The 115,343-nt window shown below is 67.2% G+C and carries 94 protein-coding genes and 1 tRNA gene (1 of these 95 cut by a window edge); 59 read left to right on the plus strand and 36 right to left on the minus strand.

Going from position 1 to position 115,343, the window contains the following annotated elements; all coding sequences use genetic code 11:
- Nucleotides 1-45: 45 nt before the first annotated feature.
- Complete coding sequence (locus FAZ79_RS02020) at nt 46-3,174, plus strand: efflux RND transporter permease subunit (RefSeq protein ID WP_136866252.1); 3,129 nt, start codon at nt 46-48, stop codon at nt 3,172-3,174.
- On the opposite strand, the gene FAZ79_RS02025 is transcribed toward FAZ79_RS02020, so the two are convergent.
- A complete protein-coding gene (locus tag FAZ79_RS02025; protein ID WP_136866253.1) occupies nt 3,175-4,455 on the minus strand; it encodes a DUF4010 domain-containing protein in 1,281 nt (426 codons plus the stop codon). It abuts the gene before it with no gap.
- Between the two features lie 54 nt (nt 4,456-4,509).
- The gene (locus FAZ79_RS02030) at nt 4,510-5,685 is read right to left on the minus strand and encodes an NAD(P)/FAD-dependent oxidoreductase (protein WP_211238774.1); all 1,176 of its coding nucleotides are present in this window, start codon (nt 5,683-5,685) and stop codon (nt 4,510-4,512) included.
- A gap of 133 nt (nt 5,686-5,818) precedes the next feature.
- Here FAZ79_RS02030 and FAZ79_RS02035 point away from each other — a divergent pair, with 133 nt between their 5' ends.
- The 16 genes from FAZ79_RS02035 (at nt 5,819) to thrC (ending at nt 23,656) form a co-directional block, all read left to right on the plus strand.
- Entirely contained in the window at nt 5,819-6,964 is a 1,146-nt protein-coding gene (locus FAZ79_RS02035) for an efflux RND transporter periplasmic adaptor subunit (RefSeq protein ID WP_136866255.1), read from the plus strand.
- The gene (locus FAZ79_RS02040) at nt 6,961-10,071 is read left to right on the plus strand and encodes an efflux RND transporter permease subunit (RefSeq protein ID WP_136866256.1); all 3,111 of its coding nucleotides are present in this window, start codon (nt 6,961-6,963) and stop codon (nt 10,069-10,071) included. Before FAZ79_RS02035 ends, FAZ79_RS02040 begins: the two co-directional genes overlap by 4 nt.
- A gap of 762 nt (nt 10,072-10,833) precedes the next feature.
- The gene (locus FAZ79_RS02045) at nt 10,834-11,304 is read left to right on the plus strand and encodes a YaiI/YqxD family protein (RefSeq protein WP_136866257.1); all 471 of its coding nucleotides are present in this window, start codon (nt 10,834-10,836) and stop codon (nt 11,302-11,304) included.
- 2 nt (nt 11,305-11,306) lie between these two features.
- Nucleotides 11,307-12,014 (plus strand): DNA polymerase III subunit epsilon, encoded by a 708-nt coding sequence (dnaQ, locus tag FAZ79_RS02050; protein ID WP_197039295.1) that lies wholly within the window; start codon nt 11,307-11,309, stop codon nt 12,012-12,014.
- Nucleotides 12,015-12,208: 194 nt separating this feature from the next.
- The gene (gene rsxA, locus FAZ79_RS02055; protein WP_136866259.1) at nt 12,209-12,790 is read left to right on the plus strand and encodes an electron transport complex subunit RsxA; all 582 of its coding nucleotides are present in this window, start codon (nt 12,209-12,211) and stop codon (nt 12,788-12,790) included.
- Entirely contained in the window at nt 12,790-13,380 is a 591-nt protein-coding gene (gene rsxB, locus FAZ79_RS02060; protein WP_136866260.1) for an electron transport complex subunit RsxB, read from the plus strand. The genes rsxA and rsxB overlap by 1 nt, the downstream gene beginning before the upstream one ends.
- Nucleotides 13,373-15,133: an electron transport complex subunit RsxC gene (gene rsxC, locus FAZ79_RS02065; RefSeq protein ID WP_136866261.1), complete on the plus strand. Its 1,761-nt coding sequence runs from the start codon at nt 13,373-13,375 to the stop codon at nt 15,131-15,133. Before rsxB ends, rsxC begins: the two co-directional genes overlap by 8 nt.
- Nucleotides 15,130-16,173, plus strand: a complete 1,044-nt coding sequence (locus tag FAZ79_RS02070) for an RnfABCDGE type electron transport complex subunit D (protein ID WP_136866262.1) — start codon at nt 15,130-15,132, stop codon at nt 16,171-16,173. The genes rsxC and FAZ79_RS02070 overlap by 4 nt, the downstream gene beginning before the upstream one ends.
- Nucleotides 16,174-16,177: 4 nt before the next feature.
- The gene (locus FAZ79_RS02075) at nt 16,178-16,903 is read left to right on the plus strand and encodes an RnfABCDGE type electron transport complex subunit G (protein WP_136866263.1); all 726 of its coding nucleotides are present in this window, start codon (nt 16,178-16,180) and stop codon (nt 16,901-16,903) included.
- Entirely contained in the window at nt 16,896-17,597 is a 702-nt protein-coding gene (locus FAZ79_RS02080) for an electron transport complex subunit E (RefSeq protein ID WP_136866264.1), read from the plus strand. The genes FAZ79_RS02075 and FAZ79_RS02080 overlap by 8 nt, the downstream gene beginning before the upstream one ends.
- Before the next feature lie 125 nt (nt 17,598-17,722).
- Nucleotides 17,723-18,457: a dienelactone hydrolase family protein gene (locus tag FAZ79_RS02085; protein WP_136866265.1), complete on the plus strand. Its 735-nt coding sequence runs from the start codon at nt 17,723-17,725 to the stop codon at nt 18,455-18,457.
- Nucleotides 18,458-18,846: 389 nt separating this feature from the next.
- The gene (locus tag FAZ79_RS02090) at nt 18,847-19,836 is read left to right on the plus strand and encodes a PDC sensor domain-containing protein (protein ID WP_136866266.1); all 990 of its coding nucleotides are present in this window, start codon (nt 18,847-18,849) and stop codon (nt 19,834-19,836) included.
- Between the two features lie 22 nt (nt 19,837-19,858).
- Nucleotides 19,859-20,920 carry a beta-N-acetylhexosaminidase gene (gene nagZ, locus FAZ79_RS02095; protein WP_136866267.1) on the plus strand — a complete coding sequence of 354 codons (1,062 nt, stop codon included), beginning with the start codon at nt 19,859-19,861 and terminating at the stop codon, nt 20,918-20,920.
- A 22-nt stretch (nt 20,921-20,942) separates the two neighbouring features.
- Nucleotides 20,943-21,518 carry a hypoxanthine-guanine phosphoribosyltransferase gene (locus FAZ79_RS02100; protein ID WP_136866268.1) on the plus strand — a complete coding sequence of 192 codons (576 nt, stop codon included), beginning with the start codon at nt 20,943-20,945 and terminating at the stop codon, nt 21,516-21,518.
- A 35-nt stretch (nt 21,519-21,553) separates the two neighbouring features.
- Nucleotides 21,554-22,324 (plus strand): S-methyl-5'-thioinosine phosphorylase, encoded by a 771-nt coding sequence (locus tag FAZ79_RS02105; protein WP_136866269.1) that lies wholly within the window; start codon nt 21,554-21,556, stop codon nt 22,322-22,324.
- A 165-nt stretch (nt 22,325-22,489) separates the two neighbouring features.
- Nucleotides 22,490-23,656 carry a threonine synthase gene (gene thrC / locus FAZ79_RS02110; protein WP_136866270.1) on the plus strand — a complete coding sequence of 389 codons (1,167 nt, stop codon included), beginning with the start codon at nt 22,490-22,492 and terminating at the stop codon, nt 23,654-23,656.
- Nucleotides 23,657-24,006: 350 nt separating this feature from the next.
- Here the strand turns inward: thrC and cadR are convergent, their stop codons facing one another.
- Nucleotides 24,007-24,414 (minus strand): Cd(II)/Pb(II)-responsive transcriptional regulator, encoded by a 408-nt coding sequence (gene cadR, locus FAZ79_RS02115; RefSeq protein WP_004364961.1) that lies wholly within the window; start codon nt 24,412-24,414, stop codon nt 24,007-24,009.
- Nucleotides 24,415-24,509: 95 nt separating this feature from the next.
- Between cadR and FAZ79_RS02120 the strand changes: the two genes are divergently transcribed.
- From FAZ79_RS02120 to FAZ79_RS02130, 3 genes are read left to right on the plus strand one after another with little or no spacing between them, the layout of a single operon-like run.
- Entirely contained in the window at nt 24,510-25,406 is an 897-nt protein-coding gene (locus FAZ79_RS02120) for a cation transporter (RefSeq protein ID WP_136866271.1), read from the plus strand.
- A gap of 3 nt (nt 25,407-25,409) precedes the next feature.
- A complete protein-coding gene (gene lspA, locus FAZ79_RS02125) occupies nt 25,410-25,922 on the plus strand; it encodes a signal peptidase II (RefSeq protein ID WP_004863699.1) in 513 nt (170 codons plus the stop codon).
- A gap of 21 nt (nt 25,923-25,943) precedes the next feature.
- Complete coding sequence (locus FAZ79_RS02130; protein WP_004574636.1) at nt 25,944-27,233, plus strand: ISL3-like element ISPpu12 family transposase; 1,290 nt, start codon at nt 25,944-25,946, stop codon at nt 27,231-27,233.
- Between the two features lie 110 nt (nt 27,234-27,343).
- Here the strand turns inward: FAZ79_RS02130 and FAZ79_RS02140 are convergent, their stop codons facing one another.
- Both FAZ79_RS02140 and soxC read right to left on the minus strand, forming a co-directional pair.
- Nucleotides 27,344-28,009: a cytochrome c gene (locus tag FAZ79_RS02140; protein ID WP_136866272.1), complete on the minus strand. Its 666-nt coding sequence runs from the start codon at nt 28,007-28,009 to the stop codon at nt 27,344-27,346.
- Nucleotides 27,987-29,357: a sulfite dehydrogenase gene (gene soxC / locus FAZ79_RS02145; RefSeq protein WP_136866273.1), complete on the minus strand. Its 1,371-nt coding sequence runs from the start codon at nt 29,355-29,357 to the stop codon at nt 27,987-27,989. The genes FAZ79_RS02140 and soxC overlap by 23 nt, the downstream gene beginning before the upstream one ends.
- A gap of 406 nt (nt 29,358-29,763) precedes the next feature.
- On the opposite strand from soxC, the gene FAZ79_RS02150 reads away from it, so the two are divergent.
- From FAZ79_RS02150 to FAZ79_RS02175, 6 genes are all read left to right on the plus strand, one after another.
- Nucleotides 29,764-30,234 carry a molybdenum cofactor biosynthesis protein MoaE gene (locus FAZ79_RS02150; RefSeq protein WP_282097222.1) on the plus strand — a complete coding sequence of 157 codons (471 nt, stop codon included), beginning with the start codon at nt 29,764-29,766 and terminating at the stop codon, nt 30,232-30,234.
- 16 nt (nt 30,235-30,250) lie between these two features.
- Complete coding sequence (gene glp / locus FAZ79_RS02155) at nt 30,251-31,444, plus strand: gephyrin-like molybdotransferase Glp (RefSeq protein WP_169303529.1); 1,194 nt, start codon at nt 30,251-30,253, stop codon at nt 31,442-31,444.
- Complete coding sequence (gene moaC, locus FAZ79_RS02160; RefSeq protein ID WP_136866275.1) at nt 31,441-31,929, plus strand: cyclic pyranopterin monophosphate synthase MoaC; 489 nt, start codon at nt 31,441-31,443, stop codon at nt 31,927-31,929. Before glp ends, moaC begins: the two co-directional genes overlap by 4 nt.
- A gap of 271 nt (nt 31,930-32,200) precedes the next feature.
- On the plus strand, nt 32,201-33,187 hold the full coding sequence (gene moaA / locus FAZ79_RS02165) for a GTP 3',8-cyclase MoaA (protein WP_136866276.1): 987 nt from the start codon (nt 32,201-32,203) through the stop codon (nt 33,185-33,187).
- Between the two features lie 171 nt (nt 33,188-33,358).
- On the plus strand, nt 33,359-34,774 hold the full coding sequence (locus tag FAZ79_RS02170; protein ID WP_136866277.1) for a nodulation protein NfeD: 1,416 nt from the start codon (nt 33,359-33,361) through the stop codon (nt 34,772-34,774).
- A 47-nt stretch (nt 34,775-34,821) separates the two neighbouring features.
- Nucleotides 34,822-35,604 carry a slipin family protein gene (locus FAZ79_RS02175; RefSeq protein WP_136866346.1) on the plus strand — a complete coding sequence of 261 codons (783 nt, stop codon included), beginning with the start codon at nt 34,822-34,824 and terminating at the stop codon, nt 35,602-35,604.
- 103 nt (nt 35,605-35,707) lie between these two features.
- Here the strand turns inward: FAZ79_RS02175 and FAZ79_RS02180 are convergent, their stop codons facing one another.
- Entirely contained in the window at nt 35,708-37,024 is a 1,317-nt protein-coding gene (locus FAZ79_RS02180; RefSeq protein ID WP_136866278.1) for an Npt1/Npt2 family nucleotide transporter, read from the minus strand.
- Nucleotides 37,025-37,130: 106 nt separating this feature from the next.
- Between FAZ79_RS02180 and FAZ79_RS02185 the strand changes: the two genes are divergently transcribed.
- Nucleotides 37,131-38,054 (plus strand): serine hydrolase, encoded by a 924-nt coding sequence (locus FAZ79_RS02185; protein WP_136866279.1) that lies wholly within the window; start codon nt 37,131-37,133, stop codon nt 38,052-38,054.
- A 1-nt stretch (nt 38,055) separates the two neighbouring features.
- Here the strand turns inward: FAZ79_RS02185 and FAZ79_RS02190 are convergent, their stop codons facing one another.
- Both FAZ79_RS02190 and FAZ79_RS02195 read right to left on the minus strand, forming a co-directional pair.
- Complete coding sequence (locus FAZ79_RS02190) at nt 38,056-39,336, minus strand: serine hydrolase (RefSeq protein WP_247709467.1); 1,281 nt, start codon at nt 39,334-39,336, stop codon at nt 38,056-38,058.
- 45 nt (nt 39,337-39,381) lie between these two features.
- Nucleotides 39,382-42,387: a PEP/pyruvate-binding domain-containing protein gene (locus FAZ79_RS02195; RefSeq protein ID WP_136866280.1), complete on the minus strand. Its 3,006-nt coding sequence runs from the start codon at nt 42,385-42,387 to the stop codon at nt 39,382-39,384.
- Between the two features lie 257 nt (nt 42,388-42,644).
- Here FAZ79_RS02195 and FAZ79_RS02200 point away from each other — a divergent pair, with 257 nt between their 5' ends.
- Nucleotides 42,645-42,887 carry a hypothetical protein gene (locus tag FAZ79_RS02200; protein WP_136866281.1) on the plus strand — a complete coding sequence of 81 codons (243 nt, stop codon included), beginning with the start codon at nt 42,645-42,647 and terminating at the stop codon, nt 42,885-42,887.
- A 78-nt stretch (nt 42,888-42,965) separates the two neighbouring features.
- Here FAZ79_RS02200 and FAZ79_RS02205 read toward each other — a convergent pair whose 3' ends face one another.
- The 3 genes from FAZ79_RS02205 to FAZ79_RS02215 form a co-directional block, all read right to left on the minus strand.
- Complete coding sequence (locus FAZ79_RS02205) at nt 42,966-43,769, minus strand: dienelactone hydrolase family protein (protein WP_197039105.1); 804 nt, start codon at nt 43,767-43,769, stop codon at nt 42,966-42,968.
- 68 nt (nt 43,770-43,837) lie between these two features.
- Nucleotides 43,838-45,415 (minus strand): BCCT family transporter, encoded by a 1,578-nt coding sequence (locus FAZ79_RS02210; protein WP_136866282.1) that lies wholly within the window; start codon nt 45,413-45,415, stop codon nt 43,838-43,840.
- Between the two features lie 133 nt (nt 45,416-45,548).
- Nucleotides 45,549-47,507: a methyl-accepting chemotaxis protein gene (locus FAZ79_RS02215; RefSeq protein ID WP_136866283.1), complete on the minus strand. Its 1,959-nt coding sequence runs from the start codon at nt 47,505-47,507 to the stop codon at nt 45,549-45,551.
- A gap of 390 nt (nt 47,508-47,897) precedes the next feature.
- On the opposite strand from FAZ79_RS02215, the gene alaC reads away from it, so the two are divergent.
- Genes alaC through FAZ79_RS02230 form a run of 3 tightly spaced genes read left to right on the plus strand, consistent with a single transcriptional unit; the run spans nt 47,898 to nt 51,890 of the window.
- Entirely contained in the window at nt 47,898-49,106 is a 1,209-nt protein-coding gene (gene alaC, locus FAZ79_RS02220) for an alanine transaminase (protein WP_136866284.1), read from the plus strand.
- Nucleotides 49,107-49,135: 29 nt separating this feature from the next.
- Nucleotides 49,136-50,449 carry a homoserine dehydrogenase gene (locus tag FAZ79_RS02225; RefSeq protein WP_136866349.1) on the plus strand — a complete coding sequence of 438 codons (1,314 nt, stop codon included), beginning with the start codon at nt 49,136-49,138 and terminating at the stop codon, nt 50,447-50,449.
- A gap of 4 nt (nt 50,450-50,453) precedes the next feature.
- Nucleotides 50,454-51,890 carry an exonuclease domain-containing protein gene (locus tag FAZ79_RS02230; protein WP_169303530.1) on the plus strand — a complete coding sequence of 479 codons (1,437 nt, stop codon included), beginning with the start codon at nt 50,454-50,456 and terminating at the stop codon, nt 51,888-51,890.
- Between the two features lie 172 nt (nt 51,891-52,062).
- Here FAZ79_RS02230 and FAZ79_RS02235 read toward each other — a convergent pair whose 3' ends face one another.
- A complete protein-coding gene (locus FAZ79_RS02235) occupies nt 52,063-53,577 on the minus strand; it encodes a bifunctional aminoglycoside phosphotransferase/ATP-binding protein (RefSeq protein ID WP_169303531.1) in 1,515 nt (504 codons plus the stop codon).
- A gap of 402 nt (nt 53,578-53,979) precedes the next feature.
- Here FAZ79_RS02235 and mrcB point away from each other — a divergent pair, with 402 nt between their 5' ends.
- From mrcB to rnt, 6 genes are all read left to right on the plus strand, one after another.
- Entirely contained in the window at nt 53,980-56,439 is a 2,460-nt protein-coding gene (gene mrcB / locus FAZ79_RS02240; protein WP_169303532.1) for a penicillin-binding protein 1B, read from the plus strand.
- A gap of 107 nt (nt 56,440-56,546) precedes the next feature.
- On the plus strand, nt 56,547-57,149 hold the full coding sequence (locus FAZ79_RS02245; protein ID WP_136866288.1) for a tetratricopeptide repeat protein: 603 nt from the start codon (nt 56,547-56,549) through the stop codon (nt 57,147-57,149).
- Nucleotides 57,146-59,143, plus strand: a complete 1,998-nt coding sequence (locus FAZ79_RS02250; RefSeq protein ID WP_136866289.1) for an ATP-dependent DNA helicase — start codon at nt 57,146-57,148, stop codon at nt 59,141-59,143. The genes FAZ79_RS02245 and FAZ79_RS02250 overlap by 4 nt, the downstream gene beginning before the upstream one ends.
- 163 nt (nt 59,144-59,306) lie before the next feature.
- Complete coding sequence (locus FAZ79_RS02255; RefSeq protein WP_136866290.1) at nt 59,307-61,868, plus strand: bifunctional diguanylate cyclase/phosphodiesterase; 2,562 nt, start codon at nt 59,307-59,309, stop codon at nt 61,866-61,868.
- A gap of 84 nt (nt 61,869-61,952) precedes the next feature.
- On the plus strand, nt 61,953-62,813 hold the full coding sequence (gene folD, locus FAZ79_RS02260; protein WP_136866291.1) for a bifunctional methylenetetrahydrofolate dehydrogenase/methenyltetrahydrofolate cyclohydrolase FolD: 861 nt from the start codon (nt 61,953-61,955) through the stop codon (nt 62,811-62,813).
- Between the two features lie 7 nt (nt 62,814-62,820).
- Complete coding sequence (gene rnt, locus FAZ79_RS02265; protein WP_136866292.1) at nt 62,821-63,483, plus strand: ribonuclease T; 663 nt, start codon at nt 62,821-62,823, stop codon at nt 63,481-63,483.
- A 16-nt stretch (nt 63,484-63,499) separates the two neighbouring features.
- Here rnt and FAZ79_RS02270 read toward each other — a convergent pair whose 3' ends face one another.
- Nucleotides 63,500-64,375: an HPP family protein gene (locus FAZ79_RS02270; protein ID WP_169303533.1), complete on the minus strand. Its 876-nt coding sequence runs from the start codon at nt 64,373-64,375 to the stop codon at nt 63,500-63,502.
- A 197-nt stretch (nt 64,376-64,572) separates the two neighbouring features.
- Between FAZ79_RS02270 and FAZ79_RS02275 the strand changes: the two genes are divergently transcribed.
- The 7 genes from FAZ79_RS02275 to FAZ79_RS02305 all read left to right on the plus strand — a co-directional run bounded on the left by FAZ79_RS02275 (nt 64,573) and on the right by FAZ79_RS02305 (nt 70,364).
- Nucleotides 64,573-65,601: a zinc ABC transporter substrate-binding protein gene (locus tag FAZ79_RS02275; RefSeq protein ID WP_136866294.1), complete on the plus strand. Its 1,029-nt coding sequence runs from the start codon at nt 64,573-64,575 to the stop codon at nt 65,599-65,601.
- Nucleotides 65,598-66,413: a metal ABC transporter ATP-binding protein gene (locus FAZ79_RS02280; protein ID WP_282097223.1), complete on the plus strand. Its 816-nt coding sequence runs from the start codon at nt 65,598-65,600 to the stop codon at nt 66,411-66,413. Before FAZ79_RS02275 ends, FAZ79_RS02280 begins: the two co-directional genes overlap by 4 nt.
- Complete coding sequence (locus FAZ79_RS02285) at nt 66,413-67,630, plus strand: metal ABC transporter permease (protein ID WP_211238775.1); 1,218 nt, start codon at nt 66,413-66,415, stop codon at nt 67,628-67,630. The genes FAZ79_RS02280 and FAZ79_RS02285 overlap by 1 nt, the downstream gene beginning before the upstream one ends.
- Nucleotides 67,630-68,556 carry a metal ABC transporter permease gene (locus FAZ79_RS02290; protein WP_211238776.1) on the plus strand — a complete coding sequence of 309 codons (927 nt, stop codon included), beginning with the start codon at nt 67,630-67,632 and terminating at the stop codon, nt 68,554-68,556. The genes FAZ79_RS02285 and FAZ79_RS02290 overlap by 1 nt, the downstream gene beginning before the upstream one ends.
- Nucleotides 68,557-68,695: 139 nt before the next feature.
- Nucleotides 68,696-69,010, plus strand: coding sequence for a hypothetical protein (locus tag FAZ79_RS02295; RefSeq protein WP_247709468.1), 315 nt, complete (start codon nt 68,696-68,698; stop codon nt 69,008-69,010).
- On the plus strand, nt 68,992-69,603 hold the full coding sequence (locus FAZ79_RS02300; RefSeq protein ID WP_136866295.1) for a YiiX/YebB-like N1pC/P60 family cysteine hydrolase: 612 nt from the start codon (nt 68,992-68,994) through the stop codon (nt 69,601-69,603). The genes FAZ79_RS02295 and FAZ79_RS02300 overlap by 19 nt, the downstream gene beginning before the upstream one ends.
- Before the next feature lie 107 nt (nt 69,604-69,710).
- On the plus strand, nt 69,711-70,364 hold the full coding sequence (locus FAZ79_RS02305; protein ID WP_136866296.1) for a DUF1614 domain-containing protein: 654 nt from the start codon (nt 69,711-69,713) through the stop codon (nt 70,362-70,364).
- Nucleotides 70,365-70,554: 190 nt separating this feature from the next.
- On the opposite strand, the gene FAZ79_RS02310 is transcribed toward FAZ79_RS02305, so the two are convergent.
- The 6 genes from FAZ79_RS02310 to FAZ79_RS02335 all read right to left on the minus strand — a co-directional run bounded on the left by FAZ79_RS02310 (nt 70,555) and on the right by FAZ79_RS02335 (nt 77,547).
- The gene (locus FAZ79_RS02310) at nt 70,555-71,826 is read right to left on the minus strand and encodes an O-acetylhomoserine aminocarboxypropyltransferase/cysteine synthase family protein (RefSeq protein ID WP_136866297.1); all 1,272 of its coding nucleotides are present in this window, start codon (nt 71,824-71,826) and stop codon (nt 70,555-70,557) included.
- A gap of 91 nt (nt 71,827-71,917) precedes the next feature.
- Nucleotides 71,918-72,550 (minus strand): YrbL family protein, encoded by a 633-nt coding sequence (locus tag FAZ79_RS02315; protein WP_136866298.1) that lies wholly within the window; start codon nt 72,548-72,550, stop codon nt 71,918-71,920.
- Between the two features lie 48 nt (nt 72,551-72,598).
- Nucleotides 72,599-73,606 carry a 2-hydroxyacid dehydrogenase gene (locus tag FAZ79_RS02320; RefSeq protein WP_136866299.1) on the minus strand — a complete coding sequence of 336 codons (1,008 nt, stop codon included), beginning with the start codon at nt 73,604-73,606 and terminating at the stop codon, nt 72,599-72,601.
- A gap of 94 nt (nt 73,607-73,700) precedes the next feature.
- Nucleotides 73,701-75,677: a GNAT family N-acetyltransferase gene (locus tag FAZ79_RS02325; protein ID WP_136866300.1), complete on the minus strand. Its 1,977-nt coding sequence runs from the start codon at nt 75,675-75,677 to the stop codon at nt 73,701-73,703.
- Nucleotides 75,674-75,916: a hypothetical protein gene (locus FAZ79_RS02330; RefSeq protein WP_136866301.1), complete on the minus strand. Its 243-nt coding sequence runs from the start codon at nt 75,914-75,916 to the stop codon at nt 75,674-75,676. The genes FAZ79_RS02325 and FAZ79_RS02330 overlap by 4 nt, the downstream gene beginning before the upstream one ends.
- 53 nt (nt 75,917-75,969) lie before the next feature.
- Nucleotides 75,970-77,547 carry an inorganic phosphate transporter gene (locus FAZ79_RS02335; RefSeq protein WP_136866302.1) on the minus strand — a complete coding sequence of 526 codons (1,578 nt, stop codon included), beginning with the start codon at nt 77,545-77,547 and terminating at the stop codon, nt 75,970-75,972.
- A gap of 152 nt (nt 77,548-77,699) precedes the next feature.
- Between FAZ79_RS02335 and recQ the strand changes: the two genes are divergently transcribed.
- The 4 genes from recQ to FAZ79_RS02355 all read left to right on the plus strand — a co-directional run bounded on the left by recQ (nt 77,700) and on the right by FAZ79_RS02355 (nt 85,064).
- On the plus strand, nt 77,700-79,508 hold the full coding sequence (recQ, locus tag FAZ79_RS02340) for a DNA helicase RecQ (protein WP_136866303.1): 1,809 nt from the start codon (nt 77,700-77,702) through the stop codon (nt 79,506-79,508).
- An 82-nt stretch (nt 79,509-79,590) separates the two neighbouring features.
- Entirely contained in the window at nt 79,591-80,364 is a 774-nt protein-coding gene (locus tag FAZ79_RS02345) for a hypothetical protein (RefSeq protein ID WP_136866304.1), read from the plus strand.
- A gap of 92 nt (nt 80,365-80,456) precedes the next feature.
- Nucleotides 80,457-83,612 (plus strand): error-prone DNA polymerase, encoded by a 3,156-nt coding sequence (locus tag FAZ79_RS02350; RefSeq protein WP_136866305.1) that lies wholly within the window; start codon nt 80,457-80,459, stop codon nt 83,610-83,612.
- Between the two features lie 552 nt (nt 83,613-84,164).
- A complete protein-coding gene (locus FAZ79_RS02355) occupies nt 84,165-85,064 on the plus strand; it encodes an alpha/beta fold hydrolase (RefSeq protein WP_169303534.1) in 900 nt (299 codons plus the stop codon).
- 89 nt (nt 85,065-85,153) lie between these two features.
- On the opposite strand, the gene FAZ79_RS02360 is transcribed toward FAZ79_RS02355, so the two are convergent.
- Genes FAZ79_RS02360 through FAZ79_RS02370 form a run of 3 tightly spaced genes read right to left on the minus strand, consistent with a single transcriptional unit; the run spans nt 85,154 to nt 87,431 of the window.
- Nucleotides 85,154-85,564 (minus strand): CBS domain-containing protein, encoded by a 411-nt coding sequence (locus FAZ79_RS02360; RefSeq protein WP_136866307.1) that lies wholly within the window; start codon nt 85,562-85,564, stop codon nt 85,154-85,156.
- Nucleotides 85,554-85,901 (minus strand): transcriptional regulator, encoded by a 348-nt coding sequence (locus FAZ79_RS02365; RefSeq protein WP_136866308.1) that lies wholly within the window; start codon nt 85,899-85,901, stop codon nt 85,554-85,556. Before FAZ79_RS02365 ends, FAZ79_RS02360 begins: the two co-directional genes overlap by 11 nt.
- Before the next feature lie 15 nt (nt 85,902-85,916).
- Nucleotides 85,917-87,431, minus strand: a complete 1,515-nt coding sequence (locus FAZ79_RS02370) for a DUF1538 domain-containing protein (protein WP_136866354.1) — start codon at nt 87,429-87,431, stop codon at nt 85,917-85,919.
- A gap of 137 nt (nt 87,432-87,568) precedes the next feature.
- Here FAZ79_RS02370 and FAZ79_RS02375 point away from each other — a divergent pair, with 137 nt between their 5' ends.
- From FAZ79_RS02375 to FAZ79_RS02385, 3 genes are all read left to right on the plus strand, one after another.
- Nucleotides 87,569-88,468, plus strand: coding sequence for a universal stress protein (locus FAZ79_RS02375; RefSeq protein ID WP_169303535.1), 900 nt, complete (start codon nt 87,569-87,571; stop codon nt 88,466-88,468).
- Nucleotides 88,469-88,605: 137 nt separating this feature from the next.
- A complete protein-coding gene (locus tag FAZ79_RS02380; RefSeq protein ID WP_136866310.1) occupies nt 88,606-89,547 on the plus strand; it encodes a histone deacetylase family protein in 942 nt (313 codons plus the stop codon).
- Nucleotides 89,537-90,136 carry a uracil-DNA glycosylase family protein gene (locus FAZ79_RS02385; protein WP_136866311.1) on the plus strand — a complete coding sequence of 200 codons (600 nt, stop codon included), beginning with the start codon at nt 89,537-89,539 and terminating at the stop codon, nt 90,134-90,136. The genes FAZ79_RS02380 and FAZ79_RS02385 overlap by 11 nt, the downstream gene beginning before the upstream one ends.
- Nucleotides 90,137-90,176: 40 nt before the next feature.
- Here the strand turns inward: FAZ79_RS02385 and FAZ79_RS02390 are convergent, their stop codons facing one another.
- On the minus strand, nt 90,177-91,904 hold the full coding sequence (locus FAZ79_RS02390) for a potassium/proton antiporter (protein ID WP_136866312.1): 1,728 nt from the start codon (nt 91,902-91,904) through the stop codon (nt 90,177-90,179).
- 121 nt (nt 91,905-92,025) lie between these two features.
- The gene (locus FAZ79_RS02395; RefSeq protein ID WP_136866313.1) at nt 92,026-92,331 is read right to left on the minus strand and encodes a hypothetical protein; all 306 of its coding nucleotides are present in this window, start codon (nt 92,329-92,331) and stop codon (nt 92,026-92,028) included.
- Nucleotides 92,332-92,459: 128 nt separating this feature from the next.
- On the opposite strand from FAZ79_RS02395, the gene FAZ79_RS02400 reads away from it, so the two are divergent.
- Nucleotides 92,460-93,347, plus strand: a complete 888-nt coding sequence (locus tag FAZ79_RS02400) for a WYL domain-containing protein (protein ID WP_169303536.1) — start codon at nt 92,460-92,462, stop codon at nt 93,345-93,347.
- A gap of 15 nt (nt 93,348-93,362) precedes the next feature.
- On the opposite strand, the gene FAZ79_RS02405 is transcribed toward FAZ79_RS02400, so the two are convergent.
- Nucleotides 93,363-94,751 carry a GGDEF domain-containing protein gene (locus FAZ79_RS02405; protein ID WP_136866315.1) on the minus strand — a complete coding sequence of 463 codons (1,389 nt, stop codon included), beginning with the start codon at nt 94,749-94,751 and terminating at the stop codon, nt 93,363-93,365.
- Nucleotides 94,752-94,973: 222 nt separating this feature from the next.
- Here FAZ79_RS02405 and FAZ79_RS02410 point away from each other — a divergent pair, with 222 nt between their 5' ends.
- From FAZ79_RS02410 to FAZ79_RS02420, 3 genes are read left to right on the plus strand one after another with little or no spacing between them, the layout of a single operon-like run.
- Nucleotides 94,974-96,050: an HlyD family efflux transporter periplasmic adaptor subunit gene (locus FAZ79_RS02410; protein WP_136866316.1), complete on the plus strand. Its 1,077-nt coding sequence runs from the start codon at nt 94,974-94,976 to the stop codon at nt 96,048-96,050.
- Entirely contained in the window at nt 96,050-98,809 is a 2,760-nt protein-coding gene (gene rbbA / locus FAZ79_RS02415; protein ID WP_136866317.1) for a ribosome-associated ATPase/putative transporter RbbA, read from the plus strand. The genes FAZ79_RS02410 and rbbA overlap by 1 nt, the downstream gene beginning before the upstream one ends.
- A gap of 1 nt (nt 98,810) precedes the next feature.
- Nucleotides 98,811-99,932 (plus strand): ABC transporter permease, encoded by a 1,122-nt coding sequence (locus tag FAZ79_RS02420; RefSeq protein ID WP_136866318.1) that lies wholly within the window; start codon nt 98,811-98,813, stop codon nt 99,930-99,932.
- Nucleotides 99,933-99,936: 4 nt separating this feature from the next.
- On the opposite strand, the gene FAZ79_RS02425 is transcribed toward FAZ79_RS02420, so the two are convergent.
- Nucleotides 99,937-100,491 (minus strand): HD domain-containing protein, encoded by a 555-nt coding sequence (locus tag FAZ79_RS02425; RefSeq protein ID WP_136866319.1) that lies wholly within the window; start codon nt 100,489-100,491, stop codon nt 99,937-99,939.
- A 202-nt stretch (nt 100,492-100,693) separates the two neighbouring features.
- Between FAZ79_RS02425 and FAZ79_RS02430 the strand changes: the two genes are divergently transcribed.
- Nucleotides 100,694-101,290, plus strand: coding sequence for a thioredoxin family protein (locus FAZ79_RS02430; RefSeq protein WP_136866320.1), 597 nt, complete (start codon nt 100,694-100,696; stop codon nt 101,288-101,290).
- Nucleotides 101,291-101,395: 105 nt separating this feature from the next.
- Here FAZ79_RS02430 and FAZ79_RS02435 read toward each other — a convergent pair whose 3' ends face one another.
- The 7 genes from FAZ79_RS02435 to FAZ79_RS02465 all read right to left on the minus strand — a co-directional run bounded on the left by FAZ79_RS02435 (nt 101,396) and on the right by FAZ79_RS02465 (nt 108,540).
- Nucleotides 101,396-101,632, minus strand: coding sequence for a GDCCVxC domain-containing (seleno)protein (locus tag FAZ79_RS02435; protein ID WP_136866321.1), 237 nt, complete (start codon nt 101,630-101,632; stop codon nt 101,396-101,398).
- Nucleotides 101,633-101,715: 83 nt separating this feature from the next.
- Nucleotides 101,716-103,074 (minus strand): APC family permease, encoded by a 1,359-nt coding sequence (locus FAZ79_RS02440; RefSeq protein WP_136866322.1) that lies wholly within the window; start codon nt 103,072-103,074, stop codon nt 101,716-101,718.
- Between the two features lie 196 nt (nt 103,075-103,270).
- Complete coding sequence (locus FAZ79_RS02445; RefSeq protein ID WP_211238777.1) at nt 103,271-104,056, minus strand: copper resistance protein B; 786 nt, start codon at nt 104,054-104,056, stop codon at nt 103,271-103,273.
- A 20-nt stretch (nt 104,057-104,076) separates the two neighbouring features.
- Nucleotides 104,077-105,981: a copper resistance system multicopper oxidase gene (locus FAZ79_RS02450; protein WP_136866323.1), complete on the minus strand. Its 1,905-nt coding sequence runs from the start codon at nt 105,979-105,981 to the stop codon at nt 104,077-104,079.
- 51 nt (nt 105,982-106,032) lie between these two features.
- Entirely contained in the window at nt 106,033-106,506 is a 474-nt protein-coding gene (locus FAZ79_RS02455) for a cupredoxin family protein (RefSeq protein WP_136866324.1), read from the minus strand.
- Nucleotides 106,507-106,770: 264 nt separating this feature from the next.
- A complete protein-coding gene (locus tag FAZ79_RS02460; protein ID WP_136866325.1) occupies nt 106,771-106,983 on the minus strand; it encodes an SHOCT domain-containing protein in 213 nt (70 codons plus the stop codon).
- A 54-nt stretch (nt 106,984-107,037) separates the two neighbouring features.
- On the minus strand, nt 107,038-108,540 hold the full coding sequence (locus FAZ79_RS02465) for a multicopper oxidase domain-containing protein (protein ID WP_136866326.1): 1,503 nt from the start codon (nt 108,538-108,540) through the stop codon (nt 107,038-107,040).
- Between the two features lie 169 nt (nt 108,541-108,709).
- Here FAZ79_RS02465 and FAZ79_RS02470 point away from each other — a divergent pair, with 169 nt between their 5' ends.
- Both FAZ79_RS02470 and FAZ79_RS02475 read left to right on the plus strand, forming a co-directional pair.
- Nucleotides 108,710-109,393, plus strand: a complete 684-nt coding sequence (locus tag FAZ79_RS02470; protein ID WP_136866327.1) for a heavy metal response regulator transcription factor — start codon at nt 108,710-108,712, stop codon at nt 109,391-109,393.
- Nucleotides 109,390-110,802, plus strand: a complete 1,413-nt coding sequence (locus FAZ79_RS02475; protein ID WP_136866328.1) for a heavy metal sensor histidine kinase — start codon at nt 109,390-109,392, stop codon at nt 110,800-110,802. The genes FAZ79_RS02470 and FAZ79_RS02475 overlap by 4 nt, the downstream gene beginning before the upstream one ends.
- 89 nt (nt 110,803-110,891) lie before the next feature.
- Here the strand turns inward: FAZ79_RS02475 and FAZ79_RS02480 are convergent.
- From FAZ79_RS02480 to FAZ79_RS02490, 3 genes are all read right to left on the minus strand, one after another.
- Nucleotides 110,892-110,968, minus strand: a tRNA-Pro gene (locus tag FAZ79_RS02480).
- A 62-nt stretch (nt 110,969-111,030) separates the two neighbouring features.
- Entirely contained in the window at nt 111,031-112,659 is a 1,629-nt protein-coding gene (locus FAZ79_RS02485) for a bifunctional diguanylate cyclase/phosphodiesterase (protein WP_169303537.1), read from the minus strand.
- Nucleotides 112,660-112,781: 122 nt separating this feature from the next.
- Nucleotides 112,782-115,064 (minus strand): response regulator, encoded by a 2,283-nt coding sequence (locus FAZ79_RS02490; protein ID WP_169303538.1) that lies wholly within the window; start codon nt 115,062-115,064, stop codon nt 112,782-112,784.
- Nucleotides 115,065-115,161: 97 nt separating this feature from the next.
- On the opposite strand from FAZ79_RS02490, the gene cysM reads away from it, so the two are divergent.
- Nucleotides 115,162-115,343, plus strand: partial view of a cysteine synthase CysM gene (cysM, locus tag FAZ79_RS02495; RefSeq protein ID WP_136866331.1) — the start only. The gene runs 721 nt beyond the window's last position; 182 of the gene's 903 nt are visible here — the first part of the coding sequence; its start codon is at nt 115,162-115,164; its stop codon lies off the right edge, out of view.

Raw genomic sequence — 115,343 nt, forward strand, 5'->3', positions numbered from 1 at the left:
TGACGGCGATGTCATCGAGGTGGTGCCCACGGCGGAGGGTGAGCGGTGAACGGATTGCTTGCCGCGTTGTTCTCCCGCTCGCGCAGCGTACTGCTGGTCCTGCTGGCGCTGTTGGCCGCCGGCGGGACGGCCTACGTCCAGATCGCCAAGGAGGCCGCGCCCGACGTCGACGTACCGATCTTCTTCGTCACGGTCGCCTACCCGGGTATCTCGCCCGAGGACAGCGAGCGGTTGCTGGTCCGGCCGCTGGAACGCGAGCTGGCGGGGCTGGAGGGACTCGACGAGATGCAGGCCAGTGCCGGGGAGGGCTTTGCCCTGGTCCGGCTCGATTTCGATCCCGGCTACGACAACCGTCGCGCGCTGGCCGACGTGCGCGAGGAGGTGGACCTGGTGCGGCCCGAGCTCCCCCCGGGCGTCGAGGAGCCGGTGGTCACCGAGGTCGACCTGTCGATGTTCCCGGTGCTGATCGCCACCTTGTCCGGCTCGGCACCCGAGCGCACCCTGGTGCAGCGCGCCCGCGAGTTGCGCGACCGGATCGAGGCGCTGCCCGGCGTGCTCGAGGTCGAGATCGGCGGCGATCGCGAGGACCTGCTCGAGGTGCTGGTCGACCCGCGCACGCTGGAGACCTATCGCCTGCCGTTCAACGACCTGGTCACCGCGATCGAGCGCAACAACCAGCTGGTGGCGGCGGGGGCGCTCGATTCCGGGGCCGGGCGGCTGAACATCAAGGTGCCCGGGGTGATCGAATCGGTCAGCGACGTGCTCGAGCTGCCGGTGATCTCGCACGAGGGCACCGTGGTGACCTTCGACGAGGTCGCCGAGGCGCGGCGCACCTTCAAGGACCCGGAGGGATTTGCCCGGATCGACGGTGAGCCGGCCGTGTCGCTGGAGATACGCAAGCGGGCCGGGGCGAACATCCTCGAGACCGTCGCCGCGGCCCGCGAGGTGATCGAGGCCGAGCAGGCCGACTGGCCGGGCGGCATCCAGGTGCGCTACCTGCAGGACAGCGCCGAGGAGATCGACGACCTGCTCGGCGATCTGGAGAACAACGTCCTCACCGCCATCCTGCTGGTGATGCTCACCATCGTCTTTGCGCTGGGCGGGCGTTCGTCCTGGCTGGTGGGGCTGGCCATTCCCGGTGCCTTCCTCGGTGGGGTGCTGGTCCTGTACCTGATGGGCTTCACCCTCAATATCGTGGTGCTGTTCGCCCTGATCCTGGTGGTGGGCATGCTGGTCGACGGGGCGATCGTGGTGATCGAGCAGGCCGACCGGTACCTGGCCGAAGATCGCGGCAAGGGCGCCTACCTGGCGGCAGCGCAGCGCATGGCCTGGCCGATCATCGCCTCGGTGGCCACCACGCTGGCGGTGTTCTTCCCCATGCTCTTCTGGCCGGGGATGGTGGGCGAGTTCATGTTCTACCTGCCGGCCACCGTGATCGTCACCCTGCTGATGTCGCTGGCCATGGCGCTGGTATTCATCCCGGTCCTCGCGGCGATCCTCTCGCGCGGGCAGGGGGCCAGTCGCCCCGAACAAGTGCGCCACATCCAGGCGGCCGAGGCGGGCCGATTCGAGGAACTCGATGGCGGCACGGCCTGGTACGTCCGCCTGCTGCGCTGGGCCGTGGCCTACCCGGGCCAGACATTGGCCGCGGTAGCGCTGTTCACCGCCGCCCTCTACGTCGCCTACGGCGAACTGGGGCGCGGGGTGGATTTCTTCCCGGACGTCGAACCGAGCTTCGCCCAGGTCCAGATCCAGGCGCGCGGTGACCTGTCGGTCTGGGAGGTCGACGAGATGGTCCGTCGGGTCGAGGCACGCCTGTACGATCACCCGGCCTTCGAGAGCGTCTATGCCCGCAGCATTGCCTCGCCGCAGACACGCCTCACCCAGGACTATGCCGAGGACGTGATCGGAGTGATCCAGTTGGACCTTGTCGATTGGCAACGCCGCGGGCCGGCCGACGAGATCCTCGCCGACTTGCGCCAGGCACTGGACGATCTGCCCGGGGTGAAGCTGCAGTTCCTGACCGAGTCCGGTGGCCCTAGTGCCGGCAAGCCGGTGGTGCTCGAGGCATCCGCCACGGACGGCGGCAACGGCGTCGAGCCGCTGGTGGAGGCGATCGAGCATCTGCGTCTTGGCATGGCCGCGGTGGGCGGGTTCGTCGACGTCGAGGACAACCGCCCGTTGCCGGGCATCGAGATGCGTATCGAGGTGGATCATCGCGAGGCGGCCCGTTTCGGCGCCGACGTCAACCTGCTCGGTCGGGCCGTACAGATGCTCACCCGAGGTCTGGCGCTGGGTGGCTATCGCCCCGAGGATGCCGACGAGGAGGTCGACATCCGGGTGCGCTTTCCCTTCGACGAGCGCAACCTCGCCCAGCTGGTGAACCTGCGGGTGCCTACCCAGGCCGGCCTGGTGCCGGTGCGCAATTTCGTCGAGTTCGTGCCCGCCCCGAAGACCGGGGTGATCCACCGCGTCGACGGGCGTCGCACGCTGACACTCGAGGCCGACGTGGCTGCCGGGCAACTGGTCGACGAGCGCATGCGGGCGCTGCAGGACTGGTTGGCCGCCCACCCGATGCCCGAGAACGTCGAGCTCTCGGTGCGGGGTCAGCAGGAGGACCAGGCCGAGGCGGGGCGGTTTCTGTCCCTGGCGTTCCTGACGGCGATCGTGCTGATGGTCCTGATCCTGGTGACCCAGTTCAACAGCGTCTACCAGGCCCTGCTGGTGCTTACCGCGATCGTGTTCTCCACCAGCGGCGTGCTGCTGGGGCTGTTGCTGCGCGCCGAGCCGTTCTCCGTGGTGATGAGCGGCATCGGCGTGATCGCGCTGGCCGGGGTGGTGGTCAACAACAACATCGTGTTGATCGATACCTACAACCAGCTGCGCCGTGACGGGATCGAGCCGGTGGATGCCGCGTTGCGTACCGGTGCCCAGCGACTGCGTCCGGTGTTGCTGACGACCATCACCACGGTACTGGGGCTGATGCCGATGATCTTCGGCCTGACCATCGACGTCTTCGGGCGCGAGTTCTCCATCGGCGCGCCCTCGACCCAGTACTGGGTGCAACTGTCCACGGCAATCGCCGGTGGCCTGCTGGTGGCCACCCCGCTCACCCTGCTGTTCACGCCGGCAATGCTGGCCTGGTGGGATCGAAGGCGGTTCGGGGCGGGTTGATCAGATCAGCCAGGCGGTCACGAGTCCGGCGGCCACGGAGAGGATCATGGGCCCGGCGACGTGCAGGCCGAGCTGGCGGGTGCCGATCGCCCCGGCGATGCCCGTCTTGACCAGGTTGTTGACCGCCGAGGCGATGATGATGCCCATCACGGCGGTCTCGAGCGTGATCGATTCGCGGGCCATGCGGGTCAGGGAGAGGTTGATCGCGTCGACATCGGCCACGCCCGACGAGGCGGCCAGCAGGAAGATGCCGGCGCTGCCCAGCCACTCGCGCAGCCATTCGCCGGCGAGCATGATCGCCGTGAGCAGGGCGCCGAACAGCAGCGCCGAGGTCAGGTCGAGGGGGTTCTGCGTCAGCTCCGGCTGCTTGATCGCATCGATGTTGCGTGCGCGGCGCCACATCCAGATCGCCGGTACGACGATCAGCACGGTCATTACCAGCAGCGGCCAGAGTAGCGCCGAGAAGATCGGGGGATGGACCGCGGTGGCGACCAGCAGCACCCGCGGGAACATGGTGCCGCAGGCGATCAGGATGCCCACGGCCAGCATCGGTCCCAGCCCCGGCGTCTGCTGCGATTGCCGGGCGAACTGCAGGGTCAGGGCGGTCGAGGAACTCAGACCGGCGAACAGGCTGGTGAACAGGATGCCCTTCTCGGCGCCGCCGACGCGGATGGCGAAGTAGCCGACGAACGAGATCGAGGCTATCAGCACCACCATCCACCAGATCTGGTAGGGATTGAGGGCACCACCCGGGCCCAGCGGCTCGTTGGGCAGCAGCGGCAGCATCACCACGCTGATCAGCAGGAGCTTCAGGGCGGCGTCCAGTTCGCGCGCCTCGAGCTTGTGCAGCAGGCCGTGGATCTCGTCCTTGTTGTCGAGGATCATCGCCGTGACCACCGCCGCGGCGGTGGCGATCACCACGTCGACGCCCACGGCGATCGCCCCGAGGCAGAAGGTGATCAGCAGGCCGATGCTGCCCGTGATGCTGAAGTTGCGCACGCTCTGCGCGCGGGTGCGCCAGGCAACCAGCGCAATGGCGGCAACGGCGATCAGCAGGGTGGGGAAGGCCCAGCCGGTCAGCGTCTCGGAAAGCAGGGCGGCCAGCCCGCCCAACAGCCCCACCAGGCTGTGGGTGCGGATGCCGGCGATGCGTTCGCCCGGTTCCTGCTGGCGGGTCGACCAGCCGCGCTCCAGGCCGATCAGCGCGCCGAGCAGCAGGGCGACGGCCAGCAGTGCCAGCGTCTGGTTGTCCTGCAGGAACTGTGAGGTCAGACTGTCCATGTCGGCTCCGGATCGGGGTGGGGCGGGTCAGACCACCGAATCAGGCTGCCCGGTTCAGACAGCCTGGCCGGCGGCGACGCCCGAGGCCCAGGCCCATTGGAAATTGTGCCCGCCGAGGTGGCCGGTCACGTCGACCACCTCGCCGATGAAGAATAGACCCGGTTGCCCCTGGGCTTCCATGGTCTGCGAGGACAATGCCCGGGTATCGACCCCGCCCAGGGTGACCTCGGCCGTCCGGTAGCCCTCGGTGCCGGCGGGGTGCACGGTCCAGCGATGCAAGCGCTCGGCGACTGCCGCGAGATCCTCGCGGGAATACTCCTGCAGCGGGCGCGACCAGCCGTGCCAGTCGCACAGCACCCGACTCAGGCGTCGCGGCAGGTGTTCGTCGAGGTACTGCAACACCGTGCCCTGCGGTCGATGCGCGCGCCGCTCGGCGAGATCCGCGGCCGTGTCCCGCCCGGGCAGCAGGTCGATCACCAGCGGCTCGCCGGGTTGCCAGAAGCTCGAGATCTGCAGCATGGCCGGACCGGACAGGCCGCGGTGGGTGAACAGCATCGGCTCCTCGAAACGCATCCCGTTGGCCGTGGCCGCAACGGGAACGCTGATCCCGGCCAGCGGGGCGAGGCGTTCCTTGAGATCGGGGTGCAGGGTGAAGGGCACCAGCCCGGCGCGGGTGGGCAGGATCGTCAGGCCGAACTGCCGGGCGACCTCGTAGCCGAACGGGGTCGCGCCCATGGTCGGGATCGAGAGTCCGCCGGTCGCGATCACCAGCGATTCGCTCGTGATCGTGTCGCCATCGATAGCCACGTGGTAACCGTCGTCGCTGGCCTCGATCGCCTCGACCGGCGTTTTCATTCGCACCTCCACGCCGGCCCACTCGCATTCGGTGAGCAGCATGTCGACGATTTCCTTCGCCTTGCCGGCACAGAACAGCTGGCCGGCGGCCTTTTCCACATGCTCGATGCCGTGGCGTTCGACCAGCTCGAGGAAGGCCTGCGGCGGGTAGCGCTTGAGCGCGGAAATGCAGAAGCGCGGGTTGGCGGAGAGGAACTGGTTCGGGGTGCTGTTGAGGTTGGTGAAGTTGCAGCGCCCGCCACCGGACATCAGGATCTTCTGCCCCGCCTTGCGGGCGTGGTCGAGCACCAGCACCCGGCGGCCGCGGTAGCCCGCCGTCGCCGCGCACATCAGTCCGGCCGCGCCGGCGCCAACAATCACCACGTCCACCTGCATGGGGCCTCGGTTCGCTCGTTTGCTCGAATGGGACCGCATCATAGCAATGCCGTCGCGAACGCCGCGCCTCGGGGCGGCATGCGTACTATGCTGAACGCTGCATTCGGCCACCTACATGTCCCGTGGAAATCCCATGTCACTGTTTCGTCCGATTGGTTGGCTCGGTCCAGCCGCCAGCCCGACTCGCCCACTCCTGCCGCTGCTCTCCATGCTGTTGGTGGTCCTGGCACCGCCGTCTCTCCACGCCCAGGCCGACCGCCCGGCCACCGCCGTGATCGCCTCGGATGCCGAGCGCCAGACCTGGTCGGACCCGCTCGAGGCGCTGGGCACGGTGCGCGCCGACGAGTCGGTGACCCTGTCGGCGACGGTCACCGAGATCATCGGCGCGGTGCACTTCGATGATGGCCAGCGCGTGGAGCAGGGCGACCTGCTGGTGCACCTCGAGGATCTCGAGGAGCAGGCCGAGCTGGCGGCGGCCCAGGCCCGACTGGTCGAACAGCGGAACGTGCTGGCGCGCGCCCGGGATCTCGCCGAGCGCAACCTCGGTGCCCGTGCGGAGCTCGAGGACGCCCGTGCCCGGGTCCAGCAGGCCCAGGCGGAGATCGAGGCGGCCCAGGCCCGGCTCGCCGCCCATCGTATTCATGCCCCGTTCGACGGCGTGGTGGGGCTGCGCGAGATCAGCCCCGGCATGCTGGTTTCTCCGGGCACGGCGCTGGTGCGGCTCGACAAGCTCGACGTGGTCGACGTGGATTTCACGGTGCCGTCGCGCCACCTCGGCGCCATCTCGCGTGGCCAGACCATCACGGCAAGCACCGATGCCTACCCCGATCGGCGTTTTTCCGGTCGGGTGACGGGCATCGACAACCGCATCGACCCGGCCACGCGCAGCATCACCCTGCGCGCGCGCATCGACAACGACGACGGCGCGCTGCGCCCCGGCCAACTGATGCAGACCATCCTCGAGCGCGACCGCCGTGAGGTGGTGGCCGTGCCCGAATCGGTGCTGCTGCCACAGGGCGAGCACCAGTACCTGTTCGTGATCGACCGGGACGCCATGACCGTCGAGCGCCGCGAAGTCGAGATCGGCGAGCGCCGCGAGGGCTGGGTCGAGGTGACCGGCGGGCTCGAGCCGGGCGAGCGGCTGGTGCGTCACGGCATCCAGAAGGTGCGTGATGGCGATGCCGTGCGCGTGCTGGCCGTGGCCGACGAGGACAACCCGATCCGCGAGATCCTGCGTCGTCATCGCGACACGCTCGAAAGCCCGCGGGGCGAGCCGTGATCCTCTCCGACGTATCCGTTCGCCGGCCGGTGTTGGCCGGGGTGCTGGCCGCGCTGCTGGTCGCCTTCGGCCTGATCGCGCTCGAGCGCCTGCCCCTGCAGGAATACCCGCATATCGACCCGCCCGTGGTCAGCGTCGACACCCGCTATCCCGGTGCCTCGGCCTCCGTGGTCGAGACCCGCATCACCCAGGTGCTCGAGGACCGCATTGCCGGGGTCGAGGGCATCGAGATGATCACCTCCTCGAGCGAGGACGGGCGTTCGTCGATCACCGTGGAATTCGCCCTGTCGCGCGATCTGGACGCCGCGGCCAACGACATGCGCGATCGCATCAACGGTGCGCTCGACAACCTGCCCGAGGAAGCCGACCCACCGGAGGTCGAGAAGGCGGACTCCTCCAGCGAGGTGGTGCTCTGGTTGGGCCTGTCCGGCGAGGAGTATTCCATCGCCGAGCTGACCGACTACGCCGAGCGCTACCTGGTCGATCGCTTCTCCGTGCTGCCCGGGGTGGCGCGGGTGCGGGTCTCGGGCAGCCAGACCTACTCGATGCGGGTCTGGCTGGACCGGCAGGCGCTGGCCGCTCACGGGCTCGCGGTCGGCGACATCGAATCGGCGTTGCGGGCCGAGAACGTGGAATTGCCGGCCGGGTCGATCGAGTCGCGCGAACGCCAGTTCATCGTGCGCCTGCCGCGCAATTTCGAGACGGCGGGCGACTTTCGCGACCTGGTGATCAAGCGCGGCGAGGGCGGCCACCTGGTGCGGCTCGACGACGTCGCCCGCGTGGAGGTGGGCGCGGTCGAGACCCGCAGCATCTTCCGCGAGAACGGCGTGCCGCGTGTCGGCCTCGGCATGATCAAGCAGTCGACGGCCAACGTGCTGGAGATCGCCCGCGGCGCCAAGGCCGAGCGCGAGCGCCTGCTCGACACGCTGCCCGAGGGGATGACGCTCAATCTCAGCTACGACACCTCGGTGTTCGTCGACAGCGCCGTGCGCCAGGTGGTCTCGACCCTGTTCATCGCCATCGGGCTGGTGGTGCTGACCATCTTCCTGTTCCTGGGCAACCTGCGTAGCACCCTGATCCCGGCGATCACCGTGCCCATCGCCCTGATCGGCACCTTCGCCGCGCTCTATCTGTTCGGGTTCACCATCAACCTGCTCACGTTGCTGGCCCTGGTGCTGGCGATCGGGCTGATCGTCGATGACGCGATCATCGTGCTGGAGAACGTCAATCGCCGCATCCAGGAATACGGGGAAACCCCGCTGGTCGCCGCCTTCCGCGGCACTCGCCAGATCGGGTTTGCCGTGGTGGCCACCACCCTGGTGCTGATCGCGGTGTTTGTGCCGCTGACCTTCATCCAGGGCGACATCGGGCGGCTGTTCTCGGAGTTCGCCCTGACCCTCGCGGCGGCCGTGGTGATCTCGAGCTTTCTCGCCCTGACGCTCACCCCGATGATGGCCTCAAAGATCCTCGGCAAGCGCGAGCAGTCCGGACGTCTGGCCGCCCTGGTCCAGACGCTGCTCGATGCCAGTCGGCGCGGCTACCGTGTGCTGCTGCGCGCCGCACTGCGCCTGCGCTGGCTGGTGGTGATCCTGTTTCTCGGCGCGGTCGCCGGGACCGTCTGGCTGGCCGACCAGTTGCCACGCGAATACACGCCGTCAGAGGATCGCGGGGCGTTCTTCATCGTGGTCAACGGGCCCGAGGGGGCGAGTTTCGACTTCATGCTCGACTACATGGACGAGATCGAGGCCCGGCTCGGGCCGCTGATCGAGTCGGGCGAGGTCGAGCGCGCCCTGATCCGCGCGCCGCGTGGCTGGGGCAATATCGAGAACTTCAACACCGGCTTCGGCATCGTGATCCTGGACGACTGGGCCAATCGTCGTTCCGGTTGGGCGATCATGGACGAGGTGCGCACCCTGGTCGCCGACCTGCCCGGGGTGCGCGCCTTCCCGGTGATGCGCCAGGGCTTCGGTCAGCAGGTGCAGAAACCCGTGCAGTTCGTCCTTGGTGGCGGCGAGTACGAGGAACTGGCCGAGTGGCGCGACACGCTGTTTGCCCATATCCGCGACGACAATCCGCGCCTGACCGGACTGGACTCCGACTACAAGGAAACCCAGCCGCAGCTCAAGATCGAGATCGACTACGACCGGGCCGCCGACCTGGGCGTGACGATCACCGAGATCGGCCGCACGCTGGAAACCCTGCTGGGCGGGCGCACGGTGACGCGCTACGTCGATGACGGCGAGGAGTACGACGTCATCCTCGAGGGCGAACGCGAGAACCAGCGCAGCCCGCGGGCGATCGACAACATCTACGTGCGCTCGGCGAGCAGCGGCGAGCTGATTCCCCTGGGCAGCCTGGTGACCCTGACGGACTTCGCCGGTCCGGCGACCCTCAACCGCTTCAACCGGGTGCGCTCGATCACGATCGAGGCCGACCTGGCCGATGGCTACCCGCTGGGCGAGGCGTTGACCTACCTCGAGGACACGGTCGACGAGATCCTGCCGCCCGAGGCCCAGACCGACGTCAAGGGCCAGTCACGCGACTACCGCGAGGCGGGCGGGGCGACCGTGTTCATGCTGGTACTCGGTGCCCTGGTGGTGTTCCTGGTGCTCGCCGCACAGTTCGAGAGCCTGGTCCATCCGTTCGTGATCATGCTGACCGTGCCGCTGGCGATCCTCGGCGCGCTGCTGGGGCTGCATCTGACCGGTCTGTCGCTGAATATCTACAGCCAGGTCGGGCTGGTGATGCTGGTGGGGCTGGCGGCGAAGAACGGCATCCTGATCGTCGAGTTCGCCAACCAGCTGCGCGACGGCGGCCGCGCCTTCGCCGAGGCGCTCGAAGAGGCTGCGGTCACGCGCTTGCGCCCGATCCTGATGACGGCGGTGACCACCATGGCCGGTGCCATCCCGCTGATCGTCTCGTCGGGTGCCGGGGCGGAGACGCGGTTGGTGATCGGGACGGTGATATTCGCCGGGGTGGCGCTGGCGACCGTGCTGACGCTGTTCGTCGTGCCGGTGGCCTACGATCTCTTGGCGCGGCGGACGGGGTCGCCGGGGGATGTGGGGCGGCGACTCGAGCGCGAGATGTCGGAGGATTCGGTGGTCTGAGTATTGTGATTGGGATGGGGTTTCGCACGCCAAGTGTGCGGAGTGGCACGGACTGATCGCCGTGCGCGGCGTGCGAGTCGATTTTCTTGCTTGTCCAAGAAAACCGACGAAAAGAAGACACCCCGATGCCTTGGCCCTCCGGGCCTGATCGCCGCGGATTGCATCCGCGACGATCAGCCTCGCGAACGAGGGATTGCGGACGGGTCGGTTCGACGCGACGTCCTGTCGCGGCGAACCTCGGGCTCGCGTCCATGCGAGCCCGACCCTGCAACCCCTCGCTCGCGAGGCAAGGCACAAGGGGATTTGAACCTTCGATCGCACTTTAAGCACCAGATCCTGGCGTTTGGGTTGCCTTGAGAAGTTGAATCACGCCGCCGGATGGTCGGGAACGACGTCCCCCTTGTGTCCTGCCTCACGGCTGGTGGGTGGCTCGGGGGCGGAGCGACAGGGACGTCGCTCCGAGGCTCGCCGTGACAGGAGGTCACGTCGAGCCGGCCCCGAAGCCGGCCGCCAGTCGTGAGGCTTCGAGTCCGGACACCGTCCGGGCTCGAAGGCCCGCAGGGCCAGGACGCCGGGGTGCCCTTCTTTTCGCCCCTTTTCTTGGGCAAGCAAGAAAAGGGGTTCGCGCGCCGGGCACGGCGGCCAATTCAAGCTGCTGAGCGTAAACGGCGTGCGAAACACACCCCACCGGTCGCTTACCGGTTCGGTGCCACGCACCCGGCATGCGAAACTCCTCACCTCGTCACATCACGGAAACTGCGCATGACCATCTGGGTCGACGCCGACGCCTGCCCCGTCCCCATCAAGCAGATGCTCTTCCGCGCCGCCGATCGCGTCGGCGTGGACGTGGTGCTGGTGGCCAATCACCCCATCGCCGTGCCGCGCTCGAGGCGCGTGCGCTTCATGCAGGTGGCACCGGGCTTCGATGTCGCGGACAATGCCATCGTCGAGGCAGCCTCGCCCGGCGATCTGGTGATCTCGGCGGACATCGAGCTGGCCGCCGACGCGCTGGCCAAGGGCGTGGCGGTGATCGGCCCGCGCGGCGAGGCGTTTTCCGCCGAGTCGATCCGCGGCCGGCAGGTCCAGCGCGAGTTCATGCAGACCCTGCGCGAGAGCGGGGTGGCCACCGGCGGGCCGCCGCCGCTGGGGCCCAAGGACAAGCAGGCCTTCGCCGGCGCGCTCGAGCGCTGGCTGAACCAGTACCAACGAGCACAAGGCGAGAACAAGGCATGACCCTGCGACAGATCGTTCTGGATACCGAGACCACCGGCATGCCGGTCGAGGAGGGCCACCGGCTGATCGAGATCGGCGCGGTCGAGCTGGTCGAGCGCCGTCTGACGCACCGCAACTACCACCAGTACCTCAACCCGGAGCGGGCGGTGGACGCGGGGGCGTTCGCGGTCCACGGCCTGTCGAACGACTTCCTGGAAAACAAACCGCGTTTCCATGAGATCGTCGACGAATTCCTCGACTACGTCCGCGGCGCGGAGCTGATCATTCACAACGCGGCGTTCGACGTCGGCTTTCTCGATGCCGAGCTCAAGCGCGCCGGCTACCCGCCATTGTCCGAGCACGTCGACCTGGTCACGGACTCCCTGGCGATCGCCCGCGACAAGCACCCCGGTCAGCGCAACAGCCTCGATGCCCTGTGCCGTCGTTACCAGATCGACAACTCCGAGCGCACGCTGCACGGCGCGCTCCTGGACTCGGAGATCCTTGCCGACGTGTACCTCGCGCTGACCGGCGGGCAATGGGATCTCTCCTTCGACAACCCCGCCGAGACGGCAACGGGGGCGCAGGCCGCCCTCGGCACCATCCGCGCCGACCGGCCGCGCCTGCGCGTGATCGAGCCCGAGGCGGAGGCCGCCGCGGCCCATGCCGAGTGGGTCGAACGATTGCAGCAGACCGACGAGGGGTTCGCCTGGCCGCGCCTTTCCTCCTGACGACCCCCGACGCGGCCGCGTCGCGTGTCACCGTTCGACTTGAATCAGGCGAATGGTATGCGTGAACATATCGGTTCGTCGGGACGGGTACTTCCTTGCTACCATTCGCGCGCAGCGCGGTATCCGATTTCGTGCAGAGTTTCCCTAGTGCCGGCCCCCGCCGGCGCGGTTTCGCATCATTCCGGTAGGTGGCCTTGACGGAATACATCCTCATCCTGATCAGCACCATTCTGGTCAACAACTTCGTGCTGGTGAAGTTCCTCGGCCTGTGCCCGTTTCTCGGGGTATCGAACAAGGTCGAGACCGCCATCGGCATGTCGTTGGCGACCACCTTCGTGCTGACGCTCTCGGCGATCGCGAGCTACGTCACGCATTCGTGGCTGCTCGAGCCGCTGGGTCTGGGCTACCTGCGCACGATCATGTTCATCGTGGTGATCGCGGTGGTGGTCAATTTCACCGAGATGATGGTGCGAAAGACCAGCCCGCTGCTGCACAACGTGTTGGGCATCTACCTGCCGCTGATCACCACCAACTGCGCCGTGCTGGGCGTGGCGTTGCTCAACGTCCAGCAGGCCAACAGCTTCATCGAGTCGGCCCTGTACGGCTTTGGTGCCTCCGTGGGCTTCTCGATGGTGCTGATCCTGTTCTCCGCCCTGCGTGAACGCCTGGCGGCCGCCGACGTGCCGGCGGCCTTCGAGGGCGTGCCGATCGCCCTGGTCACGGCCGGGCTGATGGCGCTGGGCTTCATGGGTTTTGCCGGCATGGTGAGCGTCTGATGTGGATCGCAATCCTGGTGGCGGTCGGTGTCGCGATCCTGTTCGGGATCCTGCTGGGGCTGGCCGCGCAATTCTTCCGCGTCGAGGGCAACCCGCTCGCCGATCGCATCGACGAGCTGTTGCCGCAGACGCAGTGCGGCCAATGCGGCTACCCCGGCTGCAAGCCCTACGCCGAGGCAATGGCCAAGGGCGAGGCGGACATCAATCGCTGCCCGCCGGGCGGCGAGGCGACCATCCGTAACCTGGCCGACCTGCTGGAGGTGGACTTCAAGCCGCTCGACGACGAGCTCGAGGCCCAGGAGGTCAAGACGCTGGCGATCATCGACGAGGAGGTCTGCATCGGCTGCACCAAGTGCATCCAGGCCTGCCCGGTCGATGCCATCCTCGGTGCGGCCAAGCAGATGCACACCGTGATCGAGGACGAGTGCACTGGCTGCGAGCTGTGCGTCGAGCCCTGTCCGGTCGACTGCATCGACATGGTGCCGATCGAGGAGGGCGTCGAGGCCTACCGGTTCCCGATGCCCGAGTCCGCCCACCCGGTGCCCACGCGCGGTCCCGCCGCCCGTCAGGAGGGCCTCGCGAATGCCTGAGGCGCGCGCCACGATTTCCCCGGGGCTGCACGGCTTCCACGGCGGGCTCGATCTCGACTACCACAAGGCGCCGGCCTGCGATCGGCCCATCGGCGAGATGCCGCTGGTCGACGAGTACGTGCTGCCGCTGCACATGCACATCGGGGCGCCGGCGATCCCGGTGGTCGCCGTGGGCGACCACGTCCGCCGTGGCCAGCTGCTGGCCCGCCCCGACGATTTCATTTCCGCGGCCATCCACGCCCCGACCTCCGGGGTGATCCAGGCGATCGAGCCGCGTGGCCTGCCGCATCCGGGCGGGCTGTCCGCGCAGAGCCTCGTGCTGGCCGCCGATGGCGAGGACCGCGAGGCCGAGCCGCTCGATCCCTGGCCCGACTACGTCGACAAGAGCCCGGTCGAGATCCGCTCGCGTCTGCGCGAGGCTGGCATCGTCGGCCTGGGCGGGGCGGTGTTCCCCACGGCCGTGAAGCTCGCCACCGCCAACCCCGGCGGGGTCGAGACCCTGGTGCTCAACGGCGCGGAATGCGAACCCTACATCTCCTGTGACGACCGGCTGATGCAGGAGGCGCCCGAGCCCATCATCCGCGGGGCGCAGATGATGCTGCATGCCGTGGGCGCGAGCCGTTGCCTGATCGGCATCGAGGACAACAAGCCGCGCGCGATCGAGGCCCTGCAGGCGGTGATCGACCGGCTCGCGGCCGAGGAGAACGAGCGGCGCTTCGCGATCAAGGTGGTGCCCAGCATCTACCCGGCCGGCGGCGAGAAACAATTGATTCGCACGCTCACCGGCATCGAGGTGCCGCGCAATCGGCACGTCACCGATTACCAGCTCCTGTGCCTGAACGTCGGCACGGTGGCCAACAGCTGGCACGCCGTGGTCGAGGGCCGGGCGCTGACCGAGCGGGTCGTGACCGTCACCGGCGGCGGGGTGGCCGAGCCCCGGAACTTCCGCGTGCGCATCGGCACGCCGATGGCGAAGGTGATCGAGGCGGCCGGCGGTTACACCGAGGGCGTCGACCGGTTGCTGATGGGCGGGCCGATGATGGGCTTTGCCCTGCACGAGGACGAGGTGCCGGTGGTCAAGGCGACCAACTGCCTGTTGGCGATGCGCCCGGTCGACCGCGACCCGACCCCGCCGCCGCAGCCCTGCATCCGTTGTTCGCGCTGCTCGGAGGCCTGCCCGGCGGATCTGTTGCCGCAGCAGCTCTACTGGTACGCCCGTGCCCAGCAGTTCGAGCGCAGCCACGACTACCACCTGTTCGACTGCATCGAGTGCGGGGTCTGCTCGGCGGTCTGCCCCTCGCACATCCCGCTGGTGCAGTACTTCCGCCACGCCAAGACCGAGATCTGGTCGGCCGAGCGCGAGAAGGCCAAGGCCGAACACGCCCGCCGCCGGTTCGAGTTTCATAACGAGCGCATCGAACGCCAGAAGGCCGAGCGCGAGGCCGCGCTGGCCAAGAAACGCGCCGCGATCAAGGCCGCGCAGGAGAAGGCGGCGAAGCAGGGTGACAATGCCGGCAACAAGGCGGACGAGGCCCCCGCCAAGGCGAAGGCCGGTGACGGTGCGCCCGCCGCGCAATCGACCGGCGAGGGCAAGTCCGCCGCCGCGCTGAGCATCGAGGCGGCCCGTGCCCGCGCCAAGGAGCGCAAGGCGCGCGCGCAGCAGGCCCAGCCGGCCCAGCCGACACCGGATGACACGGCGGGCACCGAGCCCCGCACCAGCGACACCCCCGAACGACCGGGAGGGTCGTCATGAAGTTTCCGGTGCAGACCTCGCCGCACGTCGAGGCCCCCTCGAGCGTCGCCGACGTCATGACCGTGGTGCTCTGGGCCCTGGTGCCCGGCACGGTCGCGGCGATCTGGTTGTTGGGCTGGGGCGTGCTGTTCAACGTGGCCCTGGCAGTCGGCGCGGCCTGGCTGGCCGAGGCCCTGATGCTGTGGCTGCGCGCCCGCCCGTTCAAGCCCGCACTGACCGACCGCTCGGTGCTGATCACCGGCTGGATACTCGCGTTGTGCCTGCCCAACCTGGCCCCCTGGTGGCTGCCGGTGGTGGGCGCGGTGTTCGCCGTGGTGGTCGCCAAGCAGCTCTACGGCGGCATCGGCTACAACCTGTTCAACCCGGCGATGGTCGGCTACGTGGTGCTGCTGGTCTCCTTCCCCGAGGCGATGACGCGCTGGGGCGCGCCGGTCGAGGGCGGCGCGGCGAGCCTGACGCTGGCCGAGGCGGCCCAGTGGACCTTCCTCGGCGTGCTGCCGGGCGCCACCGCGTTCGATGCGTTGAGCCAGGCCACCCCGCTGGACCAGTGGCGCATGGTGGTCACGCAGGGCGGCGACATCACCGGGGCGTCGATCTGGCAGGGCGGGGCCTGGTCGGTGTGGCTGAACCTCGCCTTTCTCGCCGGCGGCGCCTGGATGCTCTACCGCGGCGCGATCCGGTGGCACATCCCGGTCGCGATGGTCGCCGGGGTGCTCCTGACGGCCGCCTTGCTCTGGGGTATCGACCCCGAGCGCTTCGCCGATCCGCTCTTTCACCTGGTCGGCGGCGGGGTGATCTTCGGGGCGCTGTTCGTCGCCACCGACCCGGTCACCGCGTCGACCACGCCGCGCGGGCGGCTGGTGTTCGGCTTCGGCATCGGCGTGCTGGCCGTGCTGATCCGCAGCTTCGGCAACTACCCCGACGGCGTGGCCTTCGCCATCCTGTTGATGAACCTGGCCGTGCCCCTGATCGACTACTACACCCAGCCGCCGGTCTTTGGCCGCAAGGGTCCGCCGCGCACTGGGACGGAGGGCCGCTGACGTGATGAACCTGGAATGGCGTCGCGTGGTGATCACTGCCGTGGTCCTGGCCGTGTTCTTCGGCCTCGGGGTGGGCTTTGTCGCCTACACGCAGCAGAAGACCGCCGATCAGATCGAGCTCAACCGCCAGGCCGTGCTGCTTGGCCAGATCATGGCCGTCTTGCAGGGCGAGGGCCATGACAACAACCCGGCTGAGGATGCTTTCCTGCTCCCGGATCCCGAGTCCCTCGACCTGGGCGCGCCAGTGATCGAGGCGAGCACGGGGGAGGTCATGCCCGAGACGCTCTCCGTCGAGGCGCGTGAGCGGGCCATGGACGCCGGTCAGCTGGGTTTTCGTGCCCGCCAGGACGGCGAGGTGGTGGCGGTGGCCATCCCGGTGGTCACCCATCGCGGTTACAGTGGCGATATTCGCCTGCTGGTGGGAATCAAGCCCAACGGGGAGCTCACCGGCGTGCGCGTGCTCGAGCAGAACGAGACCCCGGGGCTGGGCGACAAGATCAAGGCGGACAAGACCGACTGGATCGAGGGCTTTGCCGGGCGTCGCCTGGGCGACCCGCCGGCCGACGCCTGGGCGGTCAAGAAGGACGGCGGGGTGTTCGACCAGTTCACCGGGGCGACCGTTTCGCCGCGCGCGGTGGTGGCGGCGGTCAAGCAGGCCCTGGAATACGCCGAGGACCACCACCGCCTGCTGTTCGACCAGGTCCCAAGGGAGGAAGACGAGCATGAGTGACCCGCGCCTGTCCGAACTGGCCCTCGACGGGCTGTGGAAGAACAACCCCGCGCTGGTGCAGGTGCTGGGGCTGTGCCCGTTGCTCGCGATTTCCAACACCACGGTCAACGCGCTGGGTCTCGCGATCGCCACGTTGGTCACCCTGCTGGTCTCCAACGGCGTGGTCTCCCTGATCCGCGACTGGGTGCGCGCCGAGGTGCGCCTGCCGGTCTACGTGATGGTGATCGCCTCGGTGGTCACCATCATCGAGCTGACCATGAACGCCCACTTCCACGAGCTCTACAACACGCTCGGCATCTTCATCCCGCTGATCGTCACCAACTGCATCATCATCGCGCGGGCCGAGGGGTTCGCCTCCCGCCACGGCGTCGGCGTGTCGCTGTTCGACGGTTTCGTGATGGGGATGGGCTTCGGTCTGGTGCTGGTCGTGCTGGGCGCGATGCGCGAGCTGATCGGCTTTGGCACCCTGCTCGACGGCGCCGATCAGCTGTTCGGGCCGGTCGCCGTCGACTGGGGCGTGCGGGTGCTGCCCGAGCAGATGACCTTCCTGCTGGCGCTGATGCCGCCCGGCGCCTTCATCGGGCTGGCGTTGCTGGTGGCCTTCAAGCAGGCCGTCGACCAGCGCGCCGCGCGCCGTGCCCGTGCCGCCAAGGAAGCCCGACCGGCCGAGCCGGCCGCCGAGGCCGCCGGCTGATGCCTGCATTTGCCGCGGGCAGCTGCTAAACCCTGTCCCTGATTCTTCCGACGCGTTGCCCCTGCCCGGCTTGGGCCGGGTGGCGGCGCGTTCGTGCCCGTTGAACCGTTCCCAAGGAGAGAGACATGGCCGCAGAAATCAAGACCGAGGAACTCGAGTACCGTTCGGACGACCGGACCATGAAAGGCCTGGTCGCCTTTGAGGCCAACGCGGCCGGGCCGCGGCCGGTCGTGCTGGTGGTACCGGAGTTCTGGGGGCGGACGGCCTACATGGAAAAACGGGCCCGCGACATGGCCGAGGCCGGTTACGTCGGGTTTGCCATCGATCTCTACGGCGACGGCCGGGTGACCGAGGACGCCGGCGAGGCCACCGAGCTGATGAATCAGGCCCTGACCGATTTCGACGCGCTCAAGACCCGTTACCGACTCGCGATCGAGGCGATCAAGCGCCACGACGCGGTCGATGCCGAGCGCCTGGCGGCGATCGGGTACTGCTTTGGCGGCGCGGTAGCCCTGAGCATGGCCCGTCAGGGCGTACACCACGATGCGCTCGCCACCTTCCATGCGGGCATCGAGGGACTGGCGCCGATCGCCGGATCGATGGACACACCCACCTGGATCTTCACCGGCGAGGAGGACCCGATGGCCGACCCGCAGCAGGTCGAACGGGTCGCCGAGGAAATGCGCGCCGCGGGCGCCGAGGTGCATGTGACTCGCTACCCGGGCGTCAGTCACGCCTTCACCAACCCGGGGGCCGACGAGAAGGCCGAGAAATTCGGCCTGCCGCTGTCCTACGACCCGGCCGCCGATCGCGACTCGTTCACCAAGGCGTTGGGTTTCTTCGCCGACAAGCTCGGCTGAGTGCCGGTCCGGATTGGGCCGATCCAGATTGGGGCATGACCCGGCCCGTCACCCGGGCGGCTGCCCGATTTTGGGGCGTCCATCGCGGGCGCATGGACTGCGTCCTGCCCGGAATCGCAAGTGATGGCCGTGGAGAAACGGCGCCCGCGCGCCGGTCGCGCGTCGCCATCGGCGTGTCACAAACCGCTGGCACGCTTCTCGCTGTTAGTGGTTTGCCAACGCGACGCGTCTTCCTTCATCGGTTCCGGCGTGCCCCGCTTGGTGCTCTTTGACTCCTCCTTGCTGGGCGCCCCTCGTGGGCGCCTCTTTTTTGCCGCGCGCCGGCGCCGGCCGGTCGGCCCGCTCGGGTTACACTGCGCGGCAGTTCGTTCACCACCAACAGGGAAGCCATGCACTCGGCCAACTACATCAGCACCATCGACCGCTACCACGAGCAGTCGCGGTCGATCCGCGAACTGATCGAATCGATCATCACCGGCATCGGCGAGCCACGGCTGCTCACCGACCAGGCGGCCCTGCATTCGGTGACCGAGAAACTGATCGATCTCTACCCGTTCGTCGACCTGGTCTACCTGCTCGACGAGGACGGCGTGCAGATCGCCGAGTACGGCGCCGACGAGACCGGGCAGGTCAATCGCGCGATGGGTCGCGGCAAGGGCACCGATCGCAGCCAGCGACCGTACTTCAAGTTCTTCCACGAGGGCGAGTACGTCCACCTGACCGAGCCGTACCTGTCCTCGGCCTCGCGGGATCTCTGCATCTCGGCGACCCTGCAGATCGAACACCAGGGCCGGGTGGGCTACCTCGTCATCGACGTGGACCTCGAGGCGATGATCAGCTTCCTGCTCGGCGACACCCTGCGCCGGCGGATGGAGCCCTTCTTCCGCGCCCTCTACGGCCTGTTCGCCGCGGCGATGATGCTGGTGGCCGGCGTGCTCTTCTACAGCAGCATGAGCGAGCTGGTGCACGCGCTGCTCGAGCCCGGCTGGGCGGCCGAACTGCGGCTCAAGCCGTTCGAGGTGATCGTCGTGCTCACCCTGGCCATGGCGATCTTCGATCTGGCCAAGACGGTGTTCGAGGAGGAGGTGCTGATGGAGAAGGACGTCCATCGCCACAGCACGGTGAGGCGAACGATGACGCGGTTCGTCGCCGCGATCCTGGTCGCCATCCTGATCGAGGGCCTGCTGACCATGTTCAAGGTGTCGATGGGCTACTCCGACCAGGGCGCGGTCGCCACGCTGATGGTGTTCGCCGCCGCGGCCCTGCTGGTCGCGCTCGGCCTGTACGTCTATCTCGGCGCGCTCGCCGAGAAGGCCCTACTGGGCAACAATGGCCGCAGTCGCCGATTGCGCAACGTCCGCGATCGCCACGACCACTGACCCCCGGAGCAAGGAAACCGGCATGACCGCACTTGGCCCCCTGATGATCGATCTCGCCGGCCCGGAGATCACCCCGGCCGATCGGCGACGCTTGCAGCACCCTTCCACCGGTGGGGTAATCCTGTTCGCACGCCATTTCGAGGGGCACGCCCAGCTCGCCGAGTTGATCGCGGAGATCCGCTCGCTGCGTCGCCCGCATCTGCTGATCGCCGTCGACCAGGAAGGCGGGCGCGTGCAGCGCTTTCGCGGCGACGGTTTCGTCCCCCTGCCGGCGATGGGACGCATCGGCAAGCTCTTCGAGCAGGACCGGCAGGCCGGGCTCGAGGCGGCCCGTTCCCTGGGCTGGCTGATGGCCGTGCAGTTGCGCGAGGTCGGGGTGGACCTGAGCTTCGCGCCGGTGCTGGATCTCGACCGCGGCATCAGCGGCGTGATCGGCGACCGGGCCTTCGACGAGCGGCCCGAGGCGGTGATCGCGCTGGCGATCGCCTGGACCGGCGGCATGCAGGAGGCCGGCATGGCCGCCGTGGGCAAGCACTACCCCGGCCATGGCGCGGTCGCGGCGGATTCGCACATCGCCCACCCGGTCGACCCGCGTCCGCTGGCGATCATCGAGAAGACCGACCTGCGACCGTTCCGCGCCATGGCCGATCGCCTGATCCCGGGCCTGATGGTCTCGCACGTGGTCTACCCGGAGGTGGATGCCCGGCCGGCCGGCTTTTCGCCGGTCTGGGTGCGCGAGATCCTACGCGGGCAGTGGGGCTACGAGGGCGCGGTGTTCAGCGACGATCTCACCATGGCGGCCGCCTCGGCGGTGGGCGAGATCGAGGAGCGGGTGGCCCAGTGCCTCGCCGCCGGGGTGGACATGGCGCTGGTCTGCAATCACCCCGAGCTGGTCGACCGGGTACAGAAGTCACTCGACATCGCGCCCAGTGCCCAGCGCGAGGCGCGCCTGGCCCGGATGTTCGGCCATGGCCCGGTGCCCAGCGAATCGAAGCTGGCCCACTCGCCGCGTTACGCCGAGGCACGGCAATGGATCGAGCGCCTTGGCGTCGACGAGCCGGACCTGTTCCCCGACCGCGCCTGAGCCCTTTCCGACGGAGACGCCCATGCAAACCCGCGACGAGCTGCGCCAGCAGTCCGATCAACTCCAGGCCCTGCTGGGCCGCTGTGACCTGCTGGTCTCGCCGGACGAGATGCAGGCGACCTACGCCCGTCTGGCCGAGGAGATCAATCGGCAGCTCGCCGGTCGATTGCCGGTGGTGCTGGCGGTAATGAACGGCGGGCTGGTCAGCGCCGGGCAAATCGTGCCGCGCCTGACCTTCCCGCTGGAGCTTTCCTACCTGCACGCGACCCGCTACCGCGGGGCGACCACGGGCGGGGCATTGAAGTGGCTTGCTCAGCCGGACATCGAGCTCGCCGGTCGCGAGGTGCTGCTGATCGACGACATCCTCGACGAAGGGCACACGTTGGCGGCGGTGCGCGAGTGGTGCCTCGACGCGGGCGCGGCACGGGTCTGGATCGCCGTGGCCACGGAAAAGGCGCACGAGCGCAAGGTGCCGGACCTGGCGGCGGATTTTCCCGGCATCGTGGTGCCCGACCGCTACATCTTCGGCGAGGGCATGGATTACCATGGCTACTTTCGCAACCTGCCCGGCATCCACGCCCTTCCCGAGGGCGAGTGAGCCGACGGGCGACATGAATCGACGGGAGGGCTGACGTGCATCTGGCAATCATCGGCGGGACGGGGCTGTCCCAGATCGAGGGCATCGACGAGGTGCGTCACCAGGTGGTGTCCACGCCATTCGGCGAGCCGTCCGGGCCGGTGACCATCGGCCGGATGCAGGGCTGCCAGGTGGTGTTCCTGCCACGACACGGCTACAACCACCGCATCCCGCCACACCAGATCAATTACCGGGCGAACATCTGGGCCCTGCGCGAACTCAAGGTTAGCCGCATTTTGGCGGTGGCCGCCGTCGGCGGTATTCACCCGGACATGGGGCCGGGCTCGCTGGTGGTGCCCGATCAGCTGATCGATTACACCTGGGGGCGGCCGTCGACCTACTACGAGGGCGATCTCGACTCGGTCACCCACGTCGATTTCACCTATCCCTATGATGCCTCGCTGCGCGAGGCCTTCCTGGCGGCGGGCCGGGCGCTGGACCTGCCCATGGTCGACGGCGGCACCTACGGTGCCACCCAGGGCCCGCGCCTGGAGACGGCCGCCGAGATCCGCCGACTGGAACGCGACGGCTGCGACGTCGTCGGCATGACCGGCATGCCGGAGGCCGTGCTCGCCCGCGAGGCCGGTATCGACTACGCCAGTCTCAACGTGGTGGCCAACTGGGCGGCCGGCGTGCACGACGGCGAGACCGTCTCCATGAAGGAAATCGAGAAGACCCTGTCGACCTCGATGCGCCAGGTCCGCCGCGTGCTCAAGGAGATCCTGGGCGGCGAGGACCAGATGCTCTGCCGCATGAAGGTTGGTTGACGAACCCCTCGACCCGGCCCCTTGTTCCCGGATGCCCTGACCTGACAGTCATTCGCTGGCAGGGTAAAATGTCCGCAAATCATCCGCTCGCCGCCGGGTCCGGCCCCGAATCGACGCATCGATCCGGGCCGGATCGGGCGGCGCGTCATTCCAAGCGAGATTCCCATGACGCATCAAAGCCGCTACACCGGTCTGCTGGACCGGTTCCGTGACCGTCTGCCGCTGTCCGACGACACGCGCCTGATCAGCCTGGGCGAGGGGGCCACGCCGTTGATCCGGCTGCACAACCTGCCCAAGGTGCTCGGCCGCTCGGTGGAAATCTACGTCAAGTACGAGGGCCTGAACCCGACCGGTTCGTTCAAGGACCGCGGCATGACCATGGCGGTCACCAAGGCGGTGGAAGAGGGCTCCAAGGCCATCATCTGCGCCTCGACCGGCAACACCTCGGCGGCGGCCGCCGCCTACGCGGCCCGGGCCGGCATTACTGCCTTCGTCATCATCCCCGACGGCAAGATCGCGATGGGCAAGCTGGCCCAGGCGATGATGTACGGCGCGACCATCCTGCAGATCCGCGGCAACTTCGACGACGGCATGCGCCTGGTCAAGGAAGTCGCCGAAGAGGCGCCGGTCACCATCGTCAACTCGGTCAACCCCTACCGCCTGCAGGGTCAGAAGACCGCGGCCTTCGAGATCGTCGAGGAGCTCGGTCGCGCCCCGGATTACCACTGCCTGCCAGTGGGTAACGCCGGCAACATCACCGCGCACTGGATCGGTTACTGCGAGCTCTCCGCGGTCTCCGGCGAACAGGTGACCGAGTCCTGCGCCTACTGCAACGGCAAGTGCCCGTTCGCCGGTGGCGGCTCGGGTGGCAACCGGCCCAAGATGGTGGGTTACCAGGCGACGGGCTCGGCGCCGTTCATGCGCGGTGCCATGGTCGACGACCCGGACACCGTCGCCACGGCCATTCGGATCGGCCACCCGCAGAGCTGGGGCCGTGCCTGGAAGGTGATGGAGGAGAGCGGTGGCTGGTTCGCCGAGGTGACCGACGCCGAGATCCTGGCTGCCCAGCGCATGCTGACCCAGCACGAGGGTATCTTCTGCGAGCCGGCCTCCGCCGCCTCGTTGGCCGGCCTGATCAACGATCTCGAGGCCGGCAAGATCCAGGACGGCTCGAGCATCGTGCTGACCCTGACCGGCAACGGGCTCAAGGACCCGGATACCGCCATCGCCCAGTGCACCGGCGACATGCCGGGGGTCGAGAAGGCGACCATGGTCACCATCGACGCCGACCTCGACTCGGTGCGCAACGCGATCCTGGGCTTCATGAAGTAAGCCCGGCTCGTCAACCGACGCTGACCAAAAGACCCCGCCTCGGCGGGGTCTTTTTCGTGTCGGGGGTAGGGCGCCCCAGGAAAGTATCAAGGAAGGCCGCCAGAGGGCCGTCGACGGCATCCGTTTGGCGCAGGCTGACGTTGGGGTGCCTCGGTCGCCTTTCAGCGCAACCGTGCTTGCTGGTCTGCCGACCTTGGCGATCGTGTGTTGCCGGCAGTCGTTCCTTCCCCAAGGTCACCCCGGTTTGGCAGGCACAAAAAAACGGGTAAGCGGATTAAATGGTTGATCTTACCTTTGCATGAGAGTGAGACAGACCGGCATCTCATCGGATTATCTGGTTGATGCTTCACCTACTGCTGGTGCATGTTTCCTTCGCTAATTCCAGCAAGAACCCCACACGCCTCAACTTCCCGGTCATCGTTGCAACTCGCTCTCAGTGAAACGAGTTGTTTCTCAAGCGCTTGCAGAGCGGTTATCTGCGACCGCACATGAGAGATGTGATCATCGAGCAAGGCGTTGACGGCGGTACAAGGCTGATGAGGGTCGTCCTGATAGCTCTGTAGTTCGTGAATCTCAGCCAGTGACAGGCCCAGGATTCTGCAGCGACGGATGAAGGCCAGCCCCTCACCATGCTTCTCGGTATAGACACGGTAACCGTTGTCCTGCCGATCAGGCGGCGGCAACAAGCCCTGCTGTTCATAGAAGCGGATCGTCTGTGTTTCGACCCCTACCAACTGCGCCAACTGACCAATGCGCATCAGCCTCCTCCCCAACGGATTCTTTACTCTATTGACCTTATAGTAGCTTTATAGTTTTAAATGGTACCACAACATTGTTCAAGTGGAGTCGTATCATGAGCAAATCCTGTGGTGGCGCCTGTGGCGGTGATGCAACGTCCGCAGCGGATACCGATATACAGGCCTCCTCCGAGGCGCCAGGGAGATGGGTCAGTGTTTATGCCGTGCCGAAGATGGACTGTCCATCAGAAGAACGAATGATTCGCCTAGCCCTGAACGGCTTTGAGGAGATTCGGGCACTGTCCTTCGACTTGTCGAACCGCCGGTTGAAGGTCGTGCATGACGGCGAGGCTGAGCCCATTACCGCGAAACTGGCGACCTTGGGGCTAGGCGCCTCGCTTCAGGAAACCGTCATTGCCGACCCAGAGACGATCAAGGCCGCTGAGAGCTCGGCAGTCTCTGCTACGCAGGAGTCAGGCACTCTGCGCGTGTTGCTCGGTATCAATGCGATCATGTTCGTGGTGGAAATGACTGCTGGCCTGATCGCCCAGTCTACCGGCCTGATCGCTGATTCCCTGGATATGTTTGCCGATGCAGCCGTCTATGGCCTGGCTCTCTATGCCGTAGGGCGCAGTGCGAAAATGCAGGTACGTGCCGCGCATCTGGCAGGGGTACTGCAACTGATTTTGGCTATCGGCGTACTCGTCGAGGTGGTGCGACGCTTTGTTTTCGGTAGTGAGCCTGAATCGCTGATGATGATGGCGATCGCCTTCGTCGCATTGATTGCCAATACCAGTTGTCTGCTGCTCATATCCAAACATCGGGAGGGCGGGGCGCACATGAAGGCAAGCTGGATATTCTCGGCCAACGACGTGGTGATCAACCTGGGGGTCATCACCGCCGGCGCTCTGGTCGCGTGGACCGGGTCCAATTATCCGGATCTGATTATCGGCACCATCGTGGGGGGCATTGTACTTAACGGTGCCAGACGCATTTTGGCGTTGAAGGGTTAAATAATGCTCATTATTGGCAAAAAGCTCTCGCCGTATGCCCTATTGTCCATATCGGGCCTGCTGGCAGCGTCTGATCAGGCCGTAAAATGGCTGGTGCAACAATCAATGGCCTATGGCGAGTATGTTTCGGTGACCCCGTTCTTTAACTGGGTGCACCTATGGAACACCGGTGCCGCATTCAGTCTTTTTGCGAATGGTGGAGGCTGGCAGCGCTACTTTTTTATCGGAATCGCGGTAGTGGTCTCGATTTTTCTGATCAAGCTGATCCTTGAAAATCGTCATAAAGGAGAAGCCATCGCTTACAGTCTTATCCTCGGTGGCGCCATGGGCAACCTGATTGACCGGGTCTTTCGCGGCTATGTTGTGGATTCCTTTGATTTCTATTGGCGAGACTGGCATTGGCCGGCCTTCAACCTGGCTGATATTGCAATTGTCCTCGGTGCCTTACTTTTCGTTTCCAGCAGCTTGTTGGGTAAAAAAGCAAACACCAATGCCGAGCCGGATGGATCTGACTGACACCTACGCCTATACAACACCATGACCGAACTTCCCGACAACATCCTTCACCTGCCGCAATACCAAGTACTGGGCTGCAAATCAACCGACGACGAAATGCACTTCCAGGTGGACGTGCCCGATCCCATCGCCTGCGAGGAATGCGGCGTGCAGGGTGAGTTCGTACGGTTCGGCAAGCGTGACGTTCCCTATCGTGATCTGCCCATCCACGGCAAGCGGGTCACTCTCTGGGTGGTCCGCCGCCGATACACCTGCCGGGCCTGCAAGACAACATTCAGGCCCCAGCTACCGGAGATGGTGGACGGATTCCGTATGACACTGCGGCTGCATGAGTACGTGGAGAAGGAATCCTTCAACCACCCCTACACCTTTGTGGCGGCACAGACCGGCCTGGACGAGAAGACGGTGCGCGACATCTTCAACGCCCGCGCCGAGTTCCTGGGGCGCTGGCACCGCTTCGAGACGCCCCGCATCCTGGGCATTGACGAGCTATACCTGAACAAGCGCTACCGCTGCATTCTGACCAACATTGAGGAGCGAACCCTGCTCGACCTGCTGGCCACCCGCCGCCAGGACGTGGTGACCAACTACCTGATGAAGCTGAAAGACCGGCAGAAGGTCGAGATCGTCAGCATGGACATGTGGAACCCCTACCGGGCAGCGGTCAAGGCTGTGCTGCCCCAGGCCCGTATCGTGGTCGATAAGTTCCATGTGGTGCGCATGGCCAACGATGCCCTAGAGAGAGTGCGCAAGGGCCTCAGAAAGGAGCTGAAACCGTCCCAGAGCCGGACTCTCAAGGGAGACCGGAAAATCCTGCTGAAACGCGCTCACGAAGTCTCAGACCGGGAGCGCCTCATCATGGAGACCTGGACAGGCGCGTTCCCGCAACTGCTGGCCGCCTACGAGCACAAGGAGCGCTTCTACGGCATCTGGGACGCCACCACACGGCTCCAGGCAGAAGCCGCCCTGGACGAGTGGATAGCCACCATCCCGAAGGGCCAAAAGGAAGTCTGGAGCGATCTGGTCAGGGCAGTGGGAAACTGGCGCGAAGAGACCATGACCTACTTCGAGACGGACATGCCCGTCACCAACGCTTACACGGAGTCCATCAACCGACTGGCCAAGGACAAGAACCGTGAAGGGCGCGGTTACTCCTTCGAGGTGATGCGGGCACGAATGCTCTACACCACGAAGCACAAGAAGAAGGCACCGACTGCGAAGGTCTCTCCTTTCTACAAGAAAACCATCGGTTACGGACTGCCGGACTTCGCAGAGGAACTCAACTACGGAGTCGATCTATCAACCATCTGAGGGTGGTATCAGATTGATGGGGTGAAGGTGCCCCATCAACCATTAAATCCGTATACCCAAAAAAACCCCGCCGAAGCGGGGCCCTTGAGACCGTTGGGTCGGGTCGTGGATTACTCGCTTACGCCAGTAACCGCAGCGCCAACAACCTTCGGCTCGTAGTCGTAGCAGTCGCTCATGCAGCGCTGGTTATCCGTGTCCGGACGGGTGTCGGTCACGTAGTAGTCAGCTGCGGGCATCTTGACGTCGGCCAGGGTCTCGTTGCTGCACGTGAACTCGTAGTCAACGATGTTGGCCAGGTTGAGAACGTAGCAGGTGACTGCGTACGACTCGTCAACACCCATGGTGCCCGGTGCGTAGAACGGCATGTGGCGCTTGATCATGTCGAACAGCGTCGGGGCGTGACCCCAGGCGTTGTTGACACCACGGTTGCCGACGCCATCGAGCCCCTGCTTGAGGGAGGTGATGAACTGCGGCATCGGATCGCCGGCCATCTTCGGGTAGCCCTCGGCGCCTTCACCGAACGCGCCGTGGCACATGGCGCACTGCGTGTCGTACGGCTCCTGGCCAGCCTCGACGGTGCCAGAACCCTTCGGCAGGTTTTCGCCGTCGTAGAACACACTGATGTCCCACGGCTCGATCGCCTTGTCGGTGATGTTCTTGCCAATGCCGTTGAAGCCACTGGCGTGCTCGGCTGCGATGCCGGCGGTGCTCAGGCCCAGGGCCATGGCACCGGCCGCGAGACCCAGGCCGAACTTAGAAGTTTTCAATTTGGACATTCTTCACCTCGCCAGTCTTCTCGATTTTCCAGGCCTGAATGGAGTTCTTGTGGTAGATGCTGTTCGTGCCACGAACCTTGCGCATCTGTGCCAGAGTCGGCTGGACGTAGCCGGTCTCGTCGGTGGCACGGCTCATGATCAGGTGCTCGTCACCGTTCCACTCGAACGGCAGCTTGAACTTGGTCACGCACTTGCTGAGTACCGGCTCGACCAGCTCGGCCTCTTGCCAGTTCTTGCCGCCATCGACGGAGACGTCGACGTGGGCGATCTTGCCCTGGCCCGACCAGGCGATACCACGGATTTCGTAGCTGCCCTTGCCCTTCATGTGGTTGTCCGGGCACGGGTAGTTGATGACCGAGTTCGCCATGTTCAGGAACGAGAACTGGCGGATGGTGCCATCCGGCAGCGGCTCGATGTAGTGACGGGTCTCCTGGTAGGTCACCAGCGGCTTGTCGACGAACTTGATGCGGCGCAGCCACTTGATCGACATGTTCGCTTCGCAGCCCGGGAGCAGGAAGCGGATCGGGTAACCGTTCTCCGGACGCAGCGCTTCGCCGTTCTGGGCGTAGGCAATCATCGCGTCCTTGTAGAGCTCGCAGTCGGAAGCCTTGATCGGCTCGCCGAACTGGTCCTTGGCGCCTTCCATCGGGATGGAACGCTGCAGGGCGGAGCCGTCGGCACCTTCCGCGTAGAACCAGGTCGACTTCGGATCGACGCCGACGTATTCCATCAGGTCGGTGATCTTGACGCCGGTCCACTCGGAGCAGCTCACCATGCCGTGGGTGAACTGCATGGAGTCCATCTGGACGCCGCGCCACTCCATGGCACCGTTGGCCGGGCACTCGAGGAAGTGGATCGCGGTGTGCGACGGCATGCGCTTGAGGTCGTCCATGGAGAAGATCATCGGCTTGTCGACCATGCCGTGGATGACCAGCTGGTGGGTCTCCGGATCGATGTCGACGGCACCGGCGTGGTGACGCTCGAAGTGCAGACCGTTCGGCGTGATGATGCCGTTGAGGTCCTGCCACGGGGTGAAGCTGATCGAGGCGACAGTGTCGGCGGTCAGCCAGCTGACGTTGCGACGCACGACGTCCTTCTCGAACTTGGACGGCATGCCGTAGGGGACGGACACGACGCCACGGCCCAGGATGTTCCGGGTCGGGTTGATCTCGAGCGGCTCGTTGACGGTCTCCAGCTTCACGTCACCGTAGGCATTGCCGGCGGCTGCAGCAGCAGCACCGGAAGCCGCCAGCGCGACGCTCTTGCGGAGGAATTTGCGACGGTCGCTGGAAGCCACGCCCTCGCGGGCATCGCTCTGCGGCGTCTGATCAAGTGTGGTTTCTGACATTGCTCACTCCTGCATCGTAGGCAATTGGTCGGATCATCATTCTTTAGATCCATTCCGGGCCTTCCGGTTCTCCGACAACCGAAAGGCGCGCGTTTTTTGAGGACAGGCCGGCGGCTTGCCGATGTCGACAATGACCCGCTATTGTTCATGGGTCTTCCAGCCGGGTCAATCCGAACCGGATTCCCTGATCGATGGCCCGATCAAAAAATTGAACCGGCAGCAATCTACATCAGCGGGTTCTAATTAACAACCGCATGCGGGTTTGATCATTTAATGGGGTATCAGCGCACGTGACCGCTCGTGCGGCGAACCCCGCGGGCGCGCGCCCGAGCCATCAACCCTTGGCTCGACTGGGGTGGGCCGTTATAGTTTGCCGGAAATATCCATCAGGGCAGCGACCTCCACCGTGTACCGTTCCATCCGTGTCCAAGACGCCGATTTCGACATTGGCCACCTCCTCGGCGAGATGCGCTCGCAATGCGCCCATGTCGGCGCCGTCGCCAGTTTTCTCGGCACCGTGCGTGACATCAACGACGACCTCGAGGTCAGCGATCTCGTCCTGGAGCATTATCCGGGCATGACCGAACGGGCACTCGAGCGGGTGGCCGATGAGGCGATTTCCCGTTGGCCCCTGGCCGGCGTGAGTATTGTTCACCGGGTGGGTCACCTGCGACCGACGGACCAGATCGTGCTGGTCGCGGTCGCCAGCGCGCATCGCGGCGACGCGCTCGAGGCCTGCAGCTTCATCATGGATTACCTCAAGACGCACGCGCCGTTCTGGAAGAAGGAGGTCGACCCGGAGGGCAACACCCGCTGGGTGGACGCCCGCGAGAGCGACGAGGTCGCACGTCGGCGCTGGTTCGCCGATTTCGATTGAGCCGGGAGGGCCGCGCGTGGAATCCGTCGAACGAGTGATCGAGCGACTGGCCGAGTGGATCGGGCCCCTCGGGGAGACCGAGCGGGTGCCCGTGCTCGAATCGGTCGGCCGGGTGCTGGCCGAGCCGCTGACCGCCCCGCGTGACGTGCCCATCGCGCCGCTGAGCCTGTTCGACGGTTACGCTGCCGCCGGCCCGCTGGTCTCGGGCACCTCGTTGCCGGTGGTCGGCAAGCAGTTCGCGGGCGATGCCCCGGCGCGGCTAGAGTCCGGCACGGCGATGCGCATCTTCACCGGCGCGCTCCTGCCCGAGGGGGCGGATACCGTGATTGCCCAGGAGTCGGTGACCGTCGAGGACGGCCGGGCCCGTTGGGACGAGGACGTTTCGCTCGGCGCCGGCGTGCGCGCCACGGGGGCGGATACCCGGGAAGGGCAAACGCTGCTCGAGCGTGGTATCCAAATCAATGCGGCCATGCTGGGGCTGATTGCCAGTACGGGCGTCGCCAGCATTCCGGTCTCCCGGCGGGTGCGCGTGGCGCTGCTGACCACCGGCGACGAGTTGCTCGCGCCCGGTGAGCCGTTCGCGCCGGGCAAGATCTACGATGCCAACGGGCCGATGCTGGAGGTGCTTCTAAAGGCCGCCGGCGTCGAGATCGTCCAACGGGCCGTGCTGCCCGATGACCCCACCGTGATCGACGCGCGCCTGCGCGAGGCGGCCGAGGCCGACCTGATCGTCACCTCCGGTGGTGTCTCGGTGGGCGAGGCCGACCTGGTGCGCGCCGGCGTCGAGGCGCTCGGGCGCATCGACCACTGGCGCATCTTTCTCAAGCCCGGCAAGCCGTTGGCGATCGGCGAGGTGCTGGGCACACCGTTTCTCGGCCTGCCGGGCAATCCGGTGTCCACCTTCGTCACCTATCTCCGATTCGTGCGCACGGCGATCGACCGGCTTGCCGGTCGAACCAACCCGGGCGCCTGGCCGGTCCAACCGCTGCCCCTGGCCGCCGCTCGGCGGGGCGGGGATCGCCCCGAGTATATCCGCGTGCGTCGCGTCGAGGTCGACGGGCGGGTTCAACTGGAGGCCTACCCCGACCAGAACTCGGGGCTGTTGAGCTCGCTGGCCTGGGCGGACGGTCTCGCGCTGATCCCGCCCGATGCCCGTCTTGCCGCCGGCGACACGGTCGAATTCACCGCCTTCAAGGAGCTTGGCCTATGAGCCGCACACTGACCCACCTGGACGAGAAGGGCGAGGCCCGCATGGTCGACGTCGGCGACAAGGCGCATACCCAGCGGGTGGCCGTGGCCGAATCGCGCATCGTCATGCAGCCCGAGACCTTGGAACTGATCCTCTCCGGTGGCCACAAGAAGGGCGACGTGCTGGCCACCGCGCGCATCGCCGGGATCATGGCGGCCAAGCGCACCGGCGATCTGATCCCCATGTGCCACCCGCTGATGCTCACCAAGGTGAAGGTCGAGCTCACCCCCGAGCCCGAGCACCACGCCGTGCGCATCACGGCCGAGTGTGCTGTCACGGGCCAGACGGGCGTGGAGATGGAGGCGCTGACCGCGGCCTCGGTGGCCGCGCTGACCTTGTATGACATGTGCAAGGCCGTTGATCGCGGCATGGTGATCGAGCAGACCCGGCTGCTGGAGAAGCGCGGTGGCAAGAGCGGTCACTGGCGGGTGGAAGACGAGGCCTGACGACCGGCCCGGCGCGTGATTACATGACCCGATCGGTTTGTATCGCCATAACGCTTGCATTTTCGGGCATGGCTGATACCGTTATGTCCAAGTGAACATGACGCACGTTTCACTTGCTCCTGCAGAGCAGGCCCCGGTCGAGGGCGATTCCGACCCCTCGCCCCCGGCCGGGCCCCATTCCCGCGCGGCGGGCCGCCACGCCGGCCGCGTACGTTAGTAGACACCCATGCCAACCGGATGTCGGCATGGTCCAGGCAAGGGCTGACCAGACATGCAGCAGTTGACCGACCCCTTCGGCCGTTCCATCAACTACCTGCGGCTGTCCGTGACGGACCGCTGCGACCTGCGCTGTTTCTACTGCATGCCCGAGGGCTTCAAGGACTTCGAGGTCCCCGAGCACTGGCTGACCCCCGACGAGATCGAGCGCCTGGTGGGCGTGATGGCCGACATGGGCCTCTCGCATGTCCGCATCACCGGTGGCGAGCCCCTGGTAAGAAAGGGCATCGAGGACATCGTCGGCCGCGTCGCCTCCATGCCCGGCATCCAGGACGTGTCGCTGTCGACCAACGCCACGCGCATGAACAAGATGGCCGAGACGTTGCGCCAGGCGGGGGCCAACCGCATCAACGTCAGTCTGGATACCCTCGACCCCGAGCGCTTCAAGTCGATTACCAAGGGCAAGGTGGACAAGGTCCTCGACGGGTTGGCCGCGGCCAAGGCTGCTGGCTTCGATCCGATCAAGATCAACGCCGTGGTGATGAAGGGGCTCAACGAGTACGACGTCGAGGACCTGCTCGACTACTGCATCGACAACGGCTTTACCTTGCGCATGATCGAGACCATGCCGATGGGCGAGACCGGCCGCGACGCGATCGATCACTACGTCAGCCTGCAGGACGTCAAAAAGCGCCTAAAGGCGAAGTACGACCTGATCCCGGCGGTCAACTCGGTCACCGGCGCCGGCCCGGCGCGCTACCTGCAGGTGGCGGGTACCGACACCATGGTCGGTTTCATTACCCCGATGTCCGAGCATTTCTGTGAGACATGCAACCGCGTGCGCCTGGGCTGCGACGGCACCATGTACATGTGCCTGGGCCAGGAAGAGAGCTTCCCCTTCCGCCCGCTGTTGCGAAAGGGCATCCCCGACGACGAGCTCAAGGAGGCCTTGATGCACGCGATCGCGCTCAAGCCCGAACGCCACGAGTTCACGGAAAAGCCCGAGAAGGTGATCCGCTTCATGTCGATGACCGGCGGCTGATCGCCGAGCCACGCCACCGAGACCTTCCTTAAGGCCGCCCATCGGGCGGCCTTTCTCGTGGTGGGTGCCGACCCGGCTGCCCTGGCTGCCTTGGGCCGGCCAATGACCTATGCTGTTGCCATGTCCCGGCGGCAGACGCCGTCCATTGCCGGATGGGAAAGGGGAGTCCCCATGCAGGTTGCGTTTCCAGCACGTCCATCTCGCGTTGCCTTGCGTCGGCTGGCATGGCCGCTGTTCATCCTTGTCGGGTTGATCTGGCTGGCGGCGGCCGCGGCCCAGCAAGGGGCACGCGAGGCCGTGCTGCTGACGGTGCAGGACGCGATCACGCCGGCGACCGCCGACTACGTGATCCGCGGCATCGAATCGGCCGAAGAGCGCCGTGCCGAACTGGTCGTGTTGCAGCTCGACACCCCCGGCGGGCTTGATTCCAGCATGCGGTCGATGATCCAGGCCATCCTGCAGGCCGATGTCCCGGTGGCAAGCTACGTCCACCCGGCCGGGGCGCGCGCCGCCAGTGCCGGCACCTACATCCTCTACGGCTCGCACATCGCGGCGATGACCCCGTCGACCAACCTCGGTTCGGCCACGCCCGTGCAGATGGGCGGAGGGGGGCTGCCCGGCATGACGCCGCCCGAGGAGGGCGGCGACGAGGAAGCCAGAGAGCCCGAATCGGCCAGCGAAGGAACGGCGGACGAGCCACGTCGCGGTGGCGATGCCATGGAGCGCAAGGTGCTCGAGGACGCGGTGGCCTACATCCGCGGGTTGGCCGAACGGCACGATCGGAACGCCGACTGGGCCGAGTCGGCGGTGCGCGAGGGGTTCAACCTTGGCGCACGCGAGGCCCTCGAGCTGAACGTCATCGACGTGGTGGCCGAGGATCTCTCGGACCTGCTGGGCCAGCTCGAGGGCCGCGAGGTGGTAGTCAACGGGGCGAGCCGAACCCTGTCGACCGACGGTATCGAGGTGGCCCGCCAGGACCCGGACTGGCGGACCAAGCTGCTGGCGGTGATCACCAACCCCAACATCGCGTATATCCTGCTGTTGATCGGGATCTACGGCATTATCTTCGAGCTGGCCAATCCTGGTGCGATCGTGCCCGGCACGATCGGCTCGATCGCCCTTATCCTGGCCTTCTTCGCCCTGCAGGTCATGCCCTTGAACTACGCGGGCCTGGCGCTGATCCTGCTCGGTATCATCTTCATGATTGCCGAGGCCTTCGTGCCCAGTTTCGGCGCACTCGGCATCGGCGGTCTGGCCGCCTTCACCGCAGGATCCATCATGCTCTGGGACGACCCCAACCTGAACGTGGCACTCCCCCTGATCATCGGCGTGGCGATCGCGATCGCCGGCTTCTCGATCTGGGTGCTGGGACGGTTTCTCGACGTGCGCCGCAAAAAACCGGCGACCGGTTACGAGGAGATGATCGGCATGCAGGGCATCGCCAAGGAAGATTTCGAGCGTACGGGGCGCGTGTTCGTTCACAGCGAACTGTGGACGGCCGACAGTCGTCACCCGGTACGAGCTGGCCAGGCCGTGCGGGTGGTGGCGATTGACGGCCTGCGCCTGACCGTCGAACCGATTGAGTAGACACGCCATTGCAAGGGCCGTTTGGGCCCATGGAGGGAAGACAGATGCTGGGCAATTTCGGATTTCTGATCGTGCCGCTGATCGTGCTGGTCGCGATCGTCGCGATGTCGCTGCGGGTGTTGCGCGAGTACGAGCGTGGCGTGGTGTTCTTCCTGGGGCGGTTCCAGCGGGTGAAGGGCCCGGGCCTGATCATCGTCATCCCGGTGATCCAGCAGATGGTCAAGGTGGACCTGCGGATCATCACCCTCGACGTGCCCAGCCAGGACGTGATCTCGCAGGACAACGTCACCGTGCGGGTCAACGCGGTGCTCTACTTCCGCGTGGTCGACCCCGAGCGGGCCGTGATCCAGGTGGAGAACTACTACGCGGCGACCAGCCAGCTCGCCCAGACCACCCTGCGCTCGGTGCTCGGCAAGCACGATCTCGACGAGATGCTCTCCGAGCGCGACAAGCTCAACAACGACATCCAGGGCATCCTCGACCAGCAGACCGATGCCTGGGGCATCAAGGTGGCCAACGTCGAGATCAAGCACGTCGACCTGGACGAGTCGATGATCCGCGCGATCGCCCGCCAGGCCGAGGCCGAGCGTGAGCGGCGCGCCAAGATCATCCATGCCGAGGGCGAGCTGCAGGCCGCCGAGAAGCTGGTCCAGGCCGCCGACATGATGAAGGACAGCCCGGCGGCCCTGCAGCTGCGCTACCTGCAGACCATGGCGGACATGTCCACCAACGGCAAGACCAGCTCGGTGTTCTTCCCGCTGCCGATCGAGCTGACCAACGCTTTCCAGGAACTCACCGGCCACTTCACGCAGAAGCGCCCCGACGCCTGATTGCCGGGCTCCCCGCCAAGGGGGACAGACACGTTGACGGCCCGATCATCCAAGCGGTGATCGGGCCGTTTTCATGTGACCGCACTGTTGCGCTGGGTGCGGGTTACGGGTGACCTTCCGCCTGCGCCTCGGCGCGCTCGAGGATGCCGCGGTACCGTCGGCCCAGCCGGACGAGCACGGCCATCCAGGCCAGGCAGATCGCGACCACCACCCAGGCCAGGTGGGCGGCCTCCAGCGGCCACGGCAGCCATTGGGTCAGTAGCAGGATCAACAGCGAGCCGGCCACCTTGAACAGGCGGTAGCCGAACATGTCGATCCAGGCCTTGGCGCGGAACATCAGCAGGGGCGCGATCGGCACGTAGAGGAGTTCCTTGGAGGCGCGGTTGATCGAGTAGGACAGCCCGCGGTCGGCGATCTTGAGAAACGCGCCGGCCTGCAACGTGACCTGCGAGAGGTACCAGAGGCTGCCGAACAGCACCGCTATCGGCTGGACGAACAGGCCGCCGAGCACCCCCAGCCAACGGTGAACCAGGGGCGTGATCAGCAGGTTGATGCCGATCGCCACGGCGCTGAGCACGCCGAAGAAGGCGCCGAGGTAGGCGGTGCGCGCGTCGCGATCGGTGATGGTCGCCTCGACCACCTTCATGAACTGGTATTCGATGATCGGCTCGGCGATCTGCGCCAGGAGCAGGATCAGCGCGATCAGGGCGAGGTAGCGATGGCGCAGGATGGCCCGCCAGTCACCGGTCGACGGGCCCTCGTGGTTGCTCACCCCGGGCTTCTCCCGGTACAGGCCGTAGCGCCCCATCAGCAGGGTCAGTCCGACGATCAGGCCGATGATGGCCGCGGCGATCGGCAGCAGGTCCATGGTCTCGAGCCCCGCCCGGCTGATCCAGGCACTCGAGGCCATGCCGCCGGCGACGCCGCCCACCAGCCCGCCGGTGGCGATGAAGCCATACCAGCGCTTGCCCTCCCGGGTGGAGAAGATCGTGTTGGTCAGGCTCCAGAACTGCTCGACCAGGATCACGCTGACCATGTCGACGAACACGTAGAAGGCGAACGCCGCGGCGAAGCCGCTGCCGTTGAGAAACGGGTAGAAGCCGATCAGCACCGCGATCACCAGCGCGCAGGTGCCCAGGACCACGTGGATGCGCGAGTAATGCGCGATCAGGCGGTGATACAGGCCGATGGTCAGGGCCAGGGCCGTGGCCGTGGCGATCCAGACGTAGGGCAGGGCGTCGGCACCCAGGGCGCTCAGGAACAGTGATCGGCTGGCGGGCTTGAGGTGGTAGACCGCGGCGATGATCAGGAAGAAATTGGTGAACAGCAGCACCCGCCGCAGCAGCCACGGGTGGCGTGAGCCGAAGCCGGGGCCGGTCGGTCCTGGCGGGCGGGTTTCGGTTCCGGTCAGTCGAGTCACCTTGCTTCCTTCAACGAGACTATCTCCATGACTTTACGGCATTTATGGGGTATGGTTCGGAGCAATTTGATTTTGCGTCCGGCCGTTGCCGGGCCTGGAGGTGGCCATGTGGCGTCGTTTGGCGATGGTAATTGTTTTCTGGTCGGTCGGGGCGGGCCTCGGTCAGGCGGCCCTGCCGGCGGATGCCGTCGCCCTGCGCGATGCCGCTGACCCCGCGCTCCAGGCGCGCCTGGAAGAGCGGCTCGAGGCCCTGCACCTGGGCGGGTCGGTCGAGGCCGGCCAGCTTTCCATCGCCCTGGTCGACGTCACGAACCCCGACCGACCGCGACTGGCCCAGGTCAACGGCGATGCCATGCTCTACGCGGCCAGCCTGCCCAAGATCGCCATCCTGCTGGCGGCCTTCCAGCGGATCGACGAGGGGGCGATCGCGCTCGACGACGAGACACGCGACCTGATGACCCGCATGATCCGCAATTCGTCGAACACGGCCGCGACCGAGATGATCCGCCGCGTGGGGCGCGATTACATCAACGACCTGCTGCGCTCGCCCCGCTACCGCCTCTACGACGAGTCGCTCAACGGCGGCCTGTGGGTCGGCAAGGAATACGGCCGAGGCACGGCCTACCAGCGCGACCCGCTGCATCATCTCTCCCATGGGGCGACGGCCTTCCAGGTGGCACGGTTCTACTACCTGCTCGAGACCGGCCAGCTGGTCTCGCCGCAGTCCTCGCGCGAGATGAAGCGGATCCTGGGCGACCCCGCCATCTCGCACAAGTTCGTCGGTGGCCTGCTCGGCGAGGTGCCGGAGGCGCAGATCTATCGCAAGTCCGGCACCTGGCGCGACTGGCATGCCGACAGTGCCATCGTCGAGCACGACGGCCGGACCTACATCGCCGTCGGGCTGGCGCAGAATCCCAGTGGCGGCGAGTGGCTCAAGCGCCTGATCGTCGAGCTCGACGGCCTGATCATGGACGCACCGATCCGCACCGCCGGCCTGGACCCGCGCCTGGACACAGCGGCCGGTCAATAGCTCACTCCCCGGCCTGCAGCAGACGGTGCAGGCGGGTGGCGAACGTCTGGTGGGCCACCGCCGAGTTCACGTTGAGCACGTTGGAGGTCATCGTCACCAGGTAGACCCGTTCCGGGTCGCCGGCCGGGTGCTCGACGATCGCCACCGAGTGCATGTAGTTGTAGACGTTGCCGCGGTACTTGCCGCAATCTGGATTCGCCTCCCGGTCGCACTTGTAGAGCGAACCGGACTTGAAGTAGACCGCCGCCTCGCTGAGTGCCGGTGACGAGGCGTAGCGAATGCGCCGCTGCGTCATGTACAGCAGGCGTTTCAGTTCCCGGCTCGACCACTCGTCGACCAGCTCCCCCTTTTCCATCTTCACCAGTAGTCGCATCAGCTCCCGGGTGGTGCTTAGGCTGTTGGTGCCCGAGACCCGTGCCTTGCCGCCGCTGGTGAAGAACGCCCCCTGGCGCAGCTGCTCGGTGTCCAGCCCGTTGCGCGCGATCGGATCGACCAGTGCCTCGAGCAGGATGTCGCGCCGTTCGGCCGGTGGGCGGTCGAACAGCTCCGCCTCGCGCTCGACCGGCACCGGGTAGTCCTCGCCGAAGTGGTGAAGCAGCATCAACTCCTTCATTACGGCGCTGGCCGCGGCGTTCGAGCTGGCCGACAGGGCCCAGTCGAGGTAGGTCCAGAGATTCGCGGTATCGCCGACCCGCAGCGGGCGACGCGTGAAACGTTTCCTTTCCCCGTCCCAGAACGGCACCGTGTGACTGTCCCACTGGATGAACGCGTCGGCGGTGACCGTCGTCTCGCGCAGCAGGCGCTCGCGCGCCTCGATGTCCTCGGGATGACGGTCGGCGATCGCCTGCAAGAGGGCCGTGACCAGCATGACCTTGCCGACGCTGCCGGGCGTGCGTTTGGTCAGGCCGTTGTGCTCGGCGTAGCGCGGCCGGTCCGGGTCGCTGATCTCGAGCACGCTGACGCTGTAGCGGGAGGCCTCGGCCCCGAGCAGGTCGACCACCCGGCGGGTCAGCCCGGGGTCGCTGGCGGGCAGCTCGAAGCCCGGCCGGTCGGCCAGGCGCAGTTGGATCTGGTCGCGATCGAGCAGGGCCCCGGGTGGCAGGCGGTTGCCCGCGATCTCGCCCTGGCTCGCAAGGCGATAGCCTTCCAGGCGCTCGATGCCGGTCTGATCGGCGGCATCGATGGGGTAGGCCTGCGCGGCACCGCCAACGGCCAGGCCGGCGAGCAGTGCTGCCAGGCCGATGGCTGCCGTGGGTTTGGCGGGTGTGCGGATGGTGTTCATGTCTCGAGCATAGGCCAGTGAAACCGGTTCCGGCCGCGTGTCGTGTTATCGCCGTGGTGGGCGCGCTAGATCGACCGATTCGCCCGCGGTATCGAGGATCGGCCGGTCCAGCGCAACCAGGTAGGCATCGGCGCGGGCACGCCGGTTTTCCACCAACGGGCGGATCTGGAACAGGGCCAGTCGACCGTCGACGAAACCGAACTCGATGTCGGCCACCGGGTGCTGGCCGGTCGCATCGGTCGCCAGCAATCCGCGTGCCTCGACGTCATCGGCCAGGGCGCGCAGCCGGTCGATCTCCGCCGACGAGAGCAGGGTCGACGGCCCCTCGGCGGCGAGTCGCTGGATGCCGCCCCCCGGGCGCGGGGCCAGCCGGGTGGGGGCGGTGGCCTGGCTGAGCAGGCGCACGGCGCCGCTGTCCCGGTGGACGTGCAATTCCTCGGCTGCCTGCCCGTCGACCGCGCCACCTAGCCCCTCGCTGGCCGCGATGCTCAGCCACTGCCGGTCGCCGGTGTCGAGGTCGGCGGTGACCAGCACGCCCGACTTGTCCACCGGTACCGTCGCCTGCAGCAGGACGGCCGGGTAGACGTGTTCCGGCGTCTGCATGTGGGCCTGGCGCCAGGCGTGGGCGCGCTCGGTGAACGGCGAGGCCCACACCTCGCGGATGGCGTCGATGATGGCCTCGAAGCCGACCACGTTGGCCACGGTGCGATTGAGTCCCGCGCCGGTGAACCCGGGCAGGTCCTCGACGTTGGTGTCGCTGCGCACGAACACGCCGGCGGTGTCCGCCGAGCCGAAGCTCTCGATCAGCCGCTCGCGCAACCGCTCGCGGAAATCGCCGGGCAACTCGGCCGTCGCGAGCCAGCGACGCATGCGCTCGAGCACCTCGGCGGTGGCGCGTTCGCGCGCTGCGACGTCCTCGATCTGGCGCAGTTGCCGGTATTCGCCGGCCAGCCAGTCGAGGGTGCTGGGCCCGTCGGGTTCGATCGGCTGCTCGATCAGCTCGCGAAAGACACCGAACGGGATCGCCAGCCCGGCACTGACCTGTTCGGGATAGTGGTGTGCCAGCTCGCCGAGGTTGGCCGCCTTCGGGCCCACCTGCCGGCCGGAGTCGTCGGCACGCAAGTCGTGCAGGCGGCGCAGGGCGGTGGCGTCGAGGTCGAGCTTGTCCCAGTCGGGCTCGATCGGCGGGTCCGTCGCGGGTTCGCCGTCGCCCGCTATCGGTTGCCATCGGGGACCGTCGAGTGCCAGCTGCACGCGCCCGCCCGGGCTGACGGCCAGCACCACCCGGTCGCCGACATGATCCTCGATGCGATCGACCAGGTCGTCCTCGACCACCACATTGGGAATGCCGAGGTTGCGCGCGAGCAGTTGGACGTGCGAGAGCGAGTTGCCTTCGCCGCGGGTGAGGATGCCGGCGACCGGCGGCAGCGTGGCGGTGGTCTCGGGGAGGAGATAGATGCCTTGACGGTCGAACGGTTCGCCATCGGCCGGGGGGAGGTGCAGCACGCCGCGGGCCAGGCCCGGATTGAGCGGGCGCAGCCCGGTGGCGAGCGACGCCCCGAACAGACGATGTCGGGTATCGGTCAGTCGGCCGGCATCGTCGCGCAGGCCGTCGAGCAGGCGGCTGTAGAAAAGCAACGGGCTGTCGCGCAGGCGATCCGGGGTGAAGTGCCTGACCATTGGCGTCAGGTCGGCCCACCGCTCGATGGCACGATCGAAATGAAAGCCGAGCGCGCGCTGTGCCCAGCCGGGGACGCGGGCGAGGTACGCCAGTTCGGTGGCGTATCGCGAGGCGGGTGGCGATGGCCCCTCGAGCAGTCCGTCGATCGCGGTGGCCAGATGCCGCCATTGGCGTGCCGACAGCAGGCCCGCGCCGTACAGGCTTTCGCCCAGGGCGCGGAGCCACGTCAGCTGCTCGCGGCGGCTGGCGGCCGTGTCCGCCGTGTCCGCGTTACGTTCGACCAGCCGGCTGGCGACTGCGAAGCCTTCCTGTTCCAGGGCGAGGCTCGCCTGAAGTAGGCGCAGGGTTGCCGCCGGCGAACGGGTGTTCGTCTCGATGCGTTCGCGCAGGGCGCCCGCGATCCGGCCGGTTTCGGCCAGCCGATCGGTCAGGGAGGCGCTGTGCTCGAGTCGGTCCGCCGCCTCGAGCAGTACGCCGCGCAGCCGGTCGTCCGGGGCGTGTTCGCCCAGGGCGCGCAGGCGTTCGACCGCGGCTCGCGGCGCGTAGAGCGTCTCGAGCGCCCCGGCGAGCTCGGCCAGTGGGGCGTCGAGTGCCGGGTCGCGGTTGGCTTTCGCGTAGTCGCGCACGCGCTGGATGTCGCCGGCATCCGGCATGCCGTGGAGCTTGATGCGCAGCTCCTGGAAGCCCGGGTCGGCCTCGGCGACCTCGATGGCAAGGTCCCGGGCGCGGGTGGCCGCGGGGTGGTCGCCATCGACCGGCAGCAGGCGCACGGCCTCGCGCAGCAGCAGGAACCGGTCGGGCGCTTGCCACCAGGGATCGTCGGCCAGGGCCAGCAACAGCTCGCGCGACTGGCGGGTCTCGTCCTCGAGCTGGATCGCGCCGCGGTAGTAGCGCGCGCGGCGGAAGACCCAGCCGTCGTCGGCGCGCACCAGGAAGCGCTCGATCAGGATCTGACGGAGCCGTTCATGTTGCCCGTCGGGGCCGAGATAGTCGGCCGGCTCGAGTTCGGCGAGCAGCGTGGCGAGCGGGTATCCCTGGGCGCGGATGGCCTGCGTGCGCTCGCTCCACTCGCCGTGCTGGATGCCGCCGCCGTGAGCCCGGCAGGCAAAGGGTTGGGGCGGCAGGATCGTGCCGTCCTCGCAGAACCAGCGAATCCGCGTGAAGGGGCCGCGCGGGGCGGCCTTCATCGCCTCGATCCAGTCGCGCATTTCCGCCAGGCTCGGCGCGGCCGCCGCCTCGTCGGCGCGGGGCGCCTGGCCGGGGATCATGGAGCCGAGGAGCAACAAGGCCAGCGCGACCACCGCGGCGCGGAGGGGCGCGCGACGGGGGCGTCTCGCCGGGGCGAGTGTCGAGGTGACAAGGCCGGACATGATTGCGGGGCTCCTCCGTGCCGGGGCGTGGTCGCCGGGCGTTCTGTTCGCCCTCACGACCAGTCTAGCCGGGTTGATCCGGTTCGATGGCAGGCGATGGCCGGCAACGACATCGGGGGAACGTTGGGGCGAGGGGTGTGTCTCACCGCCTGATTCGGTAGGATGCGAACCGTTTCGCCGAAGGGACGATCAAGGACGCTCGGAATTCCCCGACCCGCATGCCGCCAGCCGACCCATTGACCGGAGTTCCCTGATCCATGACCAACCGCGAGATACTCACCAGCGATGCCATCAAGTTCGCCCTCGACTGGCTCGAGCACAATCCGGTCGAGATCGAGCCCTTGAAGACTGCCCTGGCCGAGCGGATGGCCCACTGGGAGCACGCCCAGGGGGTGCCGAAGCTCCAGCGCGAGGCCATCATCCAGACAGCCGCCTCGCGGGCGGTGCGCCAGCACATCGAGAAGTTGAAGTCGCGCACCAGCTGGTGGCAGCGCGCTTGATCCGGCGTGCCGCGCGCCTGAATGCAGAAAGGCCCGACGTGCGTCGGGCCTTTCTCGTTTCGGGGTGAGGGTCGTGGTTCAGAAGGCCTGGTCGAGCAGCTCGGTGAACGCGGTCCAGGACTGCTGGTCGGCGCGTTCCTGGTAGGCCCCGGTGCCGAACACGGTGAAGGCATGCGGGGCGCCCGAGTAGACCTCGATGGTGTAGGTCGCCCCGACGTCCTCGAGCTCGCCGGAAAGCGTGGCCACGTCGTTCATCGAGATCATCGAGTCGGCCCCGCCATGGGCGATCAGGATCGGTGCGCCCGGATCGGACCAGCTCTGGCCTTCCGGCGTGCCGAGGCCGCCGTGGAAGGTGGCGAAACCGCGCGCCTGGTCGACCAGGCCGTTGCGTGCGGCCTCGAGGACCACCGCGCCGCCGAAGCAGTAGCCCATCACGACGGTCTCCTCGGCCACGCCCTGCTGGCGGGCGAATTCCAGCCCGGCGCGCGTGAGCGTCTGCATGCGCTCGCGATCCTGGTAGAGACGCTGGGTTTCCGCCTTCTTCGCGCCGGTCTCCTGGGGACGGTTGCCCTCGCCGTAGAGGTCGACGGCGAAGGCATCGAAGCCCATCGCCGCGATCATGTCGGCGCGCTGGCGTTCGTAGTCGTCGATGCCGTCCCAGTCGTGGATGACCAGCACCGTGCCGCGCGACTCGCCCTCGGCCGGCGAGAGGTAGCCCTCGAAGGTCTCGTTGCCGACCTCGTAGCCGATGTCCTCGCCGCTGGGTTCCCAGCTGCCGCCGTGGTTGTCGGCCAGGGCAGGGCCCTGAGCGGCCAGGCCGGCGGCGAGCAGGCTCGCCGGCAGCAGGGAGAGGGTCTTTCGAGTCATTTGCGTGGTTTTCATGGGGCTCCTCCAGTGGGGTCAGGGCGTCACCGCCCGGAGTATAGGCAGCCCCGTCGCGCCACGCCGGCTCAATCCTCGGGGAGCAGCTTTTGCGCCCGCGCCATGGCGTAGGCGGTCTTCGGCCCGGTCCACAGCGACGGCAGCAGGATCAGCGACACCGGGATGGCGGTGATGACGATGAACTGCTGGAGCACGCTGATCTGCCCCGAGCCCATGTAGAGGAGCATGGCGGCCATCACGGCCATCACGCCGCCCCAGAAGGCGCGGATCAGCGGGTGGGGGGCATCGTGCCCCGAACCGACCATGGCGATCGAGTAGCTCATGGAGTCGCCGGTGGTGGCGACGAAGATCAGGGTGAGCAGCAGGATCGCCGCGGCCATCCAGGTGCCGCCCGGCAGGGCCTGGGCGACGGTGAGCGTGGCCACGTCGAACTGGAAGTTGTTCAGGGGTTCGGCCAGGTCGAACACGCCGTTCAACTGGTAGTGGATGCCCGAGCCGCCCAGCAGGGTGAACCAGATGGTCGTGGCGATCGGTGCCATCACGGCGACCGCGAGGATCATCTGGCGGATGGTGCGCCCGCGCGAGATGCGCGCGACGAACACCGCCATCAGCGGCGCGTAGCCGATGAACCAGGCGAAGAAGAACACGGTCCACCACTGCATCCACCAGCCCGGTGCGGTCTCGGCGGTCATGGTGGCCATGGTGAAGAACGAGGAGACGTAGGTGCCCATGCCCTGTACGTAGGCGTTGGCCAGGAACAGGGTCGGACCGAAGATGAAGATCACCGCGCCGATCGCGATCGCGAGCAGCACGTTGAAGCGACTGAGCCACTGGATGCCGCGGTGCACGCCGGTGACCGCCGAGGTGATGTAGATCACGCCCAGGAAGGCGAGGATGCCCAGCTGGGTGGCGAAGGTCGCCGGCACACCGAACAGCTCGGACAGGCCGAAGCTCAACTGCGTGGCGAGAAAGCCGATCGGCCCGACGGTACCGGCGACCACCGCGATCACACAGAACGAGTCGACCACGCCGCCGAACCAGCCGCGCATGATGCGCTCGCCGAAGACCGGGTAGAGCAGGGTGCGCGGGCGCAGCGGCTGGCCCTTGATGTAGTGCGCGTAGGCCAGCACCACGGCCGTCAGGGAACCCAGCACCGCCCAGGCGAGAAAGCCCCAATGCATGAACGATTGCGCCAGCGCGCCGGCGACCGCCTCGGCCGTGCCCGCCTCGGTGTCGAAGGCCGGTGGGGTGACCAGGAAGTGGTAGACCGGCTCGCCCGCGGCGAAGAACACCCCGCCTCCGGCCAGCAGGGTGCACATGATGATCGAGAGCCACTTGAACGTGCTCATCTCGGGCCGTTCCAGGTCACCCACCGTTGCCCGGGCGGCCGGCGAGAGCGCGACCCCGATGCCGATGAAGAAGGTCAGTAGCAGGAAGGCCTGGAAGTAGGAGCCCAGCACCCGTGCCGTCCAGGCAAAGCCGGTGCCGATGCCGTCGGCTACCCGGTCCATGTCCCAGAGGGACAGGCCGATGAAGGCGATCACGAAACCGATGGTCAGGACCAGGACCAGCGGGTCGCCGAACCGGGCCAGGCCGGTTTCGGCGGTCGTTTCGTTGCTGGGGCGGGAAGGCGAGGTCTGGCTCATGGGGAAGTCCCTCGTGGTGACGGACGTCCCACGGGGGCGGGTCGTCCGTGACCGAGTGAATGTGAATCCGCGTAAATCCCCGCGACCTTAGCATGCGTGGCCGCGAATGCGCTGCTGCCGGGCCCGAATCGGGTCAGGCGGCCTGCGTGCCGCGTTCGACTTCGTCGAGCAGGCTCACGATCCGGTCGGATAGCCGGTCGACCGCGGTCAGTTCCCGCTCGGCCTGCGCCTTGTCGCCGTTGCGGTCGAGGTCGATGATCTGCTTGACCTTCTGGTGGAGCTGCCAGTGCGGTTCCTCGATCGCGGCCATGGCGGGCAGATCGCCGTACTTGCGCTTGCCCTGGCCGAAGTACCAGCGGCCCAGCTGGCAATCGTGGTCGGAGGCGATGTTGTCGGCATCCAGGGCGTCGTGGTCACCGGCGAGATACGCGCGCAGGCGGGTCTTCCAGGCCAGGTGGGCGGCGCGGGCCGAGGCGAAGTCGAAGGTCGCGCTGGCGTCGGTATTGAACTGGGCCAGCAGTGCCTGCAGGTCGGCGGCCATGGCCGAGAGCGCCTGGCCGGCGTCGGCGACCTCGCGGCTGTTCTCGGTGGTTTCCTCGGTCTCGCCGGAGATCGAGGTGATGTTGCGGCTCATTTCCTCGGCCACCGCGCTCTGCTGTTCGGTGGCGGTGGCGATCTGCGTGCTCATCTGGCTGATCTCGTCGACCGCCTCGGTGATCGAGTCGAGCGCGCGGTCGGTGGCACCGGCCTGCTGTTCGACCTCGTCCATGCGCCCGCGTCCCTGCTCGACGCTGTCGACCGCCGACTGGATGCCCTGGCGCAACGTCTCGATCATTTCGCGGATCTCGCCCGCCGAGTCCTGTGTCTTGCTGGCCAGCGAGCGCACCTCCTCGGCGACCACGGCAAAGCCGCGACCGTGTTCGCCGGCACGGGCCGCCTCGATGGCGGCGTTGAGCGCGAGCAGGTTGGTCTGGTCGGCGATGCCGCCGATCACCTGGATGATGCTGTCGATCCGGTCACCGTGCTCGCGCAGCGACTCGATCGACTCGGCCGTGCGCTCGAACTGGCCGGAGAGTTCCTCGACGGCCGCGTGGGTGCGCCGCACCTGTTCCTTGCCGCCGTGGGCCTCGCGGTCGGCCCGCTCGACCGTCTCCGCGGTGCGCGCGGCACTGTGGGCGACTTCCTCGACCGTCTGCGCCATCTCGTTCATGGCCGTGGCGACCTGTTCGACCTCGCGGGTCTGCTGGTCCATGCGCTGCGAGGTCTGCGCGCCGGTGGCGGAGAGCTGGTCGGCCGAGGCGGTCAGCGACAGCGCCGACTCCGTGAACTGGCCGAACACGGTGCTCAGGCGCGCCTGCAACAACTTGGCCGACTGGTTGATCCGGCCGATCTCGTTCTCGCCGCTGACGTGAATGGGCTGGCGCAGCTTGCCGCCGGCGATGCGCCGCAGGATGGTGCTGGTCTGGGCCAGCGGGCGGAAGACACCACGCCAGAGCAGCAGTCCCAGCCCGACGGTGAGCAACAGCTCGATTACCGGCAGGGAGGAGACCAAGGCGTCATTCATCCAGTCGGGGGCCAGCAGCTCGTTGAGCTGGACCAGTCCCAGCAGGCCCAGCACGACCAGCGTGACGTGAAACAGGCTCAGGTCGGCCAGTCGCCGCTTTTTCGGCAGCGATTCGACCTTTTTCTCGTTCATCCAGCGGTAGCAGGCCTCGGCCTTGGCGATAGCCGCTTCGCTGGGCTTGGTGCGGATCGACTGGTAGCCGACGATCTCGTCGCCCGCGTAGACCGGCGTGACGTAGGCATCCACCCAGTAGTGATCGCCGTTCTTGCAGCGATTCTTGACCAGTTGATGCCAGACGCGTCCGGCCTTGATGGTCTGCCAGAGGTCCTTGAAGGCGGCCGGGGGCATGTCCGGGTGGCGGATGAGGTTGTGCGGTCGGCCGATGAGCTCGTCCCAGGCGTAGCCGCTGACCTTGATGAAGTCCTGGTTGACGTAGGTGATCTGCCCCTTGAGGTCCGTGGTCGAGATCAGTTGCATGTCCGCGGGGTAGTCGACGTTGTGCTGGGTGACCGGGAGATTGACCTTCATGGTGTTGCGTTCCCTCCGTGGCGACTGGTTTCACGAAATGAGTCGGCGGGGTAAAACGGCGCGAGCCCGCGGCTGGCTTCCTCGGCGCCGATCGATGCCCGACCAAATCCCTTGGTTTTGTGTGGTTTTTATCGACGCGAGCGACCGTAGGTCAGCTTGTTCGTATATGCCAATAAACAGATTTTGTGCAGCCTGCGGTGCGCTGATGGTTCGATCGGCTCAGACGGGGCGGTCACCCTCGGACGGGGCGGCTTTTCGGGCCGTTCGGGCGGCCACGCGGATTGACAGGATGGGCGCCGCTCCTTACTGTTTGTACCCTTTGCCCGAGCTCGGCCCATCAGCAGGCCGGGCCGCGTTTCGTCCACCCTTCCAAGACGCATCAGAATCCAAGTGAACGAACATTTCGCCCGCATCAAGCGACTGCCGCCCTACGTCTTCAATATCATTGGTGAGCTCAAGGCGAAGGCGCGTGCCGCCGGCGAGGACATCGTCGATTTCGGCATGGGCAATCCCGACCAGCCGACACCGCCGCATATCGTCGAAAAGATGGTCGAGGCCACCCGGCGCGGTGACACGCATCGCTACTCGCAGTCCAAGGGGATCCCGCGCCTGCGCCGGGCGATCGCCAACTGGTACAAGACCCGTTACGAGGTGGAGATCGACCCCGAGTCCGAGGCCATCGTCACCATCGGCTCGAAGGAGGGCCTCGGCCACCTCGCCATGGCGACCATGTCGGCCGGGGATACCGTGCTGGTGCCCAACCCGGCCTACCCGATCCATCCCTACGGGTCGGTGATCGCGGATGCCGATATCCGCCACGTGCGCCTGACCCCGGACGTCGACTTCTTCGAGGAGCTCACCCGGGCGATCAAGGAGACCTGGCCCAAGCCGAAGATGCTGATCCTCAACTTCCCGGCGAACCCCACCACGCAGTGCGTGGACCTGGAGTTCTTCGAGAAGGTGGTCGAGATCTGCCGCGAGGCGGGCATCTGGGTGGTGCACGATCTGGCCTATGCCGACATCGTCTTCGACGGGTACAAGGCGCCGTCGATCATGCAGGTGCCGGGCGCCAAGGACGTGGCGGTCGAGTTCTTCACCCTGTCGAAGAGCTACAACATGCCTGGCTGGCGCGTGGGCTTCATGGTGGGCAACCCGACGCTGGTCAACGCGCTGGCTCGGATCAAGTCGTACTTCGATTACGGCACCTTCACGCCGATCCAGGTGGCGTCGATCCTCGCGCTCGAGGGCGACCAGACCTGCGTCGACGAGATCTGCGACATGTACCGCCGACGCCGCGACGTGCTCTGCGAGGGCCTGAACGCGGCCGGCTGGCCGGTCGAGCCGCCCAAGGCGACCATGTTCGTCTGGGCCAAGATCCCCGAGGCCTTCGCCCACATGGGGTCGCTGGAATTCACCAAGCTCCTGCTGGCCGAGGCCAAGGTGGCCGTCTCGCCGGGCATCGGCTTCGGCGATTACGGCGATGATCACGTGCGTTTCTCCCTGATCGAGAACGAACACCGCACCCGGCAGGCGATCCGTGGCATCAAGGCGATGTTCCGTGCCCACGGAGTGCCCGTGCCGTCGGAGGGAGGACAATGAGCGACATGCAGACGAATCAGTACGAGGAATTGCCGCCGGTGCGCATCGGCCTGTTGGGCCTGGGCACCGTCGGCGGCGGCGTGGTCAATGTGCTGACCCGCAACGCCGAGGAGATCGCCCGCCGCGCCGGCCGTCGCATCGAGGTGGTGCACGCCTCGGCGCGCAATCTCGACGCCCCGCGCATTTGCCCGCTTGAGGGCATCCTGCTGACGACCGACCCGATGGAAGTGGTCGAGAACCCGGAAGTGGACGTGGTGGTCGAGCTGATCGGCGGCATGAAGCCCGCCGGCGACCTGATGCGCCGCGCGCTCGAGCTGGGCAAGCCGGTGGTCACCGCCAACAAGGCACTGATCGCCCACGAGGGCATGGAGCTGTTCGAGCTGGCGCAGCGCCACCACACCATGGTCGCCTTCGAGGCGGCCGTCGCCGGTGGCATCCCGATCATCAAGGCGATCCGCGAGGGCCTGGCGGGCAACCGCATCGAGTGGCTGGCCGGCATCATCAACGGCACCGGCAACTACATCCTCACCGCCATGCGCGACGAGGGGCGGGCGTTCGCCGAGGTGCTCGCCGAGGCCCAGTACCTGGGCTACGCCGAAGCCGACCCCACCTTCGACGTCGAGGGGATCGATGCGGCCCACAAGCTGACCATCCTCGCCGCGATCGCCTTCGGCATGCCGCTCAAGTTCGACGAGGTCTACACCGAGGGCATCTCGGGCATCGAGACCGACGACGTGCGCTACGCCGGCGAGTTCGGCTACCAGGTCAAGCACTTGGGGATAGCGCGCCAGCGCGACGACGGCGTCGAGCTGCGCGTCCACCCCACGCTGATCCCCGAGCGTCGCCTGCTGGCGAACGTCGACGGCGTGCAGAACGCCGTGCTGGTCTGGGGCGACTCGGTCGGTCCGACCATGTACTACGGCGCCGGGGCCGGGGCCGAGCCGACCGCCTCGGCGGTGGTCGCCGATCTGGTCGACGTGGTGCGCACGCTTACCGCCGATCCGACCCACCGCGTGCCGCACTTGGCCGTCGTGCCGGACCAGATCAGCGACATGACGGTCGTGCCGATGGACTCGATCGCCACGGCCTACTACCTGCGCTTTGCCGTCGAGGACAAGCGCGGCGTGCTCGCCAAGATCGCCCAGATCCTGGCCGACCACGAGGTCTCCATCGAGGCGATGATGCAGAAGGAGATGACCGAGGACGAGCGCACGCTGCCGATCGTCATGCTCACCCACCAGGTGCGCGAGAAGGACATGGACGATGCGCTCGCCGAGATCGAGGCGCTGGACACCGTCCGGGCCCCGGTCGTGCGCATGCGCGTGGAGACCCTCGACGGTTGACGCGTTGACCGAGCTGCTGCAACCCGGCACGTGCATCGAGGCGCTGGCATCCCTGCCCGCGCCTTTTGACCGTCTGGCCTTCGTCGACATCGAGACCACCGGCACGCGGCCGACACGGGACCGGATCACCGAGGTCGCGATCATTCCGGTCGACCACGGCGTGGTCGGCGAGCCCTTCCAGAGCCTGGTCGATCCGGGTGTGGCGATCCCGCCGACCATCACCCGCCTGACCGGCATCAGCGACGACACGGTGGCGGGCGCCCCGGTGTTCGCCCGCCTGGTCGACGAGCTGCGCGAGCTGCTCGACGGCCGCTGGCTGGTCGCCCACAACGCCCGCTTCGACGCCGGCTTCCTGCGCAATGCCTTTCGTGCCGCCGGCCAGGTGGTCCCGCTGCGCGAGCTGTGCACGGTCAAGCTCTCGCGTCGCCTCGACCGGGGCGAGCGCCGTCACAACCTCGATGCCCTGATCACCCGTCATGCCTTGCCCGTGGGCGACCGTCACCGGGCCATGGGCGACTGCCTGGCCCTGCCGGCCCTGCTGGCCCGCTTTGTCGAGCGCGACGGCGTGGAGGCGGTACTCGAGGCGCTCGGCCGGCAGCACAAGCGCGCCAGCACGCCGCCCAACCTCGACCCCGCCCGCTTGGACGCGGTGCCTGCCGTGCCGGGGGTCTATCGATTCTTCGGCGAGGAGGGGGCGCTCCTTTACGTGGGCAAGAGCGTCAACTTGCGTTCACGGGTGCGCTCGCATTTTGCTGACGACCACCGCAGCGACCGCGAGATGCGCATCGCGCAGCAGACCCATCACATCGACTGGATCGAGACCGCCGGGGAGATCGGGGCATTGCTCACCGAGGCGTGGCTGGTCAAGCGCGAGCAGCCGATCTTCAACCGCCGCCTGCGCGCGCGTCGTGGCCTGTTGGCCTGGTACTGGGACGACGAGTCCGGCGAGCCGCCGCGCCTGGTGCAGGTCGACGAGGTCGACCCCGCGGACCTGGGGCGGGTGCATGGCGTGTTCCGCTCGCGGATGAAGGCGCGCGAACGTCTGGGCGAGCTGGCCAAGGAATACCGGCTCTGTCCGCAGTTTCTCGAGCTGGAGAACGGGGCGGGGCGCGCCTGCTTTGCCCACCAGATCGGGCAGTGTGGCGGCCTGTGCGCCGGGCGCGAGCCCGAGCTCGCGCACCGGCTGCGTCTGAAGCAGGCCCTGGGCCCGCTTGCCTTCGAGGCCTGGCCCTATCCCGGGGCGATGGCGATCCGCGAGACGCGCGAGGAGAGGGAGGAGCGCCACCTGTTCCGCCACTGGCGCTATCTCGGCACGGCCCGCACGGACGCCGACGTGGCCGAGTTGCTGGCCGCCGGCGACGATCACCCGCTGGACATCGACATGTACCGCCTGGCGGTGGATGCCATCCGCGGTGGGGCGAAGGTCGAGCCGGTGGAGTGAGTCGGGCGAGCCAATCGGTTCGGTCGATGGGAAGACCGACGCGATTCGCGGCTAAAGCCGCTCCCACGGTTTCCCGTCACTGGTGTAGGAGCGGCTTTAGCCGCGAAATCTCCAACGGCACCCCGATGTCACCTCATCTCAACGGCGTAGGGGCCAGACGCCGATCAGCCCATCACCCCAACCGCTCGGCGATCTGCGGCCCGAACGGCGCATCGCATTTGAGGCGTACGCAGTGGCGCGCCTCGTCGGGGCCGAGTGACTCGAGCTTCTGCAGCTGATGCTGCAGTACCTGCTCGTCGGCCTCCGAGATGTCGCCGCCGTGTGCCTGGCGCTCGCGCAGGTACTCGAGCAATTGCTCGTTGTCGCACTCGATGAACAGGATGGTGTAGGGCACGCCGAGCTCGTCGGCCAATGACTCGAACTGCGCGCGCCGGGCGCGTTCCAGGAAGGTCGCGTCGATGGCCATCGGCCAGCCGCTCGATGCGCCCAACCGGGCGATCTCCGCCAGCCGATGGTAGGTGCTGTCGCTCGCCATCTGGGTGTAGCGCTCGGCCGGATCGGTGAACATCCGCTGGCGCTCGGCATCCGAGCGTACCCGGATCGCGCCGCGGGCGAGCACCAGTTCGCGGCTGGCCAGCGATTTGCCGCTGCCGCTCACGCCCATGGTGATGAACAGCTCGCCTTGGGCCGGGGTGAAGAAGGCGTTGGCGAGATCGGCGTAGTCGCGAAAGTCCTGCCAGGCCGCCTCGCGTTCCTCGTCGGGCATGCCGTCGCGCAGGCCGAGCAGGGCGATCTTGGCGCGCACCGCGGCGCGGTAGCCCTGGTAGAAGCGCAGGGTCGGCAGCGCCTCGTAGTCCCCGCTGAGTTCCAGGTAGCGGTTGAGCAGTTGGCGGGCGGGGCCGATCAGCTTGCGCTTGTGCAGGTCCATCAGCGCAAAGGCGAGATCGTTGGCCGTGTCGGTCCAGCGGAAATCGTCATTGAACTCGATGCCGTCGAAGATGGTCACAACCCCGTCCTGCAGGGCCATGTTGGCCAGGTGCATGTCGCCGTGGCACTCGCGGATGTGCCCCTGGCGCTTGCGTTGCTCGAGGGTGGGGCGGATGGCCTCGAAGGCCGCGCGCGACAGGCGCTCCATCTCGGCCAGTCGCTCGCGATCGGCATCGGTCTCCAACAGGGGGGCGGTCTGCTCGAGGTTCTGCTGCATGGGCGCCCAGACGGTGTCCGGCTCGCCGAAGTGCGTTTCGGCGGCGGCCACCTCGGCCTTGGCGTGGAAGGCGGCGATCTGGCTGGCGATCTGCTCGACCAGCGCCTCGTCCAACCCGATGCGCCGGGCGACGTGGTCGAGCCGGTCGGCCTGGTCGAAACGCCGCATGCGGATGACGAATTCCTCGGCACCGTCGTCGGCCTCGATCAGCTTGCCGTCGGCGTCCAGACCCAGCACCTTGTCGTAGAGCTCCGGGGCCAGACGGGCGTTGAGGCGCAGCTCCTCCTCGCAGAAGTGGCGACGGCGGTCGAGGCTGGAGAAATCCAGAAAACCGAAGTTCATCGGCTTCTTGACCTTGTAGGCCCAGGGGCCGGTCAGGAACACGTGCGAGATATGGGTCTGTAGGTGCTCGAGGGAGGAATCGCTCTCGGCGAGGTTCTCCTTGAACCGTTCGATCAGTCGCTCTTGCGGGTGCTCGGCCATGGGCGCTCCTGGTTGGGTCGAATCGGGAAAGCAGGCGGGGCGACCGGCGAGCGGCAAACCGCCGGGGCGGCGGTCACTCGCCCGTCGTCCGGGCTGATAGACTGGCGTTTCGGGAACCGCTACACGAATGCCATGCCACTCTGGCCTGTAGAGCCGTTCGTGACAAGGCGACGCAACGCCGATCACGGGCGGCTCGACAGGCCCCGCCGGGCGCGCCTTGAGTCGGGCATCGGCTGCGTTGTCGTCCTTGGAAAGGGAGCGACCCTTCCGCGGCGGACGAACGCCTTGCATCTGCCCGGCTCAAGACGCGCTTCAGCGGCATGGCATTCGTGCAGAGGTTCCCTTGACCGCGCCACATCGCGGTCGGACTTATTTTCAAAAGTGTAACAGCGTGGGTTGAACGTGGCATCCAGAAAGGGCAGTGGCAGCACCAAGGCGAATAGCACCGCAAAGGGGGGCGCCCGGGGCAGCAAGGCGCGCGGTAGCCGGTCGCGCCGGACGACGGCGGGCAAGACCACGAACCGGCGTCAGGCGGCGCGGGGCACGCGCCAGGGGCGCCCGAATCGGGGCTGGCGTGCGCGGCTGTTCGGCTGGGCGCTGCGTGGCGTGCTACTGGCGGCGGCCATCGGTCTGCCGCTGCTGGCCGCCTGGGGTTGGTACCTCAACGAGCGGGTCACCGAGCGGTTCGAGGGTGCGCTGTTCACCATGCCCGCGACCGTCTACGCCGCCCCCGACGAGATCTACGTCGGTCAGTCGATCGACCTCGACAGCCTGACCGCCGCGCTCGAGCGGCTCAACTACGTCGCCGCCGACTCGCTCGAGGAGACCGGCACCTTCCGCCGCCGCGGCAACCAGGTCTCGTTCCACCGGCGGTCGTTCGCCTTCCCGGACGGCGAGCAACCCTCGCGCCGGGTGGACGTGCGAATCGTCGGCGGACAGGTGACCGAACTCGACGGCCCGGACGGCGAGTCGCTCGGCATCGTCCGACTCGAGCCGCGCTCCATCGGGACACTCTATCCGAACCGGGCCGAGGACCGGGTGCTGCTCGCGATCGAGGAGGTCAAGGAGGAGGCGCCCCTGCTGCTCGACACGCTGCTGGCCGTCGAGGACCGCGCCTTCCACGACCACCACGGTGTCGTGCCCACCGCCATCCTGCGCGCCTTCCTGACCAACCTGGTCTCCGGCGAGCGGGTGCAGGGCGGCAGCACGATCACCCAGCAGCTCGCCAAGAACCTCTTCCTCACCCACGAGCGCACCTACCGGCGCAAGTTCGCCGAGATGATCATGGCGCTGGAGATGGAGTGGCACTACCCCAAGGACAAGATCCTCGAGGCCTACCTCAACGAGGTCTACCTCGGCCAGGACGGCGGGCGAGCCATCCACGGCTTCGGTCTGGCGGCGAGCTTCTACTTCGGCCGGCCCATCAACGAACTCAAGCCCGAGCAGGTCGCCCTGCTGGTGGGCATGGTCAAGGGCGCCAACTACTACAACCCGCGCCGCAATCCCGAGCGGGCGCTGGCCCGGCGCAACGTCGTCATCGACGTGATGATCGAGCTGGGCCTGGTCGACCAGACCACCGGTGCCGAATGGCAGGGGCGGCCGCTGGGCGTGCTCGATGGAGCCGGGTCGCGGGCGCGGCACCCGGCCTTCGTCGACCTGGTGCGGCGCCAGCTCGTCGAGCAATACGACCCCGAGGACCTGCAGACGCGCGGGCTGAATATCTTCACCACCCTGCGTCCACGGGTGCAGGAGGCGCTCGAGCAGAGCACGGCCCGGCTCGACGAGGTCGAGGCCAGTCGCGGGCTCGAGGGCGGAACCCTGGAGACCGCCGGGGTGATCGCCTCGGTGAGCACCGGCGAGATCGAGGCGATGATCGGCGGGCGTGACGTGCATTACGAGGGCTACGACCGCGCGCTGGATGCCCGCCGGCAGATCGGCTCGCTGATCAAGCCGGCGATCTACCTGACCGCGCTCTCGCGACCGGCCGAGTACAACCTGATCACCGAGATCGCCGACGAGCCGATCACCGTCGAGCAGCGCGGCTCGGAGGACTGGGAGCCGCAGAACTACGGGCGCGATTTCCGCGGCCCGACGCCGTTGATCGAGGCACTGGCGCATTCGCGCAACGTGCCCAGCGTGCGGCTGGGGATGGACGTTGGCCTGGACTCGGTCGCCGAGACGATCGAGCGCCTCGGCGGCCCGCGACCGTCGCCGTTCTACCCCTCGATGTTGCTCGGCTCGATGGGCATGACGCCCTTCGAGGTCGCCCAGATGTACCAGACGCTCTCGGCCGACGGCTTCATGACGCCGCTGCGCGCGATCCGCAGCGTGGTCGATCGCGACGGCAAGCCGCTGTCGCGCTACTCGCTCGACGTGCGTCGCGCCGCCGACCGCGAGCCGCTCTACCTGCTGCAGTACGGCCTGCAGACGGTGGTAGCCGAGGGGACCTCCACGCGGCTCAACCAGATGATCCCGCCCTCGGTGGGCGTGGCGGGCAAGACCGGCACCACCAACGACGGGCGTGATGCCTGGTTCGCCGGGTTCACCGGCAACCGGGTCGGCGTGATCTGGGTCGGGCGGGACGACGACCGGCCGGCCAACCTGACCGGCTCGACCGCGGCCCTGCCGCTGTGGGGCGCGACCTTCGCGACGCTCGACAACCAGCCACGCGACATGACCCCGCCACGCGGCATACGCTTCGCCCGGGTGGACCCCGAGCGCGAATTCGTGGTGCCGGATCGTTGTCCCGGCGAGGCCCTGCCGTTCATTGCCTCCCACCTGCCCGACGCGGCGACCGATTGCGATGGTGGCCGGGGCGGTCGTGACGACGATGCCGGCACGATCTGGGACTGGTTTCGGTGAATGGCCGAGCCGGGATGCCTGGCCGGTTCGCGTGAGGGCGTCTCCCCGCGCCCGGCCTTGCCGGGTTACGATGACCCACCCTTTACGGACTTATCAGGTAGCGACCCATGCATAGCCGCCCCTTGACCGCACCCCTTCGTTTTCCGTCCCGGTTCGCTGCCCGCGCCCTGGTGGCGGGCTGCGCCGGCCTGTTGCTGGCCGCCTGCGCGCCGATGACCCCGCCGCCGGGTTCCTCGGAGCCGCGCAGCGAGCCGGCACCCCAGCCGCAGCCGGAGGTGCGCTCGACCCCGCTGTCGACCCCGGAGATCCAGGAGGAGGCCCTGCCGACGGATCGCCAGAAGCAATCGAGCGAGCCGGCGACCTCGCCGGCGGTGCTCGCCCTGGTCCAGCAGGCCGATCAGCGGCGCCAGTCGGGTGATCTGGCCGGCGCGCAGTCGACCCTGGAACGTGCCGTGCAAATCGAGCCCGGCAACGCGCGCCTCTGGCTTGATCTGGCCCAGCTGCGCCTGGCACAGAATCAACCCGAGCAGGCCGAGCAACTGGCCCTGCGCGCCGTCGAGCACGCCCGGGACAACCGCACCCTGTCGGCCGCCTGGCAACTGGTAGCCAAGGCCCGCCGGGCCCAAGGCGACGAGGCCGGGGCACGCGAGGCCGAGGAACGCGCCGGCAGCGAAGCGGCTGGCCGCGACGGGGCAAGCCTGGCGGCATGACCGCAACGAATCGCCGGAGTTCGCTGGGGCTCGAGGACGTCTTCGGCCACGAGGGGCGCCTCGCCGGTGCCTTCGAGGGCTACCAGCCGCGCGCGGGGCAACGGCGCATGGCCGAGCTGATCCGCGACGCGATCAACGACCAGCACACCCTGGTGCTCGAGGCGGGCACCGGTGTGGGCAAGACCTTCGGCTACCTCGCGCCGGTACTGCTCTCGGGCAAGCGCGCCCTGATTTCCACCGGCACCAAGCACCTGCAGGACCAGCTGTTCGACCGCGACCTGCCGCGCCTGCGCGAGTTGCTGGGCGTCGAGGCCAAGGTGGCCCTGCTCAAGGGGCGGGCGAACTACCTCTGCAAGTACCGTCTCGATCTCGCGGGTGAGCAGGCGCGCCTGCCGCGCCGCGATGACGCGCGGGCCCTGAACCGCATTCGTGACTGGGCGGGCCGGACGATCGACGGCGATCGCGCCGACTGCCCCGGCGTCGGCGACGACCACGAGATCTGGCCGCTGGTCACCTCGACCAACGACAACTGCCTGGGTCGCGAGTGTCCGCTCTATGACGAGTGCTTCGTGGTCAAGGCGCGCGAGAAGGCGCAGAAGGCCGACATCGTGGTGATCAACCATCACCTGTTCTGCGCCGACCTGGCCCTGCGCCAGACCGGCTTTGCCGAACTGCTGCCCGAGACCGACGTGGTGGTGCTCGACGAGGCCCACCAGGTGCCGGAGATCGCCTCGATGTTCTTCGGCGAGGCGATCGGTTCGCGCCAGCTGCGCGATCTTGCCGCGGATACCCGCGCCGAGCAGAAGCACGAGGCGCGCGACCAGCCGGGCCTTGCCGAGGCCGCCGATACGCTCAAGGCATCGACCGACCCGGTGCTCGAGGCCCTGGCGCACATCGACAATGAGCGTCTGCCCTGGGCGGAGCTGGCCGACCAGGCGAGCGTCACCGAGGCGCTCGACCGCCTGGGCGAGGCCCTCGACGGGCTGGTGCGGGAACTGGAGATCGCCGCCCCGCGGGGCAAGGGACTGCAGGCGCTGCTGGGCCGGGCGCAGGGGCTGCGCGACGAGCTCGCCGCCTTCCGCGAGGGCAAGGCCGAAACCCAGGGCCACGCGGTGCGCTGGGTGGAGCGCCGCACCCGCTCATTCACCCTGCACACCACGCCGGTCAACGCCGCGGGGCAGCTCAAATCGCACGTCGAATCGGCGCCGCGCGCCTGGATCATGACCTCGGCGACGCTCGCGGCAGGCAAGGACTTCAGTCATTTCACGCGGCGCATGAACCTTGATGATGCCCGCTGCGAGCAGGTCGAGTCGCCGTTCGACTTCCCCAACCAGGCCGTGCTCTACCTGCCGCCCAACCTGCCCGAACCGTCCGGGCCGGGCGGGGCGCGCGAGCACACGCTCGCGTCATTGCGTGCCGTCTACCCGCTGTTGAAGGCCAGCGGCGGGCGGGCGTTCCTGCTGTTCACCTCCCACCGGGCGTTGAAGCTCGCCGCCGAGACGCTCGGCGAGCACCTGACCGAATTGCCGCTGTTCGTGCAGGGCACGCAGGCCAAGTCGGCCCTGCTCGAGGCGTTCCGCGAGGCGGGCAACGGCGTGCTGCTCGGCACGCAGAGTTTCTGGGAAGGGGTGGACGTGCGCGGCGAGGCGCTGTCGCTGGTGATGATCGACCGGATTCCCTTCGCCGCGCCCGGCGACCCCGTGCGCGCGGCCCGCGAGCAGCGCCTGAAGGACAAGGGGCTGGTGCCGTTCGTGCACATGGCGCTGCCCGAGGCGATCATCACCCTCAAGCAGGGTGTGGGCCGGCTGATTCGCGACACGGCCGATACCGGGGTCATGGTGCTCTGCGACCCGCGCCTGCAGTCCAAGGGCTATGGCCGGACCATCCTCGATGCCCTGCCGCCGATGCGGCGCACCCGTGACGGTCGCGTGGCGCGTGACATGCTCACCCGCCCGACCGAATCCCAAGAAAAGAGCGCCGAAAACGCGATTTGATGCCGTGTCGCGTCGGTGTGCCGGTGCAAGGGGTATATCAGTCTTCCATTAACTGAGTATGACGCTGCGTTGAGTGTATCGGTCTGGCTACATACCACCCGCTGATTCGTCCGAGCCAGGGAGGCGCAGCGGATTGGTTCACGGTTATCGCGAAATACCTCGCATGCGCACCATCAAGTCGTTCATCCTCGCGATGTCCCTGCTCGTCTCGCTGTTGTTCTTCGGCGGGGCCTACCTGATCGTCTCCGGCATCTTCAACCAGTCCGTGCAGCAGAGCGCGCTCAAGGACTCGGATCTGCTGGCGCGCTCGACCTTCGCCTCTATGTACCAGCTGATGAGCACCGGCTGGACCCGCGAGCAGCTCGAGGACTTCGTCGAGGCCAACCGCCAGGCGCTGGCCGGCAGCGGCTACGACCTGGAGATCTACCGCGGCCCGGTGGTCGCCGAGCAGTACGGCCAGATCGACCAGGCCCCGATCGACGACTCGGTGGCAGCGGTGTTCGATTCCGGGCGCACCCTCGAGCACGTCGAGCAACACGCGGTGCGCTACACCTTCCCCCTGCGCGCCGAGGCCAAGTGCCTGGCCTGCCACGCCACGGCCGAGGAGGGCGACGTGCTGGGCGTGATCGACGTCGAACAGGACTTCTCCGCGGCGATCGCCGAGGCACGCGAGAACTTCTTCTTCTGGCTGATCCTGCTCGCCCCGCTGCCGATCATCGGCGCCGGGCTGATCACGGTATTCGTCAACCGGCGCATCACCCGCTCGGTCGAGCTGCTCGAGGAGAACGCCGCCAAGGTCAACCGCGTCGCCGACCTGCGCAATCTCTCGCTGGGCGACACCGATCTGGGTTTCGACGAGCTCAACCGCGTGTTCCGCAGCTTCGAGGAGCTGGTGGGCAAGTTCCGCAGCGTGGCGGTCGATCGCGACCTGCTCGAATTCGAGATCAAGCTGCTGGAGAAGTTCATCATCACCTCGGAGGTGGTACGCGACTGGCACGACTACATCTGCCGGTTGATGACCGACATCAACGAGGTGATCGAGACCTACACCCTGTTCTCGATCTTCAAGGTCGACGACGAACTGTTCGACCTGGACGTCTTCTGGCGCTCGCCGCCATCGGAGGACAGCCGCAAGCTGCTCGAGCGGGCGGTGCGCGAGCACATGGTCGATCATCCCAACCTGAGCGACGCGACGCTGGTGCATATCAACCACCACGTCGCCGACCACGACGGCGCGCTGATCGAACTCGACGAGTCCGACGTGCGGGTGCAGGTGAAGTCCCTGCTGGTGGACTCGCCCAAGATCGGCGGCATCGTCGGCATCGGCGTGCAGGCCGAGACGGTCAACGACGAGACGCGCCTGCTGGTGATCGAGAGCGTGCTCTCGACGCTCCTGAACGTGGTCGGCTCGGTCAAGGCGATCTTCAAGTACACCCGCGATCTCGAGTACTACGCGACCCGCGACCCGCTCACCAACCTCTACAACCAGCGGGTGTTCTGGGAGCTGATCGGCTACGAGATCGACCGGGCCCAGCGCCACGACCAGCGTTTCGCGTTGCTGCTGATCGACCTGGACAACTTCAAGCTCGTCAATGACAGCTACGGCCACGCCTTCGGCGACTCCTTCCTCAAGGCCTTCGCCGATGCCATCGGCAAGGGTCTCAAGCGCGGCGACATCTTCGCCCGCTACGGTGGCGACGAGTTCGTGGTGGTGCTGCCGGAGACCGATCTGGAGAAGGCCTGCGTGACGGCCAACGCGGTGCTCGCCGAGACCGACGGCATCGTGCTGACCGCGCCGGACGGCGACCCGGTCTCCGCCTCGGTGTCGATCGGCATCGCGGTCTATCCAGACCATGCCCAAGAGCCCAAGGACCTGTTCCTGTTCGCCGACAACATGATGTACAAGGCCAAGGCCGAGGGTAAGGCGCGCGTGGCGGTGCCGAGCGAGGAGGACGTCATGGACGTGTTCCGCTCGATCAGTGAGAAGGGCCTGACCATCCTCCGGGCCGTCGAGGAAAAGCGGATCGTGCCGTACTTCCAGCCGATACTCGCCACCGGGCCCGACCGCATCGAGGCCGTCGAGGTGCTCTCGCGCATCGACCTGGGCGAGACGATCATGGGCGCTTCCGAGTTCATCGAGATCGCCGAGAAGATGGGCGTGATCGACCGGATCGACTACATCATGATCGAGAAGGCCCTCGCGGAGGTGGCCGCCACCGGTTTTGCCGGGCTGGTGTTCATCAATCTCTCGCCGCGGGCGCTGGTGCTCTCCGAGTTCATCCCCACGGTGCGCCGGATCGTGGAAATGGCCGGCGTGGAAAAATCGCGCATCGTCTTCGAGCTGACCGAGCGCGACACGGTCAAGAACATCCAGGTGCTGGAGAAGTTCGTCCAGGAGCTGCGCCTGGAGGGTTTCAAGTTCGCGATCGACGACTTCGGCTCGGGCTTCTCCTCGTTCCACTACCTCAAGCACTTCCCGATCGACTACCTCAAGATCGAGGGCGACTTCATCCTCAATCTGCTCGAGGATTCGCGCGACCGCGCCTTCGTGCGCCTGATCGCCGAGCTATCCCGCGAGCTCGAGATCCACACGGTCGCCGAGTTCGTCGAGAGTGAGGAGGTGCTCGAGCAGGTGCGCGCACTCGGCATCGATTACGCTCAGGGTTTCCTGATCGGCCGGCCGGCGCCATCGCCGATGCGCTACCTGCCCGCCGCGACCGACTGACCGGTCGCGCACCGCGCCGGGCGGCGTTGAGTCGGCCCAACGCGCGTGCGACAATCGCGCCTTTCCCCGCATGTGACACGCCCCATGACTGCAAGACTTCTCGACGGGCGAGCCGTCGGCGCCACCGTGCGCGCCGGGCTTGCCGAGACGATCGCCGCCTATACCGAGAACGGCCACCGTCCGCCCGGGCTGGCGGTGGTGCAGGTGGGGGGGGATCCGGCCTCGTCGGTCTACGTGGCCAACAAGCGCAAGGCCTGCGCCAAGCTCGGCATCGAATCGTTCTCGCACGATCTCAAGGACACGGTCACCCAGGCCGAGCTCGATGCCCTGGTCGACGAGCTCAACGAGGACCCGCGCATCGACGGCATCCTGGTTCAGCTGCCGTTGCCGGAGCACCTGAGCGCCGATTCGATCATCAACCGCATCGACCCGGACAAGGACGTCGACGGCTTTCACCCCACCAACATCGGCCGGCTCGCCATCCGTCAGCCGGGCCTGCGCCCCTGCACGCCCTTTGGGGTGATGCGCTTGCTCGAGGAGACCGGGCGCGACCTGCACGGCATGGAGGCCGTCGTGGTGGGGGCGTCGAACATCGTCGGCCGTCCGATGGCCCTCGAGCTGCTGCTGGCCGGGGCCACCGTCACGGTCTGCCACCGCTTCACCGAGGACCTGGCCGCCCACGTCCGTCGTGCCGACCTGGTCGTGGTCGCCGCCGGCAAGCCGGGGCTGGTCAGGGGCGAGTGGATCAAGGACGGGGCGATCGTGATCGACGTGGGTATCCACCGTCGCGAGGACGGCACGCTGCATGGCGATGTCGACTTCGACGCGGCGGCCGAACGGGCCGAGTTCATCACGCCGGTGCCCGGCGGGGTGGGGCCGATGACCATCGCCATGCTGATGCACAACACGGTCACGTCCTGGCGGCGTCGGCTGGGTTTGGGTTGAGCGCCCGATGAGCGAGGCCGCCGCCGACCCGTCCGACTGGACCATCGCGCGTCGCTTTCGCGGCTTCGTGCCCGTGGTCGTCGACGTGGAGACCGGCGGGCTCGACCCGCAGGGGCATGCCCTGCTCGAGCTGGCCGCCGTGCTGCTCGACGTCGACGAGCGCGGCCGGCTCTATCCCACCGAGGAGATCGCCGTCTCGGTGCACCCCAGTCACCTGACGGAGGTCGACCCCGTCTCGATCAAGATCCACGGCATCGACCCCTCCGACCCCGAACGCGAGGCGGTCGAAGAGCGTGCCGCGCTGGATGCCTTCTTCCGCCCGATCCGCCGCCAGGTCAAGGCGCTCAACGCGCGCCGCGCGATCCTGGTGGGCCACAACGCGCCGTTTGACCTCGCCGTGGTCAAGGCCGCCTGCGAGCGCACCGGCTACAAGCGCAACCCCTTCCACCCGTTCTCCACGCTCGACACGGTCACCGCTGCCGCCGTGGCGATCGGCGAGACGGTGCTGGCCAAGGCCTGCACCGCCGCGGGTTTCGACTGGGACAACAGCCGCGCCCACGGCGCGCTCTACGACGCGCAGAAGACCGCCGAGCTGTTCTGTCACATCACCAACCGGCTCTCCACCGAGAACGGCCGGGCCGCATTGCGGGTGCGCGAGCCGATCAAGTAGGGCGGTCCTCCGATCCCTACGTCGTCCCCGCCTCCGTGTCGTCCTCGCGGTGGACCACGTTGAGCGTGATCCGTCCCCGACCGTGCCCGTCGTCCTCGCCCTCGAAGCGCTTGTGGATGGTCACGGAGTCCTTGTCCGTCTTTCCGGCCTCGGCATGCACGTAGCGCTCGCCCACCGGCACCTGCAGGGGCGAGTTGTCCTGCGTGGCGTGCGCGATGGCGAGTCGCGCGATCGCGTCGAGCTCCGCCGGGGTGATGTCGACCACGACGTTGAGGTCGCGCACCGCCGCCTGTAGGTGGCGCGAGGTCAGCGGCGGAGCGGGCGGTTCGTCCCAGCGGGCGAGCCCGATGGGGTAGCGCCGCCACGGGAACGGGTAATTGGCGATCACCGCCACCGCGAACAGGATCGCGGTGTTCGCCAGCACCGGGACGACGAGATAGAGATAGCCCAGCTCGTGGACCGGTGCCCCGCCGATCACCGCGATCAGGGCGGTCGCCCCGCCGGGCGGGTGCACGCAGCGCAGCAACTGCATGGCCGCGATCGCCCCACCGACGGCCACCCCGGCCGCCAGGGCCGGGTCGGGAATCCAGGCCGCCGCGCTCACGCCGATCGCCGCCGACACGATCTGGCCGCCGAACACCGGCCACGGCTGGGACAACGCCCCGTGCGGCACGGCGAACAGCAGCACGGCCGCCGCACCCATCGAGCCGACCATCAGGAGCGCTGCCCACGGCCCGGCCACCCAGTTGGTCAAGGCGTAGACGGCCCAGATCCCCACCAGGGCGGCCAGTCCCGCGATCACCATCTCGCGCCAGCCCACCCGGGTGGTGCCGGGGCCGATCAGGTCGCGGATACGAGTCAACAGGGTCTTGTCTTGGGTCGGGTCAGTCATGCCGGTTTCCTGCATTGCATCAAGCGGCGTGGGCCGATCGGCGTCGGTCGAGGAGCGCGGATTCTACCTGTCTTGCCCCGTGATGGTGCAACCGGCCCAACCGAGGGCCGCGTGCAGGGGCGCGTGGATTGACGGGGTCCGGGTCGAGCGGATAGAGTTAAAAGTTAGTCTTGACTAACTTTGGCGAGGGGCAGTCGATGCCGGCAAACGAGAGAGCAGGGCGGGGCATCCTGACGGACGCCGCGAGGCGCTACCTGCGGCGATGCGCGCTGGCGTTCCCGGCCCTGGTCGTGCTGTTGGCCGCGCCGCTGGCCGGTCAGGCGGGCGAGCGCCTTTCCATTGTCGCGACCACCGGCATGATCGCCGACGCGGCACGCGAGATCGGGGGGGATTCGGTCGAGGTCGAGGGGCTGATGGGCCCCGGGATCGACCCGCACAGCTACCGCCAGACCCGCAGCGACATCGTCGCCATGACGCGTGCCGACCTGGTGCTCTGGCACGGCCTGTACCTCGAGGCGCAGATGGAGGAGTTCCTCCAGCGACTGGCCAAGCGCCAGACCGTGGTGGCCGTCGCCGAGCAACTGCCGCGCGAGCGTCTGCTCGGCCACGAGGACTACGACGACAAGCGCGACCCGCACGTCTGGATGGACCCGTCGCTCTGGGCCAAGGTGGTCGTGGCGATCCGCGAGGCCATGATCGAGGCGCGCCCCGACCGGGTAGCGATGTTCCGCCAACGCGCGGATGCCTACCTCGAGCGCATCGAGCGACTCGGCGACTGGGCCGCCGAGATGACCTCGAGCGTGCCCGACGAGGCGCGCGTGCTGCTCACCGCCCACGATGCCTTTGCCTACTTCGGTCGGGCCTACGGCTTCGAGGTGATCGGCATCCAGGGCATATCGACCGAGTCCGAGGCGGGACTGCGCCGGATTCGGGATCTCGTCGACCTGCTGGTCGAACGCCGCATCGGCGCGGTATTCGTGGAAAGCTCGGTATCCGATCGCAACATCCGCGCGCTGGTGGAAGGCGCGGGTTCGCGCGGTCACGCGGTGCGCATCGCGGGTACGCTCTATTCCGATGCGATGGGCCCGGCGGGGACCTACGAGGGGACGTATATCGGCATGATCGACCACAACATCACTACCATCGTTCGCGCCCTGGGCGGCGAAGCACCGGCCGACGGCATGCAGGGGCGCCTGGCCGTGGCTCCGGCCGAGGCGTCGCGATGATTGACGCGTTGCGCACGGCCATGGGGCGGGGGACGCCGAGCGACCCGCTCGACAGCCTGTCGGACAAGCCGCTCGCGGTGCGTGGCCTGACGGTGTCCTACGGCGACAAGCCGGCCGTGTTCTCGCTCGACATGACGGTCGAGCCGGGATCGATGACCGCCATTATCGGTCCGAACGGCGCCGGCAAGTCGACCACCCTCAAGGCCGTGCTGGGCATCGTGCCGCGGCTGTCCGGGGTGGTTTCGGTGTTCGGCCAGCCGCTGGCCGCGAGCCGGCGGCGCATTGCCTACGTGCCCCAGCGCGCCTCGGTCGATTGGGATTTTCCCACCCGCGTGATCGACGTGGTGCTGATGGGGCTGGTCCGTGAGCTCGGCCTGCTGCAGCCGGTGCGCGGGCATCATCGCCAGCGTGCCTTCGATTGCCTCGATCGCGTCGGCATGCGCGATTTTGCCGATCGGCAGATCGGCCAGCTGTCCGGCGGCCAGCAGCAACGGGTCTTTCTTGCGCGAGCCCTGGCCCAGGGGGCGGACCTCTACCTGCTCGACGAGCCGTTCGCCGGGGTCGACGCGGCCACCGAGCGCGCGATCATCGACGTGCTCAAGGGCCTGAAGGCGGAGGGGCGCACGGTCGTTGCCGTCCACCACGATCTATCCACCGTGCGCGACTACTTCGATCACGTCTTGATGATCAACGTGCACAAGGTCGCCGAAGGCCCCGTCGCCGAGGCCTTCACCGAGGAGAACTTGCAGCGTGCCTATGGCGGCCGCCTGGCGGCGAACCTGATGGACCAGCTCCAGCTCGGCGGTCACTGATGGGGGCGACCATGCTGCTCGACGCCCTGACCTTGCAACTCGGCTACAACGCCACGCTGGTGGCCATCGGCGCGGCGCTGCTCGGCATTGCTGCCGGGGCGTCGGGCACCTTCCTGTTCCTGCGAAAACGCGCGCTGGTCTCGGACGCGATCAGTCATTCGACGCTCCCCGGTGTGGGGCTTGCCTTCCTGGTAATGACGGCCTTCGGCGGCGACGGTCGTCACCTGGTCGGCCTGTTGCTGGGCGCCTCGCTCACCGCGACGCTGGGCCTGTGGGCCATGCACGCGCTGACCCGGCACACGCGCCTGGCCGAGGACGCCGCGATCGGCGCGGTACTCTCGGTGTTCTTCGGTTTCGGCGTGGTGCTGCTGACCGTCATCCAGACCGTCTCGGTCGGCCGCCCGGCGGGGCTCGAGGATTTCCTGCTGGGTGCCACGGCGGGCATGCTCTACCAGGATGCCGTGCTGATCGCGGTGGCCGGGGCACTGGCGGTGCTGGTGGTCTGGGCGCTGCGCCGGCCCATGACCCTGGTGGCCTTCGATGCCGGTTTCGCGTCCGCCGCCGGGGTCAATGTCCGGCGCGTGGACCTGGCCATGATGGGCCTCGTGTTGGCGGTGACCATCATCGGGCTCAAGGTGGTCGGCCTCGTGCTGATCGTCGCGTTGCTGATCATCCCGCCGGTGACCGCCCGGTTCTGGAGCAATCGCAGCGACCGGGTGGTGGGCATCGCCGGCGTGTTCGGCGGGGTCTCGGGCTTTGTCGGCGCGGCGATTTCCGCGACGGCCCCGGCGCTGCCCACCGGACCGATCATCGTGCTGACCGCCTTCGCCCTGTTCGCCGTCTCGATGCTGTTCGCCCCCGGTCGCGGGGTGCTGGCCGCCTGGCTGCGCCACCGGCGCCAGCAGCGCCGCATCCACCTGCGCCAGGGGCTGCTGGCGATCGCCCAGGACCTGCCCATATACGAGCGCTACACCCTGGGCCTGCTGGTGCGTGCGGGACTGGCCCGCGCGGACGGCGTGCCCACCGAGCTGGGGCGCCGGCGCGCCGAGAAGGCCTGCCGCGACGAATCGCGCTGGGCGATCGCCCGCCGCATGCACTCGCACGAGTCGGCCGTGTCCCGCTACGACGGGCTGCTGCCGATCGAGGACGTGCTAACCCGCGACGAGATCCGCGAGATCGATCGCCAGATCGCCGAGTCCGGCGGGGAGTGCGCCTGATGGGTGGCGAGTTCGTGATGCTCTCGCTGGTGCCGATCCTGATCGGCGTGTTCGCCGCCATTGCCTGCGCGCTACCCGGCAATTTCCTGGTGCTGCGCCGACAGGCCCTGATCGGCGATGCCATCAGTCACGTCGTTCTGCCCGGGATCGTGGTCGGCTTTCTCTTGAGCGGCACGGTCAGTTCCTGGGCGATGATGGCCGGTGCCGCCAGCGCGGCGGTGGTGGCCGTGCTCCTGATCGAACTGATCCGGCGGCTGGGGCGTATCGAGCCGGGCGCGGCCATGGGCGTGGCCTTCACCGCGCTGTTCGCCTTCGGCGTACTCCTGCTCGAGCAGTCGGACACCTCCTCGGTGCACCTGGACGTGCAGCACGCGCTCTACGGCAACCTCGAGAGCCTGATCTGGGTGGAGGCCCGGGGCTGGAGTTCGCTGTTCGACCCGGTCGCCCTGGCTGGCCTGCCGCCGGAGCTGGGGCGCATCTCGATCGTGGCACTGGTGATGTTGCTGTTCACGGTGGTGTTCTGGCGACCGCTGAAGATATCTACCTTCGACGAGGGCTTTGCCCGCGTGCTGGGCATGCGGACCAACCTGATCGGTTTCGGGCTGGTGATCATGGCGGCCATCGCCGCGGTCGCCGCCTTCGACGCGGTGGGCTCGATAATCGTCATCGCCATGTTCATCTGCCCGCCGGCCGCCGCGCGCCTGATGACCAACCGACTCGAGACCCAGGTGCTCTGGTCGGTGGCCTTTGCCGTCTTCTCGGCGGTGATGGGCTACGTGCTGGCCGGTTACGGTCCGCTGTGGCTGGGTGCCGACGACGCCGTGAGCGCCGCCGGCATGATCGCCACGGTCGCCGGGCTCGTCCTGGCCCTGGCCGCCGTCTACGGCCCGCATCGTCGATCCAGTGGTGCCCCGGCCGACGGCTGAGCGCGCCACGATAATCGAGGGGTAGACGGCGGCCGACCGTCCGGCGGTCGCGGCGCCGTTTACGGCCCGGTAAACTGTCCCGGTCGAGGCCACCGCCCGTCGACTTGGCAACACGCATTACCCGAGAGGAAGAGAACGCATGATGGAAGTCCTGAAGACAGGGAAGGTCGCCGGCCTGACCGCCGTGGCCGGTTTGCTGGCATTGGCCGTGGCCGGCTGTTCGAGCCCCAAGGCCGATTTCGAGGCCACCTGCGAGGAGAACTCCGGGGATGTCGAGGGCTGTGCCTGCATGGGCGAGCGGCTGGACAAGAACCTCAGCGAGGAGCAGTTCGGTGAGCTGGTCAAGCTGATGCGCGAGGAGGATGCCTCCCTCGAGCAGATCGGCACCCGCCTGGACCAGAACACCTTCCAGGAGATCATGATCGCCGCCAAGCAGTGCGAGGCGAATCCCTGATCAGCCGCGCGTTCGCGCTCTTCCTGGCCCTGGCCGCGCTGCCGGTGCAGGCAGGGGAGGTCTCCCCGAACACCCCGACGGCCCCGCCATTGCAGACCGGCGATATCGTGCTGACCGGCAACGACGGGGCCTGGGCGTTCCTGGCCCGCCGATTTGCCGAGCACGACCCACGCTGGAGCCACGTCGGCATGATCGTGCGAGACGGTGATGACCTCGAGGTGGTGCACATGGATGGCTCGCCCCTGGGTGGCCACATCCGTCGCGAACCGCTCGCCCGCTTTACCGGACAGGCGCAACTCAGTCGTCTGGTGCGCCCGGCGCTGAATGATGGGCAGCGCCGGCAGCTGCGTGCCTGGCTCGACGGGCACCTGGCCCGAAACACCGCATTCGATACCCGCTTTCGCCTCGACGACCGTCCGGCCATGTACTGCTCGGAACTGGTCTGGCGCGGGCTCGAGCGCGTCGGTGGCTTGCCGGCGGGGCGGGAATTGCCCACGGTGGGGGGACGCGCCTTCGTGCCGGTCGACCGGCTGGTCGAGCTGGATGCGTCGGCTCGGTCGGCCCCACGCTCAGGTCACCTCTCGGCGCGATAGCCCGGTGTGGTTGCTCTGGGTGGCCGGCCGTGGACCGGTCGTTTGCCCTTGACGCGTGAATCGGGGCCGACGCCACGACACCCCTGACAGGCAGCGAGAGCAGCGATATGCCCAATCCCGGTTTTCTCCTCGCCATGCTCGGCCTGGTGGTGCTGTTCACCCTGATCCAGATCGGGGCGTTGCAGATCGCCTTCGAAAAGCTCGGCCTGGCCCCCGAGTCGGGCATGACCCTGTTGTTCGTCTCGCTGATGGGCAGCCTCGTCAACGTGCCGCTGTTTCGCATGCAGGCCGAGGAGCCCGACCAGCCCGTCCCCGAACCGATCCGGCGCATCCTCGCGCATCGCCAGCAACCCTTCGAGGGTGTCACCACGGTCGCGGTGAACCTGGGCGGCTGTCTGCTACCGGTGACCTTTGCCGCCTACCTCGTGCTCAACGCGGGCGCCCCGCTGGGCAACCACCTGCTGGCCGTGGCCCTGGTCTCTACCGTCGCCTACGTGGCCAGCCGCCCGATACCGGGGCTTGGCATCGGCATGCCCATCCTGGTCGCGCCGCTGGCCGCGGCGGGTTTCGGCCTGTTGATCGATCCGGAACACAGTGCGGCGCTGGCCTACGTGGGCGGGACGATCGGCGTGCTGATCGGCGCCGACCTGCTGCGTCTCAAGGACGTGCGCAAGCTCGGTTCGCCGGTGGCCTCGATCGGCGGGGCGGGCACCTTCGACGGCATCTTAGTCACCGGCATTATCGCGGTGTTGCTGGCCTGAGGCGGTCAAGCCCCTTACCAGAAACCACCGTCATTCGTAGGTCGGGCTTCAGCCCGACATTCCACCCGGATGACAGGTGATTCGGTTTCGGCAGGGGAGGGGTGGTCTGGGCGGCTGTCGGGCTGAAGCCCGACCTACAGTGGCGTCGCTCGCTGGGTAGCGCGAGTGTTCGCGTCCGTCCTCGATTACGTCAGCGTGCCGCCTTGAGCGCCTGGTCGAGATCCTCGATCAGGTCGTCGACGTGTTCGATGCCGATCGACAGGCGCACCATGTCCGGCGGCACGCCGGCGGCGCGAAGTTCCTCGTCGTTGAGCTGGCGGTGGGTGGTCGAGGCGGGGATGGCGGCGCAACTCTTGGCATCGCCGATATTGACCAGCCGCAGGATCAGATCGAGGGCGTCGTAGAACTTCACGCCAGCCTCGCGACCGCCCTTGAGGCCGAAGCTGAGGATGCCGGAGGCGCGCCCGTCCATGTACTTCTGCGCCAGGCGATGGTCCTTGTGATCGGGCAGGCCCGCGTACTGCACCCAGCCGACCTGCGGGTGACCCTCGAGAAACTCGGCCACCTCCTGGGTGTTCTCGCAGATGCGATCCATGCGCAGCGAGAGCGTCTCCAGCCCCTGCAGCAGATTCCAGGCGGATTGCGCCGACAGGGCCGCGCCGGTGTTGCGCAACGGCACCACGCGGGCGCGGGTGATGAAGGCCGCCTCGCCGACGTCGTTGGTGTAGCTCACGCCGTGGTAGGACGGGTCCGGGTCGATCAGGAGCGAGAAGCGTTCCGGGTGCGCCGCCCAGTCGAAGTTGCCCGAGTCGACGATCACGCCGCCGAGCGTGGTGCCGTGGCCGCCGATGTACTTGGTGGCCGAGTGGATCACGATGTCCGCGCCGTAGTCGATGGGCTTCAACAGGAAGGGGGTGGCCACCGTGTTGTCGACCATCAGTGGCAGGCCGTGGCGGTTGGCGATGTCGGCCAGGCGCTCGATGTCGGCGACGCTGCCTGAGGGGTTGCCGATCGACTCGCAGTAGATCGCGCGGGTACGGCCGTCGATCGCCGCCTCGATGCCGGCGAAGTCGTCCTTGTCCTGCATGCGCACCTCGATGTCCTGGCGCGGGAAGGTGTGGGCGAACAGGTTGTAGGTGCCGCCGTAGAGCTCGCTGATCGAGATGATGTTGTCGCCGGCCTGGGCGACGGTCTGGATGGCGTAGGTGATCGCCGCCATGCCGGTGGCCGTGGCCAGTGCGCCCACGCCGCCGTCGAGGGCGGCCATGCGTGCCTCGAGCACCCCGCAGGTGGGGTTCATGATGCGCGAGTAGATGTTCCCCTGGACCTTGAGATCGAACAGGTCGGCGGCGTGCTGGGCGCTGTCGAAGCTGTAGGAGGTGGTCTGGTGGATCGGCACGGCGACGGCGTGCTGGTCATCCGGCTCGTAGCCTGCGTGCAGGGCGATGGTTTCGGGGCGCATGGTTTCCTCCCAGTGTCGTTTTGCACCGAGATTAGCAGGGAACCGGCTGGCCGCGCCCCTGGGTTAGGCATTTGGGATCAGATACCTGGGATCAGGTGCCTGGTGGCAGCGAGGCGATTTCCGCGCGCAGTTGCCGGATCTTCTTGCGCTTGTACAGGCGGTTGAGCCAGGGGCTGACCGCGCGGATCGGGATGCCGGCCCGGTCGCCCAGCCCGTCGATCATCACGAAGTGCCCGTCCGGGTGCCAGGCAAGGTTGTCCGCCGACAGGTCGTTGATCAGCACGTTGGCGGTCAGCGCCCAGTCGAGGAACACCTCGAGTGCCTGCTGCTCGCACTCGCCGTAGCGCCCGGATTCCACCAGATCCCGAAGCGTGGGCGCCAACTCGCCGTTTTCATCGAGTACCGCCTCGACCAGCAGGGCCGCGCCCATGTCCGTGTCGACCACGCCGAGGATGTTCTGCATGTGCGGGCAGGGGGCGAGTCGACCGGGGGCCAGCGCGCGCGCGGCGAGGTGCTCGATCATCTCGCGGGCAAACGCCCGGTGATGGCCGATGCGGCGGCGCTTCTGGTAGAAGCGGTCCTTGCGGTCACGGCGTTCGATAAAGCGCGGATTGACCACCTTGACCAGCACGCGCGGGTCGTCCGGGTGGCGGAAGACCAGCTTCTGCGCGCCCTGGCCGACGGGCTCGAGCGAGGAGAGTTCTAGCGGGGTGATCAGGTCCATGGGCGCTCGGGGCAAAGCCTGCGATTGTACCGCGCCGACCGCGAGGGGTCAGTCGGCCTGTTCCTCGGGCGGGGTGATCTCCCGCTCGCAGGCCGCACCGGTCTCGATGCAGGTCAGGTTCTGCAGGGTCTGACCGGCGATCTGGCCCAGTGCCTCGTGGGTGAGAAAGGCCTGGTGGCCGGTGATCACTACGTTGTGAAAACCCAGCAGGCGAGCGAACAGGTCATCGGTGAGGACCTCGTCGCTGCGGTCCTCGAAGTACAGCGGTCCCTCGTGCTCGTAGACGTCCATCCCCAGCCCGCCGATCCGCCCACTCTTGAGGCCATCGATGATCGCCGGCGTGTCGACCACCGCGCCACGGGCCGTGTTGACGATCACCACGCCCGGTTTCATCCGCGCGATCGCCTCGGCGTCGATCAGATGATGGCTGTCCTCGGTCAACGGGCAGTGCAGGCTGATCACGTCCGATCGCTCGAACAGCATGTCGAGGGAGACGTACTCCACCCCCATCGCCTCGCAGTCCGGGTTGGGGTAGGGGTCGTGGGCGATCACGCGGGCGCCGAAGCCGGCCTTGAGGATCCGGGCGAACACCGCGCCGATCTTGCCCGTACCGATCACGCCCACCGTCTTGCCGACCACGTCGAAGCCGGCCAGCCCGTGCAGGGCGTAGTTGCCCATGCGCACCCTGGCGGTTGCCCGCGGGATCTGCCGGTTGACCGCCTGCATCAGCGCCACGGCGTGTTCGGCCACCGCGTTGGGCGAGTAGGCCGGCACGTGGACGACGCGCAGACCGGTCTCGGCCACCGCATCGAAGTCGACGTGGTTGCAGCCGGCGCAGCGGAGTGCCAGCACCTCGGTACCGCCCTCGGCGAGCGCCCGGATCACCGGGGCGCCGAGCACGTCGTTGGCAAACGCGCACACGGCCGGGTAGCCACGGGCGAGATGGACGCTGCCCTCGGTCAGCCGCTGGGGGAAGAAGTCGATTTCATGGCTGTGATCGATCGCCTCGAAGGACTCGCGGTCATAGGGCTTGGTGGAAAAGAACGCGACTTTCATCTTCGTACTCCTTGGCGAAACGCGCGCTAAAGCGTGTGATATCCGGTGGACCGTCGGGCCTGCCGGCCTGCGCAACGCCCCATCAGCCGGCCCATCAGCGTTGATACGCCAGCGCATCGAGTAATCGGGCCAGGGCCTGTCGGCACGTGGCCTCGACGTCGCGGTGACCGGCCAGACCGAATCGATCGGCGAGCGTTGCCTCGTCCTGCAACTGCAGCATACGACCAATCAGCAATGCGCGCCGCTCCGGCTCAAGGGCCTGCTGGGCCGCCGGTTGCGTCAGGGCCGGTGTCAGCCACGCGCGCAGGGTGTCCAGCGCGGCATCCAGGTGATGGCGGTGTCGCGCGCAGGCGATCAGCTGGCGGTGCTGATCGTGCGTCAATGCGGGCACGTGTCGGGGCGCGGTGACGGCGAGCAGGGTGGCGAGGCGTTCGGGCTCGACGTGGCGTAACGGGCCGGCAGCCCGCGTGGGCAGCCGGTCAACGAAGCCGGCGGCCGCGCGCTCGACCGCCGCCTCGCCTGCCGGACTCAGGCCCATGGCCATGACCACCGCCTGGCTGCCCGAGGCGTGGTCGCGATGCTGTCCGAGGTGCAGTACCTGCATGCCGGCAGCGGCCCAGAAGGCGACCAGCTCGTCGTCCATGCCGAAGCTGGCACCGACGAAGTCGCGCCCCTCGTCGCGGGCGGTCGCGGCGATCGCGGCGACCAGCTCGCCGCCGCTCCCCTGTCGGCGCGCGGCCGGGTGGACGGCGATGCGCTGGATACGTCGACCGGTCAGTCGAGGCCAATCGGGCCAGCCCGCGTGGGCTGCCAGGGTTTGCGGGAGCAGGTGACCGCGCAGGCGGCGCTCGCCGTCGAAGACCGCGGCCGCCAGGTCGTCCGGCAGGCCGCCCTCGTCCTGGGTGGCGGCGGTGGCGATCACCGCCCGATCGATCGCCGAGCCGGTCTCTATCGCCCAGAGCTGGCTCGCCGGCCCGTCGAGCAGCTGGCGCAGGTCGCGCGGGGTGGTGCGGTAGTGCGCGGCCACCAGCAGGCCGAACCATTCGCCCAGGCGGCGCTCGTCGGCGGCCAGCGCGAGCGGATCGAGCCGGGTCGGTGGGCTCGAAGTTGCCAGCGCCCGGTCGGGCAGGGACTCGGCGGGGTCGGCATCCAGCAGCAGCAATCGGTCGATCAGGGCCTCGAGCGGGTCACCCGCTGCCCAGCGGATGGGCGTGGTCAGCCAATGGTGATGCACCGAGACGGCCGAGGCCTCGAGGCGGGGCAGAAAGCGCAGGGTAAAGCCGCGGCCACTGCCCTCGTAGCCGTGTTCGGTGGTGGCAAAGACGCAGCGGCCGAATGTTGAGAACAGCCCGTCGAGCGCGGCGGCAGGCAGGGCGGCGGCCTCGTCGATCAGCAACAACCGGGCCCGGGCGTATTGCCCGGATTGTTGCCCGAGCAGCACATCGGGTGGCACGAAGCGCAGCCGGCAATCGCCGACTCGAAGGCTGCCGTCGCCGTCGGGCGTAATCCCGGTCGCCTCGGCCAATCGGTCGAACAGCGGGGCCACCGCCTCCCGCCGCGGTGCGGTCACCAGCACGTCGCCCAGTCCGGCCTCGAGCACGCGCGCCGCGGCCAGGCCCAGGGCCGAGGTCTTGCCGCGCCCGCGGTGCGAACGCAGCACCAGCGGTCGACGGGGGCGGCCACGGGCGACGGCCATGATGCGCTCGATGGCCTCGGCCTGGTCGGGGCTGCGACAGTCGGCGCATCCGGAGATGCCGGTCGGGTGGTGGTCGGTGGGCGTGTCGGGTACGGGTATGTCGGGTGTCGGCACCGGGGGCAGCGGGTGGTGTTCGATCACCTGCCAGCTCGTGGGTGCCTCGCCGAGGACACGCGCCAGCCGGTCTCGATAGGCCGGTCCGGCGTCGCTTGCTGTAAACGGATAGGGCACCAGGCGCGCCATCTCGGTATCGTCCCGGGTCGGCCAGTCGGCCAGTGGCGGGGTGAGCAGTACCAGGCAACCGCCGGCGCGCACCCGGCCGGCGGCGGCGCCCAGCGCGTCGGGGTCAAAGCCGGCCAGCGAATTGACGATCACCCGGTCGCTTTCCCCGCCCAGCGCGGCGGTGGCGCGGCGGAACGACAGCGCATCGACCCCGCGGGGGCGTCCGGGCCGATCCAGAGCGTGTTGTCGCGGGTCAGTGAATGGCCCTGGGCGAGTGCCCAGGCGGGCGAGCCGCTGAGGATCACGGGCAGCCGGTGGCCGGCACGCCGCCAGGCGGGCAGTGCCGCGTCGAGCGGGTCGCCGAGGGTCGGGGTGGGAGCGGTGTCGGCCATGGGGGCAGTGTAAACGCCCCGCCGCCCGCCCGTCGTTTCCGGTGCGGCCCGGTTTAGGCGCCCGCGAAGATGCCGCGGATCAGGAAGAAGAACATTGCCGCGAGCAGGGCGGCGGCCGGAACGGTGATGACCCAGGCAGCGACCACCTTGAGCACCAGCGAGCGCTTGACCAGCTCGCGCTTGTAGATCTTCTTCAGGCCCTTGCGCTGGCGCTTGCTGATGTGGACCTCGCGGCGGGTGCTCTTGTCCTTGAGCTCGGCGAGCATCTGCTCCTTGACCTTGAGCGGCGCGGCGCGGAAGCGCTCGAGGTATTCCTGCATCACCTCGTCGTCATCGCTATCCGGGTGCAGGTCGCGCACCTGCTGCTCGAGCCGGTCGTAGTTCGACTTGAGGTATTCGCGCAGGAAGCCCACGCCGAAGACCGCGCCGATCGTTACGTGCGTGGTCGAGACCGGCAGGCCGAGCTGCGAGGCGAGAATGACGGTCAGCGTGGCGGCCATGGCGATGCAGTAGGCGCGCATCTGGTCGATGTCGGTGATCTCGTGACCGACGGTGCGGATCAGTTTCGGGCCGTAGAGGGCCAGGCCCACCGCCAAGCCCAGGGCGCCGATCAGCATCACCCACAATGGGATGGCCGCCTGGGACGCCGTGCCTGCCTGGGTCAGCGCGTCGTTGATCGCGGCCAGCGGACCGACGGCGTTGGCCACGTCGTTGGAGCCGTGGGCGAAGCTCAGCAGGGCGGCGGCGAAAATCAGCGGCAGGGTGAACAGGCGGTTGACGCTTGCCTTGCTGTTTTCCTTCATGCCGTCGGCGGCGCGGGCCACCAACGGGCGGACGAGGAAGAACACGATCGCGGCGATGACCACGCCGATCAGTGCTGCCCCCAGGAACGGCACCTCGACGATCTTCTTGAGGCCCTTGACCACCAGATAGGTGCCGAACGCCCACGCCATCAGCGCGAGGAACCAGGGGACGCGTTTTTTCGCCGCGGCGATCAGATCGCCCTGGTAGGTGATGCTGCGCTTGATCAGGTAGAGCAGGCCGGCGGCGAGCAGACCACCCAGCAACGGCGAGATTACCCAGCTGGCCGCGATCTGGCCGACCGTGCCCCAGTTGGCGATGCCCCAGCCGGCCGCGGCGATGCCGCCGCCCATCACCCCGCCGACGATCGAATGGGTGGTCGAGACCGGTGCGCCCAGTGCCGTGGCCAGGTTGAGCCAGATGGCCGCGGCGAGCAGGGCGGCCATCATCAGCCAGACGAAGGTCATGGGATCGCCGATGGCCGCCGGGTCGATGATGCCGCCCTTGATGGTGCTGACCACCTCGCCCCCGGCGATGATGGCGCCGGCGGCCTCGAAGATCGCGGCGATCGCGATCGCCCCGCCCAGCGTCAGGGCCTTCGAGCCCACCGCCGGGCCGACATTGTTGGCGACGTCGTTCGCGCCGATGTTCATGGCCATGTAGGCGCCGATCACCGCGGCGACCACCATCACGAGACTGACGTGTCCCTGGGTGAGCCAGGTGAACAGCGCCACCCCGATCACGAACAGCAGGGCCACACCGAAGCGCAGCAGCTCGCGGCGTGCCGGCTTGGCCACCTTGTCGAACGCGTCCATCTCGTTGAGATCCATATCGAATACGCCTGTCACAATGTCATGAGAAACGGCACGTTAGCGGACCGGCGCGGCTTCGTCCATTTCCCGACCCCGGCGGTCGGTCTTGAACGAGCGTGTTCGACCGCGCGCGGTTTCCTTCGTGTGCCGAATCTGGCCCAATAGCCGCCATGTCGAAAAGCCCCCACGAGATACTCAACAGCGTCTTCGGTTACGAGGATTTCCGCCCGCCGCAGGGCGAGGTGATCGAGACGGTCACCTCGGGCCGCGATGCCCTGGTCCTGATGCCCACCGGCGGCGGCAAGTCGTTGTGTTACCAGGTGCCGGCGCTGGCCAGCCCCGGCACGGCGATCGTGGTCTCGCCACTGATCGCCCTGATGCAGGACCAGGTCGCCGCGCTGCGTGAGCTCGGGGTGGCCGCGGCGTTTCTCAACTCCAGCCTCTCGGCCGAGGAGTCCCGCGAGGTGATCCGCCAGTTGCACGCCGGCGAGCTCGACCTGCTCTACATGGCGCCGGAGCGGCTGATGACCCCGGCAGCGCTCGAGCGACTCGCCGGCCTGCCGATCAACCTGATCGCCATCGACGAGGCGCACTGCGTCTCGCAGTGGGGGCACGACTTCCGCCCGGAGTACATCCGCCTGGGCGAGCTGGCCGACCATTTCCCCAGCGTGCCGCGCATCGCCCTGACTGCCACGGCCGACGAGGCGACCCGCGAGGAGATCGTCAACCGGCTGAGACTCACGAATGCCCGGCGCTTCGTCTCCGGTTTCGACCGGCCCAACATCCGCTACCGCATCAGCCAGGGCAGTGGCGGCAGCCGCGACCGGTTGCTGCGCTTCATCCGCGAGGAGCATCCGGGCGATGCCGGCATCGTTTATTGCCTGTCGCGAAAGAAGGTCGAGCAGACCGCCGAGTGGCTGACGGCCCAGGGGCTGGTCGCGCTCCCCTACCACGCCGGGCTGTCGGCCGAGCACCGCCGCCAGGTCCAGGAGCGCTTTCTCGCCGAGGAGGGTGTGATCGTGGTGGCGACCATCGCCTTCGGCATGGGCATCGACAAACCCGACGTGCGCTTCGTTGCGCATCTCAACCTGCCCAAGAGCATCGAGGCCTACTACCAGGAGACCGGCCGGGCGGGGCGTGACGGCCAGCCGGCCGATGCCTGGATGGACTATGGCCTGCAGGACGTGCTCACCCTGCGCCAGATGATGGCCGGCTCCGAGGCCGACGAGCGCATCAAGCGCATCGAGCGCGCCAAGCTCGACGCCATGCTCGGCCTGACCGAGGAGACCCGCTGCCGCCGCCAGTCGCTGCTGGGCTATTTCGGCGAGACGCTGGCCGAGCCCTGCGGCAATTGCGACAACTGCCTCGAGCCGCCCGAGACCTGGGATGCCACCGAGGCGGCGCAGAAGGCGCTGTCCTGCATCCATCGCACCGGGCAACGCTTCGGCGTCAATTACCTGGTTTCCGTCCTGCGTGGCGAGGCGGATGACCGGATGCGTCGCTTCGGCCACGACCAGATATCCACCTTCGGTATCGGGGGCGAGTTGTCCGCCACCGCGTGGCGCGGCCTGTTCCGCCAGTTGATCGCGCGTGGACTGATCGCCGTCGATGCCGAGGGCCATGGCGGGCTGCACCTCGATCCCAGCGCCCGGGCCGTGCTCCGGGGCGAGGAGCGCCTGCACCTGCGCCCGGAGAAAAAACAGCGCCGCGCGGCCACACGCGGGGCGAAACCCGGCAGCACGCCGGTACCGGTGGAAGACGAACCGCTCTGGGAGTCGCTCCGGTCCCACCGCAAGCGGTTGTCCGAGGAGCAGGGCATCCCGCCGTACATGGTCTTCAGCGATGCCACGCTCAAGCACATGCTCGAGGTTCGTCCAAGCCGGCTCGAGGAGATGGCCGCCGTCTCCGGGGTGGGCGAGCACAAGCTGGAGAAATACGGCGAGGGTTTCCTGCGCATCCTGCTGGCCCATGCGGGCTAAGCGGACCGAAGAACCGGATTGAATCGTGCCGGGTTTCCGGAGATGATCGGTGGCTTGTCCTGACCCTCGAACGGGGGAGCGCGTGGCAGCAGACGACAAGCCCAACATGGTCGATCACGCCCGGCGTCGCGTGTTCCGCACGGCCGACCTGCCGCCGGAGCAGCGTAATGCCGCCTGGAACGAGATCGCCGCGCCGTTCTTCGACCATGTCGTGCCGCTAGTGGACAAGACCATGGACGGCGAGATCGAGTGCGACCTGCTGGGCGACTGGGCGACCTGTCGTATTTGCTTCAATCCCCATTCCTACGCCCGGCGCGAGCCTCATCACGCCGAGGCCGCGTTCGACCACTACTTCATCCAGCTCTACGTCCGCGGATCGTTGCACGGCGAGTGCGCCGGCCGCGGGGTCTACGTGCGCCCGGGCGACATCCTGATCCTCGACGTGCGCGAATCCTCGGTCCTGCGCACCTCGAGCGGCGAGATCATCACCCTGATCATTCCCCATGCCACGATCGACCGGCTGCCCGCCGACCTGCACGGTCAGGTGCTGCGCCACGAGCTGCCCTCGACACGGCGTCTGGCGGCCCAGTTCGAGTCCCTCCAGGCGCGTCTGGCCGAGGTGGCCGGTGGTGACGGTATCGACCCCCTGCAGTCGACGATCCTCGACGCGCTGCGTGCCGCAATCGACGAAAGCATCGGTCAGCGGGTCGAGCCCGGGTCGTCGGGTGTTCTCGGTGAGCAGCCCACGGAAACCCGCCCCGAGCCGGCGGGTGGAAGGGCGCCAGGCCGGTCCGATCCGGCACCGCTGCGAGCGGTCCACGACATCCTGCTCGACTGGGCACGCCGCGGCGACTGAGCCGTTTTCGATCCTGCCGCCCCGGGGTCGTCGTCCGGCGTCTTCCTGGTCGAGCGGCTTGCACAAATGATGTGTAAATATACAGTATCGGCATGAACGCCCATGCCGAGCTGTCCGCCCGTTCCAATTTCAGCTTCCTCACCGCCACGCCGGACCCCGAGCGGCTGGTGGCGGTGGCGGCCGAGCGCGGCTATGCCGCCATCGCCATCTGCGACGAGTGCTCGTTGGCCGGGGTGGTGCGCGCCCAGCAGGGCTGGCGGGCGCTGCCGGAAACCGAACGTCCGCAGCTGATCATTGGTACCCGACTGGTGCTCGAGGAAGGGGACGAGCTGGTACTGCTGGCCGCGAGCCGGGCGGGTTACGCCGCGATCAGCCAGCTGATCACCCGCGGGCGGCGCGCGGCGGCCAAGGGCGAGTACCGGCTCGAGCGGGCGGACGTGCTGGAGGGTCTGATGGAGGGCCCGGTGGATGGCCCGGTAGATGGCATGGGCGCCGGCGTACGCGTGATCTGGCAGGTGCCGGCCGGCGAGGGCAGCGCGCCGAACTGGCTGCTCGCCGGCGGCATCCGCCCGTGGCTGGGCGTGGTGGCGTGGATCGACGGGCTGGACGGGCGTCGGGCGGCCCACGCCCGGGCGCTGGCCTCGGCCCATGGCCTGCCCATCACCGCGCTGGGCGACACGCTGATGGCCGAGCGCGAGGAAAAGCCGCTGCTCGACGTGGTCACGGCCCTGCGCCATCGCCTGAGCGTGATGGAGGCGGCCGACCGGTTGCCGTCGAACGCCGAGCGCCACCTGCGCCCGGTCGAGGCGCTCGCCGAGCTCTTCCCGGCCGAGTGGCGCACCGAGGCACGACGACTCGCGGAATCCTGCCGCTTTTCGCTCGACGAGCTCTCCTACGAGTACCCGCTCGACGACATTCCCGCCGGGGTGACCGGCGCCGAGCAGTTACGCCGCCTGACCCTCGAGGGGGCGGCCGTGCGCTGGCCCGAGGGCATCCCCGAACGCGTGTCCGCCCAGATCGAGCGCGAGCTCGGCATCATCGAGGAGATGGCCTTCGAGCCGTACTTTCTGACCGTGCACGACATCGTGCGCTTTGCCCGCTCGCGCGGGATTCTCTGCCAGGGCCGCGGTTCGGCGGCCAACTCGGCGGTGTGCTTCGCGCTCGGCATCACCGCGGTCAACCCGGCCGAGTCCTCGATGCTGTTCGAGCGCTTCATCTCCAAGGAGCGCGCCGAGCCGCCGGATATCGACGTCGACTTCGAGCACCACCGCCGCGAGGAGGTGATGCAGTACATCTACCGACGCTACGGGCGCGATCGTGCCGCCCTGGCGGCCACCGTGATCCGCTACCGGCGCAAGTCCGCGCTGCGCGACGCCGCCCGGGCACTGGGCGTGGGCGAGGACGTCACCGAGCGCGTCAACGAGCAACTGGCCTGGTGGGACAAGGAGGTCAGCGACGAGAAGCTCGCGGCGGCCGGCGTTGACGGCAACCTGCGCCAGGTTCGCTGGTGGTTGGCGATCGCCCGGCAATTGACCGGCATGCCGCGGCATCTCTCGCAGCACGTCGGTGGGTTCGTCATCGCCCGTGGTCAACTGGCCGACCTGGTGCCGGTGGAGAACGCCTCGATGGCCGATCGCACGGTCATCCAGTGGGACAAGGACGATCTGGATGCCGTCGGGCTGATGAAGATCGACGTGCTCGCGCTGGGCATGCTCTCGGCGGTGCGCCGGGCGCTGGAACTGGTCAATCATCACCGCCACCGCGACCTAGCGCTGTGGTCGATCCCGCGCGAGGATGCGGCCACCTTCGAGATGATCAGCCGGGCGGATACCGTCGGCGTGTTCCAGATCGAGTCGCGCGCGCAGATGAGCATGCTGCCGCGCCTCAAGCCGCGCTCGTTCTACGATCTGGTGATCGAGATCGCCATCGTCCGGCCCGGGCCGATCCAGGGCGAGATGGTCCACCCCTATCTCAAGCGCCGGCAGGGGCTCGAGCGCGAGGAGTACCCCAACGAGGACATCCGGCGCGTGCTGGGCCGCACGCTGGGTGTGCCGATCTTCCAGGAACAGGTGATCGAGCTGGCCATGGTGGCCGCGGGGTTTTCCGCCGGCGAGGCCGACCAGTTGCGCCGGGCACTGGGGGCGTGGCGCAAGCGCGGCACGCTCGAGGACTTTCGCAAGAAGCTCTATGACGGCATGACCGCGCGCGGCTTTGCGCCCGAGTTCGCCGATCGCGTCTATCGCCAGATCCTCGGTTTCGGCGAGTACGGCTTTCCCGAGTCGCACTCGGCAAGTTTCGCCGTGATCGCCTACGCCTCGGCCTGGTTGAAATGCCACGAGCCGGTCGCCTTCTACTGTGCGCTCCTGAACAGCCAGCCGATGGGCTTCTACGGCCCGTCGCAACTGGTGCAGGACGCTCGCCGTCACGGGGTGGTGGTGCGCCCGCCCTGCGTGGTGGCAAGTCGGGCCGAGAGCACGCTCGAGTCACTCGGAGACGAGTCATCAAGGGGGCGGGGGAGTGCCGTCGAGACCCATGCCCTGCGCCTGGGCCTGGGACGCATCCACGGGCTCTCCGCGGCCGGCATCGAGCGGTTGTTGGCCGCGCGCGACCAGATGCCCTTTCGTGACGTGGCCGACTGTGTGCGGCGCGCACGACTGGATGCCCGTGATCGCCGTGCGCTGGCCCACGCCGGGGCCTTTGCCGCACTGGAGGCCAATCGCTACGCGGCGCAGTGGTCGGCCAGTGGCATCCCCGCGGACATGGAGATCGAGGCCGGCTTGCCGGCCGACCGGCCGGTGGCCGACTCGGCCGTCGAACTGCCCGCGCCGAACCGGGCGGAGACCATCGTCGCCGACTACCAGCGACTGGGATTGTCCCTGAACGGCCACCCGCTGGGCCTGCTGCGCGAGCGATTGCGACGATTGCGGCTGCGGCGCAGCGACGAACTCAAGACCCGCCACGACGGCGCGCACACGCGCTATTGCGGGTTGGTGACCATGCGTCAGCGCCCCGGCACGGCCAAGGGCACGGTGTTCCTCACGCTCGAGGACGAGGTCGGCACGGTCAACGTGATCGTCTGGCCGGATCGCGTCGCCGAGTACCGCCAGGTGGTGGTCAATGCCCGGCTGCTGGAGGTGCGTGGCCAGTGGCAGCAGCGCGACGGGGTCGCCCACCTCGTCGCGCGCATGCTGGTCGATCACAGCGAGTGGCTGGGCGAGCTGCCCACGCGATCACGCGACTTTCACTGAGCGATAGACACCGGGATCGATCGCCACCGGCTCTCAATTCCCCACTCAAAAGGTAATGCGAAACGTTTGCATTTGCATGACGAGACGCTATACTCCGCCCGTCACATGAAGACGAGGAGACGGTCGCGGGGCGATCGAGTCGACCTAACCCTAGTCATGACTCAGTCATGGCCAGACACGTCCCAGGCATGCGTCCATGCAACCGATTCATCGAGACCCGGGGAACTCCTGAATCTCGTCCCGGTCATAGCCGGTGAGTCGCGTTGAGATGTCTCTTCGTTTTCATCGACTCCTCCTGCGGTGAGTTTTGCGGGCAGGTCTGTTCCCACGGGGAGCGACCTGCCCATTTTTTTGTCTGCCTGAACCACGCGCGTCACGTCACGGCCTTCAGTCGAGTGCCCGTTGGCGGCAGGGCCGTCATCCTCGACCCGTGAATCCATTAGCCCACGAATCATTTAGCCGGCTCGATTGCTGGGCATGACCTGGCGCCCGGACTACACTCGGTCGCCGGATGATCGAATCCACCAAGGGGAGACAACAATGAAAAACCTGATGAAACGCATCGCCGCCGCGGCGCTCTGCCTGCCGCTGCTCGGCGGGTTCGGCCTGGCTCAAGCGGCCGATCGAGTCGAACTCGAGCATGACGACATGACCCTGCTCGGGAACTTGGAAATGGCGCCCGGCAGCTCGGTCGAGGACGGCGTGGTGCTCATGGTGCACGGCACGCTCGCCCACGGCGAGATGGAGATCATGCGCAGCATGCAGGAATTGCTGCGGGACGCCGGCTACAACTCGCTGGCCATCAACCTGAGCCTCGGCCAGGACGCCCGTGAAGGCATGTACGACTGCGATTCCACCCATCGTCACAAGCACGAGGATGCCGTCGACGAGATCGCCGCCTGGGTCGAGTGGCTCAAGGGCGAGGGCGCCGAGCGGCTGGCCGTGATGGGTCACTCGCGTGGCGGCAACCAGGTGGCTCGCTACCTCGCCGACCAGGCCGACCCGATGGTCGAGAAGGCCGTGCTGCTCGCACCGCAGACCTGGTCCGAGGGCTACTACGCCAAGGACTACCAGGCGAACTACGACACCGAGCTCGGCCCGCTGCTGGAGAAGGCCGAGGCCCTGGTCGACGAGGGCAAGGGCGACGAGATCATGGAGATGGACTTCATCTACTGCCCGGACACCCGTGCCGCCGCCTCGAGCGTGGTCAGCTACTACCGCGAGGACCCGCGGATGAACACGCCCACCGTGCTGGGTGAAACCTCGATCGAGACCCTGGTCGTGGTCGCCGGCGCCGATGACACGGTCACCGACCTCGAGGAGAAGATGGGAGAGCGGGTCGAGGACGATCACATCGAGATGACGGTCGTCTCCGGTGCGGATCACATGTTCCGTGACCTGTTCCTCTACGACGCGGCCGATGCCGCCACCGCGTTCATCGGTTGGCAGTAAGCCGAGGTTGAACCGGCCTGACCGGGCCGGGTGGAGACAAAAAAGGCGGGCCCGGACGGGTCCGCCTTTCTCGTTTATTCGTCCATGTGTCAGCGCTCGGCCAGTTCCATGATCGACTCGACGATGTCGCTCATGGTGACGATGCCGACCAGCGTGTCGCCCCGAAGCACGATCACCCGTCGGATCGACTGGGAGACCATCAGGCGCGCGGCGTACTTGATCTCCATGCCCTCGGGCACCGAAATGGCCGGCTTGCTCATCACGTCATAGACGTTGGCGAGATCGATGTCGCCTTCCTCGGCGACGATGGTCCGCAGGATCGAGGTGTAGGTCAGGATCCCGTAGGCGTCGTGCTCGTGGGCCTTCTCGACCACCAGGGATTTCACCTGCCGTTGGCGCATCTGGCGCAGGGCATCGCGCAGGGTGGCCAGCGGCGAGATGGTCGCCACCTCGCGGACCATGACGTCACCGACGAGTCGGGGGCGGGTTTCAGAGGTCATCTTTCAGGTTCTCCTGGAATCGTTCTACCTGCCGGTTCTCGATGCCGGCGATGTGCTCCAGCGGCAGGGTGAACACCACGCCGCGCGAGTGTTCGGTCAGCTCGAGTTCCCGGGTCAGCGCCTTCATCACCTTGAGCGACAGCGAGCGTTCGAGCACGAACAGCAGCACCGACTGGCTGCCCTCGTAGGTCAGGCCGAAGAAGGTCTTCTTCTCCTCGGCGCCGATGCCGCGCGCATCGAGCAGGGTAACCCCGCCGGCACCGGCGGCCTTGGCCACCTCGATGGCCTTCTCCTCCATGTCCTCGGCGAGAATGGCGACCAGTACGGAAAATCTCATCGCGGTTCGTCCTCTTTAAGTCGATGTGTCGTTCGGTGGCCGGCGCGTGGGCCGGTTTGCCAGCCAGCGGTTGGCAAGCTCGGCGAATATGGCGTAGCCGAGCACGGTCACGATCGGGAAGATCGAGGCAAAGGCGATCAGGCCAAAGCCGTCCATCAGCGCATTACGCCCCTCGATCTGGGTGGCCAGTCCGATGCCCAGCGCCGTGACCAGCGGCACGGTTACCTCCGAGGTGGTCACCCCGCCCAGATCATAGGCTAGGGCGATGATGTAGCGTGGCGCCAGTAATGTCAGCAGGATCACCAGCGCGTAGCCGCCGATCACGTAATAGTGGATCGAGTCGCCGGCCAGTATGCGGTGCACGCCGATCGTGATGCCGATGGCCACCCCGACGGCGACCAACAGCCGGATCACCGAGGCACGGACCTGGCCCTGCGCAGCGTCCTCGGCTTGGTCGCCGATGGCGATCAATGCCGGTTCGGCCATGGTGGTGGCAAAGCCGATGGCGAAGGCGAACAGATACAGGAAGATCACGTTGTCGCGGGCGATCAACTGGTCGGCCATGCGCTCACCGATCGGGAACAGGCCCAGCTTGAGGCCGACGACAAAGGCGTACAGTCCCAAAATGACCAGCAGAAAGCCGATTATCACGCGTTTGAGATGCGGGATGCGTTGGCGGAGGATCGCGAGCTGGAAGAACAGCACGGCGGCGATGATCGGCAGCACGTCGCGCAGCGTGATCAGCAAGCCCGTGAGGATGCCCATCGGGTCGAGATTGGCCTGCTTGGCATCGGCTTGCCCGGCCAGATCCAGCGAGTCGGCGCCCGGATCGACACCGACGATCTCGAACACGTAGATGCCGTAGGCCTGCACCGTGATCATCGGCACCATCACGGCAAGTGCCACCAGGCCGAAGCCGTCGGAGAGCACGTTGCGGCCACTGATCGAGGCGGCCAGCCCCATGCCCAGCGCGGCGATCAGGGGCACGGTCACGATATTGGTGGTCACGCCGCCCGAGTCGTAGGCCAGCCCGACGATCTCGGGTGGGGCGAACCAGGTGACGCTGACCACGGTGATGTAGCCGCCGATCATGAACCAGTGGATCGGCCAGCCGAGCAGGGTGCGTAGCACCCCCAGGGCCACCACCAGACCCACGGAAGTGGCGATGATCAGTCGCAGGGTCAGGGCATCGATGTGTCCCTGGCTGATGGTCTGTGCCTGCTCGGCCACCGCGATCAGGGCCGGCTCGGCGATCACCGCCGCAAAACCGAAGGCAAAGCCGAAGCCCAGAAGCAGGGGCAGGGAGCCGCGCCGGGCAAAGGCGTTCGACAGGCTCTTGCCGATCGGAAAGATGCCCATCTCCAGGCCCTGGAGGAACAGGGCCACGCCGATGACCACAACCCCTAAACCGATCAGGATGCCGGTCAGCCCCTCGGGCACGGACTGGAGCACGAACAGCTGGAAAGCGGCGACCACCAGCACGATCGGCAGCAGGTTGCGGCCGGCGTGCAGCAGGGTGTGCCAGAACATCGTGAGCTCGCGCAAAACCGTGACTGCTCCTCAGGGTGGTCAAGGTTGCCGTGACAGGTGCGGGGAGCCTGCCATGACGTTTTCGACGACTGATGGTACCTTCAAACCAACGCCATTGCCGACCGAAGGAGCGCCCCATGGCCGAGTCCTGCCCCATCCTGATTGCCAGTGACCTCTCCGATGCCAGCGAGGTCGCGGTCACCCGTGCCATGCAACTGGCCGCCCGCCGAGGCTGTCCCTTGACCGCATTGCACGTCATCCAGGAGGAACCGCTGTGGTGGGTGATCAAGAGCCGGGACCTCGACCCGGACGACCTGCGTGCCGAACTGTTGCGCGAGGCCCTGGCCGGGTTGCAGTCGCAACTCAAGGACGCGGCGGAGGAGCTGGCCATCGAACCGCCCGAGTCGGACGTCCAGGCGCGTCTGGGCAAGCCGGCTGCGGTGACCAGCGAGATGGCGATGTCCATGGAGGCGAGCCTGATCGTGGTGGGGGCGCACGGTCGTCACGCGGTGCGCGACTGGTTCATCGGCACCACCGCGGAGAAGGTGGTGCGGGCCGGCAACGTGCCGGTACTGGTCGCCCGGGTCGAGCCCACCCACAGCTACCAGAAGGTCGTGGTGGCGGTGGACTTCTCCGAGTCCAGCCGGGCGGCCCTGACCGCGGCATTGGCCTGGGCGCCGCGGGCGCAGTTCACCCTGGTGCATGCCTACGAGACCTGGTTCGAGACGTACCTCGATGTGGGCACCTACGAGCGCCTGCGCGAAGAGGAGGAAGAAACGTTGCGGGATCGACTGCGCGAATTTGCCCACGAGGTGGGTGTGAGCAGCGACCACGAGCCCGACTACCGCATCATCGCCGGCCACCCCGGTACCGCCGTGGTCGATGCCGCGGTGAATGCCCACGCCGACCTGACCGTCTGTGGCACGCAGGGCGAAACCGGCCTGCGTCACCTGCTGCTTGGCAGCGTCGCCCAGCACATCCTGCGCGAATCGAAGGGCGACGTGCTGACCGTGCGCGCCGGCGGCACGACGGGCTGATCGGTGGCCCAATCGGTGCGCAATGGGTAGCCCAATCGGTAGTTAAGGCACTCGATACCTGTGGGATTTCCTTTACAACGGCCGGGTCGGGTGCTTGATTTGACCGATGCCCGCCCACCCGTCGACGAGGAATCCCCATGCTGATCTACAGCCACCCGGTCTGCTGGAAGCACGTAAACGAGAACGACGTCATGCTGCCGCACCCGGAGCGTCCCGAACGTCTGGATGCCGTGATGGCGGCCATCGACCGCTTTCCGGCCGATCGGCACACGCGGGTCGAGGCCCCGTTGGGCGACAAGAGCGACTACGAGCTCGCCCATGACCCGCGCTACGTCGAGGCGATCTTCAGCCAGGCGCCGACTGCCGGCGATTTCCAGGCGTTGCGGGTCGACGGCGATACCTCGCTCAACGAGTACACCATCGAGGCCAGTCGGCGGGTGGTGGGGGCGGCCAAGGCCGCGGTCGATGCCGTGTTGCCGGGGCCCGAGCGCCGGGCCTTTCTCGCCACCCGCCCGCCGGGCCACCATGCCGGGCCCTGCCAGCCGCGCGGCTTTTGCGTGTTCAACAACGTCTCGATCGCGGCCTACTACGCCATCCGCCACCATGGCCTCGAGCGGGTGGCGATCGTCGATTTCGACGTACACCACGGCGACGGCACCGAGGAGATCGTGGCCAACAGCGACGCGGTGCGCTTCTTCTCGATCTTCCAGCACCCCTACTACCCGTACGCGGGAATCCCGCCGATCGCCGACAACTGCTTCCCGATTGGCCTGCCCAACATGACCGATGGCAAGGCGTTCCGCAAAGGCGTGCGCGACTCGGTCTGGTTCGAGACGCTGCGCGAGTTCCGCCCGCAACTGCTGCTGTTCTCCGCGGGCTTTGATGCGCACAAGAACGACCCGCTGGGCGGCTGGATCCTCGAGGACGAGGACTTTGCCTGGATCACCCGCGAGGTGATTGCCGCGGCCGGCGGGGCGGATCTGCCGGTGGTGTCCTTGCTCGAGGGCGGCTATGACCTGGAGGGGCTGGAGGACTCGGTGCTCGCCCACCTCAAGGCCCTGGACGGGGATGCCGGCTGAGCCGATCGCACTCGAGCAACTCGAGGCCGAGATACGCGCCTGCCGGCTGTGCGAGGCCGAGCTGCCGCTCGGGCCGCGGCCGGTGTTCATCGCCCGCCGCGAGGCCCGCCTGCTGATCGCCGCGCAGGCCCCGGGGCGGCGCGTGCACGAGACCGGCCTGCCGTTCAACGACCCCAGCGGCGACCGGCTGCGCGACTGGCTCGGGATCGACCGCGAGACCTTCTATCACCACCCGGCGATCGCCATCGTGCCGATGGGCTTCTGCTTTCCCGGCTCGGGGCGGGGCGGGGACCTGCCGCCGCGACCCGAGTGCGCCCCGGCCTGGCGCCGGCCGTTGCTGGCGGCCATGCCGGAGGTGGAAACCACGGTCGTGATCGGCCGCTACGCACTGGCCTGGCACCTGGAGCTCAAGGGCGGTCAGCGGCTGACCGACGTCGTCGCCGACTGGCGCCGGCTTGCCCCGACACATTTTCCGCTGCCGCATCCCAGTCCGCGCAACAATCGCTGGCTACGCAACAACCCCTGGTTCGAGGCCGAGGTGGTCCCGGCCCTGCGCGAGCGGGTCGCGCGGCTGCTCGAGCCCGGGTGAGATGTACCGGCTGAGAATCCCGGGTGACAAGCCCGGGTGATCAACCCTCTTCGCGGAACTTGAGACCTACCTGGGTGATCGTCGGGCCGTCCATCTCGCGCACGGTCAGGCTGACGCGATCGAGATCCACCGAATCGCCCACGACCGGCGGGTTGCGCAACAGCGACTTGATCGCCTCGTCGAGGGTCGCCTCCTGCAACGCCTCGGGCGGTTGGATGCCGTAGACCTGGGCGAGATCGGCAATCCGCGCCCCGCCGCGCAGGGAGAAGGCACCGAAGAAGGTCTGCTCGGCGAGTGCCGCCTTCTTGCGCCGTTCGCCGGTGAAGAAGCGGTTGAGGTCGTTGATCATGTCTTCGGGGATGATGGTCAGCACGATATCGCCGGCCTGGAAGCGAAAGCCGCGCTCGGCCTTGCGCAACGCGAGGTTACGCACCACGCCGGCGACCGTGACCGACTCGCCGAACGGTAGCCGGTCAAGGCCGGCGCCGTCACCGTCCGTGTGCTCGCCGACCACGAACTGCACCATCTCCAGGCGCGGTTCGATCGGCAGGTTGAGATCGGCGCGCTGGCGTGGCTCGGCCAGCGGCGGCACCTCGACCTTGAGCAGGCGGGCGGCCAGCGGAACGGTGCTGCCCTGGATCAAGAGCGAGGTGATCACCACCACGTAGGCGATCTCGAAGAAACGCTCGGCATCGGGAATGCCGTAGATCATCGGGAATAGCGCCAGCACGATCGGCACCGCGCCGCGCAGGCCCACCCAGGCGATGAAGGTGGTCTCCCGCCAGTTGAAGTGAAACGGCCACAGTCCAATCCAGATCGCGATCGGTCGCGCGACCAGGAGCAGGGCGAAGGCAAGGATCAGCGCCGGCACGATCTGGTCGAGCACCGCCGTGGGCGTGACCAGCAGCCCCAGGATCAGGAACATGCCCGCCTGCGCGAGCCAGGCCAGCCCGTCCATGATGCGTAGCACGTGGAAGGTGCCGCGGTTGCGTGCCGTGCCGATCACCAGCCCGGTGAGATAGACGCCGAGAAACCCGCTGCCGCCGAGCTCGTTGATCAGCGCGAACGACAGCAAGCCCCCCGAGGCAATCAGCAGCGCGTAGAGCCCCTCGGCCAGTTCAATGCGCCGCAGCACCTCGCGTAGCAGGAAACCGAAGGCGACACCCAGCACCGCGCCGATGCCGAACTGCTGGACCAGGAAGACCAGGATCCACGGGTCGAGCAGGGATTGGCCGGCCGAGATCACCTCGAGCAGGGTGATGGTGAGGAAGATCGCCATCGGGTCGTTGATGCCCGACTCGATCTCGAGCGTCGAACCGACCCGTTCGTTCAGCCGCGTGCCGCTGCCCTTCAACAACGAGAAGACCGCGGCCGCATCGGTCGAGCCGATGATCGCCCCCATCAGCAGGCCGTAGTACCAGTCGAAGCCCATCAGCCAGGTGGCCAGCGCCCCCATGGCGCCGGCGGTAATCATCACGCCGACGGTCGCCAGGGACAGGGCGGGCTTGAGCGCGACGCGGAAGGTGCGGATATGGGTGCGCAGGCCGCCGTCGAGCAGGATGATGGCCAGCGCAAGGTTGCCGATCAGGAAGGCGGTTTCGAAGTCGTCGAACTGCACGCCGCCGATGCCGTCCTGGCCGGCGAGCATGCCCACCCCGAGAAAGATTAGCAGCAGCGGGAAGCCGAACCGCGACGAGGCCATGCCGGCGAGGATGCTGGTGAACAGCAGCAGGGCGCCGAGCAGGATAAACGAGTTGGTCGCGTCCATGGCCTCGAATCCGGCGTGGGTGGGTGACCCTCAACTATACGCGAGGCCTTCGGCCGAGCGGATGCGGTCCGGCGATAGAGTGGGGGGGGGGCGGTGCCCCGCCGGTGAGGCGAGGGCGGGATCAGCTCGCGGTGGCGAGAAAGGCCGGCGGCGGGAGAAAGGCCCGGACGGTGGCCGGCGCGGCCGGTTGCGGTGCTGCCGGCTGGGGGAAGCGGGCGTCGATCTCGCGACGCACCGCGGCCTGTTCGGGCAACAGCGGCAGGTGGCCGCCGGCGAGCATTTCGACGGCATCCGACAGGCCCAGTCGTTCCAGGTGCTGGGCGGGGGCCTCGAGGAAGGTCTCCAGGTCCAGCCCGGTGGTCGACAGTCGGCAGGCGCGGAAGATGTTGGCCCAGAAATCGATCACGTCGTCGTGGTAGGTCTGCATGGCGGTGCTCCTTTCGTTGACTGCCTACAAACTAGGCATGTCCAGATAGTATGCACACAATTTGGACGTGTCAACAAACTCGCGTCATTTTTATTGACATACCGTCGGGTGGGCGGAGAATGGGCAGCATGACTACCGAGACGCCCCTTATTACTGATCCGGCCATCGACGACCTCAAGTGGGACCTGCGCCAGCGTCTCAAGCTGCTCGAATGCACCCTGCTGCTCAACGGCTGGGTACGCACCCAGGCCCTGACCGAGACCTTCGGTATCAGCCGCGCGCAGGCCTCCAAGGACTTCGCCGTCTACCAGGCGCTCGCCCCGGACAACCTCGTCTACAACCGCTCGCAGAAGTATTACGAGCCGGGCGAGCACTTCGCCGCGCGGCTGTTGTCCGGTCGGACCTCGGAGTTGCTTGACGTGCTGGGCGCCTTGCCGGGGGCGGATCGGCCGGTGGTCGCGCTGGCGGCGGCCGGGCCGAACGTGGAGTTGCTGCGCCCGCTCGAGCGCGAGCTGGATCTCGATATCCTGCGGGCGGTTTCGGCGGCGGCCAGCAACGGGCATCGCTTGCGGGTGGACTACCAGTCCATGCGTCGCCCCGAGCCGCGCCCGATCGAGCTCTCGCCCCACACGCTGGTGTTCAGCGGCTTTCGCTGGCACCTGCGGGCCTTCAGCCACGAGCACGAGGAATATCGCGACTTCGTGCTGGCGCGGATGGCGAACGCCGAATCGCTGCCGGATCGACCGGGCGCACCGCGCGATGCGGATGGCGACTGGTTCGAGGAGGTGGACTTGCGGGTAGGGGTGCACCCGGAGCTGCCCGCGGCCCAGCAGGCGGTGATCGCCGCGGATTACGGCATGGTCGACGGCGAGCGGCAGGTGAGCGTGCGCCGGGCGTTGCTGCCCTACCTGCTGCGCCTGATGCAGATCGAACCCGAGCGCGAACACCCCGACCCATTGATCCAGCAGATTTGCCTGCTCAACCCCGAGGTGGCGCACCGCAAGGGCTGGGACTGACGCACGGGGCTGCTCTTAGCGCGGGCCGATCCGCTGGCAGCGGTTGCCGCCCTGGGCCTTGGCGTGCTGCAGGGCCTCGAGTGCGTGGCGGTAGGCCTCCTCGGAGGTCTGGCCGACCTCCAGTTCGGTCACGCCGCAGGACAGCGTGAGCGACAGGCTCTTGGCGCCATGGCGCAATCGGGTGCGCATCACGCGCGCCCGGATCGCTTCGGCCAGTTCCATGGCCGCATCCCCGTCCTGTTCCTTCAAGAGGATGGCGAACTCGTCGATGCCGATGCGGGCGAAGTAGTCGCTGTAGTGGATCATCCGCGAGATCGTCTGCACCAGCACGATCAGGATCTTGTCGGCGGTCTGCTGACCGTCGCTCTTGACGATCGTCTTGAGGTGGTCGATGTCGACGAACAGCATCGAGATCGGCGGGCGGCCCGGACGCAGTCGCGCCAGCTCCATGCGCAGCTGCTGCTCGAAGGCAAAGGCGTTGGGCAGGGCGGTGAGCATGCAGCGATTGCGGTCCGCGCATTTCTCCTTGAGCTTGTTCTCGTGCATCTGCGCACGCTTGATCACCGTGGTCAGGTAGCCGCGCAGGCGCAGGTTCTGGCTCTCGAACTCGGCCAGTCGCCGGCCCTCGGTCTCGTGGAATTCGCGTACCTTGCCGTGCAGCTGCTCGATCTGGTCGCGCACCGTCTGCTTGATGGTCTCGATGTCCTCGGCCTGCTCGATCTCCTTCTTGAGCTTGCCGACGGTGCGCCCGAGCATGTTGTCGAAGCGCCGGAGCTTGCCGCGGCGCTCCTCGGCCTGCTTGCCCTGGTGGAAGGCGTCCTCCTCGATCTTCTGCACCGATGACTTGATCTCGTCGAGGAACAGGGTGAGCTCGGTCTTCTCCTGCTCGATCATCTGGCGCATCTCGTTGATCAGCGCCACGGTGCGATCGATCAGCAGGCTGGGGTGGGCATCGAACTGGTGGGCGGCGATCGCCTCGAGCAGCTGGCGCCGATGGCTCTCCAGCGGCCCGATAAAGGCGATGCCCTCGAGCATCTGCGGGATGAACTCGCGCACGAACAGCTTGCGCTGGTACTCGGCGCGCGAGTTGTCGGGCCGCTCCTGGGCGTCGTCGCTGGCTGGCTCGTGGCCGCTTTCCAGCTTGCGCAGCTGCTCGGAGAGCTGCTCGATGTCCACCTGCAGGCGGTCGAGCGGAAAGTCGGCATCGGCCTGGCGGCTGACGTGGCTGCGGATGCGATTGCACAGCGGCACGAGGCTCGGGTAGGCCTTCTCCACCGCGATCAGCGTGCGACTGACGGTCAGCTTGAACAGCTTGACCAGGCGCAGGTCGTGGTCCTCCAGGCGGGTGAATTCCCGGAGCATGCGCTCGTAGCTCTTGCGGTAGAAGTCGCCAGACTCCGCCATGTCATGTCCCCGGAAAATCGTGCCCGCTGGTCATCGATAGCTCGACGAACCGTTTTTCGCGCCAATTTACCCCAGTATGACACCCGGAATAAAGCAGGAAAGTCGATTGCCCCCATGGCCCGTCATGCTGCGGCTTCAAGCGGACCTGCGGGGCTTTTCGTCGGCGGCCGGCTGGCGCATGATGGACGGGTCACGTCGATCCCCGGACAAGGAGCCCGAAACATGTCCCCGATCCGCCGCCGCTGGATGATTCGGATGGCCGCCATCGCCCTGGTGGTGGGCTTTGTCGGCTGGTGGGCCTACCAGCAGCTGACGGTGGTCGAGGATCACCCCGGTCTTGCCAGCGGCAACGGGCGGATCGAGGCGGTCGAGATCGATATCGCGGCCAAGGTGCCGGGGCGCGTCGAATCGATCCGGGTCGAGGAGGGCGAGTTCGTCACCACCGGTCAGCCGGTCGCGACTCTGGACACCAGCACGCTCGAGGCCGAGCTCCATCAGGCGCAGGCGCACCTGCGCCAGGCGAGCAGCGACGTGGTAACCGCCGGCAGCCAGGTGATCCTGCGCGAGGCGGAACGAGCCGCGGCCGAATCCCTGCTGGCCCAGCGGCAGGCCGAGCTGGATATCGCCGAGAAACGCCTGGCGCGCACCTCGCAGCTGGTCAAGAGTGGCTCGGTCTCCCGCCAGGAGGTGGACAACGACGAGGCCCGGGTGAAGGGCGCGGCGGCCGCGGTCAGTGCCGCGCGGGCCCAGATCGCCGCGGCCGATGCGGCGATTGCGACCGCGCGGGCACAGGTGGTCGGGGCCGAGGAGGCCGTCGCCGCGGCACGGGCGACCATCGAGCGCATCGAGGCCGACATCGCCGACAGTACCCTGTATGCCCCGCGAGACGGACGCATCCAGTACCTGGTTGCCCAGTCGGGTGAGGTGGTCGGTGCCGGCGGCCGGGTGATGAACATGATCGACCTCAAGGACGTCTACATGACGTTCTTCCTGCCCACCGACGTGGTCGGCCGGATTGCCATCGGCGCCGAGGCCCGGCTGGTGATCGACGCCGCCCCGCAGTACGTCATTCCCGCCCGCATCTCGTTCATCAGCGACGTGGCGCAGTTCACCCCCAAGACGGTCGAGACCCGCGAGGAGCGCCAGAAGCTGATGTTCCGCGTGCGCGCCCGCCTGCCGGTCGAATTGCTCGAGCGTTACATCGTGCAGGTCAAGACCGGCCTGCCGGGCGTGGCCTGGGTACGCTACGACGACGATCAGCCCTGGCCCGAGCACCTGGCGGTACGGGTGCCTGAGTGATGACGGATGCCGCGCCGGTCGCCCGCCTGCGCGGGGTCGGGTTGCGCTACGGCGAGACGGTGGCGCTCGACGGGATCGACCTCGACATCCCCGCCGGGCAGATGGTCGGCCTGATCGGGCCGGATGGTGTGGGCAAGTCCAGCCTGCTCGCGCTGGTCGCCGGGGCCCGCGCGATCCAGTCCGGGACGATCGAGGTGCTCGGTGGCGACATCGGGCGGGCGCGCTTTCGTGGGCAGGTCAGCCCGCGCATCGCCTACATGCCGCAGGGGCTGGGTCGCAACCTCTACCCCACGTTATCGGTGTTCGAGAACGTCGATTTCTTCGGCGGCCTGTTCGGGCACGCCCGGGCCGAGCGCCGGCGACGGATCGACGAGTTGCTGCAGGCCACCGGCCTGGCCCCGTTCGCCGACCGGCCGGTGGGCAAGCTCTCCGGCGGCATGAAGCAGAAGCTGGGGCTGTGCTGTGCGCTGATCCACTCACCGGACCTGCTGATCCTCGACGAGCCGACCACCGGCGTCGACCCGCTCTCGCGTCGCCAGTTCTGGCGCCTGATCGAGCGCATCCGCGCCGAGCACGACGGCATGAGTGTGCTGGTGGCCACGGCCTACATGGAGGAGGCCGAGCGTTTCGATTGCCTGGTGGCGATGAATGCCGGTCGGGTGCTGGCGACGGGCGAGCCGGCGACGCTGCTCGAGCGCACCGGGCAGGAGACGCTCGAGTCGGCCTTCATCTCGCTGCTGCCGGCGGCCGAGCAACATGAGCATCGACCGGTCGACCACAGCGCGCACCCGGATGCCCGAACCGCCCCGGTGGCGATCGAGGCGAGGGGCCTGACCAAGCGCTTCGGCACCTTCACCGCGGTCGAGGACGTCAGCTTCTCCATTCCGCGCGGCGAGATCTTCGGTTTCGTCGGCTCGAACGGCTGCGGCAAGACCACCACCATGAAGATGCTCACCGGTCTCCTGCCGGCAAGCGACGGCGAGGCAAGACTTCTCGGCCATCCCCTCGATCCGCACGACCTGGCCACCCGCCACCGGGTCGGCTACATGACCCAGGGCTTTTCGCTCTACGGCGAGCTGAGCGTCCGCCAGAACCTCGAACTGCATGCCCGGCTGTTTGGCCTCGATCGATCGGCCCTCGACGCGCGGGTCGCCGCGGTGGCGAGCCGTTTCGGCCTCGACCGCGTGATGGACGCGTTGCCGGATGAACTGCCCCTGGGCGAGCGCCAGCGATTGTCGCTGGCCGTGGCACTGGTACACGAGCCCGAGATCCTGATCCTCGACGAGCCGACCTCCGGCGTCGATCCGATCGCCCGCGATGCCTTCTGGCGCATCCTGATCGAGCTGGCCCGCGAGGAGCAGGTCACCATCTTCATCTCGACGCACTTCATGAACGAGGCCGAGCGCTGCGATCGGCTCTCGCTGATGCACGCCGGGCGGGTGCTGGTCACCGGCACGCCCGAGGAGGTGATCGCCTCGCGCGGCGCGGCCGACCTCGAGGCCGCGTTCATCGACTACCTCGAGGGCGCCGCCGAGAACGAGGAACCCACAGTGCGGCGTAACCGGGAAACCCGCGGCAGCGGCGAGCGCCCGGCGGAACTCGCGGGCAGGCGGTCGCCCCCCCGCCACGGCGTGTTCAGTGCGCGGCGCCTGGCCGCCTACGCCCACCGGGAAGGGCGAGAGCTCACGCGCGACCCGATCCGCCTGACACTGGCCGCGCTGGGCACGGTGCTGCTGATGCTGGTGCTGGGCTACGGCATGAACATGGACGTCGACGACCTGACCTTCGCGGTGCTCGATCGCGACAACACCACCGTCAGCCGGGATTACGTCGCCGGCCTGTCCGGCTCGCGGTACTTCATCGAGCACCCGCCGGTGGCAAGCTACGCGGAACTCGACCGGCGCATGCGCTCGGGCGAACTGGGGCTGGTGATCGAGATCCCGCCCGGCTTTGCGCGCGACATCGCCCGGGGCACGCCGGTCGAGGTGGGCGCCTGGGTGGATGGCGCCATGCCCACCCGCGCGGAGACCCTGGCCGGCTACGCCCAGGGCATGCACCAGCACTGGCTGGCCATGCGGGCGCGCGAGTCGGTGGGGGAGGCGGCGCTGGCCGGCGCGGCGTCCATCGAGACACGCTTTCGCTACAACCCCGACGTGAAAAGCCTGCCGGCGATGGTGCCGGCGATGATCCCGCTGCTGCTGATGCTGATCCCCGCGATCCTCAGCGCCTTGTCCGTGGTGCGCGAGAAGGAGCTGGGGTCGATCGTGAACTTCTACGTCACCCCGGTCACGCGCCTGGAATTCCTCCTGGGCAAGCAGTTGCCCTACGTCGTGCTGGCGATGGGCAATTACCTGTTGCTGGTCGCCCTGGCGGTGGTCGTCTTCGGCGTGCCCATCACCGGCAGCTTCCTCGCCCTGAGCCTGGCCGCGGTGCTGTACGTGTTCGCCTCGACCGCGCTGGGGCTGTTGATCTCGACGTTCGTGAAAAGCCAGCTGGCGGCGATCTTCGGCACGTCGATCCTCACCATGATCCCCTCGACGCAGTACTCGGGGCTGATCGACCCGGTCACGGCGCTCGAAGGGATGGGCGCGTTGATCGGGCAGGTCTTCCCGGCCACGCATTTCGTGACCATCGCGCGCGGGACGTTCTCCAAGGCGCTGGGCTTCGAGGACCTGGCCGGGGCGTTCCTGCCCCTGCTGCTGGCCGGTCCGGTGCTGATCGCGATCGCCACCCTGCTGCTCAGGCGACAGGAGCGTTAGGATGATCGCGCGCAACATCTGGTATCTGGGGCTCAAGGAGTTCCGCAGCCTGTGGCGGGACACCATCATGCTGGTGCTGATCGTGTTCGCCTTCTCGCTGGCGATCTACACGGCGGCCACCGCCATGCCCGAGACGCTCAACAAGGCCCCGATCGCGATTGTCGACGAGGACCGCTCGCCGCTGTCGCTGCGCATCGCCGATGCCTTCTACCCGCCGTCGTTCCTGCCGCCGCGCTTTATCTCCGCTGTCGAGATGGACCAGCGCATGGACGCCGGACTCGACACCTTCGCCCTGCATATCCCGTCCGGCTTCCAGCGCGACGTGCTTGCCGGCCGGAGCCCGGCGATCCAGTTGAACGTCGATGCCACCCGCATGAGCCAGGCGTTCGTCGGCAGCGGCCATATCCAGGCGATCGTGCAGGGCGAGATCGATGCCTTTCTCGCCGGCTACCGCGAGGCGCCGTCCCCGCCGGTCGAGCTGGTCTGGCGGGCGCGGTTCAACCCCGAGCTGCAGGTCGCCCGGTTCGGTGCCGTGATGGAGCTGATCAACAACATCACCATGCTCGCGATCGTGCTCACCGGCGCGGCGCTGCTGCGCGAGCGCGAGCACGGCACGGTCGAGCACCTGCTGGTGATGCCGGTCACGCCGTTCGAGATCATGGCGAGCAAGATCTGGTCGATGTCGGTGGTCGTGCTGCTCGCCGCGACCTTTTCGTTGACCGTGGTGGTCCAGGGACTGCTGGCCATCCCGATCCAGGGCTCGGTGGGGCTGTTCCTGGCCGGCGCGTTGCTGCACCTGTTCGCCACCACCTCGCTGGGGATCTTTCTCGCCACCATCGCCCGATCGATGCCGCAGTTCGGGCTGCTGATCCTGCTGGTACTGCTGCCGCTGCAGATCCTCTCCGGCGGCATGACCCCGGCCGAAAGCCTGCCCGACTGGGTGCACCTGCTGATGCAGGCGGCCCCGACCCTGCACTTCGTCGCCATGGCGCAGGCGGTGCTCTACCGCGGCGCGGGCTTCGAGGTGGTCTGGCCGCAATTCCTCGCGCTGGCCGCGATCGGCGGGGTGCTGTTCACGCTGTCGCTGGCGCGTTTTCGGCGCATGCTCGCCGAAGTGGGCTAAGCGACTACGACGCGGGCGATGTGAGTTCGACCAGGCATTGCCAGACACGCCGGCGCAGTACCGGGTGGCCGCGATCGAGTCGACGGATCAGGCTGATCTTCTCGGCGAGATAGGTGGGCGCGAACTCGGGATCGTGGCGGGCGATCGACCGCACGTTGTGCCAGACATCGGCGTACTTGATGGTCTGCGCGCGGGGTTCGGCGCGGGCGACGTGGTCGTGGTCGATCCGCTTGCGGGCCGCGCGATCGCCGTCGTCCGTAGAGGAGGGGTTGGTCAGCGAAAGCACCATGCGCACCACCGAGCTGGGCATCTCGCGGTCGAGATCGGCGGCGGTCACGGGTGTGTCTTCGACCACGTCATGGAGCAGGGCGGTGGCGAGCACGAGCGGGTCGCCGTGGAAGGGGCGGACCGTCTGCGCGACGGCGACCGGGTGGGTGACGAACGGCTCGTGGGTGTAGCGACGCACCTGGCCCGCGTGCGCCTCGATCGCGATCGCCAGCGCGCGGCGCACCACGTGCGAGGGGTGTTGTGCGAAGTGGTGGGCATCAGCTGGGGTCATGGCGGCGCGACGATCGTGAAGCGGTTCCGGGAGAGGGGCGCGTGGCGCGACAAGTGTGCCCGCCCAACCCGCTGCGCTCAAGTGGCTGGCCCGCTTGCGGGCCGGCGTGCCTCAGAAACGGTGCCACGATGGATTGCGCGGCTGGTTGGTCGTATCGTGGGTGCCAGGCATATACGCCCCAACACAACCAGCGAGTGTCACCATGCCCGTATCCCGCCACCTCCCTCAGCGATTTCTTTCCGCCCTGAGCCGCCCGCTGGCCGCCCTGCTGTTGGCCTTCGGGCTGGGTGCGGTCACCCCGGTGGTCGCCGCCGATGCCGCTGACTCGACGATGGCCATCTACGAGGAGGTCCGCTTCGTCGACCACCTCGCCGACCTGCCCGCGGATCTCGCCTGGATGCAAAAGCACGACAAGCCGATGATGCTGTTCTTCCACGCGAGCTACTGCGGCTACTGCCAGAAGATCGACGACGAATTCCTGATCCCGATGCGGCTCGACCCGGACTACCAGGGGCGCCTGATCATCCGTCGCGTGCAGATCGACTCCGACGATCGCTTCATCGGCGTCGACGGCGAGTGGAAGGAGCCGGCGGCGTTTGCCGACCAGCTCGACGTGCGCGGCGTGCCCTACGTGCTGTTCTTCTCCCCCGACGGCGAGCGGATCGGCGAGATCACCGGCGCCGCGCCGGCGTTCTACAACCACTATCTGGAACGCAACATCGATCGCGCGGAACGCTGCGCCAAGGACATGGGCCCGGCCGAATGCCGCGAGTTCATCGATCGGCCGGGGCTGCAATAGGTCCTGGTCGAGTAGTCGCCCCCTGACGCTCGTTGCAGGCGGGGTGTCGTCTGACTGGTTTCGGCGATGACGGGCATTCCGATGGCCTTCCGTCGCGTTTCCGGTTTAGCCCCTGCTGGATTGTGCCTCGCAGCATCCCTGACTGCTTTGGATCGGCGGGCACGGCACGGTGCCGTATGAGCAGAATACGCAGCAGTCGCCTGGCTTCGGCCGCAGCAAGGCCTGACACCCGTCACATTCGTAGAACCACTGACAGGCATCGGTGGGCATGGTCTCGGTTTGCGAGTGCCGGCATTCGGGACACTTGATTGTCGAGTTGTAAGACAACGGGTCGTTGGGCATCACTTGTTCCTTTTATCGTCTTATCGTCGGCGTTTTCTTGGCGGTGGGGCTGAGCTGATCGGCTTGGGTTTTGTCGGCACGCCTTATCCGCGATGATCCGGCGTCTGATGCTCGGCATGCACGGGAGGGTGCCTTCTCCCTGCCTTTCGCAGGAAAACCCACTCTGCCGCCGCGATCGCAATCATCGTGGCCATCGCCGCGCCGATGACAAACGGATCCGTGTTGAGTTTTACCCAGACGAAGCCCAACAGGGCGAGCAGGTTCAGAACGATGGCCGTCGCGGGTATCCACGCCCGCGCATCCACTTCTGTCCTGAGATAACGGAGCACACCCCACTGGATGGCGATGTCCATGATCAGGTAAAAAACGATGCCCAGGGCAGCGATGCGGGAGAGGTCGAAGAAAGCCGTCAAGAAGATACCGAGGACGACGGTGTAGACCAGTGTGTGCTTCTGGATGCTGCCCGGCATGCCGAAATGTCGGTGAGGCACCAGTTCCATCTCGGTCAGCATGGCCAGCATGCGGGAGACGGCGAAGATGCTGGCGAGGATGCCGCCTGCGGTGGCCGTCATCGCAAGGATGACCGTGAACCACACGCCGTATTCGCCCAGCGCCGGTCGGGCTGCCGCCGCCAGAGAATAGTCTCTCGTTTCTATGATCTCGGCCAATGACAGATTGCTGGCGACGGCATAACCAACCAGGGAGTAGATGACGACACAGGCGGCGATGGAAATGACGATGGCGCGACTGACATTTCGATGGGGATTGTTTACCTCGGAGCCGCTATTGGTAATCGTGGTGAATCCCTTGAAGGCCAGGATGCCCAGCGCGGTGGCGCCGAGAAAATTGCCGAGGGTTCCGGCGTCCCCGGTGCTGGAAAAATCAACGGTGATGCTGTCAGCAACCCAGATACCGGCGAGACCGAACAAGAAAATGCCTCCGATCTTGAGAATGCCGATGAGCGAGGCAACTCCCTGAATGAGGCGATTGCCCAAGAGGTTGATCACGAAGGCAGCGATGATGAGTGACACACCCAGAACAGGCACCAAAAGGCCGGATTCATCCCCACCAAAGGGTTGCACCGAATACGAGCCGAAGGTCCGTGCAAGGAAGGCTTGAGCGATTACCATCGAGAAATACATCAACAAGGCGTTGAACGCAGTTGGCAAGCGGTTTCCATAGGCCTTGTGGAGATACATCCCAATGCCGCCGGCAGACGGCCAGGTGTTCGAGATTTTTATGTAGGAATAGGCGCTGAAGCCCACGATGACCGCCGCCGATAGGAAGGCCAAGGGAAACAGTACGCCGGTCATCTCGGCCATTTGCCCCGTCAAGGCAAAGATGCCGGCACCGATCATGACCCCGGTCCCCAGCATCACTGCTCCCGGCAGGGTCAGGCTCCCCTCTTGATAGCGGCTCGTGCGGTCGTTCGCTTTGTTCATCCTGCTCCCCTCTGTAGACATCAGGAGTTGATCGTCACGGCCTCGTCGTGTCGGTCATCCGATAGAAAACTCCGGGTTGACGAGGTCGAGAGCGGTCACGTCATAGCGCAGATGTCGGTGCTCGTTAACGGACAACGGCCCCCATCCTGAAACGGGAGCCTTGCTCATGCTTCTCCAGGACACGGTTGCGTGGTGGTCAGAACCACATGCGTACGCCGGCGACCAGTCGAAGATCCTCAGTGTCTTGGCCTTCCGCTCGGGCCAGGTCGGCGGTGTCTCCCAGTTGCTTCTTCCAGCTCACCCCGATGTAGGGGGCGAACTCGCGTTGGATTTCGTAGCGAAGCCGCAGTCCGGCCTTTACGTGGTTCACACCCTGGCCGACGCCGAACTCTTCGACCTCCTGGAAGGCGAAAGATGTCCCGATGCGCGGCTGCAGGACCAGTCGCTGGGTGAGCAGGAAGTCGTACTCGGCCTCAAAGTCGACCGAGGCGTCGCCGTCTTCACTGATCCGCAGGCTGGTATCGATTTCGAACCAGTAGGGCGCCAGGCCCTCCAGGCCCACCACGGCGAAGCCGCGGTCGTGGTTGGGGCCGGGGCCGTATTCGAGCTGGTAGCCGACACCGGCCTGCACGGACCAGTAGGGGGCGATCAGGCGGCCGTAGAGTAGATCGAGGGCCTCGATCTCACCACCGTCTCCACCGGAGACGACGTGTTCCCCCTCGCCCTTGATCACCAGCCGGTTGGTATCGCCGCCGTACCAACCCTTGAACTCCCAGTCGACGCTGTCCTCGTCGTCCCCGGCAGCGTACTCCAGCCGGTCGAACAACAGCATCCCGGTCTGCATGTCGGGGACGGGGGAATCCCATCCCTGTTCGCGGGCGTAGTCACCTCGTCCGTCGGCCATGGCAAGCGCTGGTGTCAGTGCCAGCACGCAGGCGGTCGCCAGCCATCGACTCGGGTGCTTGATCGTCTGAATGGTCATTGGTCAGTTCCTCCCGGTATTCAGGCTACGGACACGACACGGAACATGCCGGCGTCCATGTGATAGAGCAGATGGCAGTGAAAGGCCCAGTCGCCCTTGTGTTCCGGGGTGATCTGCGCGGAGACCATCTCGCCGGGCTTGAGCGACAGGGTGTGTTTGCGCGGCCGGTACTTGCCATGACGGTTTTCCAGCTCCATCCACATGCCGTGGAGGTGAATCGGGTGATCCATCATGGTGTCGTTGACCAGGATCAGGCGCAGCCGTTCGTTGTGGTGGAAGCGGATCGGGCCGTCGACTTCGGAGAACTTTTTGCCGTCGAACGACCACATGTACCGCTCCATGTTGCCGGTCAGGTGAAGTTCGATTTCTCGCTCCGGTTCACGCTGATCCGGCCAAGGGGCGCGTGCCCGCAGGTCGTCGTAGACCAGCACCTTGTGGTCCTCGGTACTCTCGAGCCCGATGCCCGGATCGCTCATGCGATTCTGCGGATTGCTGGCGACCATGGCCGCGCCCGGGCCGTGATCATCGTGGCCGTGGCTGATCTTTCGGCCGGCAAGGGGCCATTCGGAAGGTTCGTCCTCGGCCATGTTCATGCCGCCGGAGTGATCGTCATTCATGGCCTGACTGCCGCCGCTCATGTCGTGGCCGGCATGCGGGTCGCTAGCGTCGGCTGCCATCTCCACGCCGCCATTCATGTCACCCGACATGTCGTTCCGGCCCATGTCCATGTCGCCGTGGCCCATGTTCATATCCATGTCTCCATGGTCCATGCCCATCGACTCCATGCCGCGCTCGGGCATGGGGCGACGCTCGGGGATCTCGCCGCGTGCGCCCTCTCTGGTCGCCAGGGTGGCGGCGGCATACCCGCTGCGATCCATGGCCTCGGCGAAGATGGTGTAGGCGCGATCCTCGTTCGGCTCGACGATCACGTCGTAGGTCTCGGCAACACCAATACGGAACTCGTCGACCGGCACGGGCTCGATGTCCTGTCCGTCGGCCTGCACCACGGTCATCTTCAATCCCGGGATGCGCACATCGAAGAAGCTCATCGCCGAGCCGTTGATGACCCGCAGCCGCACCTTTTCCCCGGGCTTGAACAGGGCGGTCCAGTTGTCCGCGGGTGAACGCCCGTTGAGCAGGTAGGTGTAGGTGCTGCCGGTCACGTCGAGCAGGTCGCGCGAACTCATGCGCATCTCGCCCCACATCGCCCGCTCGCGCATGGTCTGCTCCCAGCCCTTGGCCTTGATGTCGTCGAGCAGGTCCTGGACGGTGCGCTTCTGGTAGTTGTAGTAGCCCTCGGCAACCTTGAGCTTGCGGAAGACGTCGTGCGGATCTTCAAAGGTCCAGTCGGAGAGCATGACCACGTAGTCCCGATCGTACGCGTAGGGCTCCGGCTCGGCTGGGTCGACCACCAGCGGGCCATAGTGGCCGAGCTGTTCCTGGAGCCCCGAATGGCTGTGGTACCAGTAGGTGCCGCTCTGGCGCACCGGGTAGCGGTACTCGAAGGTCTCGCCGGGCTTGATGCCGGGGAAGGTCACGCCCGGCACGCCGTCCATCTCGAACGGCAGCAGGATGCCGTGCCAGTGGATCGAGGTGTCCTCGTCGAGGTTGTTGGTCACCAGGATGCGCACGTCGCGACCTTCCTTGAGGCGGATCAGGGGCGCGGGCACGGTGCCGTTGACCGTGATCGGGTGCGCGTCCTTGCCATCGATAGGCATTGGCGTGCGGTCGATGGTCAGCCGGAAGATGTCGGTGTTGCCGTCGACCTCCTTCTCGGCCTCGAGGTTGCCGCTGCGGGGCCAGGCGAGGGCCGGCTGGAGGGCGCCTACGCCGTAGAGGGCGGCCAGAACGCTCATGGATGTGGCGCTGCGCAAGAACCGGCGGCGGGACAGCCCGTCGGCGGTGAGGATGTCGTTGGACTTCATGGGATCTCCTCCGATTGCGTCGAGAAGGACGGTTTAAGGGGGTACGGCGTTTTACTGGCCCGGTGCCACGTCGATGTGGCCTTTCATGCCGGCCTCGAGGTGGCCGGGCAGCAGGCAGGCAAATTCGACCTGTCCGGGCTGCGTGAATCGCCAGACGAGATCGCCCGATTCGCCGGCGTCGAGCTGGATCATGTTTGGCTCGTCGTGGGCCATGCCCGGGTGCTCTCGCATTTCTTCGGCGTGGGCCTTAAGGTCCTCGATCGATCCGATGACCATCTCATGGGGTTGATTGCCGGTGTTGCTGACGCGGAAACGCACTGTTTCGCCGGCTTTCACTTCGATCGACGACGGCTCGAATCGCATCCGGTCGTCCATCTTCACCACGATGTGGCGATCGACGTTGGTCATCTGCCCCGGCTCGCCGGTGACCGTGCCTGCACCCCCATGACCGCCGGAGTGTTGACCTGCGCCGAGGGCCGCGAAGGGAAGCAGGAGCGAGGCGATTACTGCGTGTTTCGTTGCCATGGATCTGTTCCTCTTAGTGTCGGCATTGCCTGCCGTGACGTGCCTGTTTCGATACCCATGACCTTACGCAGCCGGGCTGTCATGGACCTGACGGCGGAATTACGGTTTTGTCATCTACGTGCGTACGCGTCAGGGCCTCTCCCGAGGTGGCCAGGGCAGCGAGTGGTTGGTTCGAAGAGAGAGGGGGCGGTCGAGGTTGTCGGTATTGGTGCAGCCGCCCCGGAAGGCAATGGCCCCGACCAGGGCAGTCGGGGCGGGAGGGATTCAGTCGAGTTCGTCCTTCATGCGTTCATAGGTTTCCTTGTCGATTTCGCCCCGAGCGTAACGGCGATCGAGAATCTCCCGGGGAGACGGCTCTCCCGAGGAACGGCCTTGTCGCGAGAGGGCGACGATCAGCCAGGCGATCACTGCGATCAGCAGTATCCAGACGATCCACATGAAGCCTCCGCCAAATCCCATGGTGTGATCCCATCCCATTTTCTTTTCTCCTGATAACGTTGGGCCGAGGCCCGCCACCGCGGGCGAGCGGGCTCAGGAAACCGTGAAATGACCCATCATCCCGGCATCCTCGTGTTCGAGGATGTGGCAGTGGTACATGAACGGGGTGTCCTTGCCGGCCGGCTGGGTAAAACGCACCGCGATCTCTGCCCGGCCATCGACCAGCAGGGTGTCCTTCGCGCCTCGATTTTCCAGCCGGGGCGACTGCCCCGTCTCGTCGGCGAGTACCTGGAAGTGCACGCCATGGATGTGGAACGGGTGCATCAGCATGTCGCTCTCGATGGTCCAGTGTTCGATGGTGCCGAGCGCGACGTCCTCGTTAATGCGATGCGGATCGAACGGCTGGCCGTTGATCCCCATGGAGGGGCCGGAGCCGTCGCCCATCATGCCTCGCATCATCGGCATGCCACCGAGCATCATGTCGAGGCGGAAGTGGCGTCGACGATCGAAGGTTGTCGGCCGCGATGGCAGGGAGTCACCAGTGGCCTCCGGGAGACGATCCACCCGACCCTTGCGGTCATCCGGGTGGAACGACAGCACCCGTTGGTCGCCTTCGACCAGTCCGGAGGCAAACGAGCGAATGTTGCTCATCATCCCCATCATGCCGGGGCCGCCCCGGTTCTGATCCGGGCCGGTGATCAGCGCCACTTCGCGCCCGTCGCGGAAATCCACCAGTACCTCGAAGCGTTCGCCCGGTGACAGGCGCAGTTCGTCGGTGGCCACCGGTTTTGGCCAGAACCCGGCGTCGCTCGCGATCACATGCATCGGGCGCCCGTCATCGAAACGCAGGTGAAAGATGCGGGCATTCGAGCCGTTGAGCAGGCGCAGCCGGACGATGGATTTCGGCACCGGGCCGCGGGGTTGTTCTGCGCCGTTGACGAACAGGCGGTCACCCTGGAAGCCGTGCATGCGATCGAACATGCTCAGTCGGTAATCCAGTCGACCGGTATCGTCGAGGCGCCGGTCCTGGATCACCACCGTCAGGTCATCGACACCGTGTTCGTGAGGCACGCCCCGGTCGGCATCAAGTCCATCGTCGATCTGGAACACCCCGGCCAGGCCCGCGTAGACCTGGCGGGCCGTATGCGGAAAGGTATGGGCGTGGAACCACGCCGTCGATGCCGGCTGGTCGATCGGCAGGATCGGCTCCCACACCTTGCCGGGGTCGATCGCTTGGTGAGGGCCGCCATCGACCTTGCCGGGGACGAGCAGGCCATGCCAGTGAGTGGCGAGTGGCTCGTCGAGATCGTTCTGCAGCCGGACGGCGACCTCCTGGCCCTGGCGTGCCCGGACGAACGGGCCAAGGTAGCCCTGGTTGTATCCGAGCGTCGGTGAGGACGATCCGCCTGCGAACACCGTTTTGCCGGTCTGGGCCTTCAGTTCCAGGCGGCCGCTCTGGGTGACGTCGAGCAGTTCAGGCATCGGTAGGGTGGGGCGGTTGCGGCTGGCCGCCCGGGCGGGGTGGGCGGTGATCGAGCCCAGGCTTGCCGTGGCGGCCACCGCGACGCTGTGCTTCAAGAAACGACGTCGATCCATTGTTGAGTGCTCCCTTGGTTCGCCTGTCGGGATGACTTTTAACGACTTGCCCTCGAAGGTAGCCCTGCAAGCTGTCAGGCGCCTGACCCGCGGATTACATCCTTGTAATCTTCACGAGCCAGGCTCGGCGCGGTGGCAGAATGACCGCAGTTTGTTCGGGAGCTGTCGAATGAAGGTGTTGATCGTCGAAGACGAGAGCAAGACGGGCCAGTACCTGCAGCAGGGGCTGACCGAGGCGGGGTATACCGTCGACCTGTCGCCGGACGGCGTCGAGGGGCTGCATCTGGCGCTTACCGAGCCCTACGATTTGATGCTGCTCGACGTCATGCTCCCCGGCATGCATGGGTGGCAAGTGCTGGAGACCCTGCGTCGGAGCGGTCGAGACATGCCGATTCTGCTGCTCACCGCGAAGGACCAGGTCGAGGATCGCGTGCGAGGCCTCGATCTGGGTGCCGACGATTACCTGATCAAGCCGTTCGCCTTCTCGGAATTGCTGGCCCGCGTGCGCACCCTTTTGCGTCGTGGTCGGGCAGAGCCCGAACCGACCACCCTGCGCGTGGCCGACCTCGAGCTCGACCGCCTCGGCCACCGGGCCACACGGGCCGGTGAGCGGATCGATCTGACGGCAAAGGAATTCGCCCTGCTGGAGCTCTTCATGCGGCGAGAAGGCGAGGTGTTGCCGCGCTCGCTGATCGCCTCCCAGGTCTGGGACATGAACTTCGACAGCGACACCAACGTGGTCGAGGTGGCCGTCCGCCGGCTTCGTCGCAAGGTCGACGAGCCATTTGAACGCCGATTGATTCGAACGGTGCGGGGCATGGGCTACGTCATGGAAGACGAGCCCGAGGCATGAAATTGGCCCTCTCCCTCACCGCCCGGCTGACACTGCTGTTCGTCCTGCTGTCGTCTTCGGTGTTGATCGGCCTTGGCTGGCTGCTCAATGCCGCGGTCGAACGTCACTTCATCGAGATGGATCGCAGCCTTCTCGAGGGAAAGGTCGAGGTGCTGGAGCGGTTGCTGGCCAGCCCGCCCGACGCGCAGGAACTGCAGGCGCTGGATGAGGCGGTGCTCGACATGTTCCGTAGCGACCCGGAGCTCAAGGTGTTCGTTCGGACCGACGGTGGCTCGATCATCCTCGCGCCGCCCGACCTGTCGTTCCCCGATCAGGCGATCAACCGGCAGCAGGCCGAGCAAGCCGACGTGCTGTTCGCCTGGAGCGAGGGTGACTCGCGTTACCGCGGGCTTGCCACGACCATGCAGACGGCCTTGTCGGATCTCACGCCGTTTCTCGTGGTGGTGGCGATCAATATCGATCACCACGAGCGGTTCATGGAGCGTTATGGTCGGACCTTGAGCGTATTCATCCCGGTGGCGGCGTTTCTCAGTGGTCTGTTGGGCTGGTGGGCATCGCGGCGCGGGCTTTCACCGCTGCGCTTGCTACAGCAGCGAGCGGCCTCGGTCACCGCCTCGCAACTCGACCGCCGTTTGCCGGAGGAGTCGGTGCCCCGGGAGCTCAGGGGGCTTGCCCACGAACTCAATTGCATGCTGGTTCGCCTGGAGGAGGCGTTCCGGCGATTGTCGAACTTCTCCTCGGACCTGGCCCACGAGATGCGAACGCCCGTGAGCAACCTGCTCACCCAGACCCAGGTCGCCCTGTCGCGATCGCGGACTCAACACGAGTACCAGGAAACGCTTGCCTCCAGCGCCGAGGAGCTTGATCGGCTCTCGCGCATGATCGCCGACATGCTTTTCCTGGCTCAGGCGGACAACGGCCTCTCCTTGCCGTCGATTCAAGAGATTCGCCTGCACGACGAGCTTGCTGACCTGCTCGAGTTTTATGACGCGTTGGCCGAGGAGGAGGGCGTTCGTTTGCAGGCGTCGGGCCAGGCCTCGGTCCGCGGGAACCGCCTGATGTTGCGGCGTGCATTCAGCAACTTGCTCTCCAATGCCATCCGGCATGCGGGAGAGGGCGGTGAGGTACGGATTACTATCGCGGAACAATCGAAAACCGTATCCCTGATCGTCGAGAACACCGGTGATCCCATTCCGCCATCGGAGCTGCCCATGATCTTCGATCGGTTTTATCGGGCCGAGGCGGCAAGGCCTCGCCATGGGAGTACCACCGGCGGGCTGGGGTTGGGTCTGGCGATCACGAGGGCCATCATTCACGCACATGACGGGGAGATTGCTGCTGACTCGCTCGGGCGTCGAACTCGATTTCACGTCACCCTACCGCGGTCGGCTGCCGCGTCCGCTCCCTGAAAGCGATCCATTGAAACCGGGACGACATTCTCGTCGTCCAAAACGCAGAAAGGCCGCCCATTACAGGCGGCCCAACTGATTGATCGATTTGGTCGGAGTGGAGGGATTTGAACCCCCGACCACCTGCACCCCATGCAGGTGCGCTACCAGGCTGCGCTACACTCCGAAACAGGGCGCGCAGGATAGCGCATTTTGCCGTGCCGAGGAAGGCCGTCGGCAACCGGGCGGTCAGATGTCGTGGACCATGGCCCGGTTGTGGTTCGTCAGGGGGCGGATGATCTCCGGACGGCCGAAATGGAAGCCCTGTCCCCAGTCGATTCCCATCTCGCGCAGCATGTCGGCGGTGCGCGCGTCGCCGATGAATTCGGCGACCGTGATCAGGCCCATGTCCTTCGCCATGGCCTGGATGTGCTGGACGATCTTCTGTGCGCGCACGCTCTCGCTCATGTTCTGCACCAGTGCACCTTCGATCTTGAGGAAGGTGAACGGCATGTCGAGCAGGTAGCGGTAGGAGGAGTAGCCGCTGCCGAAGTCGTCCAGGGCGAGGCGCAGACCGAAATCGATCAATGGCTTGAGCGCACTGAAGGCATCGGCAGTGTCCTCGAGCACCTCGCGCTCGGTCATCTCCAGGACCAGCGGCTTGACCTCCACCTGGCCCGAACCGCCGATGCACTCGCAGGCGGCCCGGGCGTTGCTGATCACCTGTTCCATCAGCTCCGGGTGCTGCAGGAAGTCCCCGGAGATATTGACGAAGTGCGCCATCGGTCGGTGATCGATCGAGGCCACGCAGTTGGTAATCGTCTGGTTGATGATCTCGAAGTCGATCCGATGGGCCATCTGCAGTCGCGAGGCGGCCTCGATGAACAGCCCGGCGGGGATGACGTCGCCCTCGGGGGTGATCATGCGTGCCAGTGCCTCGTCGGCGACCACCTCGCCGGTCTTGAGATCGACGATCGGCTGACTGGCGGCCACGATGCGGCCCTCGTGGATGGCACGGTCGAGCGCCCCGCCCGTGGTGTAGACGGACGGTTGCTGCAACCGGTCGGCGTTGACCACGCGGTCGCGCCCGGTGCGCTTGGCCTCGTAGACGGCCGCGTTCAGGGAGGAGAGCTGGTCGCGGGGTTGGGTGCGACTGGTCTCGCCGGGGCCGAGCGCGCCGTGGCCGATGCTGACGGTGACGGTGCCCAGCTGGGTGGCCTTTTCCCCGGCATTGAAGCGTACGCTGGCGGCGGCCGAGCGGATGCGCTCGGCGATCTGCGAGCTGTGCTCGGCCTGGCGCGGCGGGATCAGGAGCATGAATTCATGGCCGCTCCAGCGGGAGGCCATGACGTCGTCGGGGACGGCCGCCTGCATGGCGACGGCAAGATCGCGGATCACCCGATCGCCGACGTGATAGCCGAGGTAGTCGTTGACGGTCTTGAGACGGTCGATGTCGATCAGCATCAGGCGGTGGCCGCCTTCCCCGTCGGACTGGATCTCGCGGATGCGTTCGAGCATCGCGCTGCGGTCCGGCAGGCCGGTGAGCGAGTCGAGACTGGTGGGCGGGCAGAGGCTCTCGATCATCACCACCATCCGCTGGTGGTCGTTCAGCGGGGTGACGCCGAGGGTGATCTCGCGGTTGTCCATCAGGCCGGCCAGCGAGGTTTCCTCGCCGTCGATCAGCGCGCTGCCCAGCGACGGGGTGGTGTTCAGTCGCAGGCGGCTTTCCAGGCGTTCGCGGAGGGTCTGCTCGCCATCGGCCGGGAACAGCTCCTCGGCCCGGGGGCTGGCGCTCAGGACGCGCCCGGAGGCAGTGCAGAGAAAGACGACCATGCCCGAATCAGCCCCTCCATACGCCGCGACGTTGTCCAGTTGCATCGTCCCTGTTCCTTCCCTGCCTGCGGTTGGCCACCCGACCCTGGGTGACATCTGTCTCACAGCATCCTAGCAGCGAATTCGGGCCAGCTGAATCACGATTCCCTTAAATACGCGGCGGGCGATCAGGACGCGCCGCTGTCGCAGACGGGGTTGGCGTTGATGCCGTCGATGCAGCCGATCAGCGAGTCGAGCAGCGGGTCGATCCGTTTGGCATCGGCATTGGCGTCCAGTGCGTCCTCGAGCTCGCCGGCCAGGGTCTGTAGTTCGGTTTCCCGGCAGCAGGCGGCGGCGCCCCGGAGCTTGTGCGCGGCATGGCGCAGCGCGTCGCGGTCCTCGGTCTGCTCGGTCAGCAGGCGACGGTACCCGGGCAGCTCGTCACAGAGCAGGCGGGTCAGGAAGGGATCGCGTTCGTCCTTGCGGTCGCCGTTGGCGGGGGGGCTGGCCTCCGGGTCGACGCGGCCGTGCGTTTCCAGCGGGAAGAATTCGCCGATCGCGCTCAGCAGGTCGCCGGCGGTCACCGGCTTGGTCAGCACCCGCTCGATGCCGCTGTGCAACAAGTCCTGGTGGACGTTGCCCTGCCGGTTCGCGGTGATCGCGATGATGGGCGTCTCGAGGTGACGCGGCCGCTTTTTCAGGATGCGGGCGACGCCGGCGCCGGTGATGTCCGGCATGTGCATGTCGGTGAAGACCACGTCGATGTCCTCGTGGTCGGCCAGGGCCAGTGCGTGTTTGCCGTTGGTGGCCTCGAGGACGTGAAAGCCCAGTTCACGCAGCGTCTGACCGAGGTGGGCCAGGTAGACCGGGTCGTCGTCGATCACCAGCGCGGTGCGCCCGGCGAACGAATACAGGGCGTGTCGACCGGCCTTGGCCGGACGGGATGGCGCGGTGCTGGCGGTCGGCCGTTGGGATTGCGTCGGTGGCGCCAATCGCGCCGGACGGCGGCCCGGCCCGGGTGCCGGGGCCCCCAGGACGCGCTCCAGCGAGGCGGCCAGGGCTCGGGCGCGGATGAACAGCGGCAGGGTGAAGTCGGCCCAGTGCAGCGGGGCGGCCGGGCGCCCGCGGATGGTCAGGTGGCTGGACAGGCCGATAACGCGCCCGGCGAGCGATACCCACTGGCCGAATGCCGGGTCGTCGTGGTGGCGTTCGACGATCCGCTCGTCGATGAACAGCAGGTCGACCGGCTGACCGAAGTCCGGCTCGACCTGGATGCTCGCCCCGAGCGCGGCGAGATTGCCCTGCCAGGCCCGTCGATGTTGTGGTGAGGCGCAGACCACCGCGATCAGTTGGCCGGCCAGCCGGTCGCTGCTGTCGGGCTCGCCGATCAGGATGGGGGCGCTGAAGGTGGCGGTCATGCCGAAGCGATCGGGCGTGGTTTCGACCACCTCGAGTGCCGAATCGAGGTGATGCGAGATGCAGCGCAGGATCCAGAGATCGATCAGGTCATCGACCAACAGCCCCTCGAGGCCTTCGGGGAGCGGTTGGACGAGGCGCTCGGTGAGCTGTTCGCGATCGAGCGACCCCTCGCGGAGCTGGCCGTCGACGGTCAGCCGAAAGCGTCCGATCCGGTCGCCGCCGTCGTTCTCGAAATCGTCCTCGAGCTCCAGGGTGATGGCTGGCTCGTGCAGCTGGGCGATGCAGAGGATCTCGTTGAGCAGTCGGTCGAGCAGGCGACGCAGCATCTGCGGATCGAACACGATCTCGCGCGGCAGGTCCTGGTAGCCGATGAATTGCAGCACCTCGCCGTCGCGCTGGGCCGTGGTCTGCCAGTCGGTGACCAGGTCCTCGCCGGTGGTGCGCAGGTTGACCCGTCCGTCGGTGCGCGTCATGCGCCCGGCGTTGATCTCGTGGTAGTCGATGATGTTCTCGATCGAGATCCGCAGGCGGTGGCTGGCGTGGCGCATGAGTTGCAGTGACTTGGCCGGCTCCTGCTGCCCGGGCTCGGTCGGTGGCGCGCAACGGCTCAGCCGGCGCTCGAGGGTGGCGAGCGAGTCGACCGCCGAGCGGATATGACCCAGCGGCGTGACCCATTGCTGGTTGACCAGCTCGAGCACCGACGCGGCCGAGAGCTGGCTTTCCGCCCCGGTCCGGCGCGTGGGCTGTGCCGCCGTGTCGTCCGGGATTGTGGGTTCCCGCGAGGGCGTGCCTCGTCGCATGGAAAACGCCGCGGCCGCCACGACGAGCACCATCCAGGTCGCCCCCCAGCCCAACGTGACCATCCAGAACCCGGGAGAGGGCAGCGAGCGGCCGGCGAGCCATGCCTCGATGGCCAGCAACAGCGGGGGGGCGGCAAGCGCGAGCAGGGCCAGCGCAACCACCACCCCGGGCGCGCCGGCGACCAGCGGTGCCAGGTGGCCGGTGCGGCCCGCTTTCGGCGTGGGTTGTGTTCTGCGGGTCGAAGCGTTCACCGAAGGCCTTTGTGGCATACTCGGGGCGCGGAAAATCCGCCGATCCCCGGTAGGGTTTTGAGATGAAACGGGTAACTGGAGCGAGCCGGCAAAGCGTATGTTAGGTCACCGTCTTGATCAATTGATCGGCAACACGCCGCTGGCGCGAATCCAGCGCCTCGACCCCACGGGCGCGGCACGCGGCAACGTGATCCTCGGCAAGCTCGAGGGAAACAATCCCGCCGGATCGGTGAAGGACCGGGCCGCCCACTCGATGATCTCGCGGGCCATGGAGCGCGG

It is taken from the genome of Guyparkeria sp. SB14A, from assembly GCF_005096345.1.
Classification (GTDB): domain Bacteria; phylum Pseudomonadota; class Gammaproteobacteria; order Halothiobacillales; family Halothiobacillaceae; genus Guyparkeria; species Guyparkeria hydrothermalis.

What these genes read in the sequence shown, in the direction of transcription:
- FAZ79_RS02090 (WP_136866266.1), top strand. Translation starts at nt 18,847, where the DNA reads ATGCACTCGGCCAACTACATCAGCACCATCGACCGCTACCACGAGCAG.
- FAZ79_RS02130 (WP_004574636.1), top strand. Translation starts at nt 25,944, where the DNA reads ATGACCGAACTTCCCGACAACATCCTTCACCTGCCGCAATACCAAGTA.
- FAZ79_RS02370 (WP_136866354.1), bottom strand. Translation starts at nt 87,431, where the DNA reads ATGTTCTGGCACACCCTGCTGCACGCCGGCCGCAACCTGCTGCCGATC.
- rsxB (WP_136866260.1), top strand. Translation starts at nt 12,790, where the DNA reads ATGTGGATCGCAATCCTGGTGGCGGTCGGTGTCGCGATCCTGTTCGGG.
- FAZ79_RS02280 (WP_282097223.1), top strand. Translation starts at nt 65,598, where the DNA reads ATGATTGACGCGTTGCGCACGGCCATGGGGCGGGGGACGCCGAGCGAC.
- FAZ79_RS02475 (WP_136866328.1), top strand. Translation starts at nt 109,390, where the DNA reads ATGAAATTGGCCCTCTCCCTCACCGCCCGGCTGACACTGCTGTTCGTC.
- FAZ79_RS02205 (WP_197039105.1), bottom strand. Translation starts at nt 43,769, where the DNA reads ATGAAAACCACGCAAATGACTCGAAAGACCCTCTCCCTGCTGCCGGCG.
- moaC (WP_136866275.1), top strand. Translation starts at nt 31,441, where the DNA reads ATGAGCCGCACACTGACCCACCTGGACGAGAAGGGCGAGGCCCGCATG.
- FAZ79_RS02285 (WP_211238775.1), top strand. Translation starts at nt 66,413, where the DNA reads ATGGGGGCGACCATGCTGCTCGACGCCCTGACCTTGCAACTCGGCTAC.
- FAZ79_RS02375 (WP_169303535.1), top strand. Translation starts at nt 87,569, where the DNA reads ATGGCCGAGTCCTGCCCCATCCTGATTGCCAGTGACCTCTCCGATGCC.
- FAZ79_RS02210 (WP_136866282.1), bottom strand. Translation starts at nt 45,415, where the DNA reads ATGAGCCAGACCTCGCCTTCCCGCCCCAGCAACGAAACGACCGCCGAA.
- FAZ79_RS02470 (WP_136866327.1), top strand. Translation starts at nt 108,710, where the DNA reads ATGAAGGTGTTGATCGTCGAAGACGAGAGCAAGACGGGCCAGTACCTG.
- FAZ79_RS02445 (WP_211238777.1), bottom strand. Translation starts at nt 104,056, where the DNA reads ATGACCATTCAGACGATCAAGCACCCGAGTCGATGGCTGGCGACCGCC.
- FAZ79_RS02270 (WP_169303533.1), bottom strand. Translation starts at nt 64,375, where the DNA reads ATGACTGACCCGACCCAAGACAAGACCCTGTTGACTCGTATCCGCGAC.
- FAZ79_RS02100 (WP_136866268.1), top strand. Translation starts at nt 20,943, where the DNA reads ATGCAAACCCGCGACGAGCTGCGCCAGCAGTCCGATCAACTCCAGGCC.
- FAZ79_RS02035 (WP_136866255.1), top strand. Translation starts at nt 5,819, where the DNA reads ATGTCACTGTTTCGTCCGATTGGTTGGCTCGGTCCAGCCGCCAGCCCG.
- thrC (WP_136866270.1), top strand. Translation starts at nt 22,490, where the DNA reads ATGACGCATCAAAGCCGCTACACCGGTCTGCTGGACCGGTTCCGTGAC.
- FAZ79_RS02200 (WP_136866281.1), top strand. Translation starts at nt 42,645, where the DNA reads ATGACCAACCGCGAGATACTCACCAGCGATGCCATCAAGTTCGCCCTC.
- FAZ79_RS02405 (WP_136866315.1), bottom strand. Translation starts at nt 94,751, where the DNA reads ATGGCGGAGTCTGGCGACTTCTACCGCAAGAGCTACGAGCGCATGCTC.
- FAZ79_RS02195 (WP_136866280.1), bottom strand. Translation starts at nt 42,387, where the DNA reads ATGTCCGGCCTTGTCACCTCGACACTCGCCCCGGCGAGACGCCCCCGT.
- lspA (WP_004863699.1), top strand. Translation starts at nt 25,410, where the DNA reads ATGCTCATTATTGGCAAAAAGCTCTCGCCGTATGCCCTATTGTCCATA.
- FAZ79_RS02425 (WP_136866319.1), bottom strand. Translation starts at nt 100,491, where the DNA reads ATGACCCCAGCTGATGCCCACCACTTCGCACAACACCCCTCGCACGTG.
- rbbA (WP_136866317.1), top strand. Translation starts at nt 96,050, where the DNA reads ATGACGGATGCCGCGCCGGTCGCCCGCCTGCGCGGGGTCGGGTTGCGC.
- FAZ79_RS02170 (WP_136866277.1), top strand. Translation starts at nt 33,359, where the DNA reads ATGCAGGTTGCGTTTCCAGCACGTCCATCTCGCGTTGCCTTGCGTCGG.
- FAZ79_RS02460 (WP_136866325.1), bottom strand. Translation starts at nt 106,983, where the DNA reads ATGGGATGGGATCACACCATGGGATTTGGCGGAGGCTTCATGTGGATC.
- FAZ79_RS02360 (WP_136866307.1), bottom strand. Translation starts at nt 85,564, where the DNA reads ATGACCTCTGAAACCCGCCCCCGACTCGTCGGTGACGTCATGGTCCGC.
- FAZ79_RS02075 (WP_136866263.1), top strand. Translation starts at nt 16,178, where the DNA reads ATGAACCTGGAATGGCGTCGCGTGGTGATCACTGCCGTGGTCCTGGCC.
- FAZ79_RS02310 (WP_136866297.1), bottom strand. Translation starts at nt 71,826, where the DNA reads ATGCGCCCCGAAACCATCGCCCTGCACGCAGGCTACGAGCCGGATGAC.
- FAZ79_RS02465 (WP_136866326.1), bottom strand. Translation starts at nt 108,540, where the DNA reads ATGGATCGACGTCGTTTCTTGAAGCACAGCGTCGCGGTGGCCGCCACG.
- FAZ79_RS02335 (WP_136866302.1), bottom strand. Translation starts at nt 77,547, where the DNA reads ATGGATCTCAACGAGATGGACGCGTTCGACAAGGTGGCCAAGCCGGCA.
- recQ (WP_136866303.1), top strand. Translation starts at nt 77,700, where the DNA reads ATGTCGAAAAGCCCCCACGAGATACTCAACAGCGTCTTCGGTTACGAG.
- FAZ79_RS02315 (WP_136866298.1), bottom strand. Translation starts at nt 72,550, where the DNA reads ATGGACCTGATCACCCCGCTAGAACTCTCCTCGCTCGAGCCCGTCGGC.
- FAZ79_RS02455 (WP_136866324.1), bottom strand. Translation starts at nt 106,506, where the DNA reads ATGGCAACGAAACACGCAGTAATCGCCTCGCTCCTGCTTCCCTTCGCG.
- rsxC (WP_136866261.1), top strand. Translation starts at nt 13,373, where the DNA reads ATGCCTGAGGCGCGCGCCACGATTTCCCCGGGGCTGCACGGCTTCCAC.
- soxC (WP_136866273.1), bottom strand. Translation starts at nt 29,357, where the DNA reads ATGTCAGAAACCACACTTGATCAGACGCCGCAGAGCGATGCCCGCGAG.
- FAZ79_RS02380 (WP_136866310.1), top strand. Translation starts at nt 88,606, where the DNA reads ATGCTGATCTACAGCCACCCGGTCTGCTGGAAGCACGTAAACGAGAAC.
- FAZ79_RS02140 (WP_136866272.1), bottom strand. Translation starts at nt 28,009, where the DNA reads ATGTCCAAATTGAAAACTTCTAAGTTCGGCCTGGGTCTCGCGGCCGGT.
- FAZ79_RS02120 (WP_136866271.1), top strand. Translation starts at nt 24,510, where the DNA reads ATGAGCAAATCCTGTGGTGGCGCCTGTGGCGGTGATGCAACGTCCGCA.
- FAZ79_RS02365 (WP_136866308.1), bottom strand. Translation starts at nt 85,901, where the DNA reads ATGAGATTTTCCGTACTGGTCGCCATTCTCGCCGAGGACATGGAGGAG.
- FAZ79_RS02400 (WP_169303536.1), top strand. Translation starts at nt 92,460, where the DNA reads ATGACTACCGAGACGCCCCTTATTACTGATCCGGCCATCGACGACCTC.
- FAZ79_RS02030 (WP_211238774.1), bottom strand. Translation starts at nt 5,685, where the DNA reads ATGCAGGTGGACGTGGTGATTGTTGGCGCCGGCGCGGCCGGACTGATG.
- FAZ79_RS02245 (WP_136866288.1), top strand. Translation starts at nt 56,547, where the DNA reads ATGCATAGCCGCCCCTTGACCGCACCCCTTCGTTTTCCGTCCCGGTTC.
- FAZ79_RS02235 (WP_169303531.1), bottom strand. Translation starts at nt 53,577, where the DNA reads ATGGCCGAGCACCCGCAAGAGCGACTGATCGAACGGTTCAAGGAGAAC.
- FAZ79_RS02025 (WP_136866253.1), bottom strand. Translation starts at nt 4,455, where the DNA reads ATGGACAGTCTGACCTCACAGTTCCTGCAGGACAACCAGACGCTGGCA.
- FAZ79_RS02430 (WP_136866320.1), top strand. Translation starts at nt 100,694, where the DNA reads ATGCCCGTATCCCGCCACCTCCCTCAGCGATTTCTTTCCGCCCTGAGC.
- FAZ79_RS02390 (WP_136866312.1), bottom strand. Translation starts at nt 91,904, where the DNA reads ATGGACGCGACCAACTCGTTTATCCTGCTCGGCGCCCTGCTGCTGTTC.
- rnt (WP_136866292.1), top strand. Translation starts at nt 62,821, where the DNA reads ATGAGCGAGGCCGCCGCCGACCCGTCCGACTGGACCATCGCGCGTCGC.
- FAZ79_RS02305 (WP_136866296.1), top strand. Translation starts at nt 69,711, where the DNA reads ATGCCCAATCCCGGTTTTCTCCTCGCCATGCTCGGCCTGGTGGTGCTG.
- FAZ79_RS02410 (WP_136866316.1), top strand. Translation starts at nt 94,974, where the DNA reads ATGTCCCCGATCCGCCGCCGCTGGATGATTCGGATGGCCGCCATCGCC.
- FAZ79_RS02045 (WP_136866257.1), top strand. Translation starts at nt 10,834, where the DNA reads ATGACCATCTGGGTCGACGCCGACGCCTGCCCCGTCCCCATCAAGCAG.
- FAZ79_RS02355 (WP_169303534.1), top strand. Translation starts at nt 84,165, where the DNA reads ATGAAACGCATCGCCGCCGCGGCGCTCTGCCTGCCGCTGCTCGGCGGG.
- FAZ79_RS02420 (WP_136866318.1), top strand. Translation starts at nt 98,811, where the DNA reads ATGATCGCGCGCAACATCTGGTATCTGGGGCTCAAGGAGTTCCGCAGC.
- FAZ79_RS02185 (WP_136866279.1), top strand. Translation starts at nt 37,131, where the DNA reads ATGTGGCGTCGTTTGGCGATGGTAATTGTTTTCTGGTCGGTCGGGGCG.
- FAZ79_RS02450 (WP_136866323.1), bottom strand. Translation starts at nt 105,981, where the DNA reads ATGAAGTCCAACGACATCCTCACCGCCGACGGGCTGTCCCGCCGCCGG.
- FAZ79_RS02485 (WP_169303537.1), bottom strand. Translation starts at nt 112,659, where the DNA reads ATGCAACTGGACAACGTCGCGGCGTATGGAGGGGCTGATTCGGGCATG.
- FAZ79_RS02440 (WP_136866322.1), bottom strand. Translation starts at nt 103,074, where the DNA reads ATGAACAAAGCGAACGACCGCACGAGCCGCTATCAAGAGGGGAGCCTG.
- FAZ79_RS02385 (WP_136866311.1), top strand. Translation starts at nt 89,537, where the DNA reads ATGCCGGCTGAGCCGATCGCACTCGAGCAACTCGAGGCCGAGATACGC.
- cadR (WP_004364961.1), bottom strand. Translation starts at nt 24,414, where the DNA reads ATGCGCATTGGTCAGTTGGCGCAGTTGGTAGGGGTCGAAACACAGACG.
- FAZ79_RS02320 (WP_136866299.1), bottom strand. Translation starts at nt 73,606, where the DNA reads ATGAAAGTCGCGTTCTTTTCCACCAAGCCCTATGACCGCGAGTCCTTC.
- FAZ79_RS02395 (WP_136866313.1), bottom strand. Translation starts at nt 92,331, where the DNA reads ATGCAGACCTACCACGACGACGTGATCGATTTCTGGGCCAACATCTTC.
- FAZ79_RS02350 (WP_136866305.1), top strand. Translation starts at nt 80,457, where the DNA reads ATGAACGCCCATGCCGAGCTGTCCGCCCGTTCCAATTTCAGCTTCCTC.
- FAZ79_RS02275 (WP_136866294.1), top strand. Translation starts at nt 64,573, where the DNA reads ATGCCGGCAAACGAGAGAGCAGGGCGGGGCATCCTGACGGACGCCGCG.
- FAZ79_RS02435 (WP_136866321.1), bottom strand. Translation starts at nt 101,632, where the DNA reads ATGCCCAACGACCCGTTGTCTTACAACTCGACAATCAAGTGTCCCGAA.
- FAZ79_RS02085 (WP_136866265.1), top strand. Translation starts at nt 17,723, where the DNA reads ATGGCCGCAGAAATCAAGACCGAGGAACTCGAGTACCGTTCGGACGAC.
- moaA (WP_136866276.1), top strand. Translation starts at nt 32,201, where the DNA reads ATGCAGCAGTTGACCGACCCCTTCGGCCGTTCCATCAACTACCTGCGG.
- FAZ79_RS02080 (WP_136866264.1), top strand. Translation starts at nt 16,896, where the DNA reads ATGAGTGACCCGCGCCTGTCCGAACTGGCCCTCGACGGGCTGTGGAAG.
- FAZ79_RS02295 (WP_247709468.1), top strand. Translation starts at nt 68,696, where the DNA reads ATGATGGAAGTCCTGAAGACAGGGAAGGTCGCCGGCCTGACCGCCGTG.
- nagZ (WP_136866267.1), top strand. Translation starts at nt 19,859, where the DNA reads ATGACCGCACTTGGCCCCCTGATGATCGATCTCGCCGGCCCGGAGATC.
- FAZ79_RS02190 (WP_247709467.1), bottom strand. Translation starts at nt 39,336, where the DNA reads ATGAACACCATCCGCACACCCGCCAAACCCACGGCAGCCATCGGCCTG.
- folD (WP_136866291.1), top strand. Translation starts at nt 61,953, where the DNA reads ATGACTGCAAGACTTCTCGACGGGCGAGCCGTCGGCGCCACCGTGCGC.
- FAZ79_RS02255 (WP_136866290.1), top strand. Translation starts at nt 59,307, where the DNA reads ATGCGCACCATCAAGTCGTTCATCCTCGCGATGTCCCTGCTCGTCTCG.
- FAZ79_RS02330 (WP_136866301.1), bottom strand. Translation starts at nt 75,916, where the DNA reads ATGGCCGACACCGCTCCCACCCCGACCCTCGGCGACCCGCTCGACGCG.
- FAZ79_RS02290 (WP_211238776.1), top strand. Translation starts at nt 67,630, where the DNA reads ATGGGTGGCGAGTTCGTGATGCTCTCGCTGGTGCCGATCCTGATCGGC.
- FAZ79_RS02070 (WP_136866262.1), top strand. Translation starts at nt 15,130, where the DNA reads ATGAAGTTTCCGGTGCAGACCTCGCCGCACGTCGAGGCCCCCTCGAGC.
- FAZ79_RS02215 (WP_136866283.1), bottom strand. Translation starts at nt 47,507, where the DNA reads ATGAAGGTCAATCTCCCGGTCACCCAGCACAACGTCGACTACCCCGCG.
- FAZ79_RS02250 (WP_136866289.1), top strand. Translation starts at nt 57,146, where the DNA reads ATGACCGCAACGAATCGCCGGAGTTCGCTGGGGCTCGAGGACGTCTTC.